The 114,282-nt window shown below is 72.6% G+C and carries 100 protein-coding genes, 1 pseudogene and 1 riboswitch (1 of these 102 only partly in view); of the genes and pseudogenes, 36 read left to right on the top strand and 65 right to left on the bottom strand.

Annotation, left to right across the window (positions count from 1 at the left end; translation table 11 throughout):
• The 8 genes from ABH925_RS25665 to ABH925_RS25630 all read right to left on the bottom strand — a co-directional run.
• Positions 1–1,744, bottom strand: the 5' portion of a protein-coding gene (locus tag ABH925_RS25665) for an NADH-quinone oxidoreductase subunit G (RefSeq protein ID WP_370151265.1). It extends 785 nt beyond the left edge of the window; 1,744 of the gene's 2,529 nt are visible here — the first part of the coding sequence; the start codon lies at positions 1,742–1,744; its stop codon lies beyond the left edge, outside the window.
• Entirely contained in the window at positions 1,744–3,120 is a 1,377-nt protein-coding gene (gene nuoF / locus ABH925_RS25660) for an NADH-quinone oxidoreductase subunit NuoF (protein WP_370151264.1), read from the bottom strand. Before nuoF ends, ABH925_RS25665 begins: the two co-directional genes overlap by 1 nt.
• Entirely contained in the window at positions 3,117–3,977 is an 861-nt protein-coding gene (nuoE, locus tag ABH925_RS25655) for an NADH-quinone oxidoreductase subunit NuoE (protein ID WP_370151263.1), read from the bottom strand. The genes nuoF and nuoE overlap by 4 nt, the downstream gene beginning before the upstream one ends.
• Entirely contained in the window at positions 3,974–5,311 is a 1,338-nt protein-coding gene (locus ABH925_RS25650; protein WP_370151262.1) for an NADH-quinone oxidoreductase subunit D, read from the bottom strand. The genes nuoE and ABH925_RS25650 overlap by 4 nt, the downstream gene beginning before the upstream one ends.
• On the bottom strand, positions 5,311–6,048 hold the full coding sequence (locus tag ABH925_RS25645) for an NADH-quinone oxidoreductase subunit C (RefSeq protein WP_370151261.1): 738 nt from the start codon (positions 6,046–6,048) through the stop codon (positions 5,311–5,313). The genes ABH925_RS25650 and ABH925_RS25645 overlap by 1 nt, the downstream gene beginning before the upstream one ends.
• Positions 6,045–6,599: an NADH-quinone oxidoreductase subunit B family protein gene (locus ABH925_RS25640; protein WP_370151260.1), complete on the bottom strand. Its 555-nt coding sequence runs from the start codon at positions 6,597–6,599 to the stop codon at positions 6,045–6,047. The genes ABH925_RS25645 and ABH925_RS25640 overlap by 4 nt, the downstream gene beginning before the upstream one ends.
• Positions 6,600–6,650: 51 nt before the next feature.
• Complete coding sequence (locus ABH925_RS25635) at positions 6,651–7,010, bottom strand: NADH-quinone oxidoreductase subunit A (RefSeq protein WP_370151259.1); 360 nt, start codon at positions 7,008–7,010, stop codon at positions 6,651–6,653.
• Positions 7,011–7,605: 595 nt separating this feature from the next.
• Positions 7,606–8,913 (bottom strand): geranylgeranyl reductase family protein, encoded by a 1,308-nt coding sequence (locus tag ABH925_RS25630; RefSeq protein WP_370151258.1) that lies wholly within the window; start codon positions 8,911–8,913, stop codon positions 7,606–7,608.
• 148 nt (positions 8,914–9,061) lie between these two features.
• On the opposite strand from ABH925_RS25630, the gene ABH925_RS25625 reads away from it, so the two are divergent.
• Positions 9,062–9,475, top strand: coding sequence for a hypothetical protein (locus ABH925_RS25625; protein WP_370151257.1), 414 nt, complete (start codon positions 9,062–9,064; stop codon positions 9,473–9,475).
• Positions 9,476–9,504: 29 nt separating this feature from the next.
• Here ABH925_RS25625 and ABH925_RS25620 read toward each other — a convergent pair whose 3' ends face one another.
• The 4 genes from ABH925_RS25620 to ABH925_RS25605 all read right to left on the bottom strand — a co-directional run bounded on the left by ABH925_RS25620 (position 9,505) and on the right by ABH925_RS25605 (position 12,897).
• Positions 9,505–10,200 carry a demethylmenaquinone methyltransferase gene (locus tag ABH925_RS25620; RefSeq protein ID WP_370151256.1) on the bottom strand — a complete coding sequence of 232 codons (696 nt, stop codon included), beginning with the start codon at positions 10,198–10,200 and terminating at the stop codon, positions 9,505–9,507.
• A 31-nt stretch (positions 10,201–10,231) separates the two neighbouring features.
• Entirely contained in the window at positions 10,232–10,651 is a 420-nt protein-coding gene (locus ABH925_RS25615) for a hypothetical protein (protein WP_370151255.1), read from the bottom strand.
• 2 nt (positions 10,652–10,653) lie between these two features.
• Positions 10,654–11,943 (bottom strand): cyclic dehypoxanthinyl futalosine synthase, encoded by a 1,290-nt coding sequence (gene mqnC / locus ABH925_RS25610; RefSeq protein WP_370151280.1) that lies wholly within the window; start codon positions 11,941–11,943, stop codon positions 10,654–10,656.
• 108 nt (positions 11,944–12,051) lie between these two features.
• Positions 12,052–12,897, bottom strand: coding sequence for a menaquinone biosynthetic enzyme MqnA/MqnD family protein (locus ABH925_RS25605; RefSeq protein WP_370151279.1), 846 nt, complete (start codon positions 12,895–12,897; stop codon positions 12,052–12,054).
• Positions 12,898–13,186: 289 nt separating this feature from the next.
• Between ABH925_RS25605 and ABH925_RS25600 the strand changes: the two genes are divergently transcribed.
• The gene (locus ABH925_RS25600) at positions 13,187–13,390 is read left to right on the top strand and encodes a cold-shock protein (RefSeq protein WP_370151253.1); all 204 of its coding nucleotides are present in this window, start codon (positions 13,187–13,189) and stop codon (positions 13,388–13,390) included.
• A gap of 172 nt (positions 13,391–13,562) precedes the next feature.
• Here the strand turns inward: ABH925_RS25600 and ABH925_RS25595 are convergent, their stop codons facing one another.
• Positions 13,563–14,759, bottom strand: a complete 1,197-nt coding sequence (locus ABH925_RS25595) for a helix-turn-helix domain-containing protein (protein WP_370151252.1) — start codon at positions 14,757–14,759, stop codon at positions 13,563–13,565.
• Between the two features lie 403 nt (positions 14,760–15,162).
• On the opposite strand from ABH925_RS25595, the gene ABH925_RS25590 reads away from it, so the two are divergent.
• Positions 15,163–16,479, top strand: coding sequence for an MFS transporter (locus tag ABH925_RS25590; protein WP_370151251.1), 1,317 nt, complete (start codon positions 15,163–15,165; stop codon positions 16,477–16,479).
• On the opposite strand, the gene thpR is transcribed toward ABH925_RS25590, so the two are convergent.
• From thpR to ABH925_RS25575, 3 genes are all read right to left on the bottom strand, one after another.
• Entirely contained in the window at positions 16,443–16,997 is a 555-nt protein-coding gene (gene thpR, locus ABH925_RS25585) for an RNA 2',3'-cyclic phosphodiesterase (protein ID WP_370151250.1), read from the bottom strand. The genes ABH925_RS25590 and thpR overlap by 37 nt on opposite strands.
• Positions 16,998–17,167: 170 nt before the next feature.
• Positions 17,168–18,736: an MFS transporter gene (locus tag ABH925_RS25580; protein ID WP_370151249.1), complete on the bottom strand. Its 1,569-nt coding sequence runs from the start codon at positions 18,734–18,736 to the stop codon at positions 17,168–17,170.
• Between the two features lie 74 nt (positions 18,737–18,810).
• On the bottom strand, positions 18,811–19,245 hold the full coding sequence (locus tag ABH925_RS25575; RefSeq protein WP_370151247.1) for a MarR family winged helix-turn-helix transcriptional regulator: 435 nt from the start codon (positions 19,243–19,245) through the stop codon (positions 18,811–18,813).
• Positions 19,246–19,392: 147 nt separating this feature from the next.
• Here ABH925_RS25575 and ABH925_RS25570 point away from each other — a divergent pair, with 147 nt between their 5' ends.
• Positions 19,393–19,650, top strand: coding sequence for a type II toxin-antitoxin system Phd/YefM family antitoxin (locus ABH925_RS25570; RefSeq protein ID WP_370151246.1), 258 nt, complete (start codon positions 19,393–19,395; stop codon positions 19,648–19,650).
• Positions 19,647–19,907: a Txe/YoeB family addiction module toxin gene (locus ABH925_RS25565; RefSeq protein ID WP_370151245.1), complete on the top strand. Its 261-nt coding sequence runs from the start codon at positions 19,647–19,649 to the stop codon at positions 19,905–19,907. The genes ABH925_RS25570 and ABH925_RS25565 overlap by 4 nt, the downstream gene beginning before the upstream one ends.
• Before the next feature lie 59 nt (positions 19,908–19,966).
• On the opposite strand, the gene ABH925_RS25560 is transcribed toward ABH925_RS25565, so the two are convergent.
• On the bottom strand, positions 19,967–21,424 hold the full coding sequence (locus ABH925_RS25560) for an NCS2 family permease (protein ID WP_370151244.1): 1,458 nt from the start codon (positions 21,422–21,424) through the stop codon (positions 19,967–19,969).
• Positions 21,425–21,669: 245 nt separating this feature from the next.
• Here ABH925_RS25560 and ABH925_RS25555 point away from each other — a divergent pair, with 245 nt between their 5' ends.
• From ABH925_RS25555 to ABH925_RS25545, 3 genes are all read left to right on the top strand, one after another.
• The gene (locus ABH925_RS25555; protein ID WP_370151243.1) at positions 21,670–22,059 is read left to right on the top strand and encodes a DUF2530 domain-containing protein; all 390 of its coding nucleotides are present in this window, start codon (positions 21,670–21,672) and stop codon (positions 22,057–22,059) included.
• Positions 22,060–22,101: 42 nt separating this feature from the next.
• Positions 22,102–24,582: an HAD-IC family P-type ATPase gene (locus tag ABH925_RS25550; protein WP_370151242.1), complete on the top strand. Its 2,481-nt coding sequence runs from the start codon at positions 22,102–22,104 to the stop codon at positions 24,580–24,582.
• Between the two features lie 146 nt (positions 24,583–24,728).
• Positions 24,729–26,192 carry a DUF2079 domain-containing protein gene (locus tag ABH925_RS25545; RefSeq protein ID WP_370151241.1) on the top strand — a complete coding sequence of 488 codons (1,464 nt, stop codon included), beginning with the start codon at positions 24,729–24,731 and terminating at the stop codon, positions 26,190–26,192.
• 131 nt (positions 26,193–26,323) lie between these two features.
• Here ABH925_RS25545 and ABH925_RS25540 read toward each other — a convergent pair whose 3' ends face one another.
• From ABH925_RS25540 to ABH925_RS25520, 5 genes are all read right to left on the bottom strand, one after another.
• A complete protein-coding gene (locus ABH925_RS25540; protein ID WP_370151240.1) occupies positions 26,324–29,674 on the bottom strand; it encodes a sacsin N-terminal ATP-binding-like domain-containing protein in 3,351 nt (1,116 codons plus the stop codon).
• Between the two features lie 129 nt (positions 29,675–29,803).
• Positions 29,804–30,880: a Zn-dependent alcohol dehydrogenase gene (locus ABH925_RS25535; protein ID WP_370151239.1), complete on the bottom strand. Its 1,077-nt coding sequence runs from the start codon at positions 30,878–30,880 to the stop codon at positions 29,804–29,806.
• A 66-nt stretch (positions 30,881–30,946) separates the two neighbouring features.
• Complete coding sequence (locus ABH925_RS25530) at positions 30,947–32,437, bottom strand: aldehyde dehydrogenase family protein (protein ID WP_370151238.1); 1,491 nt, start codon at positions 32,435–32,437, stop codon at positions 30,947–30,949.
• Between the two features lie 16 nt (positions 32,438–32,453).
• Positions 32,454–33,767 (bottom strand): acyl-CoA dehydrogenase family protein, encoded by a 1,314-nt coding sequence (locus ABH925_RS25525; protein ID WP_370151237.1) that lies wholly within the window; start codon positions 33,765–33,767, stop codon positions 32,454–32,456.
• A gap of 26 nt (positions 33,768–33,793) precedes the next feature.
• Positions 33,794–34,717, bottom strand: coding sequence for an SDR family oxidoreductase (locus ABH925_RS25520; protein ID WP_370151236.1), 924 nt, complete (start codon positions 34,715–34,717; stop codon positions 33,794–33,796).
• Positions 34,718–34,831: 114 nt separating this feature from the next.
• Between ABH925_RS25520 and ABH925_RS25515 the strand changes: the two genes are divergently transcribed.
• Positions 34,832–35,770 (top strand): cyclase family protein, encoded by a 939-nt coding sequence (locus ABH925_RS25515; protein WP_370151235.1) that lies wholly within the window; start codon positions 34,832–34,834, stop codon positions 35,768–35,770.
• Between the two features lie 759 nt (positions 35,771–36,529).
• Here ABH925_RS25515 and ABH925_RS25510 read toward each other — a convergent pair.
• From ABH925_RS25510 to ABH925_RS25495, 4 genes are all read right to left on the bottom strand, one after another.
• Positions 36,530–37,096: an ATP-binding protein gene (locus ABH925_RS25510; protein WP_370151234.1), complete on the bottom strand. Its 567-nt coding sequence runs from the start codon at positions 37,094–37,096 to the stop codon at positions 36,530–36,532.
• Positions 37,097–37,427: 331 nt separating this feature from the next.
• Complete coding sequence (locus tag ABH925_RS25505) at positions 37,428–38,432, bottom strand: acyl-CoA dehydrogenase family protein (protein ID WP_370151233.1); 1,005 nt, start codon at positions 38,430–38,432, stop codon at positions 37,428–37,430.
• Positions 38,432–39,613: an acyl-CoA dehydrogenase family protein gene (locus ABH925_RS25500; protein ID WP_370151232.1), complete on the bottom strand. Its 1,182-nt coding sequence runs from the start codon at positions 39,611–39,613 to the stop codon at positions 38,432–38,434. Before ABH925_RS25500 ends, ABH925_RS25505 begins: the two co-directional genes overlap by 1 nt.
• A gap of 73 nt (positions 39,614–39,686) precedes the next feature.
• Complete coding sequence (locus ABH925_RS25495; protein ID WP_370151231.1) at positions 39,687–40,961, bottom strand: amidohydrolase family protein; 1,275 nt, start codon at positions 40,959–40,961, stop codon at positions 39,687–39,689.
• A gap of 95 nt (positions 40,962–41,056) precedes the next feature.
• Here ABH925_RS25495 and ABH925_RS25490 point away from each other — a divergent pair, with 95 nt between their 5' ends.
• The 3 genes from ABH925_RS25490 (at position 41,057) to ABH925_RS25480 (ending at position 44,966) form a co-directional block, all read left to right on the top strand.
• Positions 41,057–41,800 (top strand): isochorismatase family protein, encoded by a 744-nt coding sequence (locus ABH925_RS25490; protein WP_370151230.1) that lies wholly within the window; start codon positions 41,057–41,059, stop codon positions 41,798–41,800.
• 68 nt (positions 41,801–41,868) lie between these two features.
• On the top strand, positions 41,869–43,512 hold the full coding sequence (locus tag ABH925_RS25485) for a class I adenylate-forming enzyme family protein (protein WP_370151228.1): 1,644 nt from the start codon (positions 41,869–41,871) through the stop codon (positions 43,510–43,512).
• A 350-nt stretch (positions 43,513–43,862) separates the two neighbouring features.
• Positions 43,863–44,966, top strand: a complete 1,104-nt coding sequence (locus tag ABH925_RS25480; RefSeq protein WP_370151227.1) for an alpha/beta hydrolase — start codon at positions 43,863–43,865, stop codon at positions 44,964–44,966.
• Between the two features lie 66 nt (positions 44,967–45,032).
• Here ABH925_RS25480 and ABH925_RS25475 read toward each other — a convergent pair whose 3' ends face one another.
• Positions 45,033–47,222, bottom strand: coding sequence for a CDP-glycerol glycerophosphotransferase family protein (locus tag ABH925_RS25475; RefSeq protein ID WP_370151226.1), 2,190 nt, complete (start codon positions 47,220–47,222; stop codon positions 45,033–45,035).
• A 100-nt stretch (positions 47,223–47,322) separates the two neighbouring features.
• Positions 47,323–47,697, bottom strand: a complete 375-nt coding sequence (locus ABH925_RS25470; protein ID WP_370151225.1) for an STAS domain-containing protein — start codon at positions 47,695–47,697, stop codon at positions 47,323–47,325.
• A 263-nt stretch (positions 47,698–47,960) separates the two neighbouring features.
• Here ABH925_RS25470 and ABH925_RS25465 point away from each other — a divergent pair, with 263 nt between their 5' ends.
• Positions 47,961–48,524, top strand: coding sequence for a sigma-70 family RNA polymerase sigma factor (locus ABH925_RS25465; RefSeq protein WP_370151223.1), 564 nt, complete (start codon positions 47,961–47,963; stop codon positions 48,522–48,524).
• On the top strand, positions 48,521–49,687 hold the full coding sequence (locus ABH925_RS25460; RefSeq protein ID WP_370151222.1) for a zf-HC2 domain-containing protein: 1,167 nt from the start codon (positions 48,521–48,523) through the stop codon (positions 49,685–49,687). The genes ABH925_RS25465 and ABH925_RS25460 overlap by 4 nt, the downstream gene beginning before the upstream one ends.
• A gap of 20 nt (positions 49,688–49,707) precedes the next feature.
• On the opposite strand, the gene purU is transcribed toward ABH925_RS25460, so the two are convergent.
• Together purU and ABH925_RS25450 are read right to left on the bottom strand one after the other, a co-directional pair.
• Positions 49,708–50,577: a formyltetrahydrofolate deformylase gene (purU, locus tag ABH925_RS25455; protein WP_370151221.1), complete on the bottom strand. Its 870-nt coding sequence runs from the start codon at positions 50,575–50,577 to the stop codon at positions 49,708–49,710.
• Positions 50,578–50,710: 133 nt separating this feature from the next.
• Complete coding sequence (locus ABH925_RS25450; protein ID WP_370151220.1) at positions 50,711–51,235, bottom strand: hypothetical protein; 525 nt, start codon at positions 51,233–51,235, stop codon at positions 50,711–50,713.
• A 188-nt stretch (positions 51,236–51,423) separates the two neighbouring features.
• On the opposite strand from ABH925_RS25450, the gene ABH925_RS25445 reads away from it, so the two are divergent.
• Complete coding sequence (locus ABH925_RS25445) at positions 51,424–52,659, top strand: ABC transporter substrate-binding protein (RefSeq protein ID WP_370151219.1); 1,236 nt, start codon at positions 51,424–51,426, stop codon at positions 52,657–52,659.
• 73 nt (positions 52,660–52,732) lie between these two features.
• Here ABH925_RS25445 and ABH925_RS25440 read toward each other — a convergent pair whose 3' ends face one another.
• Together ABH925_RS25440 and ABH925_RS25435 are read right to left on the bottom strand one after the other, a co-directional pair.
• The gene (locus ABH925_RS25440; RefSeq protein ID WP_370151218.1) at positions 52,733–53,743 is read right to left on the bottom strand and encodes a hypothetical protein; all 1,011 of its coding nucleotides are present in this window, start codon (positions 53,741–53,743) and stop codon (positions 52,733–52,735) included.
• A gap of 276 nt (positions 53,744–54,019) precedes the next feature.
• Positions 54,020–55,399: a transcriptional regulator gene (locus ABH925_RS25435; RefSeq protein WP_370151217.1), complete on the bottom strand. Its 1,380-nt coding sequence runs from the start codon at positions 55,397–55,399 to the stop codon at positions 54,020–54,022.
• 251 nt (positions 55,400–55,650) lie between these two features.
• Between ABH925_RS25435 and ABH925_RS25430 the strand changes: the two genes are divergently transcribed.
• Positions 55,651–56,361, top strand: coding sequence for a bifunctional DNA primase/polymerase (locus tag ABH925_RS25430; protein ID WP_370151216.1), 711 nt, complete (start codon positions 55,651–55,653; stop codon positions 56,359–56,361).
• A gap of 412 nt (positions 56,362–56,773) precedes the next feature.
• Here the strand turns inward: ABH925_RS25430 and ABH925_RS25425 are convergent, their stop codons facing one another.
• Positions 56,774–57,466 (bottom strand): metal-dependent transcriptional regulator, encoded by a 693-nt coding sequence (locus ABH925_RS25425; protein WP_370151215.1) that lies wholly within the window; start codon positions 57,464–57,466, stop codon positions 56,774–56,776.
• Positions 57,467–57,642: 176 nt separating this feature from the next.
• Between ABH925_RS25425 and ABH925_RS25420 the strand changes: the two genes are divergently transcribed.
• Positions 57,643–58,392: a sugar isomerase domain-containing protein gene (locus ABH925_RS25420; protein WP_370151214.1), complete on the top strand. Its 750-nt coding sequence runs from the start codon at positions 57,643–57,645 to the stop codon at positions 58,390–58,392.
• Here the strand turns inward: ABH925_RS25420 and ABH925_RS25415 are convergent.
• A complete protein-coding gene (locus tag ABH925_RS25415) occupies positions 58,380–59,768 on the bottom strand; it encodes a PAS domain-containing protein (RefSeq protein WP_370151213.1) in 1,389 nt (462 codons plus the stop codon). The two genes, ABH925_RS25420 and ABH925_RS25415, sit on opposite strands and share 13 nt — an antisense overlap.
• A 612-nt stretch (positions 59,769–60,380) precedes the next feature.
• On the opposite strand from ABH925_RS25415, the gene ABH925_RS25410 reads away from it, so the two are divergent.
• Positions 60,381–61,298, top strand: a complete 918-nt coding sequence (locus tag ABH925_RS25410; RefSeq protein WP_370151212.1) for a DUF4231 domain-containing protein — start codon at positions 60,381–60,383, stop codon at positions 61,296–61,298.
• Positions 61,299–61,372: 74 nt separating this feature from the next.
• On the top strand, positions 61,373–62,239 hold the full coding sequence (locus tag ABH925_RS25405) for an alpha/beta fold hydrolase (RefSeq protein WP_370151211.1): 867 nt from the start codon (positions 61,373–61,375) through the stop codon (positions 62,237–62,239).
• 171 nt (positions 62,240–62,410) lie between these two features.
• On the opposite strand, the gene fxsT is transcribed toward ABH925_RS25405, so the two are convergent.
• The 6 genes from fxsT to pdxH all read right to left on the bottom strand — a co-directional run bounded on the left by fxsT (position 62,411) and on the right by pdxH (position 72,577).
• A complete protein-coding gene (gene fxsT, locus ABH925_RS25400) occupies positions 62,411–66,373 on the bottom strand; it encodes an FxSxx-COOH system tetratricopeptide repeat protein (protein ID WP_370151210.1) in 3,963 nt (1,320 codons plus the stop codon).
• Positions 66,373–67,821: a TIR-like protein FxsC gene (locus ABH925_RS25395; protein ID WP_370151209.1), complete on the bottom strand. Its 1,449-nt coding sequence runs from the start codon at positions 67,819–67,821 to the stop codon at positions 66,373–66,375. The genes fxsT and ABH925_RS25395 overlap by 1 nt, the downstream gene beginning before the upstream one ends.
• Before the next feature lie 185 nt (positions 67,822–68,006).
• Entirely contained in the window at positions 68,007–68,816 is an 810-nt protein-coding gene (locus tag ABH925_RS25390; RefSeq protein ID WP_370151208.1) for an aminoglycoside N(3)-acetyltransferase, read from the bottom strand.
• A gap of 19 nt (positions 68,817–68,835) precedes the next feature.
• Complete coding sequence (locus ABH925_RS25385) at positions 68,836–71,319, bottom strand: FxsB family cyclophane-forming radical SAM/SPASM peptide maturase (protein WP_370151207.1); 2,484 nt, start codon at positions 71,317–71,319, stop codon at positions 68,836–68,838.
• A gap of 41 nt (positions 71,320–71,360) precedes the next feature.
• Positions 71,361–71,546 carry a hypothetical protein gene (locus tag ABH925_RS25380; protein WP_370151205.1) on the bottom strand — a complete coding sequence of 62 codons (186 nt, stop codon included), beginning with the start codon at positions 71,544–71,546 and terminating at the stop codon, positions 71,361–71,363.
• A gap of 353 nt (positions 71,547–71,899) precedes the next feature.
• The gene (pdxH, locus tag ABH925_RS25375) at positions 71,900–72,577 is read right to left on the bottom strand and encodes a pyridoxamine 5'-phosphate oxidase (RefSeq protein WP_370151278.1); all 678 of its coding nucleotides are present in this window, start codon (positions 72,575–72,577) and stop codon (positions 71,900–71,902) included.
• A gap of 277 nt (positions 72,578–72,854) precedes the next feature.
• Here pdxH and ABH925_RS25370 point away from each other — a divergent pair, with 277 nt between their 5' ends.
• Together ABH925_RS25370 and serC are read left to right on the top strand one after the other, a co-directional pair.
• Positions 72,855–73,955: a citrate synthase 2 gene (locus tag ABH925_RS25370; RefSeq protein WP_370151204.1), complete on the top strand. Its 1,101-nt coding sequence runs from the start codon at positions 72,855–72,857 to the stop codon at positions 73,953–73,955.
• 206 nt (positions 73,956–74,161) lie between these two features.
• Entirely contained in the window at positions 74,162–75,280 is a 1,119-nt protein-coding gene (gene serC / locus ABH925_RS25365; RefSeq protein WP_370151203.1) for a phosphoserine transaminase, read from the top strand.
• Positions 75,281–75,463: 183 nt separating this feature from the next.
• Here the strand turns inward: serC and ABH925_RS25360 are convergent, their stop codons facing one another.
• From ABH925_RS25360 to ABH925_RS25320, 9 genes are all read right to left on the bottom strand, one after another.
• Positions 75,464–76,462, bottom strand: a complete 999-nt coding sequence (locus tag ABH925_RS25360) for a LacI family DNA-binding transcriptional regulator (protein ID WP_370151202.1) — start codon at positions 76,460–76,462, stop codon at positions 75,464–75,466.
• Positions 76,446–76,787 (bottom strand): DUF4229 domain-containing protein, encoded by a 342-nt coding sequence (locus tag ABH925_RS25355; RefSeq protein WP_370151201.1) that lies wholly within the window; start codon positions 76,785–76,787, stop codon positions 76,446–76,448. The genes ABH925_RS25360 and ABH925_RS25355 overlap by 17 nt, the downstream gene beginning before the upstream one ends.
• Positions 76,788–76,901: 114 nt before the next feature.
• Entirely contained in the window at positions 76,902–77,426 is a 525-nt protein-coding gene (locus ABH925_RS25350; RefSeq protein WP_370151200.1) for an N-acetyltransferase family protein, read from the bottom strand.
• A 76-nt stretch (positions 77,427–77,502) separates the two neighbouring features.
• On the bottom strand, positions 77,503–78,666 hold the full coding sequence (gene mqnE / locus ABH925_RS25345; RefSeq protein ID WP_370151199.1) for an aminofutalosine synthase MqnE: 1,164 nt from the start codon (positions 78,664–78,666) through the stop codon (positions 77,503–77,505).
• Between the two features lie 57 nt (positions 78,667–78,723).
• The gene (locus ABH925_RS25340) at positions 78,724–79,710 is read right to left on the bottom strand and encodes a threonine/serine dehydratase (protein ID WP_370151197.1); all 987 of its coding nucleotides are present in this window, start codon (positions 79,708–79,710) and stop codon (positions 78,724–78,726) included.
• A 4-nt stretch (positions 79,711–79,714) separates the two neighbouring features.
• A complete protein-coding gene (locus ABH925_RS25335; RefSeq protein WP_370151196.1) occupies positions 79,715–80,191 on the bottom strand; it encodes an Lrp/AsnC family transcriptional regulator in 477 nt (158 codons plus the stop codon).
• A gap of 119 nt (positions 80,192–80,310) precedes the next feature.
• Positions 80,311–80,994, bottom strand: coding sequence for a UbiX family flavin prenyltransferase (locus tag ABH925_RS25330; protein ID WP_370151195.1), 684 nt, complete (start codon positions 80,992–80,994; stop codon positions 80,311–80,313).
• Between the two features lie 83 nt (positions 80,995–81,077).
• Complete coding sequence (gene mqnP, locus ABH925_RS25325; protein WP_370151194.1) at positions 81,078–81,992, bottom strand: menaquinone biosynthesis prenyltransferase MqnP; 915 nt, start codon at positions 81,990–81,992, stop codon at positions 81,078–81,080.
• Positions 81,989–83,446, bottom strand: coding sequence for a menaquinone biosynthesis decarboxylase (locus ABH925_RS25320; RefSeq protein WP_370151193.1), 1,458 nt, complete (start codon positions 83,444–83,446; stop codon positions 81,989–81,991). Before ABH925_RS25320 ends, mqnP begins: the two co-directional genes overlap by 4 nt.
• A gap of 106 nt (positions 83,447–83,552) precedes the next feature.
• Between ABH925_RS25320 and ABH925_RS25315 the strand changes: the two genes are divergently transcribed.
• Positions 83,553–84,026, top strand: coding sequence for a nucleoside deaminase (locus ABH925_RS25315; RefSeq protein ID WP_370151192.1), 474 nt, complete (start codon positions 83,553–83,555; stop codon positions 84,024–84,026).
• 123 nt (positions 84,027–84,149) lie between these two features.
• Here ABH925_RS25315 and ABH925_RS25310 read toward each other — a convergent pair whose 3' ends face one another.
• Complete coding sequence (locus tag ABH925_RS25310; protein ID WP_370151191.1) at positions 84,150–85,061, bottom strand: DUF3027 domain-containing protein; 912 nt, start codon at positions 85,059–85,061, stop codon at positions 84,150–84,152.
• 441 nt (positions 85,062–85,502) lie between these two features.
• On the opposite strand from ABH925_RS25310, the gene ABH925_RS25305 reads away from it, so the two are divergent.
• From ABH925_RS25305 to ABH925_RS25290, 4 genes are read left to right on the top strand one after another with little or no spacing between them, the layout of a single operon-like run.
• The gene (locus tag ABH925_RS25305; RefSeq protein ID WP_370151277.1) at positions 85,503–86,939 is read left to right on the top strand and encodes an MFS transporter; all 1,437 of its coding nucleotides are present in this window, start codon (positions 85,503–85,505) and stop codon (positions 86,937–86,939) included.
• A gap of 58 nt (positions 86,940–86,997) precedes the next feature.
• A complete protein-coding gene (locus ABH925_RS25300; protein ID WP_370151190.1) occupies positions 86,998–87,528 on the top strand; it encodes a hypothetical protein in 531 nt (176 codons plus the stop codon).
• A gap of 4 nt (positions 87,529–87,532) precedes the next feature.
• On the top strand, positions 87,533–88,240 hold the full coding sequence (locus ABH925_RS25295; protein WP_370151189.1) for a futalosine hydrolase: 708 nt from the start codon (positions 87,533–87,535) through the stop codon (positions 88,238–88,240).
• Between the two features lie 15 nt (positions 88,241–88,255).
• The gene (locus ABH925_RS25290) at positions 88,256–89,149 is read left to right on the top strand and encodes a 1,4-dihydroxy-6-naphthoate synthase (protein WP_370151188.1); all 894 of its coding nucleotides are present in this window, start codon (positions 88,256–88,258) and stop codon (positions 89,147–89,149) included.
• A gap of 106 nt (positions 89,150–89,255) precedes the next feature.
• Here the strand turns inward: ABH925_RS25290 and ABH925_RS25285 are convergent, their stop codons facing one another.
• Positions 89,256–89,639, bottom strand: a complete 384-nt coding sequence (locus ABH925_RS25285) for a cold-shock protein (RefSeq protein WP_370151187.1) — start codon at positions 89,637–89,639, stop codon at positions 89,256–89,258.
• Between the two features lie 335 nt (positions 89,640–89,974).
• Here ABH925_RS25285 and ABH925_RS25280 point away from each other — a divergent pair, with 335 nt between their 5' ends.
• On the top strand, positions 89,975–90,238 hold the full coding sequence (locus ABH925_RS25280) for a hypothetical protein (protein WP_370151186.1): 264 nt from the start codon (positions 89,975–89,977) through the stop codon (positions 90,236–90,238).
• Positions 90,239–90,247: 9 nt separating this feature from the next.
• Here the strand turns inward: ABH925_RS25280 and ABH925_RS25275 are convergent, their stop codons facing one another.
• The gene (locus ABH925_RS25275) at positions 90,248–90,868 is read right to left on the bottom strand and encodes an HAD family hydrolase (RefSeq protein ID WP_370151185.1); all 621 of its coding nucleotides are present in this window, start codon (positions 90,866–90,868) and stop codon (positions 90,248–90,250) included.
• Positions 90,869–90,997: 129 nt separating this feature from the next.
• Between ABH925_RS25275 and ABH925_RS25270 the strand changes: the two genes are divergently transcribed.
• Positions 90,998–91,882: a class I SAM-dependent methyltransferase gene (locus tag ABH925_RS25270; RefSeq protein ID WP_370151184.1), complete on the top strand. Its 885-nt coding sequence runs from the start codon at positions 90,998–91,000 to the stop codon at positions 91,880–91,882.
• 10 nt (positions 91,883–91,892) lie between these two features.
• Here ABH925_RS25270 and ABH925_RS25265 read toward each other — a convergent pair whose 3' ends face one another.
• Complete coding sequence (locus ABH925_RS25265) at positions 91,893–92,984, bottom strand: hypothetical protein (protein ID WP_370151183.1); 1,092 nt, start codon at positions 92,982–92,984, stop codon at positions 91,893–91,895.
• Between the two features lie 177 nt (positions 92,985–93,161).
• On the opposite strand from ABH925_RS25265, the gene ABH925_RS25260 reads away from it, so the two are divergent.
• The gene (locus tag ABH925_RS25260; protein ID WP_370151182.1) at positions 93,162–95,822 is read left to right on the top strand and encodes a helicase-associated domain-containing protein; all 2,661 of its coding nucleotides are present in this window, start codon (positions 93,162–93,164) and stop codon (positions 95,820–95,822) included.
• 137 nt (positions 95,823–95,959) lie between these two features.
• Positions 95,960–97,003, top strand: coding sequence for an alpha/beta hydrolase (locus tag ABH925_RS25255; RefSeq protein WP_370151181.1), 1,044 nt, complete (start codon positions 95,960–95,962; stop codon positions 97,001–97,003).
• On the opposite strand, the gene ABH925_RS25250 is transcribed toward ABH925_RS25255, so the two are convergent.
• Positions 96,981–98,045 (bottom strand): DUF4190 domain-containing protein, encoded by a 1,065-nt coding sequence (locus ABH925_RS25250; RefSeq protein WP_370151180.1) that lies wholly within the window; start codon positions 98,043–98,045, stop codon positions 96,981–96,983. The genes ABH925_RS25255 and ABH925_RS25250 overlap by 23 nt on opposite strands.
• 110 nt (positions 98,046–98,155) lie before the next feature.
• On the opposite strand from ABH925_RS25250, the gene ABH925_RS25245 reads away from it, so the two are divergent.
• Positions 98,156–99,793: a DNA repair helicase XPB gene (locus ABH925_RS25245; RefSeq protein WP_370151179.1), complete on the top strand. Its 1,638-nt coding sequence runs from the start codon at positions 98,156–98,158 to the stop codon at positions 99,791–99,793.
• A gap of 47 nt (positions 99,794–99,840) precedes the next feature.
• Here the strand turns inward: ABH925_RS25245 and ABH925_RS25240 are convergent, their stop codons facing one another.
• Positions 99,841–100,086 carry a hypothetical protein gene (locus ABH925_RS25240; RefSeq protein WP_370151178.1) on the bottom strand — a complete coding sequence of 82 codons (246 nt, stop codon included), beginning with the start codon at positions 100,084–100,086 and terminating at the stop codon, positions 99,841–99,843.
• Positions 100,087–100,410: 324 nt separating this feature from the next.
• On the opposite strand from ABH925_RS25240, the gene ABH925_RS25235 reads away from it, so the two are divergent.
• The gene (locus tag ABH925_RS25235) at positions 100,411–102,654 is read left to right on the top strand and encodes an AAA family ATPase (protein ID WP_370151177.1); all 2,244 of its coding nucleotides are present in this window, start codon (positions 100,411–100,413) and stop codon (positions 102,652–102,654) included.
• Positions 102,655–102,763: 109 nt separating this feature from the next.
• Here the strand turns inward: ABH925_RS25235 and ABH925_RS25230 are convergent, their stop codons facing one another.
• Complete coding sequence (locus tag ABH925_RS25230) at positions 102,764–103,468, bottom strand: copper homeostasis protein CutC (RefSeq protein WP_370151176.1); 705 nt, start codon at positions 103,466–103,468, stop codon at positions 102,764–102,766.
• A gap of 95 nt (positions 103,469–103,563) precedes the next feature.
• On the opposite strand from ABH925_RS25230, the gene ABH925_RS25225 reads away from it, so the two are divergent.
• Complete coding sequence (locus ABH925_RS25225) at positions 103,564–104,292, top strand: hypothetical protein (RefSeq protein WP_370151175.1); 729 nt, start codon at positions 103,564–103,566, stop codon at positions 104,290–104,292.
• 112 nt (positions 104,293–104,404) lie between these two features.
• Here ABH925_RS25225 and ABH925_RS25220 read toward each other — a convergent pair whose 3' ends face one another.
• From ABH925_RS25220 to thrC, 6 genes are all read right to left on the bottom strand, one after another.
• On the bottom strand, positions 104,405–104,659 hold the full coding sequence (locus ABH925_RS25220) for a DUF4031 domain-containing protein (RefSeq protein WP_370151174.1): 255 nt from the start codon (positions 104,657–104,659) through the stop codon (positions 104,405–104,407).
• Positions 104,656–105,015 (bottom strand): hypothetical protein, encoded by a 360-nt coding sequence (locus ABH925_RS25215; RefSeq protein ID WP_370151173.1) that lies wholly within the window; start codon positions 105,013–105,015, stop codon positions 104,656–104,658. The genes ABH925_RS25220 and ABH925_RS25215 overlap by 4 nt, the downstream gene beginning before the upstream one ends.
• Positions 105,016–105,199: 184 nt before the next feature.
• A complete protein-coding gene (gene groL, locus ABH925_RS25210) occupies positions 105,200–106,822 on the bottom strand; it encodes a chaperonin GroEL (protein WP_370151172.1) in 1,623 nt (540 codons plus the stop codon).
• A 325-nt stretch (positions 106,823–107,147) separates the two neighbouring features.
• A complete protein-coding gene (locus ABH925_RS25205; RefSeq protein WP_030255564.1) occupies positions 107,148–107,348 on the bottom strand; it encodes a cold-shock protein in 201 nt (66 codons plus the stop codon).
• Between the two features lie 545 nt (positions 107,349–107,893).
• Complete coding sequence (locus ABH925_RS25200) at positions 107,894–108,172, bottom strand: MoaD/ThiS family protein (protein WP_370151171.1); 279 nt, start codon at positions 108,170–108,172, stop codon at positions 107,894–107,896.
• A gap of 56 nt (positions 108,173–108,228) precedes the next feature.
• Positions 108,229–109,524, bottom strand: coding sequence for a threonine synthase (gene thrC / locus ABH925_RS25195; protein WP_370151170.1), 1,296 nt, complete (start codon positions 109,522–109,524; stop codon positions 108,229–108,231).
• Positions 109,518–109,649: riboswitch (SAM riboswitch) on the bottom strand. Its footprint overlaps the gene before it by 7 nt.
• A 173-nt stretch (positions 109,650–109,822) precedes the next feature.
• On the opposite strand from thrC, the gene ABH925_RS25190 reads away from it, so the two are divergent.
• Positions 109,823–110,935 (top strand): glucosyl-3-phosphoglycerate synthase, encoded by a 1,113-nt coding sequence (locus ABH925_RS25190; RefSeq protein WP_370151168.1) that lies wholly within the window; start codon positions 109,823–109,825, stop codon positions 110,933–110,935.
• Positions 110,936–110,964: 29 nt separating this feature from the next.
• Positions 110,965–112,398 (top strand): trehalose-6-phosphate synthase, encoded by a 1,434-nt coding sequence (locus ABH925_RS25185; RefSeq protein WP_370151166.1) that lies wholly within the window; start codon positions 110,965–110,967, stop codon positions 112,396–112,398.
• Between the two features lie 9 nt (positions 112,399–112,407).
• Here the strand turns inward: ABH925_RS25185 and otsB are convergent, their stop codons facing one another.
• Together otsB and ABH925_RS25175 are read right to left on the bottom strand one after the other, a co-directional pair.
• Positions 112,408–113,265, bottom strand: coding sequence for a trehalose-phosphatase (gene otsB, locus ABH925_RS25180; protein ID WP_370151165.1), 858 nt, complete (start codon positions 113,263–113,265; stop codon positions 112,408–112,410).
• 105 nt (positions 113,266–113,370) lie between these two features.
• Positions 113,371–113,619, bottom strand: coding sequence for a DUF3263 domain-containing protein (locus ABH925_RS25175; protein ID WP_370151164.1), 249 nt, complete (start codon positions 113,617–113,619; stop codon positions 113,371–113,373).
• A 114-nt stretch (positions 113,620–113,733) separates the two neighbouring features.
• Between ABH925_RS25175 and ABH925_RS25170 the strand changes: the two genes are divergently transcribed.
• On the top strand, positions 113,734–114,084 hold the full coding sequence (locus ABH925_RS25170; protein ID WP_370151163.1) for a cupin domain-containing protein: 351 nt from the start codon (positions 113,734–113,736) through the stop codon (positions 114,082–114,084).
• 103 nt (positions 114,085–114,187) lie between these two features.
• On the opposite strand, the pseudogene ABH925_RS25165 reads toward ABH925_RS25170, so the two are convergent.
• Positions 114,188–114,282, bottom strand: a pseudogene (locus ABH925_RS25165) (sugar ABC transporter permease); the annotation flags it as partial.

Below are 114,282 nucleotides of genomic sequence, written 5' to 3'. Positions count from 1 at the left end.
GCAGCGCGTCCAGGTCGCCGTTGGCGGCGGCGGTGAGGATCCCGGCGGTGTCCCGCCCGTAGCGGGCCGGGATGTCGTCGAGGCCCCAGGCGGCGGCGGTACGGGCCCGGGCGTCCGGGTCGGTGACCGGGCGTCCGCCGGGCAGCAGCCCGGGCAGCGCACCGGCCTCGACCGCGCCGCGCTCACCGGCCCGGCGCGGGATCCAGGCCAGCCGGGCGCCGGTGGCCCGGGACAGCCGGATCGCGGCGCTCAGGCCACCGGGCGTCCCGGCCAGCCGCTCGCCGACCAGCAGCACCGCGCCCGGCTGCCGCAGCGCCTCGGCCGCGCGACCGGCGTCGCCGTCCAGCGGATCGCCCTCGGCCAGCGCCTCCAGCCACTCGGCCTCGGTGCCCGGCGCGGCCGGCAGCAGCGCGCCGCCCAGCTTGGCCAGGCCGCGCGAGGCGTGCGTGGCGATCGCGTAGACCTTCAGCTTCTTCGTCCTGGCGGCCTTGCGGAGCCGCAGGAAGACGATCGGCGACTCCTCCTCGGGCTCCAGGCCGACCAGCAGCGCCGCCGGAGCGGCTTCCAGGGCCTGGTAGGTCAGGCCGCTGCCGTCGATGTCGACCCCGCGCCCGGCGACGACGGCGGCCAGGAAGTCGGCCTCCTCGTCGCTGTGGATCCGGGCCCGGAAGTCCACGTCGTTGCCGCCCAGCGCGACCCGGGCGAACTTGGCGTAGGCGTAGGAGTCCTCGACCGTCGACCGGCCGCCGACCAGCACCCCGGTGCGGCCGCGCACCAGGCCGGCCGCCGCCGCCCGCAGCGCCTCCGGCCAGGAGGCCGGGACCAGTTCACCGCTCGCGTCCCGCACCAGCGGGGTGGCCAGCCGGTCGCGGCCCTGCGCGTAGCGGAAGGCGAAGCGGCCCTTGTCGCAGGACCACTCCTCGTTCACCGCCGGGTCGTCCCCGGCCAGCCGCCGCATCACCTTGCCGCGCCGGTGGTCGGTGCGGATCGCGCAGCCGGAGGAGCAGTGCTCGCACACGCTCGGCGAGGAGACCAGGTCGAACGGCCGCGAGCGGAACCGGTACGCCGCCGAGGTCAGCGCGCCCACCGGGCAGATCTGGATGGTGTTGCCGGAGAAGTACGAGCGGAACTCGTCGCCCTCGCCGATCCCGACCTGCTGCAGCGCGCCGCGCTCCAGCAGCTCGATGAACGGGTCACCGGCGATCTGCTCGCTGAACCGGGTGCAGCGCGCGCACAGCACGCAGCGCTCGCGGTCCAGCAGCACCTGGGTGGAGATCGGCACCGGCTTCTCGTAGGTCCGCTTGACGCCCTCGAAGCGGCTGTCGGACTGGCCGTGCGACAGCGCCTGGTTCTGCAGCGGGCACTCGCCGCCCTTGTCGCAGACCGGGCAGTCCAGCGGGTGGTTGATCAGCAGCAGCTCCATCACGCCCTGCTGCGCCTTCTCGGCGACCGGGGAGGAGACCTGGGTGCTGACCACCATGCCGTCGGTGACCGTCATGGTGCAGGAGGCGACCGGCTTGCGCTGGCCCTCGACCTCGACGATGCACTGCCGGCAGGCGCCGACCGGGTCCAGCAGCGGATGGTCGCAGAAGCGCGGGACCTGCACGCCGATCATCTCGGCGGCGCGGATGATCAGCGTGCCCTTGGGCACCTGCACCTGCACGCCGTCGATGGTGACGGTGAGCAGTTCCTCGGGTGGTGGTGGGGCCGCCGGGGTTCCAGGGGTGTTGGCCACTGTGGTCACTACGCGAGCACCCCCTTCTCCTGGGCGGTCTGGTGGGCGGATACGGCGGAGCCGCGGGACGTGCGGACGTCGGCCCAGACCGTGGAGGCGGCCGGGTCGAACGGGCAGCGGTGCTCGCGGAGGTGCTGCTCGTACTCCTCGCGGAAGTACTGCAGCGAGGAGAAGATCGGGCTGGAGGCGCCGTCGCCGAGGGCGCAGAAGGACTTGCCGTTGATGTTGTCGGCGATGTCGTTCAGCTTCTCCAGGTCGCCCTCGACGCCCTGGCCCGCCTCGATCCGGCGCAGCAGCTGGACCAGCCAGTAGGTGCCCTCGCGGCAGGGGGTGCACTTGCCGCAGGACTCGTGGGCGTAGAACTCGGTCCAGCGGGTGACCGCGCGGACCACACAGGTGGTCTCGTCGAAGACCTGCAGGGCCTTGGTGCCCAGCATCGACCCGGCGGCGGCGACGCCCTCGTAGTCCAGCGGGACGTCGAGGTGCTCCTCGGTGAACATCGGGGTGGAGGAGCCGCCGGGGGTCCAGAACTTCAGCCGGTGGCCCTCGCGCACCCCGCCGGTCATGTCCAGCAGCTGGCGCAGCGTGATGCCGAGCGGCGCCTCGTACTGGCCGGGGTTGGTGACGTGCCCGGAGAGCGAGTACAGGGTGAAGCCGGGCGACTTCTCGCTGCCCATGGAGCGGAACCAGTCCTTGCCCCGGTGCAGGATGCTGGGCACCGAGGCGATCGACTCGACGTTGTTGACCACGGTCGGGCAGGCGTAGAGGCCGGCGATGGCCGGGAACGGGGGCCGCAGTCGCGGCTGGCCGCGGCGGCCCTCCAGCGAGTCCAGCAGCGCCGTCTCCTCGCCGCAGATGTAGGCGCCGGCGCCGGCGTGGACGGTGATGTCCAGGTCGAAGCCGGACCCGAGCACGTCCTTGCCGAGGTATCCGGCCGCGTACGCCTCGGCGACCGCCGCGTGCAGCCGCCGCAGCACCGGGACGGTCTCGCCGCGCAGGTAGACGAAGGCGTGGCTGCAGCGGATCGCGTAACTGGCGATCACCATGCCCTCGATCAGCACGTGCGGGTTGGCGAACAGCAGCGGGATGTCCTTGCAGGTGCCCGGCTCGGACTCGTCCGCGTTGACCACCAGGTAGTGCGGCTTGCCGTCGCCCTGCGGGATGAACTGCCACTTCATCCCGGTCGGGAACCCGGCGCCGCCGCGGCCGCGCAGGCCGGCGTCCTTGACCAGCGCGATGACGGCGTCCGGGTCCATCCGCAGGGCCTCGTGCAGGCCCTTGTAGCCGTCGTGGCGGCGGTAGGTGTCCAGGGTCCAGGGGCGGTCGTCGTCCCAGCTGTCGGAGAGGACCGGGGAGAGGAGTTTCTCCGGGTGCTCGGCGCTCACTGTGCCGGTCCTTCCTGCTCGTCGCGGACGGCGTCGGTCGCGGTCCCGGCCGGCGCGTCGGCCTGCCCGTCGGTCGCTGCTTCGGCCGTCGCCGCCTCGGCGGGGTTCTCCTGCCGGGGGGAGACCACCCGGGCCGCGGCGCCGGCACCGGGCAGGCCCTCGCCCCGCGCCAGCCGCAGCCCGGCCAGCGAGGGCTCCCCGCCGGCGCCGGACTCGTCCACCGCGCCGGGACGTTCGTCCGGGAAGCCGGCCAGGATCCGGGCGGTGTCGCGGAAGGAGCAGAGCCGGGCGCCCCGGGTCGGCCGCAGCTCCGCGCCGTTGCCCGCGCGCAGCTCGTCCACCAGCAGCCGGGCGCTGTCCGGGGTCTGGTTGTCGAAGAACTCCCAGTTGACCATCACCACCGGCGCGTAGTCGCAGGCCGCGTTGCACTCGATGTGCTCCAGCGAGACGGTGCCGTCGGCGGTGGTCTCGTTGTTGCCGATGCCCAGGTGCTGCTGCAGCTCGGCGAAGATCTGGTCGCCGCCGAGCACCGCGCAGAGCGTGTTGGTGCAGACGCCCACGTGGTACTCACCGGCCGGCCGCCGCCGGTACATGGTGTAGAAAGTGGCGACGGCGGTGACCTCGGCCGTGGTCAGCCCCAACTGCTCGGCGCAGTACCGGATGCCGGTGCGGCTGACGAAGGCCTCCTCGGACTGCACCAGGTGCAGCAGCGGCAGCAGCGCCGAGCGGCTGTCCGGGTAGCGGTCGATCAGCTCGCGCGCGTCCGGGTCGAGCCGGGCCCGTACCTCGGCCGGGTAGGCCGGGGCGGGCAGCTCCGGCAGACCCAGCAGCGTCGGCTCGCTCTCCTGAGTGGTCACCGGTCCACGCCTCCCATCACGGGGTCGATCCCGGCCACGGCGACGATGACGTCCGCGACCTGCCCGCCCTCACACATCGCCGCCATCGACTGCAGGTTGGTGAAGCTGGGGTCGCGGAAGTGCACCCGGTAGGGGCGGGTTCCGCCGTCGCTGACCACATGCACGCCCAGCTCGCCCTTGGGCGACTCCACCGCCGTGTACGCCTGGCCGGCCGGGACGTGGAAGCCCTCGGTCACCAGCTTGAAGTGGTGGATCAGCGCCTCCATGGACTCGCCCATGATGGTGCGGATGTGGTCCAGCGAGTTGCCCATGCCGTCCGGGCCCAGCGACAGCTGGGCCGGCCAGGCGATCTTCTTGTCGGCGACCATGACGCGTCCGGCGCCGCTGCCGCGCAGCTGGTCCAGGCACTGCTCGACGATCCGCAGCGACTGCTCCATCTCCGCGAGCCGGATCAGGAACCGGCCGTAGGAGTCGCAGGTGTCGGTGGTCGGCACCTCGAACTCGTACTGCTCGTAGCCGCAGTACGGCTCGGACTTGCGCAGGTCGTGCGGCAGGCCGGTGGAGCGCAGGATCGGCCCGGTGGCGCCGAGCGCCATGCAGCCGGCCAGGTCCAGGTAGCCGACGTCCACCAGCCGGGCCTTGAACACCGGGTTGTTGGTGGCCAGCTTGTCGTACTCGTGCATCCGCGAGCGGAGCGTCTTCACGCCCTCGCGGATCTGGTCCAGCGCGCCCGGCGGCAGGTCCTGCGCCAGGCCGCCGGGGCGGACGTAGGCGTGGTTCATCCGCAGCCCGGTGACCAGTTCGAAGATGTCCAGGATGATCTCGCGGTCACGGAAGCCGTAGATCATCAGCGTGGTGGAGCCGATTTCCATCCCGCCGGTGGCCAGGCAGACCAGGTGCGAGGAGATCCGGTTCAGCTCCATCATCAGCACCCGGATGACCGTGGCGCGTTCCGGGACGTCCTCGGTGATCCCCAGCAGCTTCTCGACCGCCAGGCAGTAGGCGGTCTCGTTGAACAGCGGGGTGAGGTAGTCCATCCGGGTCACGAAGGTCGAACCCTGGGTCCAGTTGCGGAACTCCATGTTCTTCTCGATGCCGGTGTGCAGGTAGCCGATCCCGCAGCGGGCCTCGGTGACCGTCTCGCCGTCGATCTCCAGGATCAGCCGCAGCACGCCGTGGGTGGAGGGGTGCTGCGGACCCATGTTCACGATGATGCGCTCGTCGTCGGCCCGCGCCGCGGCCTCGACGACCTCGTCCCAGTCGCCGCCGGTGACGGTGTAGACGGTGCCCTCGGTGGTCGCGCGGCCGGGGGCTTCCGCGTCCTGAGTACTCATCAGTTGTACGACCTCCGCTGGTCGGGAGCCGGGATCTGGGCGCCCTTGTACTCGACGGGGATGCCGCCGAGCGGATAGTCCTTGCGCTGCGGGTGACCCAGCCAGTCGTCCGGCATCATGATCCGGGTCAGCGCCGGATGGCCGTCGAAGACGATGCCGAAGAAGTCGTAGGTCTCGCGCTCGTGCCAGTCGTTGGTCGGGTAGACCGCGAACGTCGAGGGGATGTGCGGGTCGTCGTCCGGCGCCGAGGTCTCCACCCGGATCAGCCGGGTGTGGGTGATCGAGCGCAGGTGGTAGACCGCGTGCAGCTCGCGTCCCCGGTCGCCCGGGTAGTGCACGCCGCTGACCCCGGTGCAGAGCTCGAACCGCAGCGCCGGGTCGTCGCGCAGCGTCCGCATCACCGGCAGCAGGTGCTCGCGGGCGATGTGGAAGGTGATCTCGCCGCGCTCCACGACCGTCTTCTCGATCACCGCGTCGACCGCGAGCTGCTGCTCCTCCAGCGCGCCCTCCAGCTCGTCGGCGACCTCGTCGAACCAGCCGTGCCCGTACGGGCGTGGACTCGGCCCGGGCAGCACGATCGGGGTGACCAGCCGGCCGTAGCCGGAGGTGTCCCCGGCGGCCCGGCCGACACCGCTGTGCTCGCTGGGGTTGGCCCCGCCGAACATCCCGTGCCGGACGCCGACGACCTCCAGCTCGGTGGCGCCCTCGCGCGAGGTGGGGACGGACTCGTCGCTCATCGCAGCAGCCCCTTCATCTCGATCGTGGGGACCGCCTTCAGTGCCAGCTCCTCCGCCTCGGCCTCGGCCTTGACCCGCTGCGCGCCGAGCTTCTCGTGCCGGATCTGCTCGTGCAGCTTGAGGATGGCGTCCATCAGCATCTCCGGACGCGGCGGGCAGCCGGGCAGGTAGATGTCGACCGGGATGATGTGGTCGACGCCCTGGACGATCGCGTAGTTGTTGAACATCCCGCCCGAGGAGGCGCAGACGCCCATCGAGATGACCCACTTGGGGTTCGCCATCTGGTCGTAGACCTGGCGGACCACCGGGGCCATCTTCTGGCTGACCCGCCCGGCGACGATCATCAGGTCGGCCTGCCGGGGCGAGCCCCGGAAGACCTCCATGCCGAAGCGGGCCAGGTCGTAGCGGCCCGCCCCGGTGGTCATCATCTCGATGGCGCAGCAGGCGAGTCCGAAGGTGGCGGGGAAGAGGGAGCTCTTCCGCACCCACCCGGCGGCCTGCTCGACCGAGGTGAGCAGGAAGCCGCTGGGCAGCTTCTCCTCAATACCCATGTGGTGTCCTCTCAGCGCTCGACGGTGTCCTCAGTGCGCTCGGCGGTGTCCTCAGTCCCACTCCAGGCCCCCGCGACGCCAGACGTAGGCGTAGGCGACGAAGACGGTGGCGATGAACAGCACCATCTCGACCAGGCCGAAGATCCCCAGGGCGTCGAAGGTCACGGCCCAGGGGTAGAGGAAGACGATCTCGATGTCGAAGACGATGAAGAGCATCGCCGTCAGGTAGTACTTGATCGGGAACCGGCCGCCCCCGGCGGGCTGCGGGGTGGGCTCGATACCGCACTCGTAGGCTTCCAACTTGGCGCGGTTGTAGCGCTTCGGGCCGGTCAGCGCGGCCATCGTCACGGAGCCGACCGCGAAGGCGGCCGCGAGGGCGCCAAGTACCAGAATCGGCGCATATGCGTTCATACCGAACGACCTCCCAGGCAGATGCAGCCCCGTGCCTGTCCCTGTCGGTGACTGCGGGTCCCTACAGCTCGGGAGCGTGATCAGCTCATGTGAGGCAGTTCACAAGCCCCCAAGACGGCTGCATCCTATGCCCGTTCGTATGTGATCTGCGACACGGGGGTCAGTACCATCATTGTGATCTACGCCACCTGACGGATGATCATGATGCAATGAGGAGGCAAAATCGGCCACCAACCGTGTGCAACCGTTCACAAGGTGTGCCGAGAGGGGGAATAGGCGCTGTTCGGAGGGGTGACGACTATCAGAGAGTCGGCATCCAAAGCAAGTTTTGCCAGGGCGGGTGCGGCATGTTAGTGATCCACTCCCCGGCCGGGTGGCCCGCGCGGTGCGCGGTTGACGCCGGGCGCCCGGCGGCAGGCGTCGGCACGGCGGCGGCAGGCGTCGGCACGCGTGAACACGCGGCAGGGGCGTGGGGGGGCGCCGGGGGGGGGGCCCCCCCCCCCCCGCGGGGGGGGGGGGGGGGCCCCCCCCCCGGCGCCCCCCCACGCCCCTGCCGCGGTCGGTGCCGTGCCCGTGGTCAGCCGGGCGCTGGGCGCTAGGCGCTGGGCGCGACCTTCGCCAGGCCGTTGATGATCCGGTCCATCGCGTCCCCGCCCTGCGGGTCGGTGAGGTTGGCCAGCAGCTTGAGCACGAACTTCATCAGCACCGGGTGCGTCAGCCCGTGCTGCGCCGCCATCCGCATCACCAGCGGGTTGCCGATCGCCTTCACGAAGCCCCGGCCCAGCGAGTAGTACCCGCCGTAGACCTCCTTGAGGATCCGCGGGTACGCCTCCAGCGCCCGCTCCCGCCCCAGGTCGGTCTGCCGCGCCAGCGCCTGGACGATCACACCGGCCGCGATCTGGCCGGATTCCATCGCATAGGCGATGCCCTCGCCGTTGAACGGGTTCACCATCCCGCCCGCGTCACCGACCAGCAGGAAGCCCCGGGTGTAGTGCGGCTGCCGGTTGAAGGCCATCGGCAGCGCCGCGCCCCGGATCGGCTCGGTCATGTTCTCCGGGGTGTAGCCCCACTCCTCGGGCATCCCCGCGCACCACACCTTGAGCAGCTCGCGGTAGTCGATGTCCTTGAAGGACTTCGTGGTGTTCAGCAGGCCCAGGCCGACGTTGCTGGTCCCGTCGCCCATGCCGAAGATCCAGCCGTAGCCGGGCAGCAGCTTCTCCTGCCCGCCGCGCCGGTCCCACAGCTCCAGCCAGGACTCCAGATAGTCGTCGTTGCTGCGCGGAGAGTTGAAGTAGGTCCGGTAGGCCACACCCATCGGCCGGTCGTCGCGACGGTGCAGGCCCATCGCCAGCGACAGCCGGGTCGAGTTCCCGTCGGCGGCGACCACCAGCGGGGCGCGGAAGACCACTTCCCGCTTCTCCTCACCGAGGCGGGCGCTGACCCCGACGATCCGGCCGGTGCGCTCGTCCAGCACCGGACCGGTCACGGTGCAGAGCTGGTGCAGCTTGGCCCCGGCCTTCTCGGCCTGCCTGGCGAGCAGTTCGTCGAAGTCGGCCCGCTTGCGGACCAGCCCGTAGTCGGGGAAGCTCGCCAGCTCCGGCCAGTCCAGCTCCAGCCGGACCCCGCCGCCGATGATCCGCAGGCCCTTGTTGCGCAGCCAGCCGGCCTCCTCGGAGATGTCGATCCCCATGTCCACCAACTGCTTGGTGGCACGCGGGGTCAGCCCGTCGCCGCACACCTTCTCGCGCGGGAACTGCGCCTTCTCCAGCAGCAGCACCTCAAGACCGGCCCTCGCCAGGTGGTACGCCGTCGTCGCGCCCGCAGGCCCGGCCCCGACGACGATCACGTCGGCCTCCGCCTCGACGGCCGCGGCCTGCTGGGTCTGCTCGGTCACCTGCGACACCTGGGGCTCCTGCTGCTCTCGTCGGAAGGCTGTCGGCCGTGCTGCTGCTCCGCCCCGCAGTCTAGGAGATGCGTCCGGGCGGGCGTGGCCTACGCTGGCGCGGGTCGCAGGTCACAGGTAGCAGGTCACTCGTCACAGGAGGTCAGTGGTGCACATCGGGGTAATGGGCCACCGGGGGTTGTCGGAGATCACCGAGATGCTGGTGCGCGGTGAGCTGTGGTCGCTGATCACCGGCTACCAGACCTACGGCCTGGTCGGCGTCAGCCCGCTCGGCGAGGGCCCGGAGACCTGGTTCGCCCGCGCCGTGCTGGAGCACGGCGGCACCCTCGAAGTCCTGGGCACCCCGGACGACCCGGCCTCCCCCCTGCTGCGCCAGGCCCGCGCGGTGCACCGGCTCTCCCCCGGCACCGACCGGACCGCCGCCCTGCTCGGCCTGGTCGACGAACTGGTCGCCGTCTGGGACGGCGAACCCGGCACCGGGATCGCCGACGCCGTCGCCCGCGCCGAAGCCCAGGGCACCTACGTCCACATCATCTGGCCCGCAGGCTCGGAGCGTTCGTAAGCGGACCGGGGCTCCGGCGCGGTCCGCCCTCAGCTCGCGTGCACGCCCCGGTGGAGGGCGACGATGCCGCCGGTGAGGTTGCGCCAGGCGACGTTGGACCAGCCTGCGGACTGGAGCCGGGCGGCGAGGCCGGACTGGTCCGGCCAGGCGCGGATCGAGTCGGCGAGGTAGACGTAGGCGTCCGGGTTGCTGCTGACGGCGGTGGCGACCGGCGGCAGCGCGCGCATCAGGTACTCGGTGTAGACGGTGCGGAACGGCGCCCAGGTCGGGTGGCTGAACTCGCAGATGACGACCCGGCCGCCGGGCCGGGTCACCCGCAGCAGTTCGCGCAGCGCGGCGTCGGTGTCCTGGACGTTGCGCAGCCCGAAGGAGATGGTCACCGCGTCGAAGACACCGTCGGCGAAGGGCAGCCGGGTGGCGTCGCCGGCCGTGAACGGCAGCTCGGGGTGCTTGCGCTTGCCCTCACGCAGCATGCCGAGGGAGAAGTCGCAGGGGAACACCTTCGCCCCGGCCTCGGCGAACGGCAGCGAGGAGGTCGCGGTCCCGGCGGCGAGGTCGAGCACGCGCTCACCCGGTTTCGCGTCCACCGCCGCAGCGACGGCCCTGCGCCACAGCCGGGCCTGGCCGAGTGAGAGCACGTCGTTGGTGAGGTCGTACTTGGCCGCCACGTCGTCGAACATCGAGGCGACTTCGTGCGGCTGCTTGTCCAGGGAGGCTCGGGTCACGTGCCCCATTGTTCACCCACGCCGGTGCTGCTCAGGCACGGCGGTGCACCAGCCGCCCGGCGAGGACGGTGGCGAGGCACTCGCCGTCCGCCCCGAAGACCGCGAGATCGGCGCGGCCGCCGACGGTCAACGCCGGTTCCCGGTCGCCCACCGCAAGTCCCACCCGGCTCGCGGCGGTGCGCAGGGCGGGGTCGGTGAGCTGCTCCGGGCGTACCGCGGTCGCACCGAGGCGCAGCACGGCGTGCACCCGCTCGCGCGCGCTGGGCGCGTCGGGCAGCGGGCCGTCGTGCAGCCGCCCGGGACCGAGGGTGCCGCGCCAGCGGCGTACCCGGGCCTGCGGGTGCGCCGCCTCCAGCTCGCCGGCCGGGCCCAGCGCGGCGACGCGCTCCCCGTCGACCAGCACGGCATCGATGGGCCCGTCGTCCGCCTCCGCGATGTGAAGGGTGAGCACGGTCAGTTGGCGTTGAGGAGCTTCAGCTCCGGATGCGCCGTGCCGCCCTCCCGTCGCCCACCACCACCCTTGTTCGACTGCGCTGCGCGCACGCCCCCGCCTTCGATCGCCGTCGAGGCGATGTGCGAGAAGGCGTGGTCGTCGACCGGGTCGTTCGCCGGGTCGTCGTGGACGACCAGGTGCTCGTACGTGGTCGCGCGCTGCGCGGGCACCCGGCCGGCCGCGCGGATCAGCTGGATCAGCTCCATCCGGTTGGAACGGTGCTTGGCCCCGGCCGAGGAGACCACGTTCTCCTCCAGCATCACCGAGCCGAGGTCGTCCGCACCGTAGTGCAGCGACAGCTGGCCCATCTCCTTGCCGACGGTCAGCCAGGAGCCCTGGATGTGCGCGACGTTGTCGAGGAACAGCCGGGCCACCGCGATCAGCCGCAGGTACTCGAACAGCGTCGCCTGGGTGCGGCCCTTGAGGTGGTTGTTCTCGGGCTGGTAGGTGTACGGGATGAAGGCGCGGAAGCCGCCGGTGCGGTCCTGCACGTCCCGGATCATGCGCAGGTGCTCGATCCGCTCGGCGTTGGTCTCGCCGGTGCCCATCAGCATGGTGGAGGTGGACTCCACGCCCAGGCCGTGGGCGATCTCCATGATCTCCAGCCAGCGCTCGCCGGACTCCTTGAGCGGCGCGATGGCCTTGCGCGGGCGCTCGGGCAGCAGCTCCGCGCCGGCACCGGCGAAGGAGTCGAGGCCGGCGGCGTGGATCCGGCGGATCGCCTCCTCGGCGGTGACGCCCGAGATCCGGGACATGTGCTCGATCTCGGACGCGCCGAGGGAGTGGATGACCAGCTGCGGGAAGTCCTTCTTGATCGCGGAGAAGGCCCGCTCGTAGTACTCGACGCCGTAGTCCGGGTGGTGCCCGCCCTGGAACATGATCTGGGTGCCGCCCAGCTCGACCGTCTCCGCGCAGCGGCGCAGGATCTCGTCGAGGTCGCGGGACCAGCCCTTCTCGACATCCTTGGGGGCGGCGTAGAAGGCGCAGAACTTGCAGGCCGTCACGCAGACGTTGGTGTAGTTGATATTGCGCTCGATGATGTACGTGGCGATGTGCTCGGTGCCCGCGTAGCGGCGCCGGCGCACGGTGTCGGCGGCCGTGCCGAGCGCATGCAGCGGGGCGTGCCGGTAGAGGTCGAGCGCCTCCTCCGGGCTGATCCGGCCCCCGGCGGCGGCGCGGTCGAGGACGGCCTGCAGGTCGGTCTCCTGGGGCGGGGCGGTCTCAAGCACCTCGGCGTCCTCTCTCCACATCGTCACGTCTACGTTCGTTCCAGCAGCACCACCTGGGTGGTAGGCCTCGCCCAGACTACGCCAGGCCGGTCAGCCCACCTTGTGGAGCCCGCCGGGACGGACCGCGCGTCAGCTGTCCAGCACGACCACGTGATCCGTGCTCGCTCCGATCCGACGGGCGAACTCCCGCATCCCGTCGAGCTGGCGGTCGCCGAAGGAGAAGTCCAGCGCCTCCGCGTAGTAGCGGCGCAGCAGCTCCTGGTCGAAGACCTCCCAGCGGGCGGTCTGCTCGGCGACCTTGTCGACCTCCTGCATCGACAGGTCGCGCGACTCCAGGAAGGACCGGTGCACCTCGCGCACCGACTCCGGCTCACGGGCCAGGTAGTCGCGGCGGGCGGCCCAGACCGCGAAGACGAAGGGCAGCCCGGTCCACTCCTTCCACATCGCGCCCAGGTCGTGCACGTCCAGGCCGAGCCGGGGGCCGTCGTGCATGGTGGCGCGGAGCGCGGCGTCGCCGATCAGCACGGCGGCGTCCGCCTCCTGCATCATCGCCGCCAGGTCGGGCGGGCAGCTGTAGTAGTCGGGCCGCACGCCGTACTGCTCGGCCAGCAGCAGCTGCGCCAGCCGCACCGAGGTCCGGCTGGTCGAGCCGAGGGCGACCCGGCGGCCGTCCAGTTCGCTCAGCGGCACCTGGCTGACGATCACACAGGACAGCACCGGTCCGTCGCTGCCGACCGCGATGTCCGGGAGCACCACCAGCTGGTCGGCGTTGCGCAGGTACTCGACGCAGGTGATCGGCGAGATGTCGAGGTCCCCGGCCACCAGCGCGTCGCTCAGCCGCTCCGGGGTGTCCTTGGTCAGGTCCAGGTCCAGCAGGGAGCCGGTACGGGCCAGGCCCCAGTAGATGGGGACGCAGTTGAGGAACTGGATGTGTCCGACACGGGGCCGGGTGGGGCCGTCGGTGGGACCGTCCACACGCCCGGAGTCGTCGGTGTCGCCGTCACGCTCGGTGTAAGTATCCACACGCAGCACAGTAGACCGAGGGATGAGATCGACTCTGGCCGGGCCCATGGCTGCGTGCTAGGGTTTCTCGCAGTTGCAGTTTGATTTCCCATGCAGTACTTGAGCCTGCGGAGCATGTGACCGCGGGCTTCTGTAGTTTTCAGAGCTTTGTCAAAGAAGTACCTGAAGGCGGGGCGATCAGCGCAGCGGACCGGGCACCACGAGGTGTGGTGTCCTTTACGTCCCTCGCAAGGAGAACGGTATGGCGACCGGAACCGTCAAGTGGTTCAACGCCGAGAAGGGCTTCGGCTTCATCGCCCAGGACGGCGGCGGCCCCGACGTCTTCGTCCACTACTCCGCCATCAACGCGAACGGCTTCCGCTCGCTTGAGGAGAACCAGGCTGTGGAGTTCGACGTCACGCAGGGCCCGAAGGGTCCGCAGGCGGAGAACGTCACCACGATCTGACGTCCCAACCAACGATCACCCGCCCCTGGCCGTCCCCCGTGGCCGACCAGGTCGCCTGATCTTCCGGTGGCTCGCACAGCACCAACCCAAGAGGGCCCGGGTCGCATCCGCGACCACGGGCCCTCTGCCTTTACTGCCTTTGCCGGCGCCCGCCGGGTGGCGGACCGGCCGGTCACAGCCGGCAGAGCCGCCGCCCGCGCAGCGCCACCTCGATCTCGAAGCGGGTGTCCGGGTCCGCCAGCGCCGCACCGAACAGGGCCTCGATCCGGCGCATCCGCTGACGGACCGTCTGCGGATGCAGCCCCAGCCGCGAGGCGACCTCGGGCGCGCTGCCGCGACAGGTCTCCAGCCAGACCAGCAGGGTCGCCTCCAGCCGGTGCCGGCGTTTCTCGGTCAGCCCCGCCAGCGGTGCCAGCCGCCGCTCGGCCAGCAGCCGGACCAGTTCCTCGTCGCCCAGCAGCAGCACCGACGCCAACTGCTGGTCGCAGCGCACCAGTCCGGGCTCGCGCGGCTGCGCGGCCACGGTACGGGCCCAGCGCAGCGACTGCGCGGCCTTGCGCACCGGGACCGAGGGGCCGACCACGACCGTCTGCTCACCCAGCGCACGGGCCAGTTCCTCGACCCGGCCGGGGGTGTCCGGCTCGGCCAGGAAGGCGCAGGGTTCCGCGCCCTCGGGCTGGACCAGCAGGTACGGCAGGCCCCTGATCCGGGCGGCGGCCCCGGCCGGCAGCGTCACCACCCCCGCGATCTGCTCCGGCAGTTCCCAGCGCGCCGACCGGGCCGCGTCGGTCAGCGCCGGTTCCGCCGCTCCGTCGGCCAGCAGCCCGGCCAGGCGCCCACGGGCCCGGCGCAGGGTGCCGACCGAGTCGGCCCGCGCCTCGGCGTAGCCCTCGACCGAGGCGGCGGCCATCTCGTCGATATGCGCGAAGATCGCCTCGGCCAGCACCGCCATCGCCGTCGGCGGCATCCCCGCACTGCGCGCCACCTGCGCGTACCGGCGCCAGGCCAGCCGCCCGCCGAGCCGGTACGCGGCCTGCAGCGCGTCCAGGCTGCGGCCCTCGCGCCATTCGCCGCGTCCCAGCGACCGGTACACCCGCAGCGACTCCTCGGGGTTGGCGCGGTCGTCCGCGATCAGCTCCGCGAACTGCGCCAGCGACCGGGCCGTGCCCTGCTGGATCGCACTGCCGAAGCTCCCGCCCAGCGGCCGGGCGTACTCGGGTATCTGCCGCCGGATCTCGCGCACCACCTCGGGCGCCAGGCGTACGTTCTCGGCTCTGATCAGCGCCGCGAATCCGCACGGCAGCACCGCCCAGGGGCGGTCCCGTACAGCGGTAGCGGTATTCGCATGGGCATGCCTGGCTGCGGCCAAAAGACCTCCTCCGCCGGTCCGGAAATGCCGCCCATCTGTCAATGCCATTCATTGACAGCAATTGATGGCAGCGTCCGGAATCTCACTTCCCCCCGACGTGAAAGATCCGCTCGGAATTCCTTCGAAAAAGAACGACTTCCGATGCTTGCGTCGCAGTATCTGTCGCATGTTACTGAGGTGTCAACGCTCGAAAGCGGAGCACGATCACCCGTTTATCCGCAGCGTAAAGGCGGTCGCGGGTCACCGGCGAGGCTGCGGCATCATCACCGCGCCATCACCACATCGTCACCGCCGGCCCCACGGGCGGCGCCGGCGGCCGGGCTGCGACCGGGCTTGCACCGGTCAGGTTATACGTATAACTTTGAAGCTCCGCCATCCCCCACCCCTCAGGAGACCTGCCGCTGTGGGCTACCTCACCGTGCTGCGCGGCCCGCAGGTCGCCCGGCTGCTGATCGGCACGCTCACCGGACGCCTCCCCGCCGGGATGACCGTCGTCGCCATCGCGCTCGCACTGCACCACGCCGCCGCGCCGTACTCCCGGATCGGCCTCACCACCGCCGCGTACGCCATCGCCGCCGCCATCGGCGGGCCGGTCCTGGGGCGCGCCGTCGACCGGGTCGGGCAGCCCCGGGTGCTGCTCGCCTCCGCCGCAGTCGCGGCCTGCGGCTACGCCGCGCTGGCCGCCGGTCCCGGCAACCCCGCGCTGGCGATGGGCGGCGCCGCGCTGGCCGGTCTTGCCATGCCGCCGCTGGAACCCTGCCTGCGTTCGCTCTGGCCGGACATCGTCGAGCCCGCCGCCCTGGAGACCGCGTACGCGCTGGACTCCGCCTCGCAGCAGATCCTCTACGTCGCCGGGCCGCTGCTGGTGGCCGGGGTGGCCGTCCTCGCGAGTCCCGCAGCGGCGCTGTGGCTCGCGGCCGGGCTCGGCCTGGTCGGCACGCTCGCGGTCGCGACCTCCGCCCCCGCCCGCGCCTGGCGCGCCCCGGCGACGGCGGGCCACGGGCACGGCGGCGGCTGGCTCGGTCCGCTCCGCTCCCCCGGGCTGGTCCTGCTGCTGCTGGCCTTCGCCGGCACCGGCTGGGCCGTCGGCGCGCAGAACATCCTGTTCGTCGCCTACGCCCAGTCCCATCCGGGCATCCCCGGCGGCGCCGGGGCGCTGCTGGCGCTGGCCGCGCTGGCCGGGCTGCTGGGCGCGCTCGGTTACGGCGCGGTCCGCTGGACCGCGCCGACCGCGACCAGGACCTGGGCGCTGGCGGCCGCGATGGCGCTCTGCTACCTCCCGCTGCTGCTGATCCCGGGCCCCGCCGCGATGGGCACCGCCGCGTTCGTCTCCGGCCTGGGGCTGGCACCGCTGCTCGCCGCCGCCTTCGTCCTGATCGCGGAACTGGCCCCGGCGGGCACCACCACCGAGGCCTTCGCCTGGCTGGTCACCCTCTTCGCCACCGGCAACGCGCTGGGCTCGGCGGTCAGCGGGGCGCTGGTCGGGGACTCGCTGCGGGGCGCGGCGACCGTCGCCGTCGGCGGGATCACGGCGGCGGCGCTGCTGCTGCTCGTCACCCGCCGACTGCTGGTCCCGCTGCCGCCCGCGGCCGCCGGGGCACCGGCGGGGGGCGGCACCGTCGCCGCGACGGCACCGGCCAGGACCCCCGCTGCGGCGGCGGCGGCCGGGGGCGGGGGCGTGCGTCAGCCGTCCAGCGTCCACTCCCCGACCGTTTCGTAGTGCGGGGGCCCCGCCCCGAGGTGACTGCGGATCAGCCGTAGCGGGGTCGCCGTCCAGGAGCTGCCGGAGAAGTCCGTGAGTGCGGCGGCCAGCGGGCCGAGACCGCCCGCCGTGCTCCGTCCCGCAGTGCGGGCCAGCGTAAGGTGCGGACGGAACGGCCGGTCGTCCAGGTCGACGCCGGTGCTGCGAGCCGCGTCGGTCACCGCCTCGGCGAGGGCGCGCAGCGGGCCGGTGTCGCCGCGCAGCCCCGCCCACAGCGCCCGGTCGCCGAAGCAGCCTCCGCCGGCCAGGCGCAGCTCCGGTGCCGGCCGGCCCTCCGCCACAGCGGCCAGCCGGGCTTCCAGGCCGGACACCGCCTCGGCCTCGACCTGGCCGAGGAACGCCAGGGTGACATGCCAGGTCGGCTCGCCGGTCCAGCGCAGGGCCCGGCCCTGCGGCAGCCCGCGCAGCGCGGCGACCACACCGGTCAGCTCCTGAATCGCTGCCGGCGGCGGCACAACGGCGACGAAAAGTCTCATTCCGGCAGTCTTGACCATGGTCATCACAGGCGGAAGCCCGACCCGGCAGAAACTTGTCCATGACGACAAAGCCCGCGAAGAGGCCCGGCAGGCGCCGGCCGCCGACGGTGGCCGGGGCGGGGCCCGGGTGGGTGGCCGGCCGGAGCCGGACACCCACCCGGGCCCCGGGCTCAGGCCGCCGCCGCGACCTCGATGTCCCGCTCCTGCCGGACCTGCTGGCGCGGGACGAAGGCCACCAGCTGGTGCTCCGGACCGCGCTGCAGGTCCAGCCGCACCCGGAGGTTGCCGATCCGCGCCAGCACGAAGCCGATCGTCGCCGCCGCGAACCCGGAGACCAGACCGCAGGCGAGCAGCCCGATCCGGGGCCCGTACTGCTCGGTGATCCAGCCGACCAGCGGTGCGCCCAGCGGCGTCCCGCCGGCGAACACCATCATGAACAGGCTCATCACCCGGCCGCGCATGGCCGGGTCGGTGCGCAGCTGGACCAGCGAGTTGGCCGCGGTGTTCAGGGTCAGCCCGAAGAGGCCGACCAGCGTCAGCAGCGCGGCGAACACCCAGTAGGACGGGGCCAGCGCCGCCGTCGACTCCAGCACCGCGAAGGCCAGCGCCGCGCCGACCAGCAGCCGCAGCCGTGGTCTGCTGCGCCGGGCCGCGAGCAGCGCGCCGACCAGTGAACCGACCGCCATCGCCGTGTTGAGCAGCCCGTACAGACCCGGTCCGACGTGGAAGACCGAGTAGGCGAAGGCGGACAGGATGGTGGCGAAGTTGAAGCCGAAGGTCCCGATGAAGCCGACCAGCACGATCGGCCAGACCAGGTCGGGGCGTCCGGCCACGTAGTGCAGTCCGGCGCGCAACTGTCCCTTCTCGCGCGGCAGTCGCGGGGTGCGGTGGAGTTCCGCTCCGCGCATCGCGAGCAGGCCGAGGATGACCGCGCCGAAGGAGACCGCGTTGACCGCGAAGGCGTAGCCCGAGCCCACGGCGGCCATCAGACCTCCGGCGACGGCGGGGCCGATCAGCCGCGCGGTCTGGAAGTTGGCGGCGTTGAGGCTGACCGCGTTGCCGAGGTCCTTCTTGCCGACCATCTCCACGACGAAGGTCTGCCGGGTGGGGTTGTCCACCACGGTGACCATGCCGAGCAGGAAGGCGAACGCGTAGATGTGCCACACCTGGACGTGCCCGGACAGGGTGAGCGCGGCCAGACCGGCGGCGAGCAGGCCCATGGCGGCCTGGGTGGCGATGAGCAGCTGGCGCTTGGGGAAGCGGTCGGCGAGAACCCCGCCGAAGAGGCCGAAGAGCAGCATCGGCAGGAACTGCATGGCAGTGGTGACGCCGACGGCGAAGGCACTTCCGGTCAGGCTGAGCACCAGCCAGTCCTGCGCGATGCGCTGGACCCAGGTGCCGGAGTTGGAGACGACCTGTCCGATGAAGAAGTACCGGTAGTTGCGGTTGCCCAGCGCCGAGAACATGCCGCGGCGGCCGGAGTTGGTGCGGGTGCCCGTGGTTCCGGCACCGGTGGTGCGTGCGGTGCTGCTTCGGGTGGTACTGCGGCTGGTTCCGCCGCTTCGGGGCGCCGACGGCGCGGTGCGTTCGTCGGGGTCGTCGTCACCGGGGACGACGAAAGGCTGTGCGGTGGGGGTCTCCTCGGCGGCATCGGCCTCGGTGGCGAGGCTGACGGCGGTGGAGTCGGTGGTCGTGGCGGTTCGGGTGCGGTGTGTGGTGGCTCCGGTCGATGAAGGCAAAGGCCTGTCCCCTGGTTGTCAGTGAGTCCTGCGGGTCGTACGGATGGTGCGGGCGGAGCAGTCGGGGCGGTCGGTCACAGCTGGGCCAGCCGTTCCAGCACCGGAGCGGCGGCGCGCAGCACCGTCCACTCCTCCTCGGTGAGCCCCGAGGTGAGGTCGGCCAGCCAGGCGTCGCGCTTGGCACGGCTCTGGTCGAGGATGCTCTCGGCCTGCTCGGTGCTGCTGACGACGACCTGGCGCCGGTCGTCGGGGTGCGGCTCCCGCCGCACCAGCCCCTTCTCCTCCAGCATCGCGATGATCCTGGTCATCGACGGCGGCTGGACGTGCTCCTTGCGCGCGAGCTCCCCCGGCGACGCACTCCCGCAGCGCGCCAGCGTGGCCAGCACCTGCATCTCGGTAGGCGTCAGCGACTCCTCGACGCGCTGGTTGCGCAGGCGTCGGGACAGTCGCATCACAGCGGACCGCAGCGTCGAAACCGCCGCGGCGTCGCTCTCGGAGAGCTCGGGCATGATTGTTAGTCTAACTCATTACCCTGCCTAAAGAAAAACCAGTTGCGCCGCCCCCAGCCGGACAGCCGAACACGGGAACCCCCGGATGCTTGCCGCAAGCCCGCCATGTACGTACAGTTTCTTGTACAAGAGCAAAGGTGGGCGGCAATGAAGACCATGACCTACTCCGAGTCCCGCGCGCGGTACGCCGAGGTGCTCAACTCCGTCAACGACGACCGGGAAGAGGTCGTCATCACCCGCGCCGGCCATGATCCGGTCGTCATAGTCTCCCTTGCGGACTACGAGTCGTTGAAAGAGACGGCATACCTGCTGCGCAGCCCGGCGAACGCCAGGCGACTGCTCGCCTCGATCGAGGAACTGGAAAACGGCGGGGGCACCGTCCACGAGCTGGCGACCGACGAGTGAAAATCACTTTTGCCTCTCGCGCCCGGGAGGACTACCTGTGGTGGCAGCTCCAGGACCGGAGGATGCTGAAGCGGATCAACGCCCTGATCGCCGATGTCGCGCGAAACGGGAATGAGGGAATCGGCAAGCCCGAGCCCCTGAAGCACGGGTTCCAGGGCTACTGGTCGCGGCGTATCAATGACGAGCACCGACTGATCCACAAGGTCACCGAGGACGCGGTTCTGATCGCGCAGTGCCGTTACCACTACGAGAGCTGACCCGGACGGACGCGCCACCGAAGCTCCCCGCTCGCCCCCAGCCAGCCGAGCGGGGAGCATCACCGAGTGAGGCCGAAGGCGGGCATGAGGTAGTAGAAGGCGAAGACGGCGGCGACCACGTAGAGGGCGACGGGGACCTCGCGGTAGCGGCCGGTGGCGATCTTCAGGATGCAGAAAACCAGGAACCCCATGCCGATTCCGTTGGTGATCGAGTAGGTGAACGGCATGATGATCATGGTCAGGAAGGCCGGGACGGCGAGGGTGAAGTCGGACCAGTCGATGTCCATGACGCTGTTGGACAGGATCAGGAAGCCGACCACGACCAGGGCCGGGGTGGCGGCCTGAGTCGGGACCATGGTCGCCAGCGGGGTGAGGAAGAGCGCCACCGCGAAGAACAGGCCGGTGACGATGCTGGCCAGGCCGGTGCGGGCGCCCTCGCCGACGCCGGCCGTGGACTCGACGAAGCAGGTGTTGGCCGAGCTGGAGGTCGCGCCGCCGACCGCGGTGGCGATGCCGTCGATCATCAGCACCTTGCTCATGCCGGGCAGGTTGCCCTCGTCGTCGAGCAGGTGGGCCTCGTCGCTGACGCCGAGGATGGTGCCCATCGCGTCGAAGAAGCAGGACAGCAGGACGGTGAAGACGAAGAGCACCCCGGTCAGCACGCCGACCTGATGGAAGCCGCCGAACAGGCTCACCTTGCCGAGCAGGCCGAAGTCCGGCGTTGCGACGATGCTGTGCGGGAGCACCGGGACGGTCAGGCCCCACTCCCCCGCCGGGACGTGCGCGATCTTGTCGATCACCACCGCGAGCAGGGTGCCGACCACGATGCTGATCAGGATCGCGCCGGGGACCTTGCGGGCCATCAGGATGAGGGTGAGCAGCGCGCCCACGACGAACACCAGCACCGGCCAGCCGTCCGCATGGCCGTTGCCGCCCAGTTGCAGCGGGACGGTGGTGTGCGCGGCGTCCGGGATGCGGGTGACGAAGCCCCCGTCGACCAGGCCGATCAGGGCGATGAACAGCCCGATGCCGATGGCGATGGCCTTGCGCAACCCCAGCGGGACGGCGCTCATGACGCGCTCACGCAGCCCGGTGGCCACCAGCAGCATGATCGCGAAGCCGGCCAGCACCACCATGCCCATCGCGTCCGGCCAGGTCATCTTGGGCGCCAGCTGCAGCGACACGATGCTGTTGGTACCGAGGCCGGCCGCCAGGGCGAGCGGGATGTTGCCGATGACCCCCATCAGCAGCGTGGTGAGCGCGGCCGTCAGCACGGTGGCGGTGACCAGCTGGCTGGTGTTCAGATGGTGACCGAACTTGTCCACACCCGAGGACAGGATGATCGGGTTCAGCACGATGATGTAGGCCATCGTGAAGAAGGTGGCCGCACCGCCGCGGATCTCGCGGGCGACGGAGGATCCACGCTCGGAGATCTTGAAGTAACGGTCGACAGCGTTGCGCGGCGGGGCTCCGCCGGCCTCGGGCGACTGGTCCTGGGCGGTGGCCAGGGATGGCATGCGGAGATCCTCGGGGTTGGCGCTGTTCAGGGTGCTGCGGTGGGGGTTCGGCGCTGGCCGGACACACGTTCCGAACCGGAACGGCCAGTATGAATTGCATAAACCGCTTCGGCTATCTGCGCGCGTAGACTGTGCTATCGCACGAATAGAGCGACAGGCGGACGGCGGATGTCCCGTCCCGTGCCGCTCCGTGTCCCGCTCCCTCTCGACGGTCGGCTGTCGACGGCCCCCGTACTCTTGTCCGCGTGAAGACGACCAAGCTGCCCGCCGCGCCGCCCATGGAGGCCAACGACGTCGCCATCGTGACCGGCGGCACGGTGCTCTGGCTGGTCGGCTTCGTCGTGCTGCTGCCGTTCCACGGCTGGCTCTCCGCCCACGGTCACACCGACTGGCTCTGGACCTGCCTGGCCGGCTTCGGCCTCGGGCTGATCGGCATCTGGTACTGCCGCGCCCGCCGCGACGCCATCGCCCGCTCCCGCCAGGCCGAGGCCGCAGACGCCGGCGGCGGCGGCGAGGCGGCGGGCACGGCGGACGGCGAGGCGACCGACGCGGCGACCAACCCGGCGGACGGCGACGCGACCGGCGGCGGCACGGACGGTGCCGGGGACGGGAATCCGTCGGCCCGACCGGAGTAAGCCGGGCGGCGGCACCGACGGTGTCCGCCTAGGGTCGACTGCATGACCGCACCGGCCGGAACCGCACCTCCGTCGCCTCCCGGTCGCCATCCGGGACTGACATCCGCCGAGGTCGCCGAACGGGTGGCGCGCGGTGACGTCAACGACGTCCCGGTACGGTCCAGCCGTTCCACCCAGGAGATCGTCCGGGCGAACGTGTTCACCCGGTTCAACGCCATCATCGGCTGCCTGTTCGCAGTGATCATGGTGGTGGGACCACCGCAGGACGGGCTGTTCGGCTTCATCATCATCGCCAACACCGGCATCGGGATCATCCAGGAGCTGCGCGCCAAGCGCACCCTGGACAACCTCGCCGTGATCGGCGAGGCCCGCCCCCGTGTCCGGCGCGGCGGCGAGACGGTGGAACTGACCAACGCCCAGATCGTGCTGGGCGACCTGGTCGAGCTGGGTTCCGGCGACAAGATCACGGTGGACGGGCAGGTCGCCGAGGCCGACAGCCTGGAGATCGACGAGTCGCTGCTCACCGGTGAGGCCGACCCGGTGCTGAAGCGGCCGGGCGACCCCGCGCTCTCGGGCAGCTTCGTGGTGGCCGGTTCGGGCGCGTTCACCACCACCCGGGTCGGCCGGGAGGCCTATGCCGCGCAGCTGGCCGAGGAGGCCAGCCGGTTCACCCTGGTCCAGTCGGAGCTGCGCAGCGGTATCGACACCATCCTCCGCTACATCACCTGGCTGCTGTTCCCCACCGCGCTGGGGCTGGTCCTCAGCCAGCTGTACGTGGAGCAGCACAACGTCGCCGAGGCGGTGCGCCGGATGGTTGCCGGGATCGTCCCGATGGTGCCGGAGGGCCTGGTGCTGCTGACCTCGATGGCCTTCGCCATCGGCGTGGTCCGGCTGGGACGGCACCAGTGCCTGGTCCAGGAGCTGCCCGCGATCGAGGGGCTGGCCCGGGTGGACACCGTCTGCCTGGACAAGACCGGCACGCTGACCGAGGGCGGGATGGACGTCGCCGACCTGCTCCCGCTGGCGCCACCCACCCCGGACGGTGCGGCGGCGGCCGCCGGCCCGGCCGCCCCGGACAGCGCGCCGGTCCCGTACGGCGCGGCAGTCCCGGACCGCGTAGCGGCTGCGGCGGACGGTGCGGGCGGGCTCGCGGCGCAGGTGCTGGGGGTTCTGGGCGGCGCGGACAGCCGTCCCAACGCCAGCCTGCAGGCCATCATCGACGCCTATCCCGTCGCCGAGGGCTGGCTGATGCTGCGGGCCGCGCCGTTCTCCTCGGCCCGCAAGTGGTCCGGGGCCTCGCTGCGCGGGCCGGACGGCGCGGAGGCGACCTGGCTGCTCGGTGCCCCGGACGTGCTGCTGACCGCCGGGCACCCGGCCCTCGCCGAGGTCGACCTGCTGGGTGCGCAGGGCCTGCGGGTGCTGCTGCTGGGACGGACCGTGACCACGCTGGACGCCCCCGACCCGGCGGCCGGACTGGTCCCGGTCGCGCTGGTGGTGCTGCGGCAGCGGCTGCGTCCGGACGCGGGCCACACCCTGCGGTACTTCGAGCAGCAGAACGTCGCGGCCAAGGTCATCTCCGGCGACAACGCGGTGTCGGTCGGCGCGGTCGCCGGGTCGCTGAGCCTGCCCGGCGCGGAGGACCCGGTCGACGCCCGCACCCTGCCGACCGAGGCCGGGGCGCTGGCCGACGCCGCCGAGAAGCACTCGGTGTTCGGCCGGGTGACCCCGCAGCAGAAGCGCGACCTGGTCGCCGCACTGCAGTCCAGGGGCCACCACGTGGCGATGACCGGCGACGGCGTCAACGACGTGCTCGCGCTGAAGGACGCCGACATCGGCGTGGCGATGGGCGCGGGCAGCGAGGCGACCCGGGCGGTGGCGCAGATCGTGCTGCTGGACAACCGCTTCGCGACCCTGCCGCTGGTCGTCGCCGAGGGCCGCCGGGTGATCGGCAACATCGAGCGGGTCGCCAACCTGTTCCTGGTGAAGACGGTGTACTCGGTGCTGCTGGCGCTCGCGGTGATCATCGCCCGGGTGCCGTACCCGTTCCTGCCCCGGCACTCCACCGTGCTCAGCGCGCTGACGATCGGGGTGCCCGGCTTCTTCCTGGCGCTGGCGCCCAACAACGAGCGGGCCAGGCCCGGGTTCGTCCGGCGGGTGCTGCGGTTCGCGGTGCCCGCCGGGGTGATCTGCGGGGCGGCGTCCTTCGTGTCGTACCTGCTGGCCCGCGCCGACCACGCGACGGCGCAGGTCGCCGACACCAGCACCACCACGCTGACGCTGTTCCTGGTGGCGCTGTGGGTGCTGGCCATCATCGCCCGCCCGTACAACTGGTGGCGGATCACCCTGGTGCTGGCGATGGGCGGGGCCTTCGCGGTGGTGCTGATCACGCCGTGGCTGCAGCGGTTCTTCCAGTTGCGGCTGGACGGCTACCGCGACCCGTGGACCGGGGTGGCGGTCGCCCTGGTGGCCGGGGTGCTGCTGGAACTGGTCTGGCGGTGGCTGCGTCGTACCGGGGAGGATTAGACCACCCGCCCGGTCGCCGTGCATGATTCTGGATCCCGGCAATCCCGGGTACGGTGCTGGGCAGGTCTGGACGAGCAGACAGCCCTGGAAGCAGGCAGCGCAGGACCCGCAGCACAAGCCCACAGCACGAGCCCGCAGGGGGAAGCATGACGACCGACACCGACGCGCCCTCGGCGGCGCCGATCGGCGTCCCGGCCGAACCCAGCCGCCGATGGTTCGTCCCGGACCGGGGCACGGTGCCGTTCCTGCTGCTCGGACTGCTGTTCTTCGCGGTGTACGCGGTGATCGAGACGGTCCGCTACACGCACTACTCGTCGATGTCCTGGGACCTGGCGATCTTCGTCCAGGAGATACAGCAGTACGCCCATCTGCACGCGCCGATCGTGAACATCAAGGCCCCCGGATACAACATCCTGGGCGACCACTTCAGCCCGATCCTGGCGCTGCTCGCGCCGTTCTACCGGGTGTTCCCCTCCCCGGTCACGCTGCTGGTCGCGCAGTCGGCGCTGTTCGCGAGCTCGGTCGCCATCGTCGGCGCCACCGCCGCACGCTTCACCAGCCGGGCGAAGGGGCTGTGCATCGGGCTCGCCTACGGGCTGTCCTGGGGCCTGCAGCGCGGCGTCGACTTCGACTTCCACGAGATCTGCTTCGCGGTGCCGCTGCTGGCGCTGGTGCTGCGCAACATCCTGCTGCAGCGCTGGTACCGGGCGGCGTTCTGGGCGCTGCCGCTGGTGCTGGTCAAGGAGGACATGGGGCTGACCGTCGCGGCCATCGGCATCGTGCTGGTGCTGCTGCGGCAGTACCTGGTCGGTGCGGTGCTGGCGGTGTTCGGCATCGTCATGCTGTTCCTCACCGTCGACCTGGTGATCCCGCACTTCAACCCGCACGGGCAGTACGACTACATGTCGAAGATGCCCGGCGGCTCGCCCATGCACGCGCTGTCCACGTCCCCGCTGAGCCTGCTGCACCTGCTGGTCACCCCGGACATCAAGCTGCAGACGGTCGGCTACCTGCTGGCGATCACCGCCTTCCTGGCGCTGCGGTCGCCGCTGGTGCTGGTCGTGCTGCCGACGCTGCTGTGGCGCTTCACCTCGTCCAACGACAGCTACTGGGGCATGGACTGGCACTACAACGCGGTGCTGATGCCGATCCTGTTCCTGGCCCTGGTGGACGCCATCCGCAGGTCCGAGACCTACGGCCCGCCGCAGCTGCGGACCTTCGCGAGCCAGGCGGCGGTGCCGGCCGTCACCGCCGTGGCGCTGGCGCTGACGGTGACCATGTCGCTGCCGGTGCTGAACGCGCTGATGCCCTCGACCTACACCCAGAGCGACGCCCGGGTGGCCATGCTGCGGCGGGCCTCGGCGACGATCCCGAACGGCGCGACGGTGGAGGCCAACGTCACGCTGATGGCCCACCTGGCGGGCCGCACCACGCTCTTCTGGATCGGCGTGGACACGGTCGCCCCGCAGTACGTCGCGCTGGACCTGTCCTACGGCTGGTCCAGCCCCCCGGGCGACGCGGCCGCGTACGCGCAGTCGCTGCACCCCGGCTCGAAGTACCGGCTGGTCTTCAACGAGCAGGAGTTCCAGGTCGCGAAGCTGGTGAACTGACGGCCGCAGCCAGCCGACGCGGCCGACGGCCCTGAGGCGACGGCCGCGCCGAACACCTCGGCGCGGCACCCACCTCGGCCGGGCCGACGGCCGCTCGCTGTGACCATTCCCTCCGGTTGTCGGCCCAGCTCCTAGAAGGCGCGGGCCTCGAAGTCGCGGGCGGCGCTGAGTTCGTAGCCGCGGGCCGGGTCGGAGAGCGCCGCCAGGGCCTCGAAGCGGCGGTGCCACTGTCCACAGGCCCAGGCCAGACCGGCTGCCAGGCCCTCCGGGGTGGCGGCGTGCAGCGCGCCGTGCGGCACCGGGGCGGCGAACTCGTCCGCCTCCGCGGCCTCGTCGGCGTCCTGCTCCAGCTCCGGCGCCGGGCTGTCCGGGTCCCAGCGCCAGTCCACCGTGGCGTCCTTCCCGTCCGGGCCGACGACCAGCAGTTCCTCGTGCTCCTCGTAGACCTCGGGGCAGCCCGGCAGCAGTTCCCTGACCACGTCGGGGATCCGGTGCACGGTGCCCTCGCTGAGCACCCGGCCGCCGGCCACCTCGCTGGCCAGCGACACGTGCAGCCGCTCGGCCAGCGCCGCGGCGAGCGCCGGGGCGACGGTGATCAGCGGGAAGCCGTCCAGCAGCTGCACCAGGTCGGGGGCGTCCGCGATGACCGCCTCGGACACGTCGACCACCACGGTGCCGTCCGGGCGGCGGCGGGTGTCCGGGTCCATCGGGGGCAGCGCGCGGACCTCCTCGGGCAGCGCGACCCGGGCCAGGTCGACCGAGGCCAGCGCGGTGTAGAGGCCGTTCAGCTGGCGGTGCGAGATGTCGCTGTCGGGGTCGGTCATCCGGTACAGCACCTCGTCCGGGCCGTCCGGTTCGCCCAGCAGCGCGCTGAGCGTGGTGCGCACCCCGAGGGCGTGCAGGAAGACCTCGTCCAGGCCGGTCCTGGCCTCCTCGTAGAGGCCGCGCAGCAGCGGGTCGGCGCCGGCGGCGCGCAGCCCGGCCGGGCGGCGGCCGTCCAGCACCGGGTGGTCCCGCAGCCACCAGGCCGCGTACGGGGGGACCTGCGCGCTGCGGCCGTCGGGCAGCAGCAGCCGCACCGGGGTCACCACCGCGTCGCGCAGCGGCGGGGCGGCGAGCATGGCCAGGGCCTGCGGCCAGGCGTCGTCGTCGACCAGGTCGAGGTCGCGGACGGCGAGCAGCTCGGCGGCCACCGGCGGCACCTCCGGCACCCCGGGATCGGCGTCGATCCCGTCCTGCTTGAGCTGCTCGGCGACCTCCTCGGCCCAGTCGGCGAAGCCGTCCGGGGCCTCGTCCAGCAGGCCGGTGGGCTCGCCGCCGGCCGCCCGGTCGGCCGGGACGGTGGGGTCGAGCCGCTCCAGGTCGTCCGGGTCGAGCACCACCTCCTCGGCGCGCACCAGGCTCAGTACGTGGCCGACGCCGACCGCACTGAGCACCTCCGTACCCCAGCGCTCCAGCCAGTCCTCGTCGAGGAAGACGGCGTCGTCCTCGTCCACGATCGCGGCCAGCGGGCTGCCCGGCAGCACCAGCTCACCGGCGGCGACCAGCTCGCCCTCGTCGTCCGGCAGCGCCAGCCGGGCCAGCCACGGGTACGTCCCGGGGCCGATCCCGGCGGCGCGGACGATCCGCAGCACGGCCTCGGCGACGTCCTCGGCCTCGTCCTGGTCGTCGCTGTCGGCCGAGCGCAGCACCGCGGCCTGCAGTTCGGCCGTCTCCAGCACGCCGACCGGGGTGGCCACCCCGGCACCCAGCTTCTCCAGCAGCGGATGCGCCGCCTCGGGGTGGACCAGGCGCAGGCCGAGCAGCGCCAGGTCCTCGCCGCTGACCTCGGTGCCGGCGGGGACCAGGACCCGGCGCGGGCCGGTGGCCGTGCGGCCGTCCGCGAGCGGGACCGGAAGCGCGCCGAGGGTCTCGGCCTCGGTGCCGGCTCCGGCCAGCGCCCCGTAGAGGTTGCGCCACCAGGCGGGTTCCTTGTCGAGGTTGGCGAGCTGGTCGACGGTCTCGGCGAGCGCCAACCGCCGCACGCCCAGGGTGCGCAGCTCCTGACGACGTTCCAGACCGGCCGGGAGCAGGCCGGGGATCACGTCGGCCAAGGCCCGGACGATCTGCGCGTCCGCGCCCTCCAGCAGCACCGCGTCGCGCGGGCGCAGCGCGCCGGACGACTCGGCCTCACCGTCGGTGTCCGGATCGGCCATGGCGTCGGCGTCGGGCCGCTCCGACTCCGTGCGCGGCAGGAAGGCGACCTCGGGCAGCCGGGACAGCACGGCCCGGCGCAGCAGCCCGTCCACCTCGCCCTGGCCGAGCGGTCCCGGCACCAGGGCCAGCGAGGAGACGTCGGCGCCGCGCGACCGCAGCAGCCCCGCGTACACCTCGCCGGCCTGCTCGGCCAGGAAGCCGGTGAGCGGCCCCGGCGCGATGTGACGGCGGGTGGAGTCCAGCGGGAACGAGGCGATCAGCAGCGCCGGGATACCGAGCGGCTCGTCGGTCGGGGTCGGCGCGTGCACCACCGGGACGGTACGCGGCGGGACCGGGCGGTCCTCGGCGTCGACCGGGACGGCCCAGGTGACGGACCACTGCGGGCGGTGCCGCTCCTCGACGGTGCGGTCGGCCAGCAGGTCGGCGGCCAGCGTGCCGCCGGCGGTGGCGACCTGCCAGCGGCTCTCCCCCTCCGGGCCGGTGACCACGACCACGGCGGGGCCGCCCCGGTCGTGCGCGGGCGGGAGTTCGCGCCGGGTCAGGGTGCGGGTCTGCGTCCCGGCGTCGGCACCGTCCCCGGCCGTGGTCTCCACCACGACCTCGGCCAGGCCGGTCAGGGTCAGCAGCAGGGCGTCGTCGACCTCGTCCAGCAGACGCCGGGTCAGGTCCTCGGCGGCGGCGTCGCGCAGCGGCAGCACCACCACCGTCTCGTACCCCTCGGGCGGGCTGCCCTCGGCGGCCAGCGGCAGCCGCAGCAGCGGCACATGGCCGTCCCGGCGGCGCAGTTCCTCGGCCAGCGACTGCTGGTCGGCGGCCAGGCTCCGGGCCTCGGCCAGCGACCAGCGGACCCCGCCGGAGCGGCTCAGCACGGCGGGCTCGTCGGACACCGCGAGCGCGGCGGCGAAGCCGACGCCGAAGCGCCCGACGGCCGCCTCGCCGTCGGCGCCGCGCTTGGAGGAGGCCCGCAGCGTGGACAGCGACTCCACGCCCTGCGCGTCCAGCGGCGCACCGGTGTTGGCGGCGCAGAGCACCCCGTCGCGCAGGGTCAGCAGGAGCCGTCCGGGGACGCCGGCCCGGGCGGCGGCGTCGGCGGCGTTCTGCGCCAGCTCGACCACCAGCCGGTCCCGGTAGCCGCCGAGGGCCAGTTCCTCCTCGGCGTTGGCGTCCTCGCGGAAGCGGGCGGGCGAGGCCGCCCACGCCTCCAGCACCCGGCGCCGCAGTGCCGCCGTACCGAACACGTCAGCCGTCGCGCCGCCCGCCGCGTAGTCCACGATTCGCGCATCCATGGCCGTCGTCTCCCCGCTGTCGCCGCCCTCACCCGCACGGCGAGGCTGTACGCGGGCATTCTCCCTGTTCCCACTGACATTCCGCGCCAGGGTCCACCCCGCGCGGCACGCGGCGTGAGTCGGACCGGGTCAGAAGGTCAGCACCGCACGCGCCACCTGCCCGCTGTGGGTGGCCTCGGCCGCCGCCTCGAACTCGTCCACCGGAAAGGTGACGGTGACGAGTTCGTCCAGCAGCAGCAGCCCCGACCGGTACAGCTCCGCGTAGCGCGGGATGTCGGTCTGCGGGCGGGAGGAGCCGTAGCGACAGCCGAGGATGGACTTGTCGAGGTACATGTCGGCGACCCGGAAGGCCGCCTCGGCGCCGGCCGGCGGCACGCCCAGCAGCACCGCCTGGCCGTGCCGGTCGAGCAGGTCGATCGCCTGCCGGATCAGCGCCGTGGTGCCCACGCACTCGAAGACGTGGTCCGCCCCGTCCGGAAGCAGCTCGCGCACCGCGTCCACGGTGGAGGCGACGGCGCGGGCGTCGACGAAGTCGGTGGCGCCGAAGGTACGGGCCAGGCCCTCCTTCCCGGCGACCGCGTCGACCGCGACGATCCGGCCCGCGCCGGCGATCCGGGCGCCCTGGATCGCGTTCAGGCCGATGCCGCCGCAACCGATGACCACGACGGTGTCGCCGATGCCGACCCGGGCCCGGTTCAGCGCGGCGCCCACCCCGGTCACCACGCCGCAGCCGATCAGCGCGGCGGAGGCGAAGGGGAGTTCGGGGTCGATCCGGACCGCCTGGACCGCCTTGACCAGGGTGCGTTCGGCGAAGACCGAGGCGGAGGCGAAGCTGTAGAGCGCGGTGCCCGGGTCGGAGCGGCGGGTGAACGGCCGGTCCGGGCGGCCGATGGCCTTGCGGCACATCGTCGGCCGGCCCTGACCGCACTCCTTGCAGGTCCCGCAGTTGGCGATGGTGGACAGGGCGACGTGGTCGCCCGGCCGGACGTGGACGACCCCGGGACCGACCGCCTCGACGATGCCGGCGCCCTCGTGCCCGAGAACCACCGGGACCGGGAAGGGGATGGTGCCGTCGATGACCGACAGGTCGCTGTGGCACAGCCCGGCCGCGGCGACGGCCACCAGGACCTCGCCGACGCCGGGGTCGCGGATCTCCAGGTCGTCCACGACCTGGGGGGACTTGCCGTCGAAGATGATGCCTTTCATGACCTGCTCCCGGCTGGGTGTGTGGGACGGTGGGCGGACGGCGGCGGACGGGACGGACGGAGCGGCTCAGGACTGCCAGACCACGGCCTGCATCTCGCTGTAGGCGTGCAGCCCGTACGAGCCGCCGTCGCGGCCGGTGCCGCTCTGCTTGAAGCCGCCGAACGGCGTCTCCGGATGCCGCTGCGCGGTGTTGAGGCCGACGCTGCCGCTGCGCAGCCGGGCGGCGAGCTCGTAGCCGCGGGCGGTGTCGGCGGTGAAGACGTAGTCGTACAGGCCGAAGTCGGTGGAGTTGGCGATGGCCACCGCCTCCTCGTCGTCCTGGAACGGGATGACCACGACCACCGGGCCGAAGACCTCCTCGCGGGCCACCGTCATGGTCGGGGTGACGTCGGCCAGCAGGGTGGGCGCGACGTAGTAGCCGGTGGGCGGGAAGTCCGGGAAGGGCGTGGCGTGCTCCTTGCGGGTGCCGCCGGTGACCAGGCGCGCGCCCTCGGCGACGGCCCCGGCGATGTACGCCTCGACCCGGTCCCGGTGCGCCGCGCTGATCACCGGGCCGACCACGGTGCCCGGCAGCAGCGGGTCGCCCACCGGCAGCGCGGCGGCGAACCGGGCCAGCCCGGACACGAGTTCGTCGTACCGGGAGCGGTGGACCAGGGCGCGGGTGGGCGCGGTGCAGATCTGGCCGGAGTGGAAGGCCCAGGTGGAACCGATCGCGGGGATCGCCTTCGCCAGGTCGGCGTCCTCCAGCACTACCGCGGCGCCCTTGCCGCCGAGTTCCATCAGCAGCCGCTTGAGCGTCGGTCCGCCGTCCGCGGCGATGCGCCGGCCGACCGCCGTCGAGCCGGTGAAGCTGATCATGTCGACCTCGGGCGAGGCGACCAGGGCCGCCCCGGTGGCCGCACCGGAGCCGGTGACCACGTTGAAGATCCCGGGCGGCGCGCCCGCCTCCTCGAACACCTCGCCCAGCTTCAGGCAGCCCAGCGGGTCCTGCGGCGCGGGCTTGGCCACTACGGTGTTGCCCATCGCCAGCGCGGGTGCCAGCTTCCCGGCGAGGTTGACGATGGGGAAGTTGTAGGAGGTGATGCAGCCGACCACGCCGACCGGACGGCGCGCGGCCACCGCGCTGGTGAGACCGCCGGCCGCGAGCGGCGAGGCCGGTACGGCGTTCGGCGCCAGCGCGCTGACGGCGGGTTCGAGCGCGCCGTGCGCGTACCGCCGGAACCGCTCGGCGGCGACCGGGACCTGCATCGAGGAGGCCACCCTGATGGTCGCCCCGGTCTCGGCCTGGAGCAGCGGGACGAAGTCGTCATTGCGCCGCAGCAGTACGTCCGCCACCCGGAACAGCACCGCGGCCCGCTCGGACGGCTTGGTCCTGGACCAGGTCTCGAAGGCGGCGCGGGCGGCGTCGACGGCGGCCGCGACATCGGCGGGCGAGGCCTCCGGCGCGCGGCCGACCAGCTCCTCGGTGGCCGGGTTGACCACGGCGTAGCTGCCGTCGCCGCCCGCACGCCAGGACCCGTCGACGAACAACCTGAACTCGTTCTCAGTACTGGGCATCTGACGTCCTGTTCGGTCAGCCGGAGGCAGTGGGGGAGATGGTGGCGGGGGCAGCCGACGAAGCGCCGCCGGGCGCGGGCTCGCGGGGCAGGCCGAGCACCCGCTCGGCGATGAGGGTGCGCTGGATCTGGTCGCTGCCGCCGTAGATGGTGTCCGCGCGGGAGAACAGCAGCAGCCGCTGGGCGGCGGACGGACGGCCCTCGGCGTGACCGCCGGTGCCGAGCGCCCCGTCCGGGCCGAGCACCTGGACCGCCAGCTCACCCAGCCGCTGGTGCCAGCCGCCCCAGACCAGCTTGGCGACCGCGGCGGTGCCGGGCTCGGCCGTGCCCAGGGTGCGCAGCGCGTTGCTGCGCATCACCTGCAGGTCGGCCCACTGCCGGACCAGGCGCGAGCGCAGCACCGGGTCGCCGGTCGCACCGGAGTCGGCGGCCGCCCGCAGCACGGTCCGCAGCTCCCGGGCGTAGCCGATCTGACGGCCCAGCATGCCGACGCCGCGTTCGAACGAGAGCAGGTCCATGGCCACCCGCCAGCCGTCCCCGGGCGCGCCCAGCACCGCGTCGGCGTCGGCCCTGGCGTCGTCGAAGAACACCTCGCTGAACTCGGACTCCCCGTCGATCTGCCGGATCGGCCGGACGTCGACGCGTCCTGGCTGGTCCATCGGAAGCAGCAGCAGGCTCAGGCCGCGGTGCCGCGTCGAGCCGGGTTCGGTCCTGGCCAGCACGAAGCACCAGTCCGCCCACTGGGACAGCGAGGTCCAGGTCTTCTGCCCGGTGACCGACCACGCGCCGTCGCGCAGGGTCGCGGCGGTACGGACGGCGGCGAGGTCGGAGCCGGCCCCGGGCTCGCTGTAGCCCTGGCACCAGATCTCGGTGCCACTGGTGATCGGCGGCAGGAACCGGGCCCGTTGCGCGTCGGTGCCGTGCCGCTGCACCGTCGGCGCGAGCAGATGCTCACCGACGATGCCCAGCCGCGCGGGCCCCGCCGCCCGGGCGTACTCCTCGGCCCACACCACCTGCCGGGACAGGTCGGCCCGGGACGGCTCGCCGTCGTACTGGTCAGAGCCGGACGGGCCGGCGCCGGACGGGCCGGCGCTGGACGGGCCGGCGCCGGACGGGCCATCGCCGGGCACGCCGGGGGCCCGGGGCAGGCCGAGGCCGATCCAGCCGCCCGCGCCCAGCTCGCGTTCCCACGCCCGGCGCCGGGCCGGGTCCGGGGTGTTCTCGGCGTCGTGCAGGTCGGCGAAGGCGCCGCCCGGGCCCAGGCGTTCGGCCAGCCAGGCGCGGGCGCGGCCGCGGAAGGCGTGGTCCGCGGCGCTGAAGGAGAAGTCCATCGGGTACTCGCTGCTCCTCGTCCGGCTCAGGCGTTGGGACGCTGCTTGGCGGCGGCCGCCGCGGCCATGGCCTCCAACTGCGCGAGCATCGGCATGGGGTCGCTGCCGACGGAGCCGGGCAGCACTTCGGCGATCCGCTGCGGCGTCCAGCTGACGCCGTCCGCGCCGGGCCCGGCCGCGTGCACCGCGCGCAGCTCGCGGGGCTGGGCCCAGACCGCGATCTTGGGCCCGGCCACCGTGTAGACCTGCCCGGTGGTCTCCCTGGCCTGCTCGGAGAGCAGGTAGACCACCAGCGCCGCGACGTCCTCCGGCTCGCCGATCTCCTTCAGCTCCATCGGCACGTTCGCCGACATCCGGGTCCTGGCCACCGGCGCGACGCAGTTGGCGGTCACCCCGTACTTGTGCAGGCCCAGCGCGGCGCTGCGGACCAGCGAGATGATGCCGCCCTTGGCCGCGCTGTAGTTGGCCTGGCTGACGCTGCCGGCGTGGTTGCCGCTGGTGAACCCGATGAGCGTGCCGTGCCCCTGACGCCGCATCAGCGCGGAGGCGGCGCGGAAGACCGTGAAGGTGCCCTTGAGGTGGGTGGCGATGACCGCGTCCCACTCCTCCTCGGCCATGTTGAACAGCATCCGCTCGCGCAGGATCCCGGCGACGCAGACCGCGCCGTCGAGCCGTCCGAAGGTGTCGACGGCGGTGCTGACGATGCGCTCCCCGCCGGCCATCATGGAGACGTCGTCGGCGACTGCGACCGCCTCCCCTCCGGCCGCCTGGATCTCCTTCACCACGGCGTCGGCGACCTCGCTGGTCGGGGTGCTGCCGTCCATGGCCACGCCGTAGTCGTTGACCACGACCTTCGCCCCCTCGGCGGCGCAGGCGAGGGCGACGGCTCGGCCGATACCCCGCCCCGCGCCGGTCACCGCGACCACCTTGCCGTGCAGGAACTCGCCCACGTCGAAGCCCTCCTCAAGAATCTGACGGACCGTTAGATTCTAGGGACGAGACCACGCGCACAACAGACCTGAGGCATCGTCAGATCGATTCCGCACCCTCCGGAGGCCGCGCACATGCCCGCACTCAACGACTTCGACGAGTTCCGGTCCATCGCCAAGCACGTCAACAACTGGGGCCGCTGGGGCGCCCACGACGAGATCGGGACGCTCAACCTGATCACCCCCGAGGTGGTCCGCGCCGCCGCCGCGACCGTCCGCACCGGGCGCCGGTTCGCGCTCGGGCTGCCGCTGCAGCAGTTCGGGGTGCAGACCGGGCTGATCCCGGGACGGGTCAACCCGCTGCACACCATGGTCGCGCTGAACTGGGAGATGTTCGGTCCCGGCGCCATCGCCACCAGCGACGACGTGGTGACCATGGGCCTGCAGGCGGGTACCCACTGGGACGGCCTCGGCCATGTCAGCCACGGCAACCGGCTCTACAACAACCGGCCCGCCGACGCCACCATCACCGCCCACGAGGGCGCCACCTACGCCGGCATGGAGAAGATCCCGCCACTGCTCAGCCGGGGCGTGCTGCTGGACGTCGCCCGCGCCCGGGGCGTGCGGCGGCTGGCCGGCGACCACGCGGTCACCCCCGAGGACCTGGAGGCCGCCGAGGAACTGGCCGGGGTCAGAGTCGGGGCCGGGGACGTGGTGCTGGTGCGCACCGGGCAGATCCAGCACTACCTGGGCGGCGACCGCGACGCCTACGCCTTCCCCTCCCCCGGCCTCTCCTACCGCACCCCGGAGTGGTTCCACGCCAGGGACGTCGCGGCGGTCGCCAACGACACGCTCACCTTCGAGATCTTCCCGCCGGAGGTGGACGGGATGTACCTGCCGGTGCACGCGCTGCACCTGGTGGAGATGGGCATGATGCAGGGCCAGAACTGGAACCTGGAGGCGCTGGCGGCGGACTGCGCCGAGGACGGCTCCTACGCGTTCCTGCTGTCCGCGCCGCCCGAGCCGTTCACCGGAGGAGTGGGCGCGCCGGTCGCGCCGGTCGCCGTCAAGTAACCGGCCGCAAGGGCTTGCAGGGACGGGGCAGACTGGGTGGCGAGGTGCCGTACGGACCTCGAACGCGGTACAGAGCCTCGCCACCCGATCTCGACGCCAAGGCCCTGACCTGCGTCGTCACCGATTCGCACTCGCCAAGGACGGAGATCCGGCGTCTCGCCGGCCGCGCCCTCGACGTCCCCTCGCAACGAATCGATGAATCCAAGCGTGATCAGACGGACACGTCACGTCAATGGGTTGTCCGGAATTCGGATTGGTTGCGTACGGTTTCAGACGACTGATCAACTCGGAACTGGCGGAAATCCGCCCCCTCCCGAACGGCCTCCGCACCGGACTGTTTCAGCCGTGGCACGGGCGTCCCCGGTCCGCACCCGGCCGCCCGGCACCAGCCCCGGACGCTGCGGCGGCCCTCGGTCCCGGCCCGGCGCAGCGGCGCCCTGCTTCTGGCCGTCCGGCCAGGTCAACGCCCTGTCACGGCGCCGGTTCCGGAGCCGGACGGCCTCGCGCGGCAGGGCCGGAAGCTGGCCCGGAGTCAGTTCCGGTGACCTCTCGGCACCGCTGCCGCCGGGGTGGCGACGGCGGGAAACGGGTGTCCGCGGACGCTCCGTGGTGCGGCTGACACCGGGAACCGTTATCGGAACGTGCGGTGGGCATGACCGAATCGTGGCCAGGAGGCCGGCCCGCAGGGGGCTGCGCCGAGCTCACGAAGTGCTGCCGCATTGTGAGGGTTTGCGGCGGATTTCCGACTGCGGCGGCTTCTCAGCCGACCAGCACCTGCTGGTCGCACACCGGCACCGCGGAGTTCGACACGACGGAGCTCGACACGACGCCGTTCGACGCCGTGGGGTTCGGCAGGACGCCGTCCGGCGCCGCGGGGTTGCGCACGGCGGCGTTCGGTACGGCGGCGTCGGGCCCGGCCGGCGCCTCGCCCTCGATCTCGCACCACACTCGCTTGCCCGAGCCGTCCGGGTACCAGCCCCAGCGGTCGCAGAGGTTCTCGACCAGCTCCAGGCCGCGCCCGTCGGTCGCCTCGCCCGGGGCCACCCGGGGTAGCGGCGGGCAGTCGCTGGCGTCGGCGACCTCGACCCGGACCGGGCCGCCCCCGCCGGCCGGGTCGAACGGGAACAGCAGCCGCAGCACCGCCGGACACCCGGTGTGCACCACGGCGTTGGTGACCAGTTCGGAGACCACCAGCACCAGGGTCTCCGCCAGCGGCTCGTCCACGTCGTAACCGCAGCCGCGCAACCGGGTCCTGGTCCAGCGGCGGGCCCGGCCCACCTCGGCCGGGTCCGCATCGACGGCGATCTGCACCTGAAGCACCTGCACCGCTCACACCACCCGTACTCGCGGGATCAGCACCGTGGGAGCCATTCGCCCTCGCAGACCGCACAGACAGCGCTGGGTTGCGCGTCCCGACCAGGATGATTCGACCGAAGCCGGACCAGCAAGCGCTTCGGGCATATTCCACCCGGCTGCCGACCGGACGGTGCATACTGCCCCCGGCCATCCCGGCGACTCGCCGGAACCGCCGGTCCCGCGGGTTCCGCAGATGCTGCGGACAGGCCCTGACATCCGATCAGTGCACACCTGCTGCAGCGTATCCGACAGCGCCCGGGAACAGCGCGGACCGGCGCACGTCGCGGAAGAACCACCCTTCCTACACCTGTCCGAGGCCGGCCGGCAGGGCGGCCGCCGCCCGCTCCGCGCACTCCTCCGCCCCGGCGAAGGAACGCTGGTGCACCCAGGCCCGCTTCAGTGCCAGATGGACGTCGGACTCCCAGGTGAAGCCCATTCCGCCGTGCACCTGCAGGCAGTCGCGGGCGCCCCGCACGGCGGCCTCGTCGGCGAGCAGCCCGGCCCCGGCGACCTCGGCCGCGGCGGCCTCGAAGGTGTCCGGACCGGTCCCGGCGGCGTCCAGCAGGACCGCCGCCGCCCGGACCGCGACGCGTGCGGGTTCGGTCCGCGCAAGCATGTCCGCGCAGAGGTGCTGCACCGCCTGGAACGCACCGATGGGACGGCCGAACTGCTCGCGCTGACCGGCGTATCCGACCGCCGTGCGCACCGTCCGGTCGGCCAGGCCGACCTGCAGCGCGGCGGTGAGCAGGGTGCCCTCGACCCAGAGCCGGACGGGGTCGGCGGCCGGCAGCTCCTCGCCGGGCGGCAGCGGGCCGGTCGGCTCCCAGAGCCGGGTGAGCGGGTCGACCGAGTGCACCTCCTCCGCGGTGACCTCGCCGGGGGCGATCCGCCGCAGCACCGCGCCGCTGCCGCGGCTGTCGCCATGCCAGCCGGTGTCGAGCACCAGCAGGGTCCGCAGCGACGGCAACTGCTCCACCAGCAGCGGCCCCCGGGGGACGACCGGCAGCCGGACCAGCGCCGCCCGGCCGCCGTCGGCCAGGCCGTGGGCGGTCGCCAGTTCGGTGCCGACCAGCGGGCCGGGGACCAGTGCCCGCCCGAGTTCCTCGAACGCCAGCACCGCCTCGGCCAGGCCCAGGCCCAGGCCGCCACTCGCTTCCGGTGCCCGCAGCGAGAACAGGCCCGCCGCCTCCAGCTCCGGCCAGATGTCCGTGCCGTCCCGGAGCTGCCCGGAACCGAACGCGCGGTCCAGCAGCTCCCGGATGCCGCGCTGCAGCGCTGTCTGATCATCCGTCAGTCGGAACTCCATCAGCCCCCGGTCCCCTTCCGCTCCTTCGGCAGCCCGAGCACCCGCTGCGCGACGATGCTCCGCTGGATCTGCGACGTCCCCGCCGCGATGGTGTAGGACAGGCCCTGCAGCCGCTGCGCGGTCCAGTCCCCCTCCGCGCCGCCGTCGGCCAGCACCAGCGACGCGGTGCCGAGCACCTCGGCGGCCAGGTCGTACAACTCCTGCCGCGCCTCGGAGAAGCGCAGCTTGAACACCGACGCCCCGGGTCCGGGGACACCCCCCGCCCGGGCCTCCGACACGTTCCACTGCACCAGCCGCCAGAGCGCGCCGAACAGCGCGGCCAGCGCGCCCAGCCGGCGCCGCAGCGCCGGGTCGGCCCAGGCGCCGTTCGCCTGCGCCAGCCGGGCCAGCTGCACCAGCGTCCGCCGGCAGCCCACCACCTCACCGGCGAAGGCGGTGCCCCGCTCGAAGGAGAGGGTCACCATGGTCACCCGCCAGCCGTCGTTCTCCGCGCCGACCCGGTTGGCCACCGGGATCCGCACCTCGTCCAGGAACAGTTCGGCGAACTCGTTGGTCCCGGCGAGGGTCCGCAGCGGCCGGACGGTCACCCCGGGGGCGTCCATCGGCATCACCAGCCAGCTGATGCCCCGGTGCCTGGGCTCGGTCGGGCCGGTGCGCACCAGCAGTTCGCACCAGTCCGCGACCTCGGCGTGCGAGGTCCAGATCTTGCTGCCGCTGACCACGTAGTCGTCCCCGTCCCGCACCGCGCGGGTGCGCAGCGCGGCCAGGTCGGACCCGGCGCCGGACTCGCTGAAGCCCTGGCACCACACCTCCGCCCCGCTCAGGATCGGCGGCAGCCAGCGGCGCCGCTGCTCTGCGGTCCCCTCGGCGGCGACGGTGGGACCGGCATGCAGCAGCCCGACGAAGTTCGCCCCGACATAGGGCGCACCGGCCCGTTCGGTCTCCTCCAGGTAGATCAGGTACTCCGCCGGGCTGGCCCCCCGCCCGCCGGCGTCCGCCGGCCAGTGCACCCCGGCGTATCCGGCGTCGTACAACCGCCGCTGCCAGCCGGTGTCGTAGGCCCGGCGTCCCGGCCAGTCACCGGGATCCGGCGTGGCCGGCAGCTCCGGCAGCGTCTTGTCCAGCCACTCCCGCAGCCCGTGCCGGAACTCCGCCTCCGCGTCCGTGTCCCTCAGCTCCACACCGACCACCTTCCTCCAGTCCGCCGTTCCGCCGACAAGCCCCGCCCCGCCCCGCCCCGGACAGCGGAGCGCGTCACCGGGTGAGTGGGAGCCCTTCGGGGCTGAGGTTCCGGTCCAGGTCAAGGCCGAGCATCCGGATCGCGTTGCCGCGCATGATCTTGTAGACCACGGTGGCCGGGAGCCCGGCGACGTGGTCCAGCGCGACCGCCCTGGTCTCCGGCCAGGTCGAGTCGACGTGCGGATAGTCGGTCTCGAAGGTGACGTTGTCGACGCCGACGGTGTCCAGGGAGGCGATCCCGTGCTTGTCCCGGAAGAAGCAGGCGAAGATCTGCCGGTAGTAGTAGCTGGACGGCGGTTCCGGGATCAGGTCGCGCACCCCGCCCCAGGCCCGGTGCTCACGCCAGACGTCGTCCGCGCGTTCCAGCGCGTAGGGGATCCAGCCCATCTGCCCCTCGCTGTAGGCCAGGGTCAGCCGGGGGAAGCGCACCAGCACACCGGAGAACAGGAAGTCCGTCATCGAGGCCATGGCGTTGTTGAAGCTCAGCGTGGCCTGCACGGCGGGCGGGGCGTCCGGCGAGGCGGCCGGCATCTGCGAGGAGGAGCCGATGTGCATGCAGACCACCGTCCCGGTGGCCTGGCACTCGGCGAAGAACGGGTCCCAGTAGCCGGAGTGGATCGACGGCAGGCCCAGGTAGGTGGGGATCTCGCTGAAGCAGACCGCGCGGACCCCGCGGGCGGCGTTGCGGCGGATCTCGGCGACCGCGAGCTCCACGTCCCACAGCGGGATCAGGCAGAGCGGGATCAGCCGGCCCCCGCTGTCCCCGCACCACTCCTCCACCATCCAGTCGTTGTAGGCGCGGACGCAGGCGAGGGCCACCTCCTTGTCCTGCGCCTCGGCGAAGGTCTGGCCGCAGAAGCGGGGGAAGGTCGGGAAGCAGAGCGAGGCCTCGACATGGTTGTTCTCCATGTCCTCGATCCGGGCCTTGGGGTCCCAGCAGCCCCGGCGCATCTCCTCGCGGGTGATCCCCTCCAGCGTCATCTCGTCGCGGTCGAAGCCCACGGCGGCGATGTTCCGCTTGTACGGGAACTTCAGGTCCTCGTAGATCCACCAGTCGGTCGGCGGCCCGTCCGGGTCCATGGTGATCTGGTACCGGCCGCCCACGTAGGCGAGCTCGCCGATGCCCGCGCGCAGCGCCTTGGGGCCCCGGTCCCGGTACTTGGCGGGCAGCCAGGTCTCGAAGAGGTGCGCCGGCTCGATCACGTGGTCGTCGACGCTGACCACCATCGGCAGGTCGGCCTGCGCTGCGCCCCCGGCCTCGGGCGGGGGCGTTGGCGCGAGGTGGTCCATGGGGTCTCCCTCCGAGGTCCGGCTGCCCGGACCCTTTACCTGACGATCCGTCAGATTCAGACTAGTGAGCCGGGAGACGAGAGGGAAGAGGAGCGATGGCCATGCACCCGAACGAGCAGTCCCCGAACCAGCCGCACCCGAACAGCCCGCGCCCGGGCACGGCGCGGTCGGACACGGCGCGGCCGGGCACGCCGCAGCCGCGCGGTTCACGCCTGGTCGAGCTGACGGTGCCCGCGCGCACCGCGGTGGTGACCTGCGAGTGCCAGAACGGCGTGCTGGGCGCGGACGCGGTGTTCCCCGCGCTGGCCGAGGCCGCGGACAAGGCCGGGCTGATCGGCAACATCCGCACCCTCACCGCCGCCGCCCGCGCCGCCGGGGTACCGGTGCTGCACTGCACCGCGCTGCGCCGCGACGACGGGCTCGGCGCCAACCGCAACGCCCGGCTCTTCGCCGCCGCGGCGAAGGCCCCGGTCGCGCTCGCGCCCGGCTCCGGGCCCGCGGCGCTGCACCCGGGCATCGGCGCGGACCCGGAGCGCGACCTGGTGCTGCCCCGGCTGCACGGCCTCGGGCCGTTCCAGGACACCGGCCTGGGCTCGGTGCTGCGCAACCTCGGCGCGCGGACCCTGGTGTGTGTGGGGGTGTCGCTGAACGTGGCCCTGCTGGAGCTGGCCTTCGGCGCGGTGGACGCCGGCTTCCAGGTGGTGCTGCCGCGCGACGCGGTGGCCGGCACCCCGCCGGGGTACGCGGACGCGGTACTGGCCCACACCCTGGCCCTGGTCGCCACCGTGACCGACACCGCCACCCTGGCCGACCGCTGGTCGGCCGTGCAGACGTCTTGAGCCGGACCCCGGTCGATCAGTAGTCTCAGGGGTATCTGACGTACCGTCAGTTATTCGGGGAGGCCATCATGAGCACCGCCGCCGATCGCGACCACCTCGCCGGTGCCAGGACCCTCTGGGAGCTGCTGGAGCGACGCGCCGCGCTGACCCCGGACGCCCCGATGCTCATCCAGCCGGCCGACGGCAACCGACCCGACGCCGACCGCCATGGCGGCGACTCGCACGGCGCCGACCGGGTGCTGACGTTCCGCCAGGTCAGGGACCGGGCCGAACGGATCGCCGCCGGACTGCGGGACCGGTACGGGGTGGGCCGGGACACCCCGGTGGCCTGGCAGCTGCCGACCCGGATCGAGACCGTGCTGGTGTCGCTGGCGCTGTCCCGGCTGGAGGCGGTGCAGACCCCCGTCATCGCCATCTACCGGGGCTCCGAGGTCGGCCAGATCCTGCGCGAGTCCGGCGCCGAACTGGTGCTCACCCCCGGGACCTGGCGCGGCTTCGACTACGTCGCCTTCGCCGAGAAGCTGGCCGCGCCACGGGTGCTGGTCGCGTACCACGAGGACGATCTGCCACAGGGCGACCCGGCCACGCTCCCGCCGCCGCCCCGTACCGACCTGGACGACGACCGGGCGCCGGTCCGCTGGGTCTACTACACCTCCGGCACCACCTCCGTCCCCAAGGGCGCGCTGCACACCGACCGCACCCTGATCGCCGGCGGCCTGGGCCTGGCCGCCGCACTGGACATGGGACCGGAGGACGTCGGCTCCATCGCCTTCCCGTACGCCCACATCGGCGGCCCCGACTACCTGGTGACCGTGCTGGCGCACGGATTCCCCACGCTGCTGGTCGAGGTGTTCGCGCTGTCGGACGCGCTGCCCGGCTACCGCAGGGCGGGGGTGACCATGGCCGGCGGCAGCACCGCGTTCTACGCCGCCTTCCTCGCCGCGCAGCGCGCCCTGCCACCCGGCGAACGGCTGCTGCCGAGCCTGCGGCTCATCTCCGGCGGCGGCGCGCCCCGACCTCCGGCCATGTACCGGGAGGTGGCCGAGGAACTGGGCTGCGTACTGGCGCACGGCTACGGGATGACCGAGGCGCCGGCCATCTGCATGGGCTCGCCGCGCGACACCCCCGAGCAACTGGCGTACACCGAGGGCCATCCGGTCCAGGGCGTCGAGGTACGGGTGGTCCGGACGGACGGGCTCCCGGCGGCGACCGGGGAGGACGGCGAGGTGCGGCTGCGCGGGCCGATGGTCTGCCGTGGGTACACCGACCCGGCGCTGACCCGGCAGTCGTTCGACCCGGACGGGTGGTTCCGCACGGGTGATCTCGGTCACGTTCGAGCGGACGGCCATGTGGTGCTCACCGGACGGCTCAAGGACATCATCATCCGCAAAGGTGAGAACATCTCGGCCAAGGAGATCGAGGATCTGATCTACCAGGACCCCCGGGTGGGTGCGGTGGCGGTGATCGGACTGCCCGACCCGGTGCGCGGCGAGCGGGTCTGCGCGGTGGTCGAACGCCGCCCCGGAACCGAACCGCCCACCCTGGCCGAAATCGCAGAACGCCTGCGTACGGGTGGTCTGATGACGCAGAAGATCCCCGAGCAGCTGGAGATCGTCGACGCGCTGCCGATCAACGAAACGCTCCGCAAGGTGCTCAAGCACGAGCTCCGCGACCGCTACGCGCAGCAGCCCTGGACCGACCCGCGCGGCTGACCTCCGCCTCCTCCGGCCCCGCTCCGCCGCCCGGGACGACCAGGGCGGCGATCACGCTCCGTGGGCCTGTCCCGACGTCGGGTGCGCAAGGTCATCGGGCGTCCATCCGCACCCCCCTGTCCGGCCACTCGACGGTCGTCCATTGGTATGAGTTTCTTTCCGTGCTCACAGGTAGGCTCAAGCTAAGCTCGCCTCCCGGAATCGTGCCCCCAGGGCTGCCACGGGGACCCCCGCTGGACGACGTCGGCAACCCGCCGGCCCGTCCCGGGCGTCTTCACCAGCGGATTCCGTCCAGCAGGTGCCCACCTGGCACCCGCAGTCGACGGCGGGAGAATCCGGAAAGGTCAGCGATGAGTCTCACAGGTACGCCCTTTTTCATTCTCACCATCGCCCTGGTTGTGCTGGCGATCGTGGGCATGGTCGTGGGGTGGAACCGGGTGCCTGGACCGACCGCCGTGCGGATAGCGGTCCGGGTCTTCATGACCGTCCTCAGCCAGGCCGTGGCCGTGCTGATGGTCCTGGTCTATGTGAACAACAGCATGGGTCCCTTCTACGACAGCTGGGGATCGCTGTTCGGGCAGAACGCCGAGGTGCAGCTGTCCGCCGGCGGCTCCTCCAGCGGCGACCAGAGCGGCGGGAGCTCCGTGAACGGGGCCTCCGCCCAGAAGCTGAGCTTCACCACCTACACCGACGACGTGCTGATCACCAAGGCGGTCGGGCCGGACTCGCACATCAAGGCCAACATGCTGGTCTGGCTGCCGCCGCAGTACAACGACCCGGCCTACGCGCACACCGACTTCCCCGTCGTCGAGCTGCTGCCCGGCACCCCCGGCGTGGCCAAGGCCTGGTTCGGCAGCATGAAGGCGCACCAGGAGATGAAGCGGCTGATGGCCGACGGCAAGGTCAAGCCGATGATCCTGGTCTCGGCCGAGATGAACATGTACGCCGGCCCCGAGGACTCCGGCTGCGCCAACCTGCCCGGCAGCTACCAGACCGCGACCTGGCTGGCCAAGGACGTGCCCGCGCTGGTGAAGCAGAACTTCCGGGCCAGCGCCGACCCGAAGCACTGGGCCATCATGGGCTACTCCTCCGGCGGCTACTGCGCGGCCAACCTGGGCGTCCAGTACCCGCAGGTCTACCACGCGATCGTGTCGATGTCCGGCTACGCGACGCCGGAGGCCCCGGTGGTGCTCAAGGACCCGCAGCTGGCCGCCGCCAACAACCCGCTGGAGCTGCTGAAGCAGGCCAGGCAGCAGCCCAACGTGGTGATCATGGCGACCGGCACGCTCACCGACGGCAGCACCGTGCCGGACGCCAAGGCCCTGGTCGGCGCCCTGCACACACCGGGCCCCAGCCAGGTGATGACCCTGGACAAGGGCGACCACCTGACGTCCACCTTCATCAAGATGCTGCCGGGCTCGCTGACCTGGATCTCGCAGCAGATCGCCGGCTGACGCGCTCAGCAGCTGAAACGCTTCTCCTCTGAACCGCTTTACCGCTGAACCGACCGGCCGGAGGACCTACTCCGGCGCTGCCCCTGGGGCCGCTTCCGTGACCGGAAGCACCGCACGGACCACCCGCTCCGCGGCGTGACCGTCGTCCCAGGGGCAGAAACGTTCCCGGAACGCGGCCCGGGCCTTCGCCGACGGCGGCGCCAGCGCCGAGCCGTCGAGCAGCGCCGCCGCCAGCTCCGCCTGGGTGCCGACCACCGGGCCCGGGGGCTGCTCCATCAGGTCGAAGTACACCCCCCGGATCCGCTGGTAGTCGTCCCAGTCCGGGGCGAAGACCACGATCGGCCGGTCCAGCACCGCGTAGTCGAACATCACCGAGGAGTAGTCGGTCACCAGGATGTCGGCGGCCAGGCACAGCTCCTCGACGCTCGGGTACTCGGACACGTCGACCACCTGCGCGGTCCCGGCCGGAGCGCCGTCCAGACCCGCCGTCAGGTCGCCCCGGTCCGCCGCGTAGAAGTAGTGGGTGCGGACCAGCACGGTGAACTCCGGGCCGAGCGCCGCGGCCAGCTCCGCCAGGTCCAGGGCCGGGACGTAGCCGGCGTGCTGCTCCCGGTGCGTCGGCGCGTAGAGCACGGTGGTGTTCCGCTCCGGGATCCCCAGCCCGGCCCGGATCCCGGCGGCCTCCTCGGCGCTGCCGTTCACCAGCCGGTCGTTGCGCGGGTAGCCGGTCTCCAGCACCTGGTAACGGCCCGGGTAGGCCCGGCCGAAGGCGGAGGTGGAGTGCGGGTTGGGCGACACCAGGTAGTCCCAGCGGGCCACATGCTCCAGCATCCGCTCGAAGTCCATGTCGTCGGCGGCCTCCGGGCGGTCCCGCAGGTCCAGGCCGAGCAGCTTCAGCGGCGTGCCGTGCTGGGTCTGCACATGCACCGAGCCGGGCCGCTTGGTCATGGTGTGCGGGAAGTTGACGTTGTTGACCAGGTACTTCGCGGTCGCCATGGCCTTCAGGTAGGCGGGCGTGTTGACCAGCACCCAGGGCACCCCCGGCGGCAGCGCGGCGGCCTGGGCCCGGGTCTCCACCACCCACACCCCCCGTACCGCGGGCGCGAGTTCGCGGGCCTTGGCGTAGATCGCGGCCGGGTTGCAGGCGTAGCCGCGGTACCAGTAGGCGGCGTACACGGCCAGGTTCCGGTCGAGCGGCAGCCGCCGGTAGGCCTCGTACAGGCCGCGACGGGCGGTGCCGCGTACGGCCCGGCGGGCCAGCGGGACCGCGCCGCCGAGCCGGCCCGGCAGCGCCCGCAGCGGGCGCAGCCGCTGGTACGCGCCCCAGGCGTCCCGCTCGACCAGCCGGTACTGCACCCCGCGCAGCCCGCCGGCGTGCCGGTAGCCGGCCGGGCGGTGCCGGCCGAAGTGGGCGGCGGTGCGGTGGAAGAACTCCCGGCGCAGCTCGGCCGGGACCAGACCGGGGGTGTCCAGGATGGTCACCGCCTGCTTGACGGTCCGGTCGAAGACCAGCCGGCGCAGCTCGGCCGGGACCTCGGGGTGCCGGTCCAGGAAGGCGAAGATCGCGTCGTACTGGGCGAAGGCGTCGACGTGGCGGGGCGAGGCGGTGGTGGTGATCGCGCCCTCGCGCTGCCGGCGGTAGAAGTAGCACTCCTGCGGCAGGAAGCTGATCGTCCGCGCGGTGAGCAGCATCGGGTAGGTGACCGAGATGTCCTCGTAGTAGCCGTGGCCGAAGCGGACCCCGAGGCCGTCCAGGAACTCCCGGCGGACCACCTTGTTCCAGGCCGAGAGGATCATCTGCAGCAGCGCCGGGCGCTGGGCCAGGGTGAAGCCGTCGGGCGCCCCGTCCATCAGCCCGCGCCAGGTGTCGGGCTCCACCGTGCCGTCCGGGTAGGCCCGGGCGAAGCCGGTGACCAGCACGTCCGGGCGGACCTCGGCGAGCCGCGCGGCCACCGCCTCGACCGCGCCGTCGGCGAGCCAGTCGTCGCTGTCGACGAACCACACGTACTCGCCGGTGGCCAGGGCCAGCCCGGCCTCGCGGGCCCCGCCGAGGCCCCGGTTCTCGGCCAGGTGCAGCACCGTCAGCCGCGGGTCGCGGGCGGCGTACTCGTCCAGGATCGCGCCGCTGGCGTCGGGGGATGCGTCGTCCACCGCGATCACCTGCAGCGCGGGGTCGGTGGCGGCGAGAACGGAGTCGAGGCAGCGCGGCAGGTACTCGGCGACCCCGTACACGGGCAGGACGACGGAGAGGGTCACGGCGGGCACTCCAGGACGGGACGAGGATGCAGGCCACGAGCCTAACGCCCGCACGTCCCCGGCTCCCGCCCTCGCTCCGTTCCGGCCGTGCGCCGGCGCGCTAGGCGGGGAGCGCCACCGGGGCGGTGGCGGAGGCCAGATCGGGGTGGATGTCGAAGAGCCGGCGCACGCCGAGCGCGGCGAAGACCCGGTGCACCTCGCCGCACTGCCCGCCGTCCTCCGGATCCGGCAGCACCAGCCGGAGCTCGCCCCGGCAGGACCGCATCAGCCGCCGGGCCGCGATCAGCACGCCCACACCGCTGGAGTCGCAGAACCTCACCGCGCCCAGGTCCAGCACCAGTCGCCGGCAGCCGTCCGCCACGGCCTGGTGCACCTGCTCGCGGACCCGGGCACCGGACACCAGGTCGATCTCTCCCACCGCATGGACCAGGGTCCAGCCCCGGTACGCCTCGCTGCTCACTGTCAGTGTTGTCACGCTGTGCCGCGATTCTCGGTCGGGGGGTGTCAGGTGGGGGGAAGTGGGACAGAAGTGGATCAGATCCGGTCACGGAGCGTCCATGACGGATCCTCAGGCTAACCGGATCCGCCGGGATATGGCAGAGCACGGCGCGCGGGAGCGCTCGCCCCGCGACGCGCGCCCGGCCACCGGGTTTCCCCAAACGGGCGTGCGCCCATCTGCGGTGGCGCTAGATTCAAAGGGACTTGACAGCTGAGGCTCCGCCGGTGGGGGTGATGCGCATGGCGACGCCCGCCCCGATCCGCTGGGACCGGCAGATCCAGCGCCGCCTGGCCGGCGGCGAGGAGTCCGCGCTCGGCGAGCTGTACGACCAGTTCGCGCCGCTGGTGCACGGGCTGGCCAACCGGGTGCTGGGCGACCCTAGGGCCGCCGAGCAGATCACCCGCGAGGTGTTCACCCATGTCTGGGAGCACCCCGAGGAGTTCGACCCGGCCCAGGGCTCGATGCGCTCCTGGATCGGCACGCTCACGCACCGCCGCGCCGTCGACCGGCTGCGCCGCGAGCAGGGCCCGGAAGGGGGCGGGCCGGACCGGGGCGAGTCACCCGCCGAGCCGTCCAGCGTCGAGGAGCAGGCACTCGCCGAGGCGACCGCCGCCCGGGTGCGGCATGTGGTCACCTCCCTGCCCCGGGCGCTGCGGGAGACCCTGGTGCTGACCTACTTCGGCGGCCGCACCTACCAGCAGGCCGCACGGGAGCTGGGGATCAGCCCGGACACCGCCAAGCACCGGATGCGGCTCGGCCTGCAGCTCCTGGCCACCGCCCTCGCCACGGAGGCCGCACCGTGACCGCGCTGCCGCTGGACCACGAGTCACTGCGCGGACTGCTCGGCGCCTGGGCACTCGACGCCTGCCCGCCCGGCGAGGCCGCGCAGCTGCAGCGGCACCTGGCCGGCTGCCGGTCCTGCGCCGACGAGGCCGCGCGGCTGCGCGACGCGGCCGGCTGGCTCTCGACGGACGAGCCGCTGGACCCGGAACCGGCGCTGCGGAACCAGGTCATCTCCCGGGCGCTGGCCGGCCGGGCGCCCAGGGTCCCGGTGCCCGACTACGCCGCCCCGTACGTCGCCGAGTCGGCCCGGCTGGACGCGCTGCTGCGCGACCTGGGCGAGCTGGACTGGCTGGAGGAGGCCGAACTGCCCTGGTACGGCGGGGCGGAGCACTGGCGTCCGGCCGAGGTGCTGTGCCATCTCGCGGCCGTGGACGGGCTGCTGGCCGCCGCGCTGGGTCTGCCCGACGCGCTGGCCACGTTGCCCGGGCCGGCCGGCCCGGGCGGGATCGACCTGATGGAGCGCACCCGGCGGCTGATCGACGCTAGCCGGAACCGCTCACCCGACGCGGTCCGGGCGTTCTGGCGGCAGCAGTCCAGGGCCCTGGTCCGGACCGCCTCGCTGGCCCAGGCGGCCGCCGACGACGGCGCGGCGGGCGGGGCCGGCCGGGCCGGTGAGGTGCTGGTGGACTACGGCGGATTCCGGATACCCGTCCGGGACGCCTTCGTCGACCGGGCCTTCGAGTGCTGGATCCACGCCGAGGACATCGCCGAGGCGGTGGGCTACCCGTACGGGCCGCCGCGCGGCGCGCACCTCCGGCAGCTGCTCGACCTGGCGTCCCGGATGCTGCCGACGGCCATGGCCGGACTGCGCGCGGCCGGGCTGGCCGCGCTGACCTCCTGGCAGGACGAGTCCTACCGCTACGGCGACCCGCGCGGTCCGAGGGTGATCAAGCTGATCATCGAGGGCCGGGGCGAGAGCGAGTGGCTGATCCCGCTCACCGCCGGCGAGACTCCGCTGCCGCCGGACACCGAGCCGGTGGCGACGGTGGCCGTCGACGGGGTGGAGTTCTGCTTCCTCTGCGCCGCGCACCGCGACCCGGACCGGCTCCCCTGCGGCATCACCGGCGACCGCGCCGCCGCCCACGACCTGCTGCACGCGGCCCGGCTGCTCTCCAGACCCTGAACCGCGCGGCCCTGACCGGCTCAGGTGAAGACGACGGTGCGGGTGCCGTTCAGCAGCACCCGGTGCTCCGCGTGCCACTTCACCGCGCGGGCCAGCGCCTGGCACTCCGCGTCCCGGCCCAGCGCGACCAGCTGCGCGGGGGTCACGTCATGGCTCACCCGGACCACCTCCTGCTCGATGATCGGGCCCTCGTCCAGCTGGGCCGTCACATAGTGCGCGGTGGCACCGATCAGCTTCACGCCCCGGGCGTGCGCCTGGTGGTAGGGCTTGGCGCCCTTGAAGCTCGGCAGGAAGGAGTGGTGGATGTTGATCGCCCGCCCGGCCAGTGCCTTGCACAGGTCGTCGGAGAGCACCTGCATGTAGCGGGCCAGCACCACCAGGTCCACCCGCTCGCGGTCGACCAGTTCCAGCAGCGCCTGCTCGGCCTCGGCCTTGGTGTCCGGGGTGACCGGGAGGTGGTGGAACGGGATCCCGTACGACTCGGCCAGCGGCTGGAAGTCGGTGTGGTTGGAGACCACGCCGACCACGTCCACCGGCAGCGCCCCGCTGCGGGCCCGGAACAGCAGGTCGTTGAGGCAGTGACCGAAGCGGCTCACCAGCAGCAGCACCCGGCAGCGCTCGGCGGAGGGGTGCAGCTGCCAGTCCATCCGGAAGGCGTCCCCGGTCGCGGCGAAGCTGGCCCGCAGCTTGTCCAGGGTGACCGGCTCCTCGGCGGTGAAGTGCACCCGCATGAAGAACAGCCCGCTGTCGGCGTCGCCGAACTGCTGGCTGTCCAGGATGTTGCAGCCGGTCAGGAAGAGGTAGCTGGACACCGCGTGGACGATGCCCTGCTTGTCCGGGCAGGACAGGGTCAGTACGTACTGGCCGGTTCCGGGCTGCTGCTGTGCCACCGGGGGACGTCCTCTCGTGCGAACCGCTGAGGGGACAGCCTGCCACAGCCCCGCGACCGTGCGTCGCCGCGTCTCACCCTGCGGCGGTCCGGCGCGGCAGCGGGGTCGGCCTGTGACGGTCGGCCCGTGCCGGTCAGCCCGTGGCGGTCAGGATGCGCAGCACCTCGAGCGAGCGCGGCGGGGTGTCCGGGTCCTCGCCGTCGTTCAGCGCCAGCCGTATGTGCGCGTCGCGGCAGGCGCGGACCGCCTCCGGCCAGGCGTGGTGCCGCAGGTAGGCGTCGCTCGGCGCGTCCGGGCCGACCTGGTGCAGGATCCGCAGCACCCGCAGCACCGCGGTGTCGACCAGCGCGGCCTCGGCCGAGTCGCGGAGCACCGAGCCGACGTACTTCTCCGCCGACCAGCGGTCCAGCCAGGTGTCCTCGACCAGGCGGTAGACGGCGTCGGTCACGTCGCCGTAGCCCTCGCGGCCGACCGCCCAGTACTCCTGCTGGAACGCGGGGTCGCCGAGCATGTGCAGGGCTGAGCGGACCCGGGCCCGCCAGCGCCACCAGGGAATGTCAGTGAGCGGCATAGCGCCCATGGTGCTGGAGCGGGTACCGGTTCGAGAAGACTTTTGCGAACCCGACTGCTTCTGAGCTTCCTGCGGTGAACCCTGCATGAAGCCGATCCTACGTTCTACGCGGATTGCCCCTCCCACAGGCCTCCGCACTCACTTTCCGCACCTTCTGTTCCCGCTCCGTTAGCTGTTTCTTCCGGTTCCGGCTGCCTCGCGGTGCGCCACCCGGTCGAGGCTGGCTGTCGAGGACGCACACAGCCATGGGAACCAAGGGGAGGGGTACCAGAGCCATGAGGTCCACCAGGAAGTCCGGCAGAATTGCCGCCGTCGCCGCGAGCGCCGCGCTGCTCGCCGCGTCGGTGTCCGGCTGCGGTGGCAGTGCCACCGCCGACGACAATGGCCCGATCAAGGTCATGACCTGGGCTCCGCAGGGCGGATCCGCGGGCAGCGAGGCCGGTATGCCGGCCCTGGCCGAGGCCATCGCGAAGCAGGTCGACGCCACCGGCGGACTCCAGGGCCACCAGCTCCAGGTGATCACCTGCGACGAGCACAACACCGTCGAGGGCGCCATCACCTGCGCCAGCCAGGCCGTCGCGCAGCACGTGGTCGCCGTCGTCGGCTCCTACAGCCAGTTCGCCGGGGACGCGCTGCCCTCGCTGGAGGCGGCCCAGATCCCGTACATCGGCGGCTACGGGCTGAGCCCGGAGGAGTTCACCTCCCCCTACTCCTACCCGGTCAACGGCGGCTTCCAGACCCTGCTGGCCGGCAACGGGAAGCAGATGCTCGACTCCGGCTGCACCCGGGTCGCGGTGATCCGCCCGCAGAGCATCGTCGGCGACAACATGGCCGGCTACCTGGAGGCCGGACTGCTCGGCAAGCAGCATGTGGACGTGGTGGACCTGCCGGTCACGCCCGGCCTGACCAGCTACGCCCCGCAGGCGCAGCAGGCCCTGGGCTCCGACGGCGACCACAACTGCGTGACCACGGCCCTGGACTCGGCCTCCACGCAGACCTTCTACGACGACTACCGCAGGCTGAACCCGGTGCGGACCCAGCTGTCCTCGATCATCGGCAGCTTCCAGCAGTCGCTGGTCGACTCCACCGGAGGCGACTCCGGGCCGCTGCACGACACCATCGCCACCGGCTGGTACCCCGCGGACTCCAGCCCGCTCTGGAAGGACCTGCACAGCACGATCCAGCAGTACGCCTTCACAGACAACCGGATCAGCACCACCGACCCCGGCGTGGAGACCACCTGGATCGCCTACCTGGTGCTCCGCAAGGCGGTCGCGCAGATCAACGGACCGGTCACGGCGGGCTCGCTGCGCTCCGCGCTGGAGAACAGCACCGGCATCGACACCGGCGGCCTGACCCCGCCGCTGGCCTGGCAGGAGTCCAACCTGCTGCCGCTGATCAGCGCCCCCCGCCTGGTCGACACCCAGGTGTCCTTCCAGCGCGTCCACAAGGGCATCCTCACCGACGTGGGCTGGGGCCTGGTCGACGTCCGCTCGATCCTGCTGCACTGATCGATCCTGCTGCACCGACGCCGGACGGGCCGCCGGCCGCGGGGCCGCGCTTCGGCGGCCCCGGTGCCGCCGGCTAGAGCTGGCCGGCGGAGCGCTTGGGGAGGCCGTCGGCCGCGGCGACCGCGTTCCACAGCCGGGAGGCCTTCGCCTTCGCGGCGCTGGCCTCGCCGCTGGCGGCGTCGCCGGCCTTCTTCTCGCCGCCGCTCTGCGGCTTGTGCTTCTGGCCGCAGCTGCCCTTGGACGCGGCGGCCCAGGCCGCGTAGTGGGTGTCGGCGGCGGCCGACGCGGTCCAGCCCGCCTGCAGCGCCGAGACCAGCTCCGCGCCGCTGCTCACCTGGTCCGTCTGCAGCCCGCCCAGCTCGGTGATCAGCTGCTGGCGGGTGGTGGCCGCGGCGGTGAGGTTCTGCTGCGCCTGGTCCAGGTTCTGGCAGTGCTCGATGTCGGAGACCGCGCCGATCACCGCGCCACGGCTGTTGGAGGCGGTGGCCAGCAGGCTGGACAGGGCCTGCGCCTCCGAGGAGGCCCCGCCGGAGGACGCCGAGGGGTTGGCCGCGCTCGCCGAGGACTGCGCCCCGGCGCTGCCGGTGGAGTGCGCCGCGGCGGGCGCGGCGCTGCCGCCGCCGCTGAGGGCGGCGGCCATGCCGATGCCGAGCACGACGCAGCCGCCGACCACCGCGAGCGCGATGGCGCGCGGGCTGAACCGGCGGGACCGGCCCTGCTCCGGGTAGTCGTACTCCGGCTCCGGCTGGTACCCGCCGCCGGGCGGGTACCCGTAGCCCTGGGGCTGGGGCTGCTGGAACTGGGTCTGGCCGTACTGACCCTGCTGCGCCTGGCCGTACGCCGGCTGTCCCGGCTGCGGCGCCCCGAAACCCTGCGGGGGCGGGGCCTGGTAGCCGCCGCCGAATCCCGGCTGCTGCATCGGCTGGGTGAGGGCCTGCGTGGGCGGCTGCTGTCCGGGCGGCTGCTGCGGCCCCGGGGCCGCCGGGAACGGCGGCAGGAACTGCGTCGACGCCTCCGGCGCGCCCTGCGGCGGCATCGCCTGGGTCGCCGGCGCGTTGCCGTAGTACTCGGGCTGCCCGCCCACGACTGGCGGTTCGGGTCTGAAGAGGTCCTCAGGGGTCAACTCATCAGAGCTGGGGCGGCGATGGTTCAACGTGATTCCTCACTTCGCCCGGCGGGCCGGCGGCCCTGCCCCCACACGATGTGGGACCACTTGCCGGAGACACTTGTCGACTCGACCGACCACGCTACCCGTTCACCCGCGCGGGTGGCCATGTGCACGCCCCATTGACAGCTGCCGGCCGGAGCCGGTGCAGGCCGTCCCCGGCTGACCCGCCAGACCGGCCTGCCGGGGCCGGGCTCAGGCGGCCACCTCGGCCAGGGTCCGGGCCTGGAACTCCCGTACCGCACGCTGGTCCCGGTACGGCTCCAGCCGCCGGCGGAAGTCGTCGAGGTACTCCGCGCCGCGCGCCGAGCGCAGGCCCGACATCAGGTCCACCGCGCGCAGACCCGTCTCGCACGCCTGCTCCAGGTCCCGCAGCTGGAGTTGAGCCGTCGCCAGCAGCACGAGATCCACCGCGCGCCGGCGCACCCGCGTCTCCGGGTGCCCGCGCAGCGCCTCCTCGGCGCGCCGCGCGCCCTGCCGGGGCTGGTCCAGGTCCCGGTGGCAGTGCGCGAGTTCGTCCGCCAGGTAGGCGCCGTCGAAGTGGCTGATCCAGTCCGGGTCCTCGTCCGGGCGGCTGTGCTCCATCGACTCCACCGCCCGGCCCGCCACCACCTCGCAGGACCGCGCGTCGCCCAGCAGCGCGTGGCCCCGGGCCTCGGCGACGTAGAACATCGCCATCGCGGTGGGCGTGGCCGTGGCCCGGGCGCCCTCCTGGGCGGCGCGGGCCAGTTGGGCGATCTCCCGGGGGTTGCCCAGCGCCGCCGCGAGATGGCTCATCGAGGACGCCAGCACATAGCCCCCGTAGGCGCGGTCCCCGGCGGCCTGAGCCAGCCTCAGCGCCTGGATGTAGTACCGCTGGGCCAGTCCCGGCTGGCCCGTGTCGATGGCCATGTACCCGGCCAGCTCGGTCAGTCGGGCCACCGCCGCGAACAGCGCGCGGCCGGTGTCCTCGCGGTAGGAGCCGGCCAGCAGGCCGGAGACCACGCTGTTGAGGTAGTGCACGACCACCGGGCGGACGTGTCCGCTGCCGAACCGGTGGTCGAGGTCCACCAGCATCTGCGTGGTGGCCCGGACCGCCTCGACGTCCGCCTGACCCACCCGCGGCCCGCCGTTGCGGGCCACCTGCTGGTCCGGGCCGCTGATCAGCCAGTCGCGGCTGGGTTCCACCAGGGCGGAGGCGGCGACCGAGGCCCCGGTCAGGAAGTCCCGTCGGCCGACGTCGCTGCGCCACAACTCGCAGGCCTGCTCGACCGCTCCGGACAGGGTCGCCGAGAAGTGCAGGCCGACGCTGGAGGAGAGGTTCTTGCCGTCCGCCATGCCGATCTCCTCGACGCTGACGGACCGTCCGAGCTTGCGGCCGATGGCCTCGGCGATGACGGCCGGCGCCTGCCCGCGCGGCTGCTGGCCGCGCAGCCAGCGGGCCACCGAGGTCTTGTCGTAGCGCAGGTCGAGGGCGTGCTCGGCGCCGCAGAGGTTCACCCGGCGCGCCAGCCCGGCGTTGGAGCAGCCGGCCTCCTGGATCAGCGACTGGAGCCGCTCGTTGGGCTGTCGTGCGACCAGTGGTCTGGCGGCCATGAACGTGCCTCCCCCTCGTGCCCTACAGGCGTGGTGGTCACTCCGACAGGTCCACAGCATTCCCCGCGCGGCGGGCAATGAAGCGTGCAGGCCAGGGTAGCGAGCTGTCTCCGCAGGGTGATACCCGTTGTACCGGGGGTGACCACATGTGCGCCCCGTCCGTGCACCGACGCGCCCCCGTGTCGGCCACCCGGCGATCACTTTCGTGGCGTCGCCCGTAACCCGCTCCGTCCCCGCCAGTTGTGCAGGTCGTGGAAGACACCCTGGGAGCCACTCGGCAGACTTCCGTCCCGACGGACGGTACCCGCGACCCGCTGATCGACGCAGCGGTCCGCTACGCGGAGGAACGCCACTGGGAGGTGGCCGCCGGCAGCTGGCTGATCGAGGACGAGGGCCCGCCGCGCTGTTCCTGCGGCGAACCGCTCTGCCCCGCGCCGGGCGCGCACCCGGTCACCCGCGACTGGGCCCGCAAGGCCAGCGCCGGCCCCGGCGTGGTGCGCCGCTGGTGGAGCGAGAACCCGCTGGCCTCGATCCTGCTGCCGACCGGGCGCGCGTTCGACGCGATCGACGTCCCCGAGATCGCCGGCTGCCTGGCGCTGGCTCGGATGGAGCGGATGGGCCTGCAGCTCGGCCCGGTGCTGGCGGTCCCCGGCGGCGGATCGGCCGGCGGCAGCGTCGGCCAGGGCCGCCGGCTGGTCTTCCTGGTGCTGCCGGGCTCGCTGCCCAAGCTGCCGGAGCTGCTGCGGCGGCTCGGCTGGGGCCCCGGCCGGCTCGACCTGGTCGGCCACGGCGAGGGCGACTGGATCGTCGCGCCGCCCACCCGGATCGGCGGCTACGGCTACGCCCAGTGGGCCCGCGAACCCACCACGATGAACCGCTGGCTCCCCGAGGCGACCGAGCTGATCAACCCCATCGCCTACGCCTGCGGCCGCGAGGCGCCGCTGCCGATGCAGATGCAGTAGCTGTCGCCGCCGGTAGGCGTCGCCGTCCCCCGTACTGCTGTGCCCCGGCTCCTCCCCTCGGAGCCGGGGCACAGTGCTGTCGCGAGTACGGAGAGTAAGGATACCCACCCTGGAGAGTGGAAAAGCCCCACGTTCGAGTGACAGCGCTCAAGGATTGCCGGGAGCTGCCGAGGGGAGAAATCCGGTCGTAAGGGTCGGCGGCACGAAGGGAGCGGCGGCAGGACAGCTGGGGGCAGGGGGACGGGCCCGGAGGGGAAGCCGGGCGGGGGGACACAGGGGCGGGACGGTGGGGGAAGCGGAGGGTCTCGGCGCTCGGGGAAAAGAGCCGAGGCCCTCCTCGCTTCACCGGCCGCCGGCTCCGTCGCCGGGCGGGCGCCGGCTGGGCGCGGACCAGGCGTGGGCCGGCCGCCGGCTAGGCGCGGGCGACGAACACGTGGGCGGCGATCTCCTTGTCCAGTTCGGCGGCCTCGCCGCCGCTGCTCACCAGGACCCCGCCGGGCGCCTCGGTGACACTGACCACCGCGCCCGGCTGCACCCCGGCCCGGCGCAGCGTGTACATCAGCTGGGCGTCCGTCTGGATCGGCTCGCCGATCCGGCGGATCACCACGCTCTTGCCCTCGGCACCCGGCGCCAGCATGTCCAGGGTGACCAGCGTCTCCGCGTCCGCCCCGTCCACCGGGGTCTCCCCGAGCTCCTCCAGGCCGGGGATCGGGTTCCCGTACGGGGACTGGGTGGGGTGCCGCAGCAGCTCCAGCACGCGGCGCTCCACGGCCTCGCTCATCACGTGCTCCCAGCGGCACGCCTCGGCGTGCACCTGCTCCCACTCCAGGCCGATGACGTCGACCAGCAGGCACTCGGCGATGCGGTGCTTGCGCATCACCCGGGTGGCCAGCTTCCGCCCGCCCTCGGTGAGTTCCAGATGGCGGTCGTCGGCCACCTGGACCAGGCCGTCCCGCTCCATTCGGGCCACGGTCTGGCTGACCGTCGGTCCGCTCTGCTCCAGGCGCTCCGCGATCCGGGCGCGCATGGGGACGACACCCTCCTCCTCCAGCTCGAAGATGGTGCGGAGATACATCTCAGTCGTGTCGATCAGATGCCCTGACATCGGCCGCGGGCTCCGTTCCTCGTGGGCTGTCGTTGTCGCAGTCCCAATTCTTGCGCATCGCGCCGACAAACCGGCCAGACCGGCCAGACCGACCGGAGGGACGGTTGACAGAGCTCCGTCGAAGGCTCCACGGTGCCTCGGACGGACCTCCTCGACGAAAGCGGGCGCAGCGAACGATGAGTGATCTTGCCGGACGGTACTTCGACGCAGCGATCTCCCTGTTGCAGAAGGTCCGCGACGAGGAGGCCGAGGGCGTGGAACGGGCGGCCGAGGCGCTCGCGCGAACGGTGCGCGACGGCGGCCGGATCTTCACCTTCGGCGCCGGGCACTCCTCGCTCGCGGCCCAGGACGTGGTCTACCGGGCCGGCGGGCTGGTGCTGATGAACCTGCTGGCGGTGCCCGGGGTGACCGGTGTGGACGTGGTCCCCGCGCACCTGGGCAGCTCGCTGGAACGGGTTTCCGGGCTGGCCACCGCGACGCTGGACGCCAGTCCCGCGCGCAGCGGCGACCTGCTCTTCGTGATCTCGCTGTCGGGCCGGCAGACCATGCCGGTGGAACTGGCGATGCACGCCCGCGAGCGCGGGCTGACGGTGGTCGGCCTCACCTCGCTGGCCTACCCGGCGGCGGTGTCCTCGCGGCACCCGTCCGGGACCTACCTGAAGGACCAGTGCGACATCGTGCTGGACAACAAGATCGCGGTCGGCGACGGCGAGCTGACCACCGACGGCGCGGACACCACCTTCGGACCGGTGTCCAGCATCACCACGATCGCGCTGATGCAGGCCGTCGTCGCCACCGCCGTGGGCAAGCTGGCCGCCCAGGGGCTCACCCCGCCGCTGTTCCGCTCCGGCAACGTCGACGGCGGCATGGACTGGAACGCCAAGCTGATGGCCGACCACCGGGACCGGATCTTCTACGCCTTCTGAAGCGCCTGCTTGCGGGCCTCCGCCAGATCCACGGCGGAGGCCACCCGGGCGGCGATGTCCTCGGCGTAGGCGATGTCGGCCCGGTCGAAGCGCTGCCGCCCGGAGCCGCGCAGGAAGCTGATCACACCGACCGTACGGCCCCGGCTGCGCAGCGCCGTACAGAGCCCGTGCACCGTCCCGGCGGGCCAGTGCCGCAGCTCGGCCCAGCCGACCGGGCCGCGCGCCGCGCCGACCGGACCGGCCTGGCCCACCGGTACGACCTGGCTGACCTCGGCGGACACCGTCACCGTCCCGGCCCGCTCCAGCGCCCGCACGGCAGGGTGGACCTCGCCGTAGCGGGCCGGGATGCCGGTCGGCTCCAGCGCCGGCTCCCGGCCCAGCGCGCCGATCGGGGACACCGCCGCACGCACCAGGCCGCCGGGCGCGGCCGAATCGGGCGGGGCCAGCACGTCCAGCAGCGCGTGGTCGGCGAAGCCGGCCAGGACGAAGTCCAGGTACCCGACCGCCCCCTCCATCGGGTCCTCACACTCGGCCGCCGCCTGCCCGGCACGGCGCAGCTGGGTGGCCCGGAACCGCAGCACCGTGCCCTCCTGCTCGGCCTGCTCGTGCGCGGTGACGTCCTCGAAGAACCAGGCCACGCCCAGCGGCACCGGCTCCTCGCCGAGCGGCGAGCCGAGCCGGACGAACTCGCTGCGCCAGCAGCGCCGCCGGCCCGGGTCGGAGCGCAGCGCCGCCCACAGCTTGACCCCGCTCAGCGGTCTGCCGGTGGCCAGTACGTGCTGCAGGGCGGCCTCCAGCTCCTGCACGCCGTCGCCCAGCACCTCCCCCAGCGGGTGGCCCAGCAGCGCGCCGCGCTCGCAGTCCAGCCGACGGGCGGCCGAGTCGCCCACGGCGGCCGGGCGCAGATCCGCGTCGACCAGCACCACGCCGGTGGGGGCCTCGTCCATCAGCGCCTCGGCCAGGCCCAGCGAGCGCTCCAGCTCCACCTGCGCGCCGGCCTCGGAGAAGGCGAAGTACAGGCCCAGCGACCGTCCGTCGGCGGCCTGGACCCGGTGCACCTGCGCCCGTACCAGCACCCGTCGCCCGTCCCGGGTGACCAGGGCGAACTCGTGCACCCGCGGTACCGCGCCCTCGCCGGACAGCAACTGCCCCCGGACCGCGTCGACATCGCCGGTGCGCAGCGCCCAGCCCTCCAGGCCGGTCCGCCCGACCGCCTCGTCGGCGGTCCAGCCGAGCATCCGGACGGCCTCGCGGTTCCAGTGCGTGATCACCCCGTCGCGGTCCATCGCGGCGAGACCGACCTCCATGCCGTCCAGCAGGGCGGACAGCAGGCGCGCGTCCGCGTCCGTGCCGCTCGTCGATGCGTCGACGTTCACGTGGAGACACCTCCCCGCTGCTTCCGATCCGGGCGCGGTCCGTTGGGGCTTCACCGAAGCTCGCCCGCCATTCAACTCGCCCGACCCGCCGTGTACACCCGTTTCCACCAAATGTCCCCCGACCGTGCGGATCTGGAGTAGAAGGGGCCCGCCACCGCCCGCGTCCGCGCTATCCCCGCCGCCGCGCCCGGGGGCACGAATCCGAGGGGTAATCCACCCCGGAAATCCCGGCGGTAAATCCGTTGCACCGGTCCGCGGGGCCTGCCTACAGTGACGGCACACCGAAAGGAGGTGATCCAGAGTTGAGTACTTCTGGGACCCGTGAGGTGGCTGCTTCCTAGCAGCCCGACCCGCTGAGCGTGTCGAGCGGCGGGGCAATCCACAGCAGTCACCCAGTCCCCGGGCTCGCCGGCCGTCCTCCGGCGCCCGTCCACACGGACGGGAGCAGGCCCGGGGGCTGTCCTCCTCTTCTCTGTTCTGATCTGTTCCGAAGTGGCCAGTCCGTTCCGAAGTGGCCAATCCTTCGTGCCCACCGCATCGCACCCTTGGCTCCACGGCCCCGCCGACGTCACACTGACATGCAGCAGTGCTGGGCGACACAAGGGGGAGCCGATGGTTCGTCAATATCCGCCGGGGCACCGGGAGAGAGAACTTCTCCCCGAGCCCTTCTGGGCTGCGGACCGGGCCTCCCTCGACGGCCAGGGCCAGTCGATCCGCTGGTACGTCGGCCAGATCACCATGCTGCTGATCGCGGCGGCCGTGGGCATCCCCAACATCCACGCCAAGGGCCTGAACCTGTCCCCGGTGCTGTCGCTGCTGGCCTTCGTCGGCGCCTGGTACTTCTGGGACCGGCTGCGCGCCGAACGGCCCCAGGCGCGCTGGTACGAGGGCCGGGCGGCGGCCGAGTCGGTCAAGACCCTGGCCTGGAAGTACGTGGTCCGGGCCCGCCCGTTCGCGGGCGAGGCGGAGTCGGCGAGCGCCGACGAGGCCTACACCTCGCAGATGGCGGAGGTGTTCCAGGCCTTCCGGGACAGCCCGGTGATCCCGTCCGGCAGCAAGCCGGAGATCACCAGGGAGATGCGCCGGCTCCGGGCCGCGCCGCTGGCCGTGCGCCGCGACCTGTACCTCCAGGACCGGGTCAGGGCCCAGCGGACCTGGTACCAGACCCGCGCCGACGCCTGCGACAACGAGACCGCCAAATGGCAGCTGATCGCGGTCGCCTCGATCATCGTCGGCATCGGCTTCGCGCTGCTGCAGATCTTCGACGTCTTCTCGCTGCACTTCCTCGGCCTGTTCACCACCATGGCCGCCTCGGTGACCGCGTGGACCCAGCTCAAGCAGTTCGGCCCGCTCGCCTCGGCGTACCGCCTGGCCGGAACCGAACTCGACATGATCGAGGTGCAGTTGGGGCGCCTCGACCCCAATCTCCCCAATGCGGAGGAGAGCTGGTCGCGGCTCTCGCGGGACGCCGAGGACGCGGTCTCGCGCGAGCACACCATCTGGCGGGCCCGCCGGGACCGCCGGGTCTGAGCCCGTCAGGGGCATGCACTCCGAACTTCCGATGCCGGTCTTTCCGAGAGTCGCAGCAAGGGAACGGGGACGCATTGACGGCGCGAGTGGTGAAGGCCTCCGACGGCCGGTCGATCGCGGTGGAGACCGTGGGCGACCCCTACGGCAGGCCGGTCTTCCTGCTGCACGGAACACCCGGCAGCAGGCTCGGTCAGGCTCCGCGCGGGTCGGTGCTGCACCGGCTGGGCATCCACCTGATCACCTTCGACCGGCCCGGCTACGGCGGCTCCGACCGCCGTCCGGGGCGGCGGGTCGCCGACGCGGCGGCCGACGTGGCCGCCGTCGCGGCCGAACTGGGGCTGACCCGCTACGGCGTGGTCGGCCGGTCCGGGGGCGCCCCGCACGCGCTGGCCTGCGCGGCGCTGCTGCCGGACCAGGTCAGCCGGGCTGCCGCGCTGATCAGTCTGGCCCCCAGGGACGCGCCCGGGCTGGACTGGTACGACGGCATGGCCGGCTCCAACGTCCGGGTCTACGACACCCCGCAGGAGGGCCGGACCCGCATCGCGGCCAGCCTGAAGCTGCGCTTCCGCGACGTCAGGACCGACCCGTACCGGCTGATCACGGACCTGCGGCCGGAGCTCACCCCGGCCGACCGCAGGACCGTCGCCGAACCCGCGGTACGCCGGATGCTGGAGCTGAACTTCAGCGAGGCGCTGCGGCACGACGCCGGGGGCTGGATCGACGACGCGCTGGCGTTCACCACCCGCTGGGGCTTCGACCTGGGCGACATCCGGGCGCCGGTGCTGCTCTGGCACGGCCAGGACGACCCGTTCGCGCCGGTGGCGCACTCGCACTGGCTGGCCGAGCGGATCCCCAACGCGCTGCTGTGGGAGCAGCCGGGCGCAGCGCACTTCGCGGTGCTGCGGATCCTGCCCACGGTCCTGCGCTGGGCCGCCCGCTGAGGCACCGCGCACGGCGGCGCCCCGGCATGCGGCAGGGCACGGTCGGGGGGCGGAGCCCGGCGCACGGCAGGGCACATGCAGGGGAAGCCCCCGGCATGTGCCCTGCCGCGTGCGGTAGACCGGACGGGTTGCCGCCGCAGGCCGCGGCGACCGGCGGCGGCAGCCGGACCGCTACACCGGCTGCAGTTCCAGGTCGCGGTTGATCCGCTGCCAGCCTCGGCAGCTCTTGGTGACCGGATGCTCCTCACCCAGCTGGCGGACCATCTCGACCAGGGCCGAGGCCCGCAGTTCCTGGGCCACCTCGCGCTGTCCGCCCTCGCGCAGGGTGCAGGCCAGGTTGGCGGTGGCGACCACGGTGTCCGGGTGCTGGGCGCCGTAGCGCTCGGTGAGCACCGAGATCGCGGTGCGCAGCAGCGACTCCGAGCGCTCGGTGTCCCCGGCGTCCCCCAGCGCGTTGGCCAGGTTCACCATGGTGTTGAGGACGTACGGATGCCGGGCGCCGACGACCTCCTTCATCAGCGCCAGGGTGTGCTCGCCCAGCGCCACCGCCTCCGGCACCGCCTCGCTGCCGCGCAGGTAGATGGCGAGGTTGTTGGCGCAGGCCAGGGTGAACGGGTGACGCGGGCCGAGTGAGTCCAGGTAGCCCTGGTAGACCTCCTGGGCGCCGTCCCTGGCGGCCTCCTTGTCGCCGGAGGCGCTGTAGTCGGCGGCCAGGTTGAGCGCACAGGCCAGCGCGTCGGGGAAGTTCTCGCCGTAGCGCTCCAGGTAGCGCTCGTAGGTCTCCTTGGTGAGCTGCCGGGCCTCGCCCTGGTGGCCGGCCTTGCGCAGGGCGACCGCGAGGCTCTTGGCGTAGCGCAGTGTCGGCAGGTCCATCACCGGCACGGCGGTGTACTCCACCTGGAACTCCCGCAGCAGTTCCACCGAGCCGTTGAAGTCGCCCAGCGAGCGCAGGTCCTCGGCCAGCGCCGCCTTGGTGGTGAGCGTGTACGGGTGGCGCGGGCCGAGGACCGCGATACGCCGGTCCAGGGTCTCCCGGTCCAGGTCCCTGGCGCGCTCGTAGCGGCCGGTGAAGCGGTAGTCGATGGCCAGGTTGTGCGCGATGGCCATGGTCCGCGGGTGGTCCGCGCCGAACAGCTCCTCGAACTTGCGGTAGGTGTCCCGGTCCAGGTCCAGCGCCTCCTGGAAGCGTCCCAGCGCGCGCAGGTCGGCGCCCAGGCTGCCCGCCGTCATCAGCGTGTACGGGTGGTCCGGGGTGTGCACCTCCTGCTGACGCTCCAGGGTGTCCTGGTCGTAGGCCAGCGCCTCCTCGAACCGCCCCTGCGTACGCAGCACGTTGGCCAGCTGGAAGCGCAGCAGCAGGGTCTGCCGGTCGCGCTCGCCGAGCTTGGTGATCCAGGTGTCGTGGAGCCGGCGGCCGAGCTCCTCGCCGGCTGCCAGCTCACCGCGCTTCCACAGGTAGCGGACCCGGTCGATGAGCAGCTGCCGGGTGTCGGGCTCGTCGCACTCCTCGGCCCTGGACGGGCCCAGGTGCGGCCAGATCCGTTCGAACGGGGGCCAGTTCTCCGGGTCGTCCATGTCGTCGACCAGCGGACGGGCCCCGACCAGGATGCGGTGCACCTCGTGCATCGCGGTCTCCTGCTGCTGCGGGTTCAGCTCGGAGCGGATCACCGCCTGCACCATCCGGTGCACCTGGAAGCTGTTGCTGCCGGCGTCGACCTTGGCCAGACCGTAGCGGCCGATGGCCTGGATGACCTTGCCCAGCATGAACTTGTCCTGCAGGTCCGGGTCGTACTCCACCAGCGTTCTGATCATCTGGTCGCTGTAGAACAGGCTCATCGAGATCGGGTCGGCGGAGAAGAACGCGCACAGCTGGAGCAGCCGGGCGGCCGCCGGGGACGTCTCGCGCAGCCGCCGGATCGAGACGTTCCAGGTGGCGCCGAAGACCTGCGGGTACTCGTCGACCTGGGTGACCGCCAGTGCCTGCGGGGCGGCCCGCTGCAGTTCGGCGACGTAGGCGGCGACCGGGGTGCCGGTGGTCTCCAGCCAGGCGGCGGCGATCTCGACGGCCAGCGGCAGGTCGCCGACGGCCTCGGCGACCCGGTCGGCGTCCTGCCGACTGAGGCCCTGGGCCCGGCGGCACAGGTGCTCGATGCTCTCGCCGCGGGTGAAGACGTCCACTTCGAGCGGCTCGGCCTGGGCCGACCAGGCCGGGTTCCGGGAGGTCACCAGGACGTGCCCGGGACCGCCGGGGAAGTAGCGGGCGATGGTGGTCGGGTCGTCGGCGTTGTCGAAGACCAGCAGCCAGCGGTCCACCTTGCTGCCCATCCGCAGCGCCTCCCTGGCTGCCTCGGCGGCCTCGGCGACGTTGTCGCCGACCTGCAGCTCCAGCCGGCGGGCCAGCTCGGCCAGGGACAGCGCGACCTGGTCCGGCTGCTCGGCCTCGATCCACCAGACCATGTCGTAGTCGGCCATGAAGCGGTGCGCGTACTCCAGCGCGACCTGGGTCTTGCCGACGCCGCCGAGCCCGTACAGGGTCTGCGGGGTGGGCAGCACCACGGTGGCCGAGGTGCCGCCGCGCAGCTGGTCGCGCAGCCGCTCCAGCACCCCGGCGCGGCCGGTGAAGGCGGGGTTGCGCAGCCGCACGTTCCAGATCGCCGGACGGGTCGCCGGGAACCGGGGGCCCTCGCCGGGCACCAGCTGCGGCAGCGGGTCGGTCCGGCCCAGCGCCCGCAGCAGCGCGGCCGCGGCCTGCTGCTCCTCCAGCCGGACCAGGTCCACCGAGTTGCGGTTGCTGAACGGCGCGGTGAGCCGGACGTCGCCGACCCGTACCGGGATCAGCTCGCGGCGGCTGCCGACCGGGTCGGATCCGAGGATCGAGTTCCACACGGTCTGTGCCTGCGGGGACCGCACGTACGCCGGCGACAGCAACGCGACGGTACGGGCGGCGGAGTCCAGGCCCTGCTCCGCCTCGGTGCGCGGGTCGGCGCCGACCTCGCGGGGGACCACCCTGATCCCGGCCCGGGTCAGCACCGCCTCGACCCAGTCCGCCCACATCCGGTCCTCCGGCGCGAAGGACAGGAACAGGTCGGCCGGGACGGTGGGCCGGCGCCGGGTGAAGGAGTCCAGGCAGCGCAGCCGGATGTCCTCCGGGATCGGCGGCAGGCTGCTCACCCGGTCCTTGGTGATCGCCGCGGTCAGCCGCTCGCAGGCGGCCAGCATGGAGGTGGGTGACCCGGGCTCGTCGCCGAAGGTCGCCAGGATCTCCTCATAGGCGTAGAACGGCCGATAGGGGATCTCCACCGAGCCCCAGTACTGGGCCAGCGGTCCGTCCTCCAGGCCGGCCGGCAGCCCGCTGAAGCGGCTCCTGGCCAGCGCCCGGCCGGCGTCGGCCTTCTCCTTCTCGAAGTCGTCGATCCGCATCGGCACCGGCAGCACCCGGATGTTGCGGTCCCGGTAGGTGTCGGCGATGTGCTGGGAGATGGCCGAGGCGCCCTCGATGCTCTGGCCGCTCAGGGTGAAGCAGACCACCAGCGTGTCCGGCATCTCCACGGTGCAGATGTCGGCGATGTCGGACAGGCCGGTGCGGCTGTCGATGAGGATGTAGTCGTAGTGGCGGCGCATGTCGTCACGCATCGCCTCGAAGAACCGCCCGCCGTTCAGCTCCTCGTAGAAACGGTCCCAGTTGATGCTGGCGACGGTGGTGGAGTAGTCGGTGTTGCTCAGCCCGGCGGACAGGAAGTCCAGGCTGCCGCCGGTGCGGAAGCTGGGCCACACCAGCGAGATGGTGTGCGGCCCGACCCGGGCGAACTCCTTGTGCCAGCCGGGCGCCCGGTCCAGGCCCCGGATGGCCTCCTCCCGGTACTCCAGGATCAGGTCGATCACCCCGGTGGTGGAGGCCAGGTCGGCGGGGTCGAGGAAGGGGTGGAAGAACCGGGCCAGGCCCGGCGCCTCCAGGTCCCAGTCGACGGTGAGCACGCGGAAGCCGTTGGCAGCCAGGATCCAGGCGGTGTTCGCCAGGGCCATGGTGCGCCCGGTACCGCCCTTGTAGGAGTAGAAGGTGATGATCTCGCCACCCCGGTCCTCCTCTGCGGAACGCGCCGCCAGCCGCTCCGCCATGGTCCGGTCGTCCGTCATCAGTTCCCCTCCACCGGGTCCGCCTCGCCACTGCTGCCTTGGTGGTGCTCCGTGTCGGACTGCTGGTGCGTTCCGAACAGGTGGTCCGTGCCGAAGGCCGGGTCCCGCCGGGTCACCGGATCCCGTCCGGGAGACGGACCGTGGGACGGGGCCGGGCCGCGGACCCGGTCGTCCCTGGCCGACGGCCGGGGCACGCTCGGGCCGGTGATCGCGGGCCGCATCGTGGGCCGGGGCCGACCGCCCAGGGTCGTGTCCCGCATCGGACGGCTCTCCTCGAATCCGGCCATCGCCCGCTGCGCGGCCCACGGAAGTTCGCGGTCGAACTCGTGCAGCGAGGCGAGCCCGCCGAAAGCCGCCCGCAGGCTCGGCCGCCCCTCGTGCTTGTTGCGCAGGGTCTGCTGGCTCAGCTCGTGCAGTTCACCGTTCTTCGCCAGATTCTCCGGATCGTCCTGGGCCCAGGGCTCCATGACGCTGACCCAGCTGGGATTGCTCTCGTCGAAGCGGCGCACCAGCTCCCGCCGGGCCGGGTCGAGCAGCGCCCACCGGTCCAGCAGCAGCAGCCCCGGGGCACTCGGCTCGGCCGCCCCCGCCCCCGGCGGACGCAGCAGCTCCTCGGCGGTCTCCTCGAACAGGTCCACACTGGTCTCGTAGTTCAACAGCCGTGCCGCCGCCGTGACGTGATGGACCAGCGGCTGCCGGTGCGGCTGCTGGTACGGCTCCCACTCCAGCTGCGAGACGCCGTAGGTACCGGCCGACCGGCCGACCGGAAGCCGCCCCTTTTCGCAGGCCAGCACCGAGATCCGCAGCTTCCGGGCCGGGGCGAAGGCGCTCGGCATCCCCATGAAGTCGCCGACGATGCCCTCGGCGGTCTCGGTCTGCCGGGCCACCTCGATGATCCGCTGGGCCAGCCGCAGCACGGCCCAGTCGTAGTCGTCCTTGAACCGGCCCAGTTTGCTCAGCGCCAGCAGGCCCTCGTCCTCGTAGGCGGGGCCGAACTCGTTGGGGGCGAAGTGCAGTTCGCGCGCCGCCGGCGGCATGGTGTCGAGTGCGGTGCGGACCCAGGTCACCGGCACGATCGCGGTGGCGGATCCCGACCCGTCCCTGGCCCGTACCGCGCGCGAGGCGAAGCAGTGCCACTCCTGGCCGCAGGGGCCGCTGCGGAAGTAGCGCGGCGAGTACAGCGGGACGAAGACCTGGCAGGTGGACAGCGCCTCGGAGAGCCGGTGCGGCCAGCGCTCGCCCCACTCCATACCCCGGTCCATGAAGCCGACGGGAGGGTCCGCGGGCAGCGCGGTCAGCTGCATGATTTCCGCACAGAGCTTGCGGAAGAACTTCTGCACCCAGAGGTTGGGGTCCTCGTCATCGGCGCCGGACGACGGAATGTGCGCGTAGCTGAGAAAGAAGAGCGGCCGCTGGACGCCACGCCCCGATGCACTCGCGTCTGTCACTCGCCACCCCCGCACCGCGGTCGGACGCCTCCGGTGCCGGAAGCGGTCGGTCCCCCGCGGTAAGACCTTCACCGCCGGGCTATTCGACCCCGGCAGCCGTTTGTCCGTCAACCATGCCTGCTGCCAGAGAAGCTGACGGTAACTCGGCCCAATTGTGACCCCTTGCGGCAGTGTCGCCAAGACCCTCACGTATACGGAGTATGAAGGAGACCCGGCAGGCAGCGGATGGCCGCGTCCACCGCCTCGGCCACCGGCAGCAGGAACGCCTCCGCGGCGCCGACCCGGCCGGCGCCGAAGGCCGTGGTCGCCCGGACCGCGGCGCCCAGCGCGGGGAAGTGCCGGTCGTCCAGGTCCAGGTCCCGGAAGGAGACCCAGTGGCGTTCGCCGTGCTCGTCGGCGACCACGCAGGAGTAGCGCCGGGTCGCCCGCCACGGGACCCGGTACTCGGCCAGGTGGTAGCCGGTGAACAGCCAGTCGGGAATCCCCAGCAGCAGCGCCTGCGCCCCCAGTTCGTACAGCCGGCCGAGCGGGGAGTCCTCGCCGAGGTGGCACTCCAGCGGATGCCCGGACACCACCTTGTCGGCCAGCGGCCCCAGCGCGGTGAAGGAGGTCTGCGGATGGGCGCTGCGCAGTGCCCCCGGGCTGGTCCTGATCTGCTCCGAGAGCCGGCCCATGGTCGGCGAGCAGGGGGTGCGGGCCGGGTCGAAGCCCGGCATCGCGTCCCGGTACCGCCGCAGCTCCGCCGGTCCCATCCCCGCCGTCGCGGCGAGGAAGTCCCGCGAGGTGTCCGAGTTCTCCGGTGTCGAGGCGTAGCCGACCACGGTGCCGTCCGGGCCCAGCGCACCGCGCAGGGCGTCGAGCACAGTTGCCGCGCCGCCGGCCACCGGGCCCAGCGCCCGCAGCGAGGACTGGACGAAGAGCACGCCGCCGGGGCGCACCCCGAGCCGTAGCAGGTCGTCCAGCAGTCCGGCCCCGGTCGCGACCTCTCGCCGCACGACCATCGCCTCCCCGCGGTCAGCCACCCAGTCCCGCCATCGACCCGCTCTGCCGTGTCCGCAGGAACTGCGCCCGGGTCTCCTCGGACGAGCGCTGCGCGGCGACGACCGCCCAGTTCTCGACCGGTTCGTCCAACCAGGGTGCCACCGTGGCCCGCATCGCGTGGGCGAACCGCTCGCCCAGGGTGGTCAGCGAACCGGATTCGGCCAGCGTCTCCACCGCCTCCGCGGTGTGCCCGCGCCAGCGGGCGAACTCCAGCTGCGCGCGGCGCGCGGACTCCTCGTCCAGACCCTGGTCCCGGGTCCGGGCCCGCCAGAACTCGCTGACGGCCAGATGCGCGTAGGTGCCCTGGAGGAGGCCCTCCAGGGGGCGCGGATCCGGCCGCCAGGGGGCGTAGAACAGCCGCTGGTCCAGCGGGTCGAACAGATCGTGGAAGTCCAGCACCGCACCCAGCTTGACGTGCTGGAACTCATGCACCGCGAGCAACGCCAGGCTCTCCGCGGTGGCCGGGCGGGCGATGCCGACGGTGCCGAAGGCATTGCGTCCGGCGGCGCTGATGTCACGGCCCCCGGGAGCCGGGCGCAGCGGCGTGATCATGCCCAGCCCGGCGGCCAGGCCCTCGGCGTAGCCTGGGAGCGCGGTGCCGACGAACTCCCAGGCACCGGCCAGGCCGCGCTCCCAGGCCCCGGCCTCGGACGGGTCGAGCCGTGCCGCGACCGGCCACTGGTGCGCGTCACGCTGCGGGTCGGTGTCCTCCAGCAGGACGCTCCACGGCCCGAACGGCCCGCTCGGCGCCTCGATCCGGCGCAGCGGCTGCCAGCGCGGGTCCTGGTCCGGTCCGGGGTGCCGGTCGAAGCGCAGGGTGGCACCGTCCGCGGTGACCGCGAAGCCGTCCGCGGTCGGGGCGACCAGGGCCTCCCGGCAGCCCGGCAGCAGCACCCGGCCGAGACCGGGCAGCCGCAGCACGCCCTCGCGCACCGGGACGACCACGCCGGCCGCCGCACCGGACGTGCGGTCGCCGTCGGCCCGGGCGGCACGCACTGCGGCGGCCGCCGCCACCTCGGCGATGCCGCCGCTGTCGGCGCTCCCGCCGCTCAGGCAGCGCACCGCCCAGGCCCGGGTGTACGGATGGGCGAGGACCTGGTCGACCGCGGCGGGGGCGGTCTCGTCCAGGCCGGTGAGCAGTTCCCAGGCGGCCGTCACGGTGCGGTCGCCGGCGGCCTGCTGCCACACCTGGGCCAGCAGCCTGCGGTTCAGCTCCAGCTGCGCCCGGGCCATCGCCCGCACCGTCCCGGCGCCGCCGTAGCCGGCCGCGAGCTCGCCGAGCTGCTCGTCGGTCAGCAGGTCGGCGCCGGCGCCGCCACCACCGCCGGCCTGCCGGGTCTCCGCGGCCACCCGGGCCTCCACTCCAGTGATCAGTGCCATCAGGTCGGGGCAGAACACCGACGGATTGTTGAAGCCGGCGCCGGTGCGGTAGCGGTGCGCGTACAGGCCGCCGCCGCAGGAGCGCACCACCGGGCAGGCCTGGCACTGACCGCTCAGCGCGGCCAGGCCGAGCTGGCGGTCCAGCATGCCGGGGTGTCCGGCGGCGGCGTCCAGGGAGTCCTTGAAGACGTCGAAGCCGGTGACCGGGGCCCCGTCGAAGGCCGTCTTCAGCGAGTCGGCCTGCTCCAGCGTGCCGTCCGTCTCGACCACGACCAGATCGGCCGGATCCAGACCCAGCGACTCGGTCAGACTGCTCAGTCCGTCCAGGGTGCGGCGCACCGAGTCGAACATGCGTACGGGAACCGGGCGGCCCTGCCGCTGCCAGCGGTCGTAGATCGTCAGCAGCCAGTCCGCGTACGGGGACGGCCGTCCGTCCGGACGCGGCGGCGGCTGGTCCCAGGTCGCGTGCGGCAGCAGGAAGTCGATACGCGGCGGATTCAGTTCCAGCAGCGCGTCGTAGACCGCGACCGGATCATTGAGAACGTCGATGGTGCAGAGCAGACCGGCATAGAGATGCCGGTACTCCGGCCGGTCCAGCAGCGCGATCGCCGCGAGCACCTGGTGATGGCTGCTGCGGCCGTCCGCGTAGCGCCGATGCCGGTCGTTCGCGACCCGGTCGCCGTCCAGGGAAATGCCGACCTTGATGTCGAATGCGTCGAAGACATCGAGGAAACGTTCACTCAGCAACACACCGTTGGTATGAATGCGCAGGTCCAGGGCACAGACATCCGACAGCTCGCGCGTGAGGATCTCGGCGGCCCGGCGAATTCCCACCGGGCCGACGAGAAGCGGTTCGCCGCCGTGCAGCACCACATGGACCGCGTTCAGCCGATGCGCCTTCGCATGTTCCGCGATACGTTCCGCGGTCCGCCGGAGTACGGTCTCCGAGGCGGCCCTCGGTTTGCCCCGCCAACTCGTGTCGGCGTGCTCGTACACGTAGCAGTGATCACATGCCAGATCACAACGGCTGTGCAATTTCACCACGAATTGACGAAACGGCACCCGCGGTTTGTCCATGACCGTCCTCAACGACGACTCACCAGCAGCCTGCAGTGGGGTCAGATCGACGACTGGAACGACAGGACCTCGACCCGCCCCTTCTCGGTCGACGGCAGCACGCGCTCCCGGAGTGAAACTGACAGCACCTCAGAATGCTTGGCCAGCTGCCCGAGTGGGACCCGTCGCGGACCGGCCGCGGTCGGCGCCGACGTCGACTCGGAGATTTCGGGGGCGGTGATGTTCATCGTGGACCCAATCGGGGTAGGTGGAGCACGGGGCTCCGAGCTGACGCAGGCGGGGTCCGTGATGATCGTGGTGGTTGGTCCGTTTTTTCGGTGTCCCCCCTAGGCAACCTGGAGGTCCACGCGGAGTCCACGCGCGCGCGTAACGGCTACCTGAGTCAATCAATAAGGACAACACCAAAGCATAAGGGCAACGTCGGCTTCTATGCTCGTTTTCAGGCCATACCGTTACCAGTGACGAATCACGCATACCTGCCCCGACCAGCCAAAATGCGCCATTCGGGCGAGGCTCCGACCGGGGCGGCTTTTCACCCCGTCGGAGTAAGGCACGGTCACTCGTTGGGGGTAAGGCACGGTCAGGGGAAGAGTCGCTCGATCGTCCAGCCGGTCGCCGCGGCCGGGTCGCGGCGGTAGCGGAGCCGGTCGTGCAGCCGGTTCTCCCGGCCCTGCCAGAACTCCACCCCCTCGGGCTCGACCCGGTAGCCGCCCCAGAACGGCGGGACCGGAACGCCCTCCCCCTCCGGATAGCGCGCCTCCAGCTCGGCGTAGCGCCGCTCCAGCTCCTCCCGCGAGGCCACGGTCCGGGACTGCTCGCTGGCCCAGGCCCCCAGCTGTGAGCCGTGCGGGCGGCTGCGGAAGTAGGCCGCGGTCTCGTCCCGGCCGACCCGCTCGGCCCGGCCGGTGACGATCACCTGGCGGGCCAGCGGGTGCCACGGGAACAGCAGCGCGACCTTGGGATTGGCGTCCAGTTCGACGCCCTTCTGCGAGCCGTAGTTGGTGTAGAAGACAAAACCGCGCAGGTCGACGCCCTTGAGCAGGACGGTCCGGGAGCTGGGCCGGCCGTCCGCGCTCACTGTGGACACGATCATCGCGTTCGGCTCGTCCATCCCCGAGGCGACGGCGTTCGCGAACCAGTGGTTGAACTGCGCGACCGGATCGGCGGCCAGTTCGGACTCGTCGAGCCCGTCGGCGAGGTAGTGACGGCGCATCGCCGCCACGTCGTGGGCGTGTTCAGCAGAGTGCACGCCCAACATCATCCACCACGCTCCCCGAGCCCGGGGCCCCGGCTTCTCGTCACCTGTACGAAATCTCGATATCAAGAGATAGTCTGTCGAGCGCGCCCGTGCGAGGGATCACCGTCACGGGCTCTGGCGCAATGCACCCAGTGCCTGCCACCCTGACACTGCGTGCCAGACGCCTACAGCCGCAGCACGCCACCAGACCGAGACCACCGCGCAACCGCGTGGACGCACCGCACACCGACGACTTGGCCACACCACAGTCACCGACGTCGACCAGAGGAGCCGCCTTATGTCCGACTTCGTACCCGGACTCGAGGGAGTCGTAGCGTTCGAGACCGAGATCGCCGAACCCGACAAGGAGGGCGGCTCGCTCCGCTACCGGGGTGTCGACATCGAGGACCTCGTCGGACACGTCTCCTTCGGCAACACCTGGGGCCTGCTGGTCGACGGGAAGTTCAACCCCGGACTGCCCGCCGCCGAGCCCTTCCCGCTGCCGATCCACTCCGGCGACATCCGCGTCGACGTCCAGTCCGCGCTCGCCATGCTCGCCCCGGCCTGGGGCCTCAAGCCGCTCCTCGACATCAGCCCCGAGCAGGCCCGCGACGACCTCGCCCGGGCCGCGGTCATGGCCCTCTCGTACGTGGCCCAGTCCGCGCGCGGCCAGGGTCTGGCGATGGTGCCGCAGCGCGACATCGACAAGGCCGAGACCATCGTCGAGCGCTTCATGATCCGCTGGCGCGGCGAGCCCGACCCCAAGCACATCAAGGCCATCGACGCCTACTGGACCTCGGCCGCCGAGCACGGCATGAACGCCTCCACGTTCACCGCCCGGGTCATCGCCTCGACCGGCGCGGACGTCGCCGCGGCGCTCTCCGGCGCCGTCGGCGCGATGTCCGGCCCGCTGCACGGCGGCGCGCCGTCGCGCGTCCTCGGCATGATCGAGGAGATCGAGCGGACCGGCGACGCCACCGCCTACGTCAAGCAGGCGCTGGACAAGGGCGACCGGCTGATGGGCTTCGGCCACCGCGTCTACCGCGCCGAGGACCCCCGCGCCCGCGTGCTGCGCCGCACCGCGATGGAGCTGGCCGCCCCTCGGTACGAGGTCGCCGCCGCGCTGGAGAAGGCCGCGCTGGAGGAGCTGCACGCCCGCCGCCCCGACCGGGTGCTCGCCACCAACGTCGAGTTCTGGGCCGCGATCGTGCTGGACTTCGCCGAGGTCCCCGCGCACATGTTCACCTCGATGTTCACCTGCGCCCGTACCGCGGGCTGGAGCGCGCACATCCTGGAGCAGATGCGGACCGGCCGCCTGGTGCGTCCCGCCGCCCGCTACATCGGCCCGGGCACCCGCAGCCCGCGCGAGGTCGAAGGCTTCGACGACATCGCCCGCTGAGCGGCTGCCCCAGGCAGACGAGCAACCCCGTTACTACCCAAGGGGCGCGAGGAACTGCGATGCCAACCACGCACCTCCGTAGAGGGCTGGTCGCGCAGGCTGTTAATCCGACAGTTCCCCGCGCCCCCATGGCTTAGCTCATCCGAACGTGTCTCATTGGACGGACCCACTGCCAAAGGCGCAAGCGCAGCGGCTACGCTGCGGCTGTGGCTGAGATCCAGATCCCCGCTGACATCAGGCCCGCTGACGGCCGTTTCGGCGCAGGTCCCTCCAAGGTTCGCCCCGAGGCGCTCAGCGCCCTCGCCGCGACCGGTAGTTCGCTGCTCGGCACCTCGCACCGCCAGGCCCCGGTGAAGAACCTGGTCCGGCGCGTCCGCGAGGGCGTGAGCAGCCTGTTCTCGCTGCCCGAGGGCTACGAGGTGGTGCTCGGCAACGGCGGCTCCACCGCCTTCTGGGACATCGCCGCGTTCGGTCTGGTCCGGGAGAAGTCCCAGCACCTGAACTTCGGGGAGTTCTCCTCCAAGTTCGCGGCCTCCACCAAGGCCGCCCCGTGGCTGGCCGACCCGTCCGTGATCAAGTCCGCCCCGGGCACCCACCCGCTCCCGGTCGCCGAGACCGGCGTGGACGTGTACGCGCTGACGCACAACGAGACCTCCACCGGTGTCGCCATGCCGATCCGGCGCGTGGCCGGGGCCGACGAGGGCTCGCTGGTGCTGGTCGACGCGACCTCCGGGGCCGGCGGCCTGCCGGTCGACATCGCCGAGACCGACGTCTACTACTTCGCGCCGCAGAAGTGCTTCGCCTCCGACGGCGGCCTGTGGATCGGCGTGTTCTCCCCGGCCGCCCTCGCCCGCGCGGCGGAGATCGCCGGGTCGGGCCGCTACATCCCGACCTTCTTCGACCTGCCGACGGCCATCGACAACTCGTCGAAGGACCAGACGTACAACACCCCCGCGCTGGCCACCCTGTTCCTGCTCGCCGAGCAGCTGGACTGGCTGAACGGCAACGGCGGCCTGGCCTGGTCGACGGCCCGTACCGCGGACTCCTCCTCGCGGCTCTACGCCTGGGCCGAGAAGTCCCCCTACGCCAGCCCGTTCGTCGCCGAGCCGGCCGAGCGCTCGCAGGTCATCGGCACCATCGACTTCGACGAGTCGATCGACGCCGCGGCCGTCGCCAAGGCGCTGCGCGCCAACGGCATCGTCGACACCGAGCCCTACCGCAAGCTGGGCCGCAACCAGCTGCGGGTGGCGATGTTCCCGGCCATCGACCCGGCCGACGTCGAGGCGCTGACCGCCTGCATCGACCACGTCATCGGCAAGCTGTAAAGAGATCGCACCGCGAGGGGCGCGCGGCTCCGCCGGACTGACACCGTCAGTTCCGGCAGGGCCCCGCGCCCCTCGGTCCGTGCAGACGCCCGCGTCAGCGGACGATCGCGCTGATGACGACGGCGAGCAGTAGCAGCACCAGCGCGCCGCTGACGATTCGGGTTCGGGTCTTCGGGTCCACGGTCACAGACTAACCGGAGCGGTCCGGGTGGATTCGCGCAGGAGCAGGGTCGTCGGCAGCGGGGCCGGGGCCGGCGGCTGTTCGCCCGCGACCAGCGCGGCCAGCAGCCCGACCCCCGCGCTGCCCAGGTCCTCGCCCGGCAGGTCCACCGTGGTCAGCGCGGGCGCGAAGAGCGCGGCGGCCAGGATGTTGTCGATGCCGACCACCGACACGTCGTCGGGGATCCGCAGGCCCAGCTCGGCGGCGGCGTGGTAGAGCCCGGCCGCGACCACGTCGTCGTCGCAGACCACCGCGTGCGGACGGGAGCCGTCCAGCAGCTCGCGGGCGGCGGCACGGGCCGCGTCCAGCCCGCCGTTGATGGAGACGCCCACCTCGCAGACCTCCAGGCTCGCCGCCGCCCGCTCGAAACCGGACTGCCGGGAGCGGAAGGTGTAGGCGGAGTCGGTGGAGCGCAGGTGGCCGATCCGGCGGTGTCCGAGGTCGCGCAGGTGCGCCACGGCGGCGGCCATGCCGCCGGCCACGTCCAGTTCCAGGGTGCGGCGCAGGGGCGAGCCGGCCACCAGGCCGGGGTCGGCGTCCAGGAAGACCACCGGGGTGGCCGACGGCAGCTCGCCGAGCTGCGCGTCGTCGGGGGAGCACACCAGCAGGCCGTCGAACTGGCGCGAGCCGCAGACCCGGGCCAGCGCCTCGCTGTCCCAGCCGGAGCTGACCACGACCGACAGGCCCAGGGCCGTCGCCGCGCTCTGCGCACCGTCCAGGACCCGGGCGAAGAACGGCCCGAGGATGTTGGGGACGGCGAGGTGGATCAGTCCGGTACGGCCGAGTCGCAGTTGACGCCCTGCCGCCTGCGGCTGGTAGCCCAACTGCCGGGCGGCTGCGAGCACCCGCTCGCGGGTTGCCGCGGACACCCGGGCCCGGGCGGCCTCGGAGCCGGAGAACACCAGCGACACCGTCGCCTGGGAGACCCCGGCGATGCGCGCCACCTCACGCCCGGTCGGCACGGACCGCATCGTCCAGGGCGTCCTCGGCCGCGGCCTGGGCGGCGATGCGCTGCTTCATCCCGGCCGGCCGGGGCTTGGCCCTGCGCTGTTCCAGACCGGTGGTGATCTGCTCGGACATCGCGTCCCGCTGGCGGCTGAGCAGCACATAGCTGAGCGGCGCGGAGACCAGCCCGGAGATGATCAGCAGCAGGAAGACCCCGGAGATCCCGGCGGTGACCGGAAGCACCCCGAAGTGCGCGAGGACCAGGGCGACCACGAAGCAGGCACCGAAGAGGCTGACCCGCATGGAGGTGTAGCGGAGGGTGGCGTGTGACTTACTGCTCACGGCGCGGTCTTCTCTTTCCTGAGGGCACAGGGCTGTCGCTCCAGTACAGCACGCGCCGGCAGCCGATCTTCACCGAGGTCTGCGCGCGGGTCCGCGCCACGGACGGCCGGACGGTCAGCGGAGCTCCAGCCACATGGTGACGTCGTCGCGGTCGTCGCCCGGGGCCACCCGGATCGCGCCCGGCACCCGGCCGACCTCCTTGTAGCCGCTGCGCTCGTAGAAGCCCTCCAGCCCGAGGCCGCCGCGCAGGGTCAGCCGCAGCCCGCTCAGGCGCCAGCTCCTGGCGATCCGCTCGGCCTCGGCGAGCAGCGCCGCCCCGTACCCGGAGCCCTGGTGGCGGGGGTGCACCATGACCCGCTTGAGCAGCCGCCAGTGGTCCATCAGCTCGAACCGCTGGTCCTCGACGAACAGGCAGCCGACCAGCTCGCCGCTGCCGGCCGCGCGGGCGATCAGCAGCCGGTCCGGCCCGTCGGTCACCCCGGCGAACTGGCGCTCCGCGGTGGGCAGTACCTGGTCGGCCGTCACCGGCGGGACGAAGCCCACGGCGCCGCCCGCGTTGACGGCGTCGGTCCAGAGGCCGACCAGGGCGGCCCGCAGTTCCGGGGTGAGCTCCGGGTCGAGAGTGAAGAGAAGAGCCATGGTCACCGACCATAGCCCTTCACTCCGGCAGACCCGAGCCGACGTCCAACGGTCGAACGGCTCGGCCGACCGCGGGTCAGAAGCGCATCGGCTGCGGGGTCTCCCGGCGGTCGGCGACCGGGCCGTCGTACTCGCGGATGATCTCGTAGCGGGTGTTGCGCTCGACCGGGCGGAAACCCGCGTCGCGGATCAGGTCGAGCAGGTCCTCGCGGCTCATCTTGTTCGGGGTGCCGAAACCGTCCGCGTCATGGGTGATCTTGTACTCGACCACCGAGCCGTCCATGTCGTCGGCGCCGTGGTTGAGCATCAGCTGCGCGCCGGCCAGGCCGTGCATCACCCAGAACACCTTGACGTGCGGGACGTTGTCGAACAGCAGCCGGGAGACCGCGAAGGTCTTGATCATGTCCGCGCCGGTGGCCATGGTGGTCCGGGCCTGCAGCCGGTTGCGGACCACGCCGTCCTTGGAGTCGTGGAAGTCGTGCTGGTAGCGCAGCGGGATGAAGACCTGGAAGCCACCGGTCTCGTCCTGCAGCTCGCGCAGCCGCAGCACGTGGTCGACCCGGTGCCGGGGCTCCTCGATGTGGCCGTAGAGCATCGTCGCCGGGGTCTTCAGGCCCTTGCTGTGCGCCAGGCGGTGGATCCGCGACCAGTCCTCCCAGTGGGTGTCGTGGTCGACGATGTGCTGGCGCACCTCCCAGTCGAAGATCTCCGCGCCGCCGCCGGTCAGCGACTCCAGGCCGGCGTCGATCAGCTCGTCCAGGATCTCGCTCGCGGTCAGCCCGGAGATCTTCTCGAACCAGTGGATCTCGGTCGCGGTGAAGCACTTCAGCCCGACGTTCGGCAGCGCCTTCTTCAGTTCCCGCAGCGAGCGCGGGTAGTAGCGCCACGGCAGGGTCGGGTGCAGCCCGTTGACGATGTGCAGCTCGGTCAGCTGGTCGTTCTCCATGGCCTTGGCGAGGCGCACGGCCTCCTCGATGCGCATGGTGTACGCGTCCTTCTCGCCCGGCTTGCGCTGGAACGAGCAGTACGCGCAGGACGCGTTGCACACGTTGGTCATGTTGAGGTGCCGGTTGACGTTGAAGTGGACGACGTCGCCGTTCTTCTGCGTCCGGACGTGGTGCGCCAGACCGCCCAGCCAGGCCAGGTCGTCGGCCTCGTAGAGGGCGATGCCGTCCTCGCGCGACAACCGCTCCCCGGCGTAGACCTTCGCCTCCAGCTCCCGCTTGAGTCCTGCGTCCATCCGCGTCAGCCTCTCCTGTACCCGCCGTACCTGCACCCCGTCACAACGCCTATGAGCCTACGCCAGCAGTTCGGCCAGCAGCGCGGGGTCCACGTTCCCCCCGCTGACCACCGCCGCGACACTGCGGCCCTCGAACTCGTCGCCGTGGTGCAGATAGGCCGCCGTGGTCACCGCGCCGGACGGTTCGGCCACCAGCCGGCCGCGCCGGGCCAGTACCGCGACCGCCGCGCGGATCTCGTCCTCGGTGACGGTGATGATGTCGTCGACATAGGCCTGGACGTGCTCCCAGGGCAGCACCCCGAGAGAGTTGGTGCGCAGCCCGTCGGCGATGGTGCGGTGGGTCCGCTCGAACGGCCAGACCCGGCGCTCACCACTGCGGAAGCTCTCCGCGGCGTCGCCGGCCAGCTCCGGTTCCACGCCGATGATCCGCACGCCCGGCATGGTGAGCTTGAGCGCGGCGGCGACGCCGCTGATCAGCCCGCCGCCGCTGACCGGGACCAGCACGGTGCGCAGGTCGAGGTCGAGGGCGGCCGCGTCCTCGGCGATCTCCATCCCGACGGTGCCCTGACCGGCGATGATCCAGGGGTCGTCGTACGGCGGCACCCAGACGTAGCCGTGCTCGGCGGCCAGGTCGGCCGGAGTGGTGTCGCGCTCGTGCATCGGGACGACGACGACCTCGGCGCCGAAGGAGCGGGTGTTCTCGATCTTCACCGCCGGAGAGGTGTCCGGCATCACCACCACGCACCTGATCCCGAGCCGCTGGGCCGCGTAGGCCACCGCCTGGGCGTGGTTGCCGCTGGACTGGGCGACCACGCCGCGGGCCCGCTCCTCGGCGGTGAACGCGGCCAGCCGGTTGACCGCGCCGCGGATCTTGAAGGCCCCGGTCGGTTGCAGCCCCTCCGGCTTTAGGTGCAGCGTCCGGCCCGAGCCCGGCCCGCCGGAGAGCGTGTCCGCCCAGGGGCAGGGCATCAGCGGGGTGCGCACCGCCACGCCGGCGATCCGCTTCTGTGCCGCCCGGAGGTCGTCCACCGTCACCAGGGCCATCGGTTCACACCTTCCGTTCGGTCAGCACGTCCGTCTCGGGCAGTTCGGTCGCCCGGTTCTCCCACTTGGTCGACAGCACCACGGTGGTCCTGGTCCGGGCCACGCCCTTGGTCCCGGACAGCCGCTTCACGATCGACTCCAGGCCGTCCACGTCCGGCATCCGGACCTTGAGCATGTAGGAGTCGTCACCGGCGATGAACCAGCAGTCCTCGACCTCGGTGAGGTCCCGCAGCCGGTGCGCGACGTCCTCGTGGTCGGCGGCGTCCGACAACTGAAGACCGATCAGGGCGGTGACGCCCAGGCCGAGCGAGGCCGGATTCACCGTCGCGCGGTAGCCGGTGATGATGCCGGCCTGCTCCAGGCGGTTGATGCGGTCGGTGACGCTGGGCCCGGACAGGCCCACGAGCCGCCCCAGCTCGGCATAGGAGGCCCTACCGTTCTCGCGAAGCGCCTGGATGAGCTGTCTGTCCACCGCGTCCATGCTTGAAAACCCGCGCCTTCCGATCGTTGGGCAACGCGCCGACATTATCGGGAATCCCAAGCGCCCCGACCCGTCGCCCCTGGACTTCCCATCGACCTTACCGGGCGGCGTGAGCCATCTCACTCCGCGGCGGCTCCACCGAGCTCCCCGGACCAGCGCCGGTACAGCTCGTGCGGCACTCCGACGGCGTCCAGCACCCGGCCGGCGACGAAGTCGACCAGCTGCTGCGCGCTGCCCGTACCGGCGTAGAAACCCGGCGCGGCCGGCAGCACCACGGCCCCGGCGTCGTCCAGGGCCACCAGCTGACGCAGCGTCTGCCCGCTGAGCGGCGTCTCCCGGACGCAGACCACCAGCGGCCGACGCTCCTTCAGGGTCACGCTCGCGGCCCGCTGCAACAGGTCCTTGGAGAGCCCGAGGGCGATCCCGGCCACCGAGGCGGTGCTGCACGGCACCACCAGCATCCCCTTCGCGGGGTAGGAGCCGCTGGACGGACCGGCCGCGAGGTCCCCGGCGGCCCAGTAGCGCACCCCGTCCAGCGGCGCGACCTCGGGCTTGGCCGCGTCCAGCGGGCGGGCCAGCCACTCGGCCAGGTCCTCACGCCAGTGCGCGTCCCGGAACGGGATGCCGGTCTCGTCCAGCAGGGTCAGCCGCGCGGCCCGGCTGACCACCAGGTCCACCGCCTCGCCGGCGGCCAGCAGCGCCCGTACGACGGCCGCGGCGTAGGGCGTTCCCGACGCCCCGGAGACGCCGACCACCCACGGCCGCCGTACCTCCGCCTCCGCACCCGCCACTGCTCGCTCCATGCGCCCGATCCTCGTTGTGCCAGACCTTCGATACGCCAGACCCTCGATACTCCAGACCCTCGATACTGCAGACCCCGGATGCTTCAGACCCCGAGGCCGCGCAGCACCAGGTCGAGCAGCGCGAAGGCGAAGAGGAAGATCCCGACGAAGCTGTTGACCTTGAAGAACGCCCGGTTCAGCCGGGACAGGTCGCCCGGCTTGACGATGGAGTGCTCGTAGACGAATGCCGCGCAGACCACCACCAGGCCCATCCAGAAGGCCCAACCGGCGTCCGTCAGCCAGGCGTACCAGCCCAGCAGCAGCACCGTCACCACATGCGCGCCGCGCGCCCCGTACAGCGCCGCGTCCACGCCGAAGCGCGCGGGGACGGAGCGCACCCCGTCGCCCCGGTCGGCGGCCACGTCCTGGCAGGCGTAGATCAGGTCGAAGCCGCCGATCCACACGCCCACGGCCAGGCCGAGCACCACCGCGTCCCAGGACCAGGTGCCGGTCACCGCGAGCCAGGCGCCGATCGGGCCCATCGCCTGGGCGAGGCCCAGGATCGCCTGCGGGAAGTCGGTGAACCGCTTCCCGTACGGGTAGACCACCATCGGGATCACCGCGACCGGCGCCAGCGCCAGGCAGAGCGGGTTGAGCAGCGCGGCGGCGGCCAGGAACACCATCAGCGCCACCGCCGAGCCCGCGTAGGCGGTACGCATCGTCACGGCGCCGGTGACCAGCTCGCGTCCCGCGGTACGGGGGTTGCGGGCGTCGATCTCCCGGTCGATGATCCGGTTCGCGGCCATCGCGAAGGTACGCAGACCGACCATGGCCACGGTGACCAGCAGCAGTTGCAGCCAGTGGACATGGCCGCCAGACCCATTGTTTCCAGTGAGGAACATCGCGCTGAGGGCGGCGATGTAGGCGAACGGCAGGGCGAAGATCGAGTGCTCGATCACGACGAGGCGGAGGAACGCCTTCGTCCGTCCGGGGGCGGGTGCGACGGCGATGGCGCTCACAGCCCGTACTCCTTCCAGCGTCGGGTGACGGTCTCGGCGGTGGCCGGATCGGACTGGACCATCTCGGGCCAGCCGCCGTCCCTGGTGTACCCCTCCTCGGGGAGCTTCCTGGTCGCGTCGATCCCGGCCTTGCCACCCCAGAACTGCTGGTAGGAGGCGTGGTCCAGATGGTCCACCGGGCCCTCGACGACACTCAGGTCGCGGCTGTAGTCGACGTTGCCCAGGGCCCGCCAGGCGACCTCCTGGTAGTCGTGGACGTCGCAGTCGGCGTCCACCACCACGATCAGCTTGGTCAGCGACATCATGTGCGCGCCCCAGATCGCGTGCATCACCTTCTGCGCGTGCTTGGGGTACTTCTTGTCGATGGAGACGATCACGCAGTTGTGGAAGCCGCCGGCCTCGGGCAGGTCGTAGTCCACGATGTCCGGGACGATGACCTTCAGCAGCGGCAGGAAGAACCGCTCGGTGAACTTGCCCAGCGGCCCGTCCTCGGTCGGCGGCCGGCCGACGACGATGGACTGCAGCAGCGGACGGCGGCGCATCGTCACGCAGTCGATGGTCAGCGCCGGGAACGGCTCCTGGGGGGTGTAGAAGCCGGTGTGGTCCCCGAACGGGCCCTCCGGCAGCAGCTTGCCCGGCTCCAGCCAGCCCTCCAGGACCACCTCGGCGTCGGCCGGGACCTGCAGCGGGACCGTCCGGCAGTCGACCATCCGGACCCGCTCGCCGGCCACGAAACCGGCGAACAGGTACTCGTCGATGTCGCCGGGCAGCGGGGCGGTGGCCGCGTAGGTGACCGCCGGCGGGCAGCCGAAGGCGATCGCGACCGGCAGCCGCTCACCGCGCTTCGCCGCCACGGCCGCGTGGTTGCGGCTGTCCTTGTGGATCTGCCAGTGCATCCCGATGGTGCGCCGGTCGTGACGCTGCAGCCGGTACAGGCCCAGGTTGCGGACGCCGCTGTCCGGGTCCTTGGTGTGGGTCAGGCCGAGGTTGAAGAACGAGCCGCCGTCCTGGGGCCAGGTGAACAGCGCGGGCAGTTGGTCCAGGTCCACCTCGTCGCCGGTGAGCACCACCTGCTGCACCGGGGCCTCCCCCGGCTTCACCTTCTTCGGCGGCACATGGGTCATCCCGGCCAGCTTGCCGAAGGCCTCGCGGACGCCGGTGAAGCCGTGCGGCAGCTCCGGCTTCAGCAGCCCGGCGATCCGGTCGGCGATGTCCTCGGCCGACTTCAGCCCCAGTGCCTTGGCGAGCCGCCGCTCGGTGCCGAAGACGTTCATCGCCAGCGGCATGGACGCGCCCTTGACGTTCTCGAACAGCAGCGCCGGGCCCTGCGCCCGGTTCACCCGGTCGACGATCTCCCCGACCTCCAGGTACGGGTCCACCTCCACCGTGACGCGCTTGAGGTCGCCCTCGCGCTCCAGTGCCCGCAGGAAGGACCGAAGATCGTCGTATGCCATGCCTGCCAGTATCCGCCACCGTACGGCGCGTCCCGCACGCGGCACCGGCATGCCGCGTGCACAACGTACGGTCCGCCCGCGACAGTGGACGTATCACGGTCCCGGTATGGAGGGTGGTCGTATGCAGGGTGGCGGTAGGACGGACGGTGCGCGGCTGCTCGCGGTCGCCGTCGAGGAGGCCAGGCTCGGCCTCGCCGAGGGCGGCATCCCGATCGGCGCGGCACTGGTCGGCCCGGACGGCGAGGTACTCGGCCGGGGCCACAACCGCCGGGTCCAGGACGAGGACCCCTCGACGCACGCCGAGACCGCCGCGTTCCGCGCGGCCGGCCGGCTCCGGGGCTACGGCCGGACCACGATGGTGACCACCCTGTCGCCCTGCTGGTACTGCTCGGGCCTGGTCCGGCAGTTCGGCATCGGCCGGGTCGTGGTCGGCGAGGCGGAGACCTTCCACGGCGGCCACGACTGGCTGGCCGCACACGGGGTGGAGATCGTGCTGCTGGACGATCCGGAGTGCAAGGCGCTGATGCGGGACTTCATCGCCGCCCGCCCCGAGCTGTGGTTCGAGGACATCGGCGAGTGACCCGGCGCCGCCGGCCACAGCTCCGACCGAGCCGCCGGCCGTACCGCCGACAACGCGCCGGGGGCGCGGGGCACCGTTCGCACGGTGCTCCGCGCCCCCGGGAGGCGCGTCGTTGACGACGGGTCAGCTGTGGCCGAGCTCCTCGTCCTGGTCGCTCTCGGCGACCGAGCCGCTGTTCGGGTCCGGGTGCAGCGGGAAGCTCTCGACCGTGAACTCGTCCAGGACCGGCGGCGCGGGCTGCTGCGGGGCCGGCATCACCGCGGCCTCGGAGTGGCCTCCGCAGCCGTAGTCGAGCGCGACCACCCGGCCGTCCGCCGGACCGAGCTCGTTGGCGCAGATCCCGAAGGTCTGGCTCAGTGTCCCGGCCACCGGCACCAGGAAGCCGCAGGTGGAGCAGGACGCCGGGGCGGCCTGCGCCATCGGGGTGTGCGCGCCGTAGTCCTTCTCCCACCGGTCCGCCGCCAGGTGCAGGCCGAGCCGGGACAGCACCCGCGGACGGCCCAGTCCGAGTTCCGCCGCCACCGAGGCGATCGAGCCGCGCACGGTCGGCGCGGCCAGCGCCTCCGCCCGTTCCGCGGCCGCGTCCGGCCCGAACCGGTCGTCGAGTTCGGCGGCCAGCGCGGAGTTCGGCGCGGGCTCGTCGGCGCCGCTCCAGCCCGGTTCCAGGCGGAGGTCGTCCTCCTCGGTCGGCAGCAGGTCGCCGGGGCCCATGTCGCCGGGGCGCAGCCGCTCGCTCCAGGGCACCCACTGCGGCGCGGTCAGCGCGTCCGGTCCCGGAAGCAGCACCGTTTCGTCAAGGGTGACCTGCTTGCTGCGGGAGGCGCGGGTGACCGTCACCGCCCAGCGCCAGCCCCGGTAGGCGCGCTCCCGGGTGGCGAAGTAGTGCGTGACGACCCGCTCGCCGTCGATGTCCACACCCAGGTGCTCGCCGACCGCGGCCTCACCGGCCGCCTCGACGGCGGCACCCCGGGCGAACCCGACAGCCTCGGCACACAGCCGGTCGGGGGTACGGCTTCGCGTCGTCGCAGCACTCATCACAGGATCGATTCTCTCCCAAGACTTATCCCTGGATCGCCACCGTCTCCGAGCGGCATGGCGCGCGGTGCCTGCCGGAGGGTGGCGCACGTCTCTATTCTGCGGGACGATCCGGCGCTCGGAGGTACCGAGAGCGGATCCGAACCACCGTCGGGGAGCACGCTACCCGCCGTGCCACCACGCCGGACAGTACCCCGTGGACGACTGACAGTGCCGCGTCATGACCGGTTCCGGCGGAAACTTGTGGCTCTTCGCCCTCGGCACGGCCGCCTCCAGCATGACCGGGCCCCGGTCGGGCATGCTGGCGGAGTGGCCGACGACGCGGATCAGGGGCACCGCCCCGGATCCTCCTCCGACAGCCCCTTCGCGACCGGTCCGACAGGAGCCGAGGGGCAGGCGCCCCCTGGGCAGTCGGCCGCCGACCATCTGGCCGCCCGGACGATGCACCGGCTGCACCGGGCCGCGTCGGCCACCGCGCTGGGCACCGGGCACGCGGTCAGGGCCACCGGCCGCCGGATCCGCCGGGCCACCTCCGCCGAGGGCGCGGGCGAGTCGGGGCTGGCCAAGCTGATCGAGCTGCACGCGGTGAACTCGGCCGGCGACATGATGGTCACCGTCGCGCTCGCCTCCACCATCTTCTTCTCGGTGCCCAGCGGGGAGGCCCGCGGCCGGGTCGCGCTGTACCTGCTGATCACCATGGCGCCGTTCGTGCTGCTGGCCCCGGTCATCGGCCCGCTGCTGGACCGGCTGCCGAGCGGCCGGCGCAGCGCCATGGCGCTGTCGATGCTGGCCCGGGCGGCCATCGCCTGGATGATGACCAGCTCCATCGCCGGCGGCGGGCTGACGGTCTATCCGGAGGCACTGGGCGTGCTGGTCGCCTCCAAGGCCTACGGGGTGGTCCGCAGCGTGGTGGTGCCCCGGCTGGTGCCCGAGCGGGTGACCCTGGTGAAGGCCAACTCCCGGGTCACCCTGGCCGGACTGCTGGCCACCGGGGTGGCGGGCGGCGTCGGCGGGGTGCTGCACCTGATCGGTCCGGACTGGCCGCTGCGCGGCGCCTTCCTGGTCTACCTGGCCGGCGCCTTCCTGGCGTTCTCGCTGCCGCACCAGGTCGACCTGGCCAGGGAGGAGCGGCGCGCCTCGCTGCACAGCAGCGAAACACCGTCCGACGGCCCGCGCCCCGACTCACGCGACGCCGACCCGCACGACGGCGACCCGCGCAGCGACGCGGGGGTTCCCGGCCCGGAAGCCGAACCCCCCGGTAGCCGGGCTGCGGCCCGGAGCCGGGTCGGCCTGCGTACCGTCGGGCCGTCCGTGGTGCTCGCGCTGCGTGCCGAGGGGACGCTCCGGGCCCTGTCCGGCTTCCTCACCTTCTATCTGGCGTTCCTGCTGCGCGAGCACCCGCTCGGCGGTCTGAAGCCGACCGTCGCGCTCGGTATCGCCGCGGCGGCCCTGGCCATCGGCAACGCGCTGGGGACGGCCCTGGGCTCCTGGGTGCGCTCGCGCGGGCCCGAGACCCTGGTCACGCTGATGCTGGCGCTGGCCGGCGCGGCCGCGCTGGCGGCGACGCTGGTGTACGGGATGCTGACGGTCACTCTGCTGGCCGGAGCGGCCGGTTTCACCCAGTCCCTGGGCAAGGTCGCACTGGACGCGCTGATCCAGCGCGACGTGCCGGAACAGGTCCGGACCTCGGCGTTCGCCCGTTCGGAGACGCTGATGCAGCTCACCTGGGTGCTCGGCGGCGGCCTGGGCATCGTGCTGCCGCTGATCGGCCGGGTCGGCATGGCCACCGCCACCGGCGTGCTCGCGGTGTCCCTGGGGTTCACCCTGCACGGCCTGCTCCGCCTGCACGCGGCCCACGCCCGGCCGCACCCGGCCTGAGGCCGACCGGCCTACCCCCGACGTGGCGTGATCGCGTACGGGCGGTAGCCTCAGCACCATGAGTCTCAACCGCGCTGTCGTCGCCCTCGGAGCCGTCGCCGTCGTGGGCGTCGCCACGCTCGGCTTCTCCATTCCGTTCGCCTCCTCCAAGGGCCACCCCGTCCCCAACGCCTCGGTCACCTCCGGCTCGACCTGGGACCAGTTCGCCCCGGCGAAGGACTGCTGGAACGACGGCAAGCCGCTGACCGCGAAGCAGCAGGCCGCCTGCGTCGCCGCGCTGAACAACCAGATCAAGGGCAACGCACTGCCCACCGTGGAGGCCGGCAGCAACGGCACCCTGCTGCTGAACCTGGACAAGCAGGGGGCGGACAAGGGCTGGAGCGCCTTCACCCTCGGCAACACCAACGGCACCGCCCTGGTGAGCAACACCAAGGAGCAGGCCGCGGGCCCGATCGCGACCTCCTCGCTGTTCACCGTCGACCAGACCACCGGCGCGGTCAGCACCACCGCCGTGGTCCGCATGGTCGCCGGGGACAGCTCCAGCGTCTACGGCGTCTGGCAGTTCGAGGTCAAGCAGAAGACCTCCTGATCCGGTGACCGCGTTCCCCCGACTGCTGGTGGTCACCGCCGTCGCCCCGGAGGCGGCGGCGGTGCTGCGCGGTGTCTCCGCCGCCCTGCCGCACGCGGAGCCGGTCCCGGCCACGCTGCCCGGCTACGAGCTGCAGCGCTGCGGCCCGGTGGACGTGCTCGCCGCCGGGGTCGGTCCGGCCGCCGCGGCGGCCGGCGCCGCCACCGCACTGGCGCTGGCCGGCTACGACCTGGTGGTCTCCAGCGGCATCGCCGGCGGATTCGCCCCGCTGGCCCCGCTGGGCTGCGCGGTGGTGGCCGACGAGATCGTCGCCGCCGACCTGGGCGCGGAGACCCCGGAGGGCTTCGCGACCGTCACCGAGCTGGGCTTCGGCCGGGTCCGCCACGCCACCCGGCACCACCAGCTGGTCACCGCCCGGCTGCGCGACGCCGGTCTGGTCACCGCGACCGGCCCGGTGCTGACGGTCTCCACGGTGACCGGCAGCACCGCCCGGACCACCGAACTGACGGAGCGACACCCCGGCGTGGTCGCCGAGGCCATGGAGGGTTTCGGCGTCGCCGAGGCCGCCGCCGCGCACGGGACGGCGGTGCTGGAACTGCGCACCGTCTCCAATGCCGTCGGTCCCCGCGACCGCGCGGCCTGGCGGATCGGCGAGGCCTTCACCGCGCTGACCCAGGCCTTCGCCGCACTGCCCTACGCCGACCTGCGCTGACCGCGAGGAGCCGCCATGACCATCCTGTCCACGCTCGGCGACTCCACCGCGCACAGCCGGCTGTCGACCGCGTACTCGCCCTGCCCCAACGACACCTTCGTGTTCCACGCCTGGGCGCACGGCCTGGTCGGCGGCGCCGACCTGCCCGAGGTGACCTTCGCCGACATCGACGTCACCAACGGCCGGGCCGAACGCGGCGAGCTGGATGTGCTGAAGATCTCCTACGCCGCACTGCCGTGGGTGCTGCGGGAGTACGCGCTGCTGCCGTGCGGCGGCGCGCTGGGACGGGGCTGCGGTCCACTGGTGCTGACCGGGCCCGACGCCGCGCCGGATCCGGCGGCGCTGGCCGGGAAGACCGTGGCCGTGCCGAGCGAGCGCTCCACGGCATACCTGCTGTTCCGGCTCTGGGCGGCCGAGGCGGTGCCCGGTGGGCTGGGCGCGATCACGGTGCTGCCGTTCCACGAGATCATGCCCGCGGTACGGGACGGCCGGGTGGACGCCGGCCTGGTGATCCACGAGGCGCGGTTCACCTACCAGCAGTACGGACTGCGCTGTCTGGCCGACATGGGCGAGGCCTGGGAGGCGGCCACCGGACTGCCGATCCCGCTGGGCGCGATCATCGCCCGCCGGTCGCTGGGCGCGGAACGGCTGGGCCGCCTGGCGGCGACGATCCGGGCCAGCGTGGAGTACGCCTGGGCGCACCCGGACGCCAGCCGGGAGTACGTGCTGGCGCACGCGCAGGAGATGGACCCGGCCGTGGCGGACCAGCACATCGGCCTGTACGTCAACGAGTTCACCGCCGACCTGGGCGCCGGCGGCTACGCCGCCGTCCACGCCCTGCTGGACCGCGCCGCGGCCGCCGGCCTGCTCCCCGCGGTTCCGCCGGAGCAGCTCGCCTTCCCGGCCTGACGCTCGCACCGCCGGACCGGCGGCACGGCGCGGGCCGCGTCAGCGGCCCCGCGCCGTGCCGCCGCGGTCGGCGGGTGTGGTGCACGGGTGCGGTGGAGGCCGCGGGTCAGACGTCCAGCTGGTCCGCGACGGCCCGGAGCAGGGTGGCCACCTGGTGTCCCGCCTGCTTGTCGGGGTAGCGGCCGCGCTGCAGCCCGGGCAGGATCCGCTCCAGCAGCGTGGTGAGGTCCTGGACGATGGGCGCGAGGTCGTCCGGCTTGCGCCGGTTGGCCGCGGCCAGTGACGGGGCGTCCTCCAGCAGCGTCACCGTCAGTGCCTGGTCACCCCGGTGGCCTGCGACCACGCCGAACTCGACGCGCTGGCCGGGCTTGAGTGCCTCGACCCCGCTGGGCAGAGCTTTCGAGTGCACGAAGACGTCGCCGCCGTCGTCGCGGGAGAGAAAGCCGAAGCCCTTCTCGGAGTTGAACCACTTGACCTTGCCCGTGGGCATCGGGGACCTCGTCGCTGGTGAGATGGAACCGGTGAGATGGAACTGATGAGAGGGAACTGGTGCTGGGACAGAAGAGGTGGCGGGCCGCCGAGGCGGGGTGCTCTGCGGCCGGCTCGCTGCCGGATGTGTCAGGGCCGCGCCATTGTCTCAGGTCGGCGGCACTGCGATCGAGTGAATTCACTCGCCGGAGACGCCGCGCGGCGCGTCGAGGGGTCGGAATGACCGCTGCGCCCGAGCTCTCTTGCCGCAGTCATGACACCACCCCCGATCGCTTGCCGGGCCGTGCCGGACGGTCGCGGCGCAGTCCCTGTGCGTGACGTGCATACCCTTGAGGGGTGACTACCGAAACTACGCAGCCCGGCGACGCCCTGGTCCGGGTCGGCGCGATCCTGTTCCTGATCGGCGCGGTCGCCACCGTCGCCACCGTGATCCCGCTTTTCCTGGGGACGGGCCGGCTGCCGACGGCGGCGTACTTCGCCTCGATGGTGATGCCGCTGGGCTTCGGCGTGGCCCTGGCCGGACTGCTGCGCACGGCCCGTTCGCAGCGCCGTGACCAGCGCCGGACCGGCCCCGCGACCAGCCCTGCCACCACGGAGTAGCCCCGCCGGTCAGCCGGCGAGGTGGGTGTCCAGCCAGGCCGGGAACTCGGTGAGGTCGGCCAGCACCACGTCCGCCCCCGCCGCGCGCAGTTCCCCGGCCGGGTACGGGCCGGTGGTGACGCCGACCGCCACCGCGTCCGCCGCCCGCGCGCCGACGATGTCGCCCACGTGGTCGCCGACGAAGACGGTCGCGCCCTGCTCGCGCAGCACCGCGCCCTTGTCGGACCCGAAGACGTCGCCGTGCACCTGGTCCACCGTCAGCTCCAGTGCGGCCAGGTTCAGCACGGCGTTCGGGGTGTGCTTGCCGGTGACGACGATGGGACGGCCGCCGTGGGTGCGGACGGCGGCCAGGGCCGCGTGCGCGCCCGGCAGGGCCAGGCAGTCCGCGACGCCGTGCAGCGCGTACAGGGCGCGGTATCGGTTCGCCGCCGCCTCGACCTCGTCGGCGGGGAACCAGTTCACCATCTCCCGCTCCACCGGCGGCCCGAGCCGGCTGACCACGAGCTCGCTGTCGATGGGCGTGCCGGTCTCGGCCGCGAGCAGGTCGTACACCGCCTTGATGCCGGGCCGGCTGTCGATCAGCGTCATGTCGAGGTCGAAGCCGACGGTTATCGGCGCGCGTGCAGTCATGCTGTTCACCCTAGACAGGAGACCCGGAGGGCGAACTACCGGTACGGGGCGTTCCGGTGGGGCGTACGGGGCGGGATTGATGGCGCGCCGACCCTTGTGACCCACGTCACTCCGTTCCACCATGACAGGATGCCGACCACAACAGAGCAGGCGAACCAGGAACGCAAGGCGTCCATCGCGCATGGCTTCGACCTCGTCGCCGAGACCATCGACACCACCGCGAACGGGGCGTTCTTCCAGGGACTGGGCAGGCGACTGGTGGAGCACGCGGGCCTGCGGCCCGGGGACAGGGTGCTGGATCTCGGCTGCGGCCGGGGCGCGGTACTGCTGGCCGCGGCCGAGGCGGTGGGCCCCGACGGCTACGCCGCGGGCATCGACCTGTCGCCGGCCAGCGTGCGGAGCGCCGCGGCGAGGATCACCGAGCGGCGGCTGCGCAACGTCACCGTCCGAGTGGACGACGCGGAGGACCCCGGCTTCCCGGCCCGCTCCTTCGAGGCGGTGCTGGCCGGGCTGATGCTCTTCATCACCCCCGACCCGGCCGCGGTGCTGGCCGCCGCGCACCGGGTGCTGACACCGGGCGGCCGCTTCGCCATGACCACCTTCGGCCACGAGGACCCGGCCTGGCAGCGTCCGCTGCTCGCGGCGCTGACCTTCGGCGAGCAGGACCCCGCCGAGGACGGCACCCTCGCCCAGAAGTGGAGCCGCAACCGGGGCGGCAACGGCCGTCTGCAGTCGGTCGAGGACATCGCGGCGCTGCTTGCCGAGGCGGGGTTCCGCGAGGTCAGGACGGTCGAGGAGCAGAGCGTCTCGGCGTACGCGGGGCCCGAGGACTGGTGGACCTCGGTCTGGTCCAGCGGGCGCCGCGCGGCCCTGCTGGAGTGCATTCCGCCGGAGCGGATGGACGCCGCCCGCAGGGCGGCCTTCGCCGAACTCGACAAGCTGACCGTCAACGGCGCCCTCTCCCGCCGGACCGGGATCCGCTTCACCACCGCCACCAAGGTCGGCCGGGACTGACCGGCAGGCGTCAGCCGCGCCGGATCCGGGAGATCCGCCAGGCCAGGAACGCGGTCGAGCAGGCGGCCGCGGTGCGCAGCCAGACGGCGGTGGTGCTGCGCAGCGAGGCGGTGAACTGAGCGCCGGTCAGCTGGTGGCCGGCCGGCTGGCCGTGGGTGTGGGAGTAGAACCAGAACGCGAAGACCGCGGCGACCAGCAGCGGCAGCCAGAGCCCGGCGGCATGCGCGGCGGCACGGCCGATCCGCTGCGCCACGTAGGCGAGGATCCAGCCCAGCAGCGCGACGTACCAGAGGCCCAGGACGGCGGCCGCGAGCAGGACCAGCAGCGCGAGTGACGCCAGCGGCGGCAGCGGGCCCCGTACCGGCGCCGGTACGGCCTCGACGGCCTCCTCGGCATCGGCGGCGGCCTCGGCGACCTGGGCCGGCTGGCGCCCCAGCAGGCGGCTGAGCAGCGGGCGTCCCGGGGCCGGGACGGTCTCGTCCCCGGCCGGGCCGCGCGGCCCCGGGACCCGCGCCGCGCCGTCGGCGTCCGGGTCCGTGCCGTGCGGGTCTGCGGCGCCACGGTCGGCGGCCCCACGGTCGGCAAAGCGCGGGTCGAGATCGAGGAAGTCCGGTTCCAGGGTGGTCCGCCAGCCGGGGAACTCGGCAAGCATGGCGCCGCGCAGCCGCCCCGTGCCCGCCTCCTCCGCCGACGCCCCCGCACCCCGGTCGGAGGCGGAACTCCACCAGTCCTCGGGAAGCGGGCCGGACCAGGGCCCCTGATCCGCCGGGGGCGCACTGGAGTGCACCGGAACCTGGGGACCGGCCCCGCGCTCCTCGGCGCGCACCTCCCGGCGTGCGGGAGGCTGCGGCACGCCGCCGACCACAGCACGGCGCACCACCTCGTCCGGGGTGCCGATCCGCTTGAGGATCTTCTGCACCGCCGACTTCTCCGCCCGGGGCGAGACCGGACCACCGCCCGTCCCGGCGCGCTGCCCGTCGATGGCCGAGCGCAGCCCGGCGACCAGCTGGGCCCGCTCCGCCGCGGTCAGCGGGGTGGACTGGGCCAGGTCGCCGACCCGGCTCAGATAGTCGTAGACGACGTGGTCACTCTCGATGCCCATGGCTGCGGTCACCCTCCCGATAGGCACCCGGTGGCCCCTGGATCAGAGCTTAGGGTGACCTGCTGGTTGTCACACCCGTACCCGGCGAACCGCCTCGCCACGCCCCGGCCGGGCGTGGCGGGCCCCCGCCCGTCGCAGCAGTCCACCTCCGGCGCACAAGCGGCTAGCCTGGGTCGGATGAGCAGTCGAAGCAGCAGCGGGCGCGGAGGCCGCGCCCCCGCGCCCCGCGCCGCCGCGCCGCGCACCCTGGCCGAGGAGCTCCGGGCCCGCCCCGACCAGGGCCTGGCCGCGCTGCTCCGGTCCCGGCCGGACCTGCTGCACCCGGTGCCCAGCGACCTGACCCAGCTCACCAGCCGGCTGTCCACCCGGGCGTCGATCGTCCGCGCGCTGGAGCGGCTGGACCGCTTCACCCTGCAGACCGCCGAGGCCCTCGCGGTGGCGCCGGACACCTGCGGCTACGCCACCCTGCTCGGCCTGCTCACCGGCACCGGCCGGGCCCCGTCCAACGCCGCCCCCGACACCGCCGCCGACACCCGGACCCCCGACGACGCCGGGGCCTCCACCGTGGGAGCCTCCGCCGCCGGGGCCTCCGACGGCCTGCCCGCCTCCGACCCCGCCGCCGCGCGGGCCAGGGTCAGGGCGACCACCGCCGCGCTGCCCGCCGCCCTGGCCACGCTGCGCGAGCAGGCGCTGGTCTGGGGCGGCGACGACCAGCTGCGCCTGGTCCGCACCGTGCGGGACGTGCTCGCGCCCGGCAACGGGAATCCGGGCCCCACCGGGCTCGGCCCGACCTTCGCCGAGGCCACCGGCAGCGCCGCCGCCGGTGGCGCCGGGCTCTCACCCGGGCGGCTGCAGGAGATCCTCGCCGACGCCGGCCTGCCCGCCACCCACGACCCGGTCAGCGCGGTCGCCGCACTCGCCGCGCTGTGGGCGGACCCGGACCGGGCCGACGCCCTGCTGGCCGGCGCGCCGCCCGGGGTCAAGGACGTGCTCCGGCGACTGATGTGGGGCCCGCCCTACGGCACCGCCCATCCGCGCGCGGTCCGCGCTGCCGAGGCCCGTACACCGGTCGAGTGGCTGCTGGCGCGCGGGGCGCTGCTGCCCGCCGGAGCAGAGAACGTGGTGCTGCCGCGCGAGGTCGCGCTCCACCTCCGGGGCGGGCTGGCACACCGGAGCACCGAACCGCAGCCGCCGGTGGTCGCCACCGCCGTCGCGCACGACCCGGAGCAGACCGACCGGACCGCCGCCGCCGAGGCCTTCACCGCCGTCCGCACCGTCGAGGAGCTGCTGGACCTCTGCAGCACCGACCCGCCCGCCGTGCTGCGCACCGGCGGACTCGGCGTCCGCGAGCTGCGCCGGATCGCCGCGGCGCTGGAGCTGCCGGAGGCCGACACCGCGTTCTGGCTGGAGCTGGCGTTCGGCGCGGGCCTGCTGGCCGCCGACGGCGAGACGGCGGAGCGGTGGGCCCCCACCCCCGGCTTCGACGACTGGCTGCGCCAGCCCGTCGCCGACCGCTGGCTGCTGCTGGCCCGGGGCTGGCTGGCCGCCACCCGGGTCTCCGCGCTGGTCGGCAGCCGGGACTCCAAGGACAAGGTGCTGGCCGCGCTCGGCCCCGACCTGGACCGGACCGCTGCCCCCGAGCTGCGCCGCGCCGTACTCGGCCTGCTGGCCTCGCTCCCGCCCGGCTGCTCCGCCGACCCGGAGGCGCTGCGCGCCCGGCTGCGCTGGCAGAGCCCGCTGCGCGGCGGCGCCGGCGGCGGCAGCACCCGGGACCATCTGGTCGGCTGGACCCTGGCCGAGGCCGAGCACCTCGGCCTGACCGGACGCGGCGCGCTGGCGGCCCACTCCCGGCGGCTGCTCGACGGCGGCGATCCGCTGCCGCTGCTGCAGCCGCTGCTGCCGGAGCCACTGGACCACGTCATCCTGCAGCCCGACCTGACCGCCATCGCCCCCGGCCCGCTGCACACCCCGCTGGCGCAGACCCTGGCGGTGGCCGCCGACATCGAGTCCAAGGGCGGCGCGACGGTCTACCGGTTCACGCCCGAGTCGGTGCGCCGCGCCCTGGACGCCGGGCGCAGCGCGGACGAGCTGCACGCCTTCCTGGCGCAGCACTCGCGGACACCGGTGCCGCAGCCGCTCAGCTACCTGGTGGACGACGTCGCCCGGCGGCACGGCCGGCTCCGGGTCGGCGCGGCGTCCGCGTACCTGCGCTGCGACGACGACGCGCTGCTCGCCGAGCTGCTGGCGGACCGCCGTGCGGTGCAGTTGCGGCTGCGCCGGCTGGCGCCGACGGTGCTGGCCGCGCAGGCCGACCCGACCACGGTGCTGACCCAGCTGCGGGCGATGGGCTACGCGCCGGCCGCCGAGTCCGCCGAGGGCGACGTGCTGATCTCCCGCCCGGACGCCAGGCGGACGCCCCCGCGCAGCGCGCCGGTCCCGGTCTCGGACGGGCCGCCGCCGGTCGGCGACGGGCTGCTGGCGGCGGCGGTGAAGGCGGTACGGGCCGGCGACCGGGCCGCGGCCGCGGTGCAGCGCGAGCCCGCCGCAGTGGGCGCGGACGCCGCCGGCGTTGTCGGCGCGGTCGGGGCGCGACCGCCGCTGCCCCGTACCGCGGCGGCGGACACCCTGGCGGCGTTGCAGACGGCGGTGCTGACCGGGGACCGGGTGTGGATCGGCTATGTCAACGCCGACGGCGCGGCCAGCCAGCGGGTGGTGGAGCCGGTACGGGTGGCCGGCGGCTACATGACCGCTTATGACCAGATGCGTGATGAAGTGCGCACGTTCAGCCTGCACAGGATCACCGGGGTGGCCGAGTTGGTCGACGATTCAGTCGACTGACTTATGATGCGCATGAATTTTCTCGCAACCGATTCATGACATTCTCACGTCTTGAACCATGCGAACCGCAGTGACAACTCACGGCAAACCCGTACATACCACTGCGTAACCCCCACCACCCCCGGAGATCCGACGCCATGCGCCCCACCATCGCCCGCCGCCGCCAGTCGCTCGTCTCGGCAGCGGCCGCCGCGCTGTTGGCGCTCCCGCTCGCAGCCTGCGGCGGCTCGTCCTCGCCGGCCCCGAGGACGCCGTCCCAGGACCTGGGCGGCTCCGGCAAGCCGACCGCCTCGGCCTCCGCGTCGACCGCCGCACCCGGCCCGACCAGCACCGTGGTGTCGATGCCGGCCGGCCCCAAGACCCCGATGACGGTCTCCCAGAACACCTCCGTCGGCCCGATCTACGTGACCACCCTGCACGGCGCCAAGTCGGGGGTGTCCGGCAAGGTGTGGGTGTGGCTGCCGCCGCAGTACAACGACCCGAGGTACGCCAACTACGGCTTCCCCGTGGTGACCATGTACTCGGGCGGCTCCAGTGCCGGGTACAACACCTGGAACGACCAGAAGCAGCTGGGCATCCAGGCCAAGGACGTGGAGCTGGCACAGCAGGGCAAGGCCAGCCCGTTCATCATGATCATGCCGATCCAGAACTTCCACGACAGCGACTTCGCGATCCAGGACTGCAGCGACATCCCGGGCCAGCCGAAGATGGCGACCTGGATGGGCGAGGACATCCCGGACTTCGTCCGCGCCAACTTCCGCACCCTGCAGAGCCGGGACGGGTGGGGCCTGATGGGCGCCTCCACCGGCGGCTTCTGCAGCGCCAAGCTCGCCCTGCAGTTCCCGCAGACCTTCAAGGCCGCGGTGCCGATCGACGGCTACTTCATCCCCGACTCCTGGTACTGGAAGGGCCACGACCCGGAGAAGGCCGCCAACAACCCGATGCTGATGGTGCCGAAGAACACCACCGAGCTCTACATGCTGCTGACCGTCGGCGGCCGCGAGGCCAACGAGCAGCAGGAGGCCGGCGACTTCATCAAGGCCGGCAAGGCCTCACCCCAGCTGCACACCTCGTACTACGTGCTGCCCCACGGCGATCACCTGACCAGCGACTTCAAGAAGGTCATCCCGATGACCCTGGAGTTCCTCAGCCAGCACCTCATGCCGCCCACTGCGGGATAGCCGGGACGTAGGGCAGACCCACGTCGGAGCGCATCGCGTCGACATCCGAGGAACGGAGCACCTCCGCCTGCCGCTCATCCGTGCTCAGAGAGCCCCACGAGGACGCGTCGGAGGCCGAGCCGACGGCGTCCCACAGGGCGGCGTCCGTGAGATCCTCGGCAGCCAGGGTCTTCGCGTTGCCGCTCCCGGCGAAGGGCCCGGACCGGTTGTCGAGCCAGGCGGCCTCGGCCCGATCCGCGGCCGCGATCTCCGGGGCGAGGGCCAGGCCGGTGCTCCACTCATCGTCCGTCAGATCGTCCGCCATCCGGGCGGGAATCTGCCGGGCCTGTTCGAGCTTCAGAAAGGCCAGCGTGGCGGCCGGGTAGGTGCGCGGCCGTGTCAGCGGTTCGGAGTAGGACCCCGCGGCGAAGCCGATAAAGCACCGCACCTGCCTGAGCCCACCGTCCCAGGTCTGCTGCGTGGGGTAGCTGTAGTGCACCACCGAGTCGACGGGCAGCATCGCCACATCGGGGAACGCCGCATACTCCGCCTGCAGACACACCCGGAAGCTGTCCGACTTGGCCTGATCCAGACCGGGGTACGAGGTGAAGGGCTCCGTCGACGAGGCGAGGAACTGCCCATCGTGCGACTGCGTGCACGGCACCTCGCTGACCCACTGGATCGCGCTCCCGGCTGGCCGGTTGAAGCAGGTGCCGGGTGCCAGCTGGTCCAGGGTCCGCGCTCCAGGTGCGAAGGGCGACCCCGCCGTCGCATGGCTGGAGGCGTACATCACCGCGGTGACCACTCCGCCCACGCCGACCAGCAACCACGCGCCCGACAGCACCAGCCCGGCTATCGCCAGCCCCTTGCCCCGCTGCCGGGTCCGGCCGATCCGCACCAGCGCGACGATGGCGAGGACCACGCTCACCGGCACAACCGCCAGCAGCCCCAACACGAACGCCGCGACGGCCTGGCCGTTCGTCCCCGAGCCCGGCTGCGGCAGCACCCGCGACGGCACCGCCCACCAGGTCTGCTGCGGCTGATCCTCGGGCGGCGTACTCATGCTTCTCTCCCCCATCGCCTATGCCGGCGCCCCGTGCCGGGCCCCCGAACCCCGACAGACTGGCACACTGGAAGGTCTGGCCCGCGCCCGGCCCTACGGAGGACTCGCTCGTGAACGACGGACCGCTGATCGTCCAATCCGACAAGACGCTCTTGTTGGAGACCGGTCACCCCCAGGCAGCCGACTGCCGACGTGCCATCGCGCCGTTCGCCGAGCTGGAGCGCGCCCCCGAGCATGTGCACACCTACCGGGTCACGCCGCTCGGGCTGTGGAACGCCCGCGCCGCCGGGCACGACGCCGAGCAGGTCGTGGACGCGCTGGTGACCTACTCCCGGTACCCGGTGCCGCACGCGCTGCTGGTCGACGTCGCCGACACCATGGCCCGGTACGGACGGCTGACGCTCAGCAAGCACCCGGTGCACGGACTGGTGCTCAGCTGCACCGACCGTCCGGTGCTGGAGGAGGTGCTGCGCTCCAAGAAGATCGTCCCGCTGGTCGGCCAGCGCATCGACCCCGACACCGTCGCCGTGCACCCCTCCGAGCGCGGCCAGATCAAGCAGGTGCTGCTCAAGCTCGGCTGGCCGGCCGAGGACCTGGCCGGGTACGTCGACGGCGAGGCGCACCCGATCGAGCTGGAGCCGGACGGCTGGGAGCTGCGCCCCTACCAGCAGCAGGCCGTCGAGGGCTTCTGGCACGGCGGCTCGGGCGTCGTGGTGCTCCCCTGCGGCGCCGGGAAGACGCTGGTCGGAGCGGCGGCGATGGCCACCGCCAAGGCGACCACGCTGATCCTGGTCACCAACACCGTCTCGGCCCGCCAGTGGAAGCACGAGCTGGTGAAGCGCACCTCGCTGACCGAGGAGGAGATCGGCGAGTACAGCGGCCAGCGCAAGGAGATCCGGCCGGTCACCATCGCCACCTATCAGGTGATGACGACCCGGCGGAAGGGCGTCTACTCCCACCTGGAGCTCTTCGACTCCCGCGACTGGGGCCTGATCGTCTACGACGAGGTGCACCTGCTGCCCGCGCCGGTGTTCAAGTTCACCGCCGACCTGCAGGCCCGCCGCCGGCTCGGACTGACCGCGACCCTGGTCCGCGAGGACGGCCGGGAGGGCGACGTGTTCTCGCTGATCGGGCCGAAGCGCTTCGACGCTCCCTGGAAGGAGATCGAGGCCCAGGGCTACATCGCCCCGGCCGACTGCTGCGAGGTCCGGGTCACCCTCACCGAGCACGAGCGGATCGCCTACGCCACCGCCGAACCCGAGGAGCGGTACCGCTTCTGCGCGACCACGGCGACCAAGCGCCGGGTCACCCAGGCACTGGTGGAGAAGCACCGGGGCGTACCCACCCTGGTCATCGGCCAGTACATCGACCAGCTCGACGAGCTCGGCGAGGTCCTGGGCGCGCCGGTGATCAAGGGTGAGACCACCAACCCGCAGCGCGAGAAGCTCTTCGACGCCTTCCGGAACGGCGAGATCACCGTGCTGGTGGTCTCCAAGGTCGCGAACTTCTCCATCGACCTGCCCGAGGCCACCGTGGCCATCCAGGTCTCCGGCACCTTCGGGTCCCGCCAGGAGGAGGCCCAGCGGCTCGGCCGGGTGCTCCGCCCGAAGGCGGACGGGCACACGGCGCACTTCTACTCGGTGGTCGCCCGGGACACCCTCGACCAGGACTACGCGGCGCACCGCCAGCGCTTCCTGGCCGAACAGGGCTACGCCTACCGGATCATCGACGCGGACGACGTGCTCTGACCCCGTGACCTGCGGTTTCGGTAAGCGGTGACGGTCAGCGGTGCTGCTCAGCGGTGACGGTCGAGGCCGTCGCCGCCGAGCAGCACCACCCGGAGGGTGGTGTCGAGGAACACCCCCGCGCCGCGCAGCGCGGTGCGCAGCGGGCCGAGGTGCGAGGACCTGTCGGCGGCACCGGAACCGGTGCTGCCGTGGGTGGTGGGAGCGGTCTGCCGGGGGACTGCTGTACTGGACGGAGTGGCGCCGCGGGCCCGAATGGGGGCCACGGCCTGGGATGAGATCTGTGCGGTAGCCATACCTCCACGGTAGTTTTCCGGCCCCCTTCCGGACGTCGGCCGAAAGTCCTGTTCAGCGGTGTACGTCCGGTCCTCCCGGAGGGCTACGGCCCTCCTCCGGAAGTCAGGGTTCCCCCTGAGGCACCGGGTGACGGACCGGAAAACCGTTCGCGCTCCTTCGACTCCAGGTCTAGGATGGCCGGTCTGCCGCCTCTCCCCCCGTTTCCGGGGCCCGGGGAGTGCGCCGCCCGGCCGGTACCGGGCGGCTCTCAAACTCCATGTCAGAACTTTGAGACCGCTGCGCGCCGGGCACCCCCGGTGTCCCGCAGCCGGGAAGGCTTCACCGTGCCCGCGCACACCCCGTCCCCGCAGACCGCCACCGCGCCCACCCCGCGCCCGGACGCCGGTCCGTCCCGGACCGATCCCACCCCGGCTGATCCGTCCCCGGCTGACCCGTCCCGGGCCGACCTGTCCCAGCAGCCGCTGCAGCGCGAACGCGCCCATCTCGCGTCCTCCCGGGCCGCGCTGCGCGCCATGCGCGCGGACGTGGAGTCGCTGGACCTGCGCGACGTCACCGGCAACTGGGTCAACGCCGCCATCCTGCAGCGCGAGGTCTCCGACCGGATCAAGGCCCTGGCCGACCTCGCGCACACCCCGCTGTTCTTCGGCCGCCTCGACTACCTGCACGCCCCCGGCCGCGAGCTGACCGAGGGCGCCACCGGCAACGGCGACGGCTCCGGGGAGGGCGAGCAGTTCTACATCGGGCGGCGCCACGTCCACGACTCCCACGGCGACCCCATGGTCATCGACTGGCGCGCGCCGGTCTCCCAGCCGTTCTACCGGGCCAGCCGCAAGGACCCGCTGGACGTCGGCCTGCGTCGCCGCTTCGGCTACACCGGCGGCGAGTTGACCGCCTACGAGGACGAGCACCTGACCGACGCCGAGGAGACCGAGCAGACCAGCGCCCTGCTCGCGGCCGAGATCGAGCGCCCCCGCGTCGGCCCGATGCGCGACATCGTCGCCACCATCCAGCCCGAGCAGGACGAGATCGTCCGTGCCGACGTGAACGGCACGGTCTGCGTCCAGGGAGCGCCCGGCACCGGGAAGACCGCCGTCGGCCTGCACCGTGTCGCCTACCTGCTCTACGCCCACCGCGAGCGGCTGGCCCGCACCGGCACCCTGGTGATCGGCCCGAACCGGTCCTTCCTGCACTACATCGAGCAGGTGCTGCCGGCCCTCGGCGAGCTGGACGTGGCCCAGGCCACGGTGGAGGAACTGGTCGGCCATGTGGCCGTGACCGGTGCCGACCCCGCCGTCACCGCGATCATCAAGGGCGACGCCCGGATGGCGCGGGTGCTCCGCAACGCGGTCCGGGACGGGATCCGGATGCCCGCCGAGCCGTGCGTGGTGGTCCGGGGATCCCGCCGGTGGCGCATCCCGGCGTACGAACTGGAGGAGATCACCCGCGAGCTGATGGACCGTGACATCCGCTACGGGGCGGCGCTGGCCGCGCTTCCGCAGCGGATCGCCCACGCCGTGCTGGTGAAGATGGAGAACGGCGGCGAGGCCCCCGACGACCGGGTGCAGGACGCGGTGGCCCGCAACGCCGCCGTGAAGGCCACGGTCAAGGCGATCTGGCCGGCCGTGGACCCGGCCAAGCTGGTGTTCCGGCTGCTGTCCGACGCGGAGTTCCTGGCCCGCTGCGCCGACGGCGTGCTGACGGCGGCCGAGCAGCAGGCGGTGCTCTGGCCCAAGCCGCCGCGCGGCGTCCGGTCCGCGCCGTGGTCGCTGGCCGACGCGGTGCTGGTGGACGAGGCGCGCGACCTGGTGGAGCGGACCCACTCGCTGGGCCATGTGGTCCTCGACGAGGCCCAGGACCTCTCCCCGATGCAGTACCGGGCCGTCGGCCGCCGCTGCACCACCGGGTCGGCCACGGTCCTCGGCGACATCGCCCAGGGGACCACCCCGTGGGCCACCGCGACCTGGGCGGAGGCGCTGGAGCACCTCGGCAAGCCGGACTCGCGGGTCGAGGCGCTGACCAAGACCTTCCGCGTGCCCAGCGAGGTGATCCGCTACGCCTCCCGGCTGCTGCCGGGCATCGCCCCCGACCTGGCCCCGGCCGAGTCGGTGCGTGAGTCCGAGGGCGCGTTGACGATCAGTCACATCCCGTCCCCGCCACCGGCCGACGACTCCGCCGCACTGGACGCCACGGTCTCCGCGACCCCGGCCGAGCTCACCGACGCGGTGATCGCGGCCAGCCGGGAGACGCTGCGCCGCGAGGGCTCGATCGGCCTGATCGCCGCCGACGACCGGGTGCCGCTGCTCGCCGCGGCACTGCGGGACGCCGGGCTGCACTACCTCGACCCGGGCGTGGAGACCTCGGCCGAGACCCGGCTGACGCTGGTCCCGGCCTCGCTGGCCAAGGGCCTGGAGTACGACCACGTCGTTCTGGACGAGCCCGCCGCGATCATCGACGGCGAGCCCGACCTGCGGACCGGGCTGCGCCGCCTGTACGTCTGCCTCACCCGCCCGGTCTCCGGCCTGACGGTGCTGCACTCCCGCCCGCTCCCACCGGCGCTGGTGCACTGACGCCCGGCGGCCCGGCACCCGGCCGATCGAACGACGCACGAGGCCCGCGAGCGACCGTCACCCCGAGGCACGGCCCCTGGCGGTCACGCCGCGGCGTGGGCCTCGGCGGTCACGCCGCGGCGTGGGCCTCGGTGTCGACCAGCCGGCGCCACTGCTGGACCAGGCCGGTGTCGACCGGCGTCTCCCAGCCTCCGGTCCGCACCATCCCGCCGACGTGGAAGCCGTCGACCCCCACCGCGAGCAGGCCGGGGACGTGCTCGGACTTGAGACCGCCGCCGACCAGGATCCGCGGCACGTAGCCGGGCTGGCCGGAGCGGGGCACCTCGGCGGCGAGCACGCCCAGGCCGTTGGCCACCCCCGCAGGCGAACCCGCCGTCAGCACGGTGTCCAGACCGGGCAGTCCGTCGATCGCGGTACGGACCGCCGTACGGTCCTCGGCGTGGTCGAGCGCCCGGTGGAAGGTCCACCGGCAGCCGGGCACGACGCCGAGGACGGTGCGCACCGCGTCCAGGTCGACGTCTCCGTCCGGGGTGAGGAAGCCGAGGACGAACTCCTCGGCGCCCTCGGCGCGGAGCCGCTCGGCTCTGACGCAGAGCTCGTCCAGGTCGCCCGGCAGGAAGCCGTCACGGATCCGCAGCATCACCCGCAGCGGGAGGTGTACCGCGGCGCGGATGCGCGCGAACTCGTCGACGGAGGGTGTGAGTCCGTCGGCTGCCATGTCGGTGACCAGCTCCAAGCGGTCGGCACCACCGGCGGCTGCGGCCACCGCATCCTGCGCGGATGTGGCGATCACCTCGAAGATTGGTCTAGACATATCGCTAAGCCTGCCACATCCGGCCGCCGCGCGGCGAGCCCTGCCGAAGCCTTGATCACGCAATGTTTCCCCGTCCGTTCCCTCACACTGTGGTCATGCCGTCGCCGCCGCATCCCGACACCGCCCTCGCCGCCGACCTGCTGGCCCACTGGGTGGCCCTGCTGGAACGGGTCCGCCGGCCCGGTTCCCCTCCCCCGGCGCCGTTCGGTGACGAACTGCTGCGCCGCTGGTCCGAGCCGCAGCGGCGGTACCACACGCTGAGCCATCTGGCCGCGGTGCTGGCGGAGGTCGACCGGCTCGCGGACCAGGCCGACCACCCCGACGCGGTGCGGCTGGCCGCCTGGTTCCACGACGCGGTGTACGCGCCGGACCGCTCCGAGAACGAGGAGCGCAGCGCGCGGCTCGCCGAGCGGGTGCTGCCGGAGGCGGGGGTCCCGGCGGCGGTGGTCGCGGAGACCGCCCGGCTGGTCCGGCTGACGACCGCCCACGAGCCCGCCGACGGCGACCGGAACGGCGCGGTCCTGTCCGACGCCGACCTCGCCGTCCTCGGCGGCCCGGAGCCCGCCTACGCGGCCTACGCGGCCGCCGTACGCGAGGAGTACGCCTTCGTCCCCGACCCGGACTTTCGCGCCGGCCGCGCGGAGATCCTGCGGCAGCTCCTCGCCCAGCCCCGGCTCTACCGCACCCCCGCCGCCCGTGCCGCCTACGCGGACCGCGCCCGCGAGAACCTCACCACCGAACTCGCTCGGCTGACGGCGGACGACGGTGCGGCGCAAAGCGACACGACGGTCAGCGACACGACGGACGGCGGCCCGGCGGCGTAGCGACCCCGCACGCCGTGCGGGCCCGCAGGGCGGGATCCGGGTTCGGCAGGTGCCGGGTTCGGCGGGGCCGGCCGCGAGGGCCCGGACCGGGAGGCGCTGAGCCGCGGCGCGGTCAGCCCTTGCGGCGGCGGAGGCCGGCGGTGGTGAGCCGGGAGACCAGCTCGCGGCTGCGGACCGGCCGGGCGCCGAGGGCGAGGGCCGCCGCGTAGTGGTGCTCGGGGATGTCGTAGTGATCGCGTTCGAATCCGCGGGACGGGACCCCCAGCTCCCGCGCGAAGGCGTGCAGTTCCTCGTAGGAGACGTCGCTGACCAGGTGGGACCAGAGCCGGCCGTGACCGGGCCAGGTCGGCGGGTCGATCAGGATCACGGGCCCAGCTCCCCGACCGGGGCGACCACGACCCCCTCCTTCGGGCAGACCCAGTGCGGGTCCGGGCCGAGCTCCGGCTCGACGCTGAGAGCCTGCGGGTCACCCTCCACGGCGCAGGACCCGCACAGCGGCCAGCGTCCGTACGCCTCCAGCAGGGCGTCCTGCACGTCCTGGGCGACCAGCCCCAGCACGTAGTCCCTGCCGTCCGGCCACTGCTCGACCCACCAGCGGCGCTGGGCGACGGCGTCCTCCAGCAGCGAGACGACCGTGGCATCGGCGACGTCACGCGCGGTCAGGTCGCGCAGTACCCCGGCGCGGGCGGTGTGCAGTGCGGCTTCGAGTGTGTCGGCGTCCATCCGCCCAGTGTCTCAAACCGCGCCACTCCCTCCCGGTCGGTGGCGCCGCCCCGGCCCGGCAACGCCGCGAGGCGGCCCGCCCCGAAGGGAGGACCGCCTCGCAGTGTGAAGCACTACAGCAGTACGGCAGTGCTGCTGCGCAGCAGATGCCGCGGTGAAGCCTGGAGCGTCTGATCCGGAGGGATCAGAAGTCCATGTCGCCACCCGGCATGCCGCCGCCCGCGGGGGCACCGGCCTTCTCGGGCTTGTCGGCGATGACGGCCTCGGTGGTGAGGAAGAGCGCGGCGATGGAGGCCGCGTTCTGCAGCGCGGAGCGGGTGACCTTGGCCGGGTCGATGATGCCGGCCGCGATCAGGTCCACGTACTCGTTGGTGGCGGCGTTGAGGCCCCAGCCGGGCGCCAGGTTGCGCACCTTCTCCACGACGACGCCACCCTCAAGGCCGGCGTTGACGGAGATCTGCTTGAGCGGGGCCTCCAGGGCCACGCGGACGATGTTGGCACCGGTGGCCTCGTCGCCCTCCAGCTCCAGCTTGTCGAAGGCCACCGAGGCCTGCAGCAGCGCGACGCCACCACCGGCGACGATGCCCTCCTCGACGGCCGCCTTGGCATTGCGCACGGCGTCCTCGATGCGGTGCTTGCGCTCCTTGAGCTCGACCTCGGTCGCGGCACCGGCCTTGATGACGGCCACGCCGCCCGCGAGCTTCGCCAGGCGCTCCTGGAGCTTCTCGCGGTCGTAGTCCGAGTCGCTGTTTTCGATCTCGGCGCGGATCTGGTTGACCCGGCCGGCGACCTGGTCGCTCTCGCCGCCACCGTCGACGATGGTGGTCTCGTCCTTGGTGACGACGACCTTGCGGGCGCGGCCGAGCAGCTCCAGACCGGCGTTCTCCAGCTTGAGGCCGACCTCCTCGGAGATGACCGTGCCGCCGGTGAGGATGGCGATGTCGCCGAGCATGGCCTTGCGGCGGTCGCCGAAGCCCGGGGCCTTGACGGCGACGGACTTGAAGGTGCCGCGGATCTTGTTGACGACCAGGGTCGACAGGGCCTCGCCCTCGACGTCCTCGGCGATGATCAGCAGCGGCTTGCCGGACTGCATGACCTTCTCCAGGATCGGGAGCAGGTCCTTGACCCCGCCGATCTTGGAGTTGGCGATCAGGATGTACGGGTCCTCGAACGAGGTCTCCATACGCTCCAGGTCGGTGGCGAAGTACGCCGAGATGAAGCCCTTGTCGAAGCGCATGCCCTCGGTGAGCTCGAGCTCCAGACCGAAGGTCTGCGACTCCTCGACGGTGATGACGCCTTCCTTGCCGACCTTGTCCATCGCCTCGGCGATGAGCGCGCCGATCTGCTCGTCGGCGGCGGAGATGGAGGCGGTGGAGGCGATCTGCTCCTTGGTCTCCACGTCCTTGGCCTGCGCCAGCAGCTCGGCGGAGACGGCCTCGACGGCCTTCTCGATGCCGCGCTTCAGGGCCATCGGGTTGGCGCCGGCCGCGACGTTGCGCAGGCCCTCGCGGACCAGGGCCTGGGCCAGCACGGTGGCGGTGGTGGTGCCGTCGCCCGCGACGTCGTCCGTCTTCTTGGCGACCTCCTTGACGAGCTCGGCACCGATCTTCTCGTACGGGTCCTCGAGCTCGATCTCCTTGGCGATGGAGACACCGTCGTTGGTGATCGTGGGGGCGCCCCACTTCTTCTCAAGGACGACGTTGCGGCCCTTGGGGCCGAGCGTGACCTTGACAGCGTCGGCGAGCTGGTTCATCCCGCGCTCAAGGCCGCGACGAGCTTCCTCGTCGAAGGCAATGATCTTGGCCATGGAAGTGGTCCTCCCGGACAGGGTGGCTGCGTGTGGACCGCGCTGGCGCCCGCGACGGACGGACCCGGCCTGCGACGGTCACTTCCCGGCGCGCCCGGGGCCTCACCTACCCGGCCCGTTGTCACTCTCTACCTCAGAGTGCTAACGCCAATGATTAGCACTCACCCCTGCCGAGTGCAAGCAGATCTCCCCGGAGCCGGGCCCCGGAACGCCCGCAGGTCCGTACCCCGAGGGGTACGGACCTGCGGGAAGACCTGCGTGGATGCTTCGTTTGGAACGAGGCTCAGCCGGTCCTGTCGTCAGTCAGCGGTTGCTCGACCGAGGGTCACACCACACGGACCATGTCCGCCTGCGGACCCTTCTGACCCTGCGAGATCTCGAACTCGACCCGCTGGCCCTCTTCGAGCGACCGGTACCCGTCCATCTGGATCGCGCTGTAGTGGACGAACACGTCCGCACCACCGTCGACCGCGATGAAGCCGTACCCCTTCTCCGCGTTGAACCACTTGACGGTGCCCTGAGCCATTCCAAACTCCCCTATTACTGGCCCTTTCACGGACCGCACTCCGCGGACCGGGCCGAGGCGGCCACGCATGGCGCGGTGCTTCAGCCGACGCTGAATGTATCCACTCAGATGCCCTCCGCAACAGGGCATAAGGGAGGGAATTCTTACGGAGCCACAAGGGGCATTAGCGGGCGAATACCCGCATAGCACGGCAATTCGGTCCGGACATAGCGGACCTGACCGACAAATCGATCCAGGAATTCCTGTGCAGCCAGAGCGCCTCCGCGCCGCATGCCGTCTCAGTCACCGGGACGCCCGGCCGCTGCCGGGCAGGGTGGACGGCCAGGTGGTACACGTGGCGTGAGCGAAGGGATTGGCCGGAAGTGCCGTACGTGACGTACCCGCAAGGGCGGACCACCGGTAACCGGAAGCAACTGTACCCCTCCGCGGGTGGAGATCCGTGCACAGGGCACGTGCCGCCGGTGTACGCATGGAAAACAACGGAACCGGGATACCCGCGAATAGCGGGCGGCCCGGTTCCGAGTTGTTCTGGGAATTACTCTGCGTCAGCAGCCGCCGGCCACGGCCGGGATCACCGAGACGCTCGCGCCGTCCGGAACGGCCGTCTCCAGACCCTCCGCGAAACGCACGTCGTCGTCGTTCACGTACACGTTGACGAAGCGGCGCAGCTTGCCGGCGTCGTCCAGGATCCGGCCGCTGATACCGGTGTGGTTCGCCTCCAGATCGGCGATCACGGCCGCGAGGGTGGCGCCCTCGGCCGCGACCTCGGCGGCCCCGCCGGTGTAGGTGCGGAGGATGGTGGGGATTCTGACGGAAACGCTCATGCTGGTACTCCTCTGCTTCGCCCGCTCAGGCGAGTCGGTTCCCTCGCTTCGCCTGCTCAGGCGAGGCCGGCCTCTCGGAACGAGACCAGGGTGGGGCGGATGGTGGCGGAAAGGCCGGTGGTCGGCTCCACCGCGTCCAGGGTCTTCAGGCCGTCGCCGGTGTTGAGGACGACGGTCTCGGCGGCCGGGTCGAGCAGACCGTTCTTGATCAGCTTCTGCAGCACGCCCACGGTCACCCCGCCCGCCGTCTCGGCGAAGATGCCCTCGGTGCGCGCCAGCAGCTTGATCGCGTCCACCACCTGCTCGTCGGTGACGTCCTCCACCGCGCCCCCGGTGCGGCGGCAGATGTCCAGCACGTAGGGGCCGTCCGCCGGGTTGCCGATGGCCAGCGACTTGGCGATGGTGTTCGGCTTCTGCGGGCGGATCACGTCGTGGCCGGCCTTGAAGGCCACCGAGACCGGGGAGCAGCCCTCGGCCTGGGCGCCGAAGATCTTGTAGGGCCTGTCCTCGACCAGCCCGAGGGCGATCAGCTCCTTGAGACCCTTGTCGATCTTCGTCAGCTGGGAGCCCGAGGCGATCGGGATGACCAGCTGGTCCGGCAGCCGCCAGCCGAGCTGCTCGCAGATCTCGTACGCCAGCGTCTTGGAGCCCTCGCCGTAGTACGGGCGGAGGTTGACGTTGACGAAGCCCCAGCCCTCGCCGGCCGGGTCGCCGATCAGCTCCGAGCAGAAGCGGTTCACGTCGTCGTAGTTGCCCTCGATGCCGACCAGCTCGCCGCCGTACACGGCGGCCATCACGATCTTGCCCTGCTCCAGGTCGTGCGGGATGAAGACGCAGGAGCGCAGCCCGGTTCGGGCGGCGGCGGCACCGACCGCGCCGGCCAGGTTGCCGGTCGACGAGCAGGACAGGGTGGTGAAGCCGAAGGTGCGGGCGGCCTCGACGGCGATGGCGACCACGCGGTCCTTGAAGGAGTGCGTCGGGTTGCCGGAGTCGTCCTTGACGTAGAGGGCGCCGGTGACGCCCAGCTCGCGGGCCAGGTTGTCGGCCTTGACCAGCTTGGTCCAGCCCGGGTTGAGGTTGGGCCGGGAGGCCACGTCGGGCGAGACCGGCAGCAGCGGCGCGTAGCGCCAGATGTTGGTGGGGCCCGCCTCGATCCGGGCGCGCAGCGCCTCGGGGTCTCCGGTGGGCAGGTCGTAGGCCACCTCAAGGGGGCCGAAACACTCGCTACAGGCGAAGTCGGGGGCCAGTTCGCTCCGCGCGCCGCACTCGCGGCAGGACAGGGCGACGGCGGGGCCGAACGAGTCGGATGTCAGTGGTGCAGCTACCATGATGGCGAGGCCCTCTCTCCTCATCTTCCCCGCGGCGCGTCTCGCCGCAGGACGGAATTGGCACCTTCCCGACCAGCGCCGCAGTGGCGGATGGCAGGGGGGTTGCCGGGACTTCAACGGGCCGTTCCCTCAGTCCCTCTGGATGAGCTCTATGGCGGTCGGTCGCTGCCGCGCCGCGTTTGTGATGATGGCCGTACACCCGCCGAGCGGCGGTGGTAGGTCGTCCCCAAGACTGTAACCGAAGCCCCGCCCACGATCACGGGTCGTCCGCGAGGCGAGACACGCGCCATGACGGACGGTGCCACAAAGAATGAGGAGCCCTGTGCTTGACGAGGTCGCGGACTGGCTGCGCCGCCGCTCCTGGGCGGCCGCCGACCGCTCGCTCCCGGAACTGCTGGCAGCCAAACGGGCTACCGGCAGCACGGTCAGCGTGGTGCTCCCGGCGCTGGACGAGGAGGCGACCGTCGGCGAGATCGTCACGGCGATCCGCCGCGACCTGATGGAGGCCGTGCCGCTGGTCGACGAGCTGGTGGTGGTCGACTCCGGCTCCAGCGACCGCACCGGGCAGGCCGCGGCCGCGGCCGGGGCGCGGGTGGTGCACCGCGACGACATACTGCCCCGGCTCCCCGCGGTGGCCGGGAAGGGCGAGGTGCTCTGGCGGTCGCTGCTGGTCACCGGCGGCGACATCGTCTGCTTCGTCGACGCCGACCTGCGGGCGTTCGACTCGGCGTTCGTCTCCGGCATCGTCGGGCCGCTGCTGACCGACCCCGGGGTGGCCTTCGTCAAGGCCATGTACGACCGGCCGCTGGAGACCGCGACCGCGCACGACCCGGCCGGCGGCGGACGGGTCACCGAACTGGTCGCCCGACCGCTGCTGAACCTCTACTGGCCGCTGCTGGCCGGCTTCGTCCAGCCGCTCGGCGGCGAGTACGCCGCGCGCCGCTCGCTGCTGGAACGGCTGCCCTTCCCCACCGGGTACGGGGTGGAGCTCGGACTGCTGGTGGACGCCCTGGAGCTGGCCGGCCTGGACGCACTCGCCCAGGTGGACGTCGGCGTGCGGCACCACCGGCACCAGGACGCCCGGGCACTGGGCCGGATGGCGGCCGCCATCCAGCTCACGGCGATGGAGCGGTTGTCCCGCGGCCACCGGCTGAAGCTCGCCGACGACCTGGCCGAGGAACTGGCCACGCCCCGGATCACCCAGTTCACCCGCACCGCGGACGGCTTCACCCCGACCACCGCCGACATCGCGGTGAGCGAGCGCCCGCCCCTCGTCACGCTGCTCGACCTCACCACGCCCGGCTTCACCACGCCCGACCCCGACGCGCCCGACCTCAACGCGCCCGATGCCGCTCCGCGCGAAGCCACCGCACCAGACGCCAACGCTCCCGAAGCCACTGCTTCCGACGCCACTGCGCCGAATCATCACGTTTGACCATGTCCACCCGAGGCAAGGTAGGGACCATGCCCAACGCCAGCGAAGCCAGGATTCTGCTCGCCTCCAACCGCGGACCGGTGTCCTACACCGTCGAGGACGACGGCACGCTGACCCCGCGCAGAGGCGGCGGCGGGCTGGTGTCCGGCCTCTCCGCCATCGGCGAGGAGGTGGACTCGGTCTGGGTCTGCGCCGCGCTCTCCGAAGGGGACCGCGCCGCGACCCGGCAGGGCCGCACCGACCCGTCCGTGCGCATGCTGGACATCGACCCGGGCACCTTCGCCCGCGCCTACAACGGCATCGCCAACTCCACGCTCTGGTTCGTCCACCACCTCATCTACAACACCCCGACCAGCCCCGTCTTCGGCGCCGCCTTCCGTCGCGAGTGGGCCTCCTACGAGGCCTACAACACCGCCTTTGCCGAGGCGCTGGCGGCGGCCGCGGCACCCGGGGCGACCGTGCTGGTCCAGGACTACCACCTGTCACTGACACCCCGGCTGCTCCGCGCGCTGCGCCCGGACCTGCGCATCGGCCACTTCTCGCACACCCCCTGGGCGCCGCCGGACTACTACCGGCTGCTGCCCGACGACATCGCCCGCGACGTGCTCACCGGCATCCTCGGCGCGGACCGCGCCGGATTCCTCACCCAGCGCTGGGCCGCCGCCTTCGCCGACTGCTGCGAGGCCGTGCTGGGCGCGGAGGTCGACCGGGACGCCCTCACGGTCACCCACCAGGGCCGGCGCACCCGGCTCGGGGTGCACGCGCTCGGCGCCGACGGCGACTTCCTCCGCGAGCGCGCGCACCGTCCGGACGTGGACGCCCGCCTCAGCGCCCTGCGCGAGGCCGTCGGCGGCCGGGCCACGGTGGTCCGGGTCGACCGCACCGAGCTGTCCAAGAACATCGTTCGCGGCCTGCACGCCTACCGGCATCTGCTGCGCACCCGCCCCGAATGGCTGGACCGGGTGGTGCACATCGCCTTCGCCTACCCCTCCCGGCACGACCTGCCCGAGTACCGCGAGTACACCGCCTCGGTGCTGCGCACCGCCCAGGAGATCAACGACGAGTTCGGCACCCCGACCTGGCAGCCCGTCATGCTCCACGTCGACGACGACTTCCCGCGCTCGCTGGCCGCCTACCGGCTCGCGGACGTGGCCCTGGTCAACCCGATCCGGGACGGGATGAACCTGGTCGCCAAGGAGATCCCGGTGGTCTCCGACGAGGGCTGCGCGCTGGTGCTGTCCCGCGAGGCCGGCGCCCACGCGGAGCTGGGCGAGGACGCCGTGACGGTGAACCCGTACGACGTCATCGCCACCGCGGAGGCCCTGCACCGGGCGCTGACCATGCCGCGCGGGGAGCGCACCGACCGCTGCAAGCGGCTGGCGGCGGCCGGCACCGCACTGCCGCCGTCGGCCTGGTTCCTGGAGCAGTACACCGCCCTGACGGAGGGCCAGCCGCCGGAGTAGGACGGACCGTCAGTCAACGGAGGAGAGCTCCCCGGCCAGCCGTCCGAGCAGCTCGACCACGCCCTCGGGGCCGGGCACGATCAGGTCGGCGCGCTCGGCGAGGGCGCGGACCGGCGGCTCGCCGGTGCTGGGCGCGCTGCACACCAGCAGGCCGGGCAGGCCCCGGCTCGCCCGCAGCGCGTCGACGGCGTCGTAGGCGGTGAGGTCGCCGAGGTCGTCGCCCGCGAAGAGGACGCTTCCGGCCGCCCGTTCGCGCAGGAAGGCGGTGAGCACCACGCCCTTGTCCATCCCGGGCGGACGCAGCTCCAGCACCATCCGTCCGGGCTCCACGGCGAGGCCGTGCCGGTCGGCGGCGGCCCGCAGCGGGGCGTCCAGCAGGGCGAGCGCCTCGTCCGGTGCGGCGGTACGGCGGGTGTGCACGGCCAGGGCGTGGCCCTTGTCCTCGATCCAGGCGCCCTCGGGAGTTCCGGCGGCGGCGAGCAGGCCGGGCAGCTCCGGGCGCAGCGCGGTGACGCCGGGGTGCTCGGCCGGTGCGCTCAGCTCTCCGGTCGCCGCGTCCCAGCGCTCCAGGCCGTAGTGCCCCAGCACCGTGAGGTGCTCCAGACCCGCCACCCCGGCGAACCCGCCAAGCCGCACCGCCGTCGCCGCCGGACGGCCGGTCACCACGACGACCGCGCCCACCAGCGGCGCCAGCCGCGACAGCGCGGGGACCACGCCGGGGTGCGCGTACGCCTGCTCCGGGTCGGCCACGATCGGCGACAGCGTCCCGTCGAAGTCAAAGGCGAGCACGGCCCGCGCCGGCTCCCCCCGCAACGCCTCCAGCCCGATCCGCCCGTCATCACTCAGCTTCTCGAAGAGGTTGCCCATACCTCCGACCCTAGCCATCTACCTCAAGGGGCGCGGGGAACTGCGCGACCAGCCACCCACAAACGCGCCACCCCGGCAGCACCGCACCCCCTCCCCGCTGGGGCCTTACCGCCGCGCCCTCCGCTGATCCCGAAGCCGCCGCAGCCGGTTCACCAGGACGGGGTCATGGACCAGCGCAGCCTCGCGGTCGAGCAGCCCGTTCAGCAGCTGGTAGTAGCGGACCGGCGCCAGACCCAGCTGCTCGCGTATCGCGGCCTCCTTGGCGCCGGGCGTGCGCCAGTAGCGCTGTTCCAGGGCCAGAACGGCGCGGTCGCGGTCGGTGAGCTCGTCGGCCATCTCCGGGTTCCTCCGCATCCGCTCTGGACGATGTTCTGGGCAGTGTGACGATACGACCTGTCATTCTGCCGTCCGGGTACGACACACTGTGCCGCTCCCCGGCCGACGCCGGTTGAGGCTAGCGTCGAGGCCATGACCAGCATGAGTTTCGCCGTACACATCCCGGACGCGGAGTTGGAGCCGGACCCGCTCGACCCGGAGCAGATCGTCGAGGGCGACCCCGAGGTGTCCGGAAAGGTCCTCTGGGAGTCCGAGGACGGCACCCAGATCCGTGGGATCTGGCAGATCACCCCGGGCGTCGTCACCGACACCGAGGCCAACGAGCTGTTCGTGGTGGTCAGCGGCCGCGCCACCATCGCCGTCGAGGACGGCCCCACCTTCGACGTCGGCCCCGGCGACGCGTGTGTCCTGCGTGAGGGCGACCGCACCGTCTGGACCGTCCACGAGACGCTGCGCAAGGCGTATCAGATCACGCTGAGCTGACCGGGGCGTCCTGGCAGGAGACAGGGGCGCGGGACCCTTGCCCGTCCGACCGTATCCGGTCCGACGGGCAGGGCCCCGCGCCTCTTGTCGTACCTCTGCCTGGTTATTTGACGGAGCCTGCGGTGAGGCCGGAGACGACTTTGCCTTCGATGAGGGCGAACAGGATGATGACGGGGATGGTGGCGATGACGGAGCCGG

Source organism: Streptacidiphilus sp. EB129 (assembly GCF_041262645.1).
Taxonomy (GTDB): Bacteria; Actinomycetota; Actinomycetes; order Streptomycetales; family Streptomycetaceae; genus Streptacidiphilus.
The sequence above is the reverse complement of the archived record's forward strand: the minus strand, read 5'-3'. Positions and strand labels throughout refer to the sequence as shown.

Excerpts from the sequence above, each read along its gene's own strand:
- ABH925_RS25370 (WP_370151204.1), top strand. The coding sequence starts at position 72,855 with ATGTCCGACTTCGTACCCGGACTCGAGGGAGTCGTAGCGTTCGAGACC.
- ABH925_RS25420 (WP_370151214.1), top strand. The coding sequence starts at position 57,643 with ATGAGTGATCTTGCCGGACGGTACTTCGACGCAGCGATCTCCCTGTTG.
- ABH925_RS25600 (WP_370151253.1), top strand. The coding sequence starts at position 13,187 with ATGGCGACCGGAACCGTCAAGTGGTTCAACGCCGAGAAGGGCTTCGGC.
- ABH925_RS25340 (WP_370151197.1), bottom strand. The coding sequence starts at position 79,710 with ATGGCCCTGGTGACGGTGGACGACCTCCGGGCGGCACAGAAGCGGATC.
- ABH925_RS25170 (WP_370151163.1), top strand. The coding sequence starts at position 113,734 with ATGACCAGCATGAGTTTCGCCGTACACATCCCGGACGCGGAGTTGGAG.
- ABH925_RS25310 (WP_370151191.1), bottom strand. The coding sequence starts at position 85,061 with ATGAGTGCTGCGACGACGCGAAGCCGTACCCCCGACCGGCTGTGTGCC.
- ABH925_RS25175 (WP_370151164.1), bottom strand. The coding sequence starts at position 113,619 with ATGCGGAGGAACCCGGAGATGGCCGACGAGCTCACCGACCGCGACCGC.
- ABH925_RS25435 (WP_370151217.1), bottom strand. The coding sequence starts at position 55,399 with ATGGCCGCCAGACCACTGGTCGCACGACAGCCCAACGAGCGGCTCCAG.
- ABH925_RS25645 (WP_370151261.1), bottom strand. The coding sequence starts at position 6,048 with ATGAGCGACGAGTCCGTCCCCACCTCGCGCGAGGGCGCCACCGAGCTG.
- ABH925_RS25490 (WP_370151230.1), top strand. The coding sequence starts at position 41,057 with ATGGCCATGCACCCGAACGAGCAGTCCCCGAACCAGCCGCACCCGAAC.
- ABH925_RS25185 (WP_370151166.1), top strand. The coding sequence starts at position 110,965 with ATGCCCAACGCCAGCGAAGCCAGGATTCTGCTCGCCTCCAACCGCGGA.
- ABH925_RS25305 (WP_370151277.1), top strand. The coding sequence starts at position 85,503 with ATGCACCGGCTGCACCGGGCCGCGTCGGCCACCGCGCTGGGCACCGGG.
- otsB (WP_370151165.1), bottom strand. The coding sequence starts at position 113,265 with ATGGGCAACCTCTTCGAGAAGCTGAGTGATGACGGGCGGATCGGGCTG.
- ABH925_RS25545 (WP_370151241.1), top strand. The coding sequence starts at position 24,729 with ATGACGACCGACACCGACGCGCCCTCGGCGGCGCCGATCGGCGTCCCG.
- ABH925_RS25445 (WP_370151219.1), top strand. The coding sequence starts at position 51,424 with ATGAGGTCCACCAGGAAGTCCGGCAGAATTGCCGCCGTCGCCGCGAGC.
- ABH925_RS25270 (WP_370151184.1), top strand. The coding sequence starts at position 90,998 with ATGCCGACCACAACAGAGCAGGCGAACCAGGAACGCAAGGCGTCCATC.
- ABH925_RS25495 (WP_370151231.1), bottom strand. The coding sequence starts at position 40,961 with ATGGACCACCTCGCGCCAACGCCCCCGCCCGAGGCCGGGGGCGCAGCG.
- ABH925_RS25265 (WP_370151183.1), bottom strand. The coding sequence starts at position 92,984 with ATGGGCATCGAGAGTGACCACGTCGTCTACGACTATCTGAGCCGGGTC.
- pdxH (WP_370151278.1), bottom strand. The coding sequence starts at position 72,577 with ATGTTGGGCGTGCACTCTGCTGAACACGCCCACGACGTGGCGGCGATG.
- ABH925_RS25450 (WP_370151220.1), bottom strand. The coding sequence starts at position 51,235 with ATGCAGGGTTCACCGCAGGAAGCTCAGAAGCAGTCGGGTTCGCAAAAG.
- ABH925_RS25480 (WP_370151227.1), top strand. The coding sequence starts at position 43,863 with ATGAGTCTCACAGGTACGCCCTTTTTCATTCTCACCATCGCCCTGGTT.
- ABH925_RS25635 (WP_370151259.1), bottom strand. The coding sequence starts at position 7,010 with ATGAACGCATATGCGCCGATTCTGGTACTTGGCGCCCTCGCGGCCGCC.
- ABH925_RS25640 (WP_370151260.1), bottom strand. The coding sequence starts at position 6,599 with ATGGGTATTGAGGAGAAGCTGCCCAGCGGCTTCCTGCTCACCTCGGTC.
- ABH925_RS25410 (WP_370151212.1), top strand. The coding sequence starts at position 60,381 with ATGGTTCGTCAATATCCGCCGGGGCACCGGGAGAGAGAACTTCTCCCC.
- ABH925_RS25560 (WP_370151244.1), bottom strand. The coding sequence starts at position 21,424 with ATGCCATCCCTGGCCACCGCCCAGGACCAGTCGCCCGAGGCCGGCGGA.
- ABH925_RS25540 (WP_370151240.1), bottom strand. The coding sequence starts at position 29,674 with ATGGATGCGCGAATCGTGGACTACGCGGCGGGCGGCGCGACGGCTGAC.
- ABH925_RS25290 (WP_370151188.1), top strand. The coding sequence starts at position 88,256 with ATGACCATCCTGTCCACGCTCGGCGACTCCACCGCGCACAGCCGGCTG.
- ABH925_RS25385 (WP_370151207.1), bottom strand. The coding sequence starts at position 71,319 with ATGGACAAACCGCGGGTGCCGTTTCGTCAATTCGTGGTGAAATTGCAC.
- ABH925_RS25525 (WP_370151237.1), bottom strand. The coding sequence starts at position 33,767 with ATGGACTTCTCCTTCAGCGCCGCGGACCACGCCTTCCGCGGCCGCGCC.
- fxsT (WP_370151210.1), bottom strand. The coding sequence starts at position 66,373 with ATGACGGACGACCGGACCATGGCGGAGCGGCTGGCGGCGCGTTCCGCA.
- ABH925_RS25380 (WP_370151205.1), bottom strand. The coding sequence starts at position 71,546 with ATGAACATCACCGCCCCCGAAATCTCCGAGTCGACGTCGGCGCCGACC.
- ABH925_RS25205 (WP_030255564.1), bottom strand. The coding sequence starts at position 107,348 with ATGGCTCAGGGCACCGTCAAGTGGTTCAACGCGGAGAAGGGGTACGGC.
- ABH925_RS25260 (WP_370151182.1), top strand. The coding sequence starts at position 93,162 with ATGAGCAGTCGAAGCAGCAGCGGGCGCGGAGGCCGCGCCCCCGCGCCC.
- ABH925_RS25425 (WP_370151215.1), bottom strand. The coding sequence starts at position 57,466 with ATGTCAGGGCATCTGATCGACACGACTGAGATGTATCTCCGCACCATC.
- ABH925_RS25255 (WP_370151181.1), top strand. The coding sequence starts at position 95,960 with ATGCGCCCCACCATCGCCCGCCGCCGCCAGTCGCTCGTCTCGGCAGCG.
- ABH925_RS25530 (WP_370151238.1), bottom strand. The coding sequence starts at position 32,437 with ATGCCCAGTACTGAGAACGAGTTCAGGTTGTTCGTCGACGGGTCCTGG.
- ABH925_RS25275 (WP_370151185.1), bottom strand. The coding sequence starts at position 90,868 with ATGACTGCACGCGCGCCGATAACCGTCGGCTTCGACCTCGACATGACG.
- ABH925_RS25535 (WP_370151239.1), bottom strand. The coding sequence starts at position 30,880 with ATGAAAGGCATCATCTTCGACGGCAAGTCCCCCCAGGTCGTGGACGAC.
- ABH925_RS25335 (WP_370151196.1), bottom strand. The coding sequence starts at position 80,191 with ATGGACGCGGTGGACAGACAGCTCATCCAGGCGCTTCGCGAGAACGGT.
- ABH925_RS25240 (WP_370151178.1), bottom strand. The coding sequence starts at position 100,086 with ATGGCTACCGCACAGATCTCATCCCAGGCCGTGGCCCCCATTCGGGCC.
- ABH925_RS25200 (WP_370151171.1), bottom strand. The coding sequence starts at position 108,172 with ATGAGCGTTTCCGTCAGAATCCCCACCATCCTCCGCACCTACACCGGC.
- mqnC (WP_370151280.1), bottom strand. The coding sequence starts at position 11,943 with ATGTGGAGAGAGGACGCCGAGGTGCTTGAGACCGCCCCGCCCCAGGAG.
- ABH925_RS25505 (WP_370151233.1), bottom strand. The coding sequence starts at position 38,432 with ATGGAGTTCCGACTGACGGATGATCAGACAGCGCTGCAGCGCGGCATC.
- mqnE (WP_370151199.1), bottom strand. The coding sequence starts at position 78,666 with ATGGACGCAGGACTCAAGCGGGAGCTGGAGGCGAAGGTCTACGCCGGG.
- ABH925_RS25225 (WP_370151175.1), top strand. The coding sequence starts at position 103,564 with ATGCCGTCGCCGCCGCATCCCGACACCGCCCTCGCCGCCGACCTGCTG.
- ABH925_RS25285 (WP_370151187.1), bottom strand. The coding sequence starts at position 89,639 with ATGCCCACGGGCAAGGTCAAGTGGTTCAACTCCGAGAAGGGCTTCGGC.
- ABH925_RS25320 (WP_370151193.1), bottom strand. The coding sequence starts at position 83,446 with ATGGCATACGACGATCTTCGGTCCTTCCTGCGGGCACTGGAGCGCGAG.
- ABH925_RS25300 (WP_370151190.1), top strand. The coding sequence starts at position 86,998 with ATGAGTCTCAACCGCGCTGTCGTCGCCCTCGGAGCCGTCGCCGTCGTG.
- thrC (WP_370151170.1), bottom strand. The coding sequence starts at position 109,524 with ATGAGGAGAGAGGGCCTCGCCATCATGGTAGCTGCACCACTGACATCC.
- ABH925_RS25250 (WP_370151180.1), bottom strand. The coding sequence starts at position 98,045 with ATGAGTACGCCGCCCGAGGATCAGCCGCAGCAGACCTGGTGGGCGGTG.
- ABH925_RS25465 (WP_370151223.1), top strand. The coding sequence starts at position 47,961 with ATGGCGACGCCCGCCCCGATCCGCTGGGACCGGCAGATCCAGCGCCGC.
- ABH925_RS25215 (WP_370151173.1), bottom strand. The coding sequence starts at position 105,015 with ATGGACGCCGACACACTCGAAGCCGCACTGCACACCGCCCGCGCCGGG.
- ABH925_RS25550 (WP_370151242.1), top strand. The coding sequence starts at position 22,102 with ATGACCGCACCGGCCGGAACCGCACCTCCGTCGCCTCCCGGTCGCCAT.
- ABH925_RS25315 (WP_370151192.1), top strand. The coding sequence starts at position 83,553 with ATGGAGGGTGGTCGTATGCAGGGTGGCGGTAGGACGGACGGTGCGCGG.
- ABH925_RS25570 (WP_370151246.1), top strand. The coding sequence starts at position 19,393 with ATGAAGACCATGACCTACTCCGAGTCCCGCGCGCGGTACGCCGAGGTG.
- ABH925_RS25330 (WP_370151195.1), bottom strand. The coding sequence starts at position 80,994 with ATGGAGCGAGCAGTGGCGGGTGCGGAGGCGGAGGTACGGCGGCCGTGG.
- ABH925_RS25575 (WP_370151247.1), bottom strand. The coding sequence starts at position 19,245 with ATGCCCGAGCTCTCCGAGAGCGACGCCGCGGCGGTTTCGACGCTGCGG.
- ABH925_RS25485 (WP_370151228.1), top strand. The coding sequence starts at position 41,869 with ATGAGCACCGCCGCCGATCGCGACCACCTCGCCGGTGCCAGGACCCTC.
- thpR (WP_370151250.1), bottom strand. The coding sequence starts at position 16,997 with ATGAGACTTTTCGTCGCCGTTGTGCCGCCGCCGGCAGCGATTCAGGAG.
- ABH925_RS25350 (WP_370151200.1), bottom strand. The coding sequence starts at position 77,426 with ATGGCTCTTCTCTTCACTCTCGACCCGGAGCTCACCCCGGAACTGCGG.
- ABH925_RS25650 (WP_370151262.1), bottom strand. The coding sequence starts at position 5,311 with ATGAGTACTCAGGACGCGGAAGCCCCCGGCCGCGCGACCACCGAGGGC.
- ABH925_RS25515 (WP_370151235.1), top strand. The coding sequence starts at position 34,832 with ATGCCCGCACTCAACGACTTCGACGAGTTCCGGTCCATCGCCAAGCAC.
- groL (WP_370151172.1), bottom strand. The coding sequence starts at position 106,822 with ATGGCCAAGATCATTGCCTTCGACGAGGAAGCTCGTCGCGGCCTTGAG.
- ABH925_RS25230 (WP_370151176.1), bottom strand. The coding sequence starts at position 103,468 with ATGTCTAGACCAATCTTCGAGGTGATCGCCACATCCGCGCAGGATGCG.